Below are 97,791 nucleotides of genomic sequence, written 5' to 3' on the forward strand. Positions count from 1 at the left end.
CAAACACAAACAAGCGATTATCAATGCGTTAAAATACCCCTATTCGAACGGAAAACTTGAAGGGAAGAATAACTTGATTAAAGTGATTAAGAGAGTGGCATTCGGTTTTAGAACCTTTCGCCACCTTCGTATGCGAATTCTGATTCAACAGAATCTTTGCGACATTATTTGAGCAAAAAAACAAAAAGAAAAAAGGAAACGCCGAAGCATTTCCTTTCAGTGATTTAATGAAAACAACACGATTTGACTTAGAGCCAGTATTTCTCGATTTTTTTATACTGAAATTATGGTTAATCAAATGGCACATGCCAATCATTTGCTTTGTGAGCATCAAAGCATAGTTTGATTTGTTCTTGACTATTCTTTGCTTTTGCTAAAGGCGGTAAGTTATCCGCAGAAAACCAATCAATTTGAAGCGTTTCGATATTCTTAACGAAGTCTCCACTGATCAATTGGCATTCAACGAAAATCTTACAGACACCATAGGCATAACGAGGAAGATTGTGCTTGTTTCGATCTTGAACAGCAATGATTTTTAATGGTTCCACTGTCAGGCCTGTTTCTTCTATAGTTTCCTTAACGGTATTTTCTTTGATCGATTGGTTAATATCAACCCATCCGCCTGGTAAGGACCAAAGCCCATCATTTTCCTGCACTAATAAAATGCAATTATCTTTGAAAATTGCTGCTCTTGTATCCAACTTAGGTGTTGGATAGCCTACTTCTTCAGCGAAGAGTTGCCTTAATTTTGGAACAGGGATCGGAGAGTGTACAGACAGCATCTCCGTGGCGATGGTTCGAATCCGTTCAAATCGCTCTTGATCAAAGGGATCATGTGTATAGGTTAGGCCAGCTTGAGCAAGGGCCTGCAATTCAATTGCCCAATCTAAAAGTTGTTCCTCCATTTATTTCACCTTCTTGTTCAAGCCGAAGGATACACGATTTTCATTTCCAGCCTTGATTCGTTGAATATTTTCTCTGTGGCGATAAACAATATAGCAGGTCAAGGCAAAACAAATGACGGTTAGCAAAAGATTAAATGTCGGTAAAATTGTCGGCCAAATAAATGGCAATATGATCGATGAGAGTGTGACAAAAATTGCGGAGGCAATGCTGGCGGCACTAACCATACTTGTAATATAAAGGACGATTAAAAAGAAAGTCAATGAATAGAAAAAGAATAAGGGCGCGAAGGCTAGTAGCATCCCAGCACTAGTTGCTACGGCTTTTCCGCCTTTAAATCCAGCAAAAATTGGTAAAGTATGTCCAACTACAGCTACCAAACCAAACCATAAGGGATTGATATCCACATGAAAAAGAGTGGGAAGAAGTGTTGCGAGTGAGCCCTTTAATAAATCCATCGCAAAGACGACAAACCCAGCTGGCTTTCCTAACACTCGAAAGGTATTAGTAGTCCCAGAACTATGACTACCAAACTCACGTATGTCTTTTTTGAAGAAAAATTTTCCAATCCAGATGCCGGAAGGAATTGAGCCTAAAAGATAAGCTAGGACAAAAATTATGGCGGTTTTCATATGAATCCTCATTTCTCTATTAGTAAGGCTATTTTAGCAGATTTCAAAAGAGTGAACAAATCTTAATCCCGTGCTATACTAAATAGTGTGAATAGTTAAAAATCAAATTGAGCGAGGAAAATCAAATGAGTTTTAAAAATCCTAATCAAGAAAAAATTTTTCAGTATTTGGACGAAGCAAAGGTTATTGCTGTAGTGGGTTTAAGTGATAATCCTGATAAGACAAGCTATCAAATTGCTGACGTACTAAAAAATTACGGCTACAAGCTGTATGGTGTTAATCCAAAGTTAGCTGGACAAAAGGTGAACGATATTCCAGTCGTTGAAAATTTATCGGCTGTTCCAGAAACGATTGATATCGTGGATATCTTTAGACGTAGCGAATTTTTGCCAGCAGTTGCAGAAGATTTTTTAAAAACCGATGCAAAAGTTTTTTGGGCACAGCTTGGCTTATGCAGTGAAGAAGCAGCAGAAATGCTGCAGGCACAAGGACGCAACGACATTGTGATGGATCGTTGTGTGAAGATTGAATTGAACAAAAAATCTAATGATTGAGTTGATTTTCTTAAAAAAAAAGCATAAAATGCCTTTTCAGAAACAGGAGAGGCTTTTTTTTTGAGCTTTTTTAGCGTATCATACAAATGATGTACTTAAGATATAGAGATATCAATTCAGCTATGGTTCAATGATCTACGCGCTGGAGGAGATAGAGTATATGGTACGAACAAAAAACTTCATCGGAAAATGATTACGCAATTGGAGTAAGGATATCATTTCAACTTTGCCAATTCTTCTTGCCATAGCAATAATAGAAAGTGCGTACTTTAGTTGAATGATAGACGCCATTCGAATCAGATTAATTTTTCTTGGAAAATTAATACATTAAAACAAATAAGGATGTCAGTTCAACTTTTCGCAGGATGTTTCATCAGAAAAATACTTAACAAGATCGGTTAGATTGATGTACAAGTATTTTAGTTGAATGATATGCGGCATTTGAATCAAACTAATTTTTCTTGAAAAATTAATACATCAAAACAAATAAGGAGCTGTAGGATTGGCTAAGATGAACAACGAATACAATGACGCTTCGATCCAGGTACTTGAGGGATTAGAAGCGGTTAGAAAACGACCAGGGATGTACATTGGCTCAACAGACAGTCGTGGATTGCATCACTTGGTCTATGAGATCGTCGATAATGCGGTCGATGAAGCCTTATCTGGCTACGGAAATGAAATAGAAGTAACCCTTCATCCAGATAATAGTGTTGAGGTAAGCGACAAAGGTCGCGGTATGCCTGTTGGAATGCACGCTTCAGGAATTCCTACTGTTGAAGTAATCTTTACGATTCTTCACGCCGGAGGAAAATTCGGTCAAGGCGGTTATAAAACTTCTGGAGGACTACATGGTGTAGGGGCTAGTGTCGTAAACGCTCTTTCAGAATGGTTAAACGTTACAATTGTTCGCGATGGTGTAGAATACCGCGAAGAGTTCAAAGATGGGGGTAAACCTCAAGGAACGTTAGAAAAAATTGGGAAAACACGTAAACCTAACGGTACAACCGTCCATTTTCTTCCAGATGCACAAATTTTTTCAACGTTGAATTTTTCTTATGAAACTTTGTCAGAGCGATTAAGAGAATCAGCTTTCTTACTGCGAGGGGTTAAAATCACTTTAATGGATCTACGTGGTGAAGAGAAAGTTTCAGAAGTTTTTCATTTTGAAGAAGGAATCAAAGAATTTGTTGAGTATTTGAATGAAGACAAGGATACATTGACTCCTGTCGTGTATTTTTCAGGGGATCGTGAAGGGATCGAAGTCGAATTCTCATATCAGTACAATGATGGCTATTCTGAAAACTTACTCTCGTTTGTTAACAACGTCCGGACAAAAGACGGCGGTACACATGAATCAGGTATGAAAACTTCAATGACAAAAGCTTTCAATGAATACGCGCGAAAAGCCGGCTTGCTGAAGGAAAAGGACAAGAACTTAGAAGGTTCTGATTTCCGTGAAGGTCTATCTGCGGTGTTATCCGTTCGGATTCCAGAAAACTTGCTGCAATTTGAAGGTCAAACTAAAGAAAAATTAGGAACACCAGCTGCTCGTGGAGCTGTAGATAATGTCATCGGCGAACAAATGGGCTTTTATTTACAAGAAAACAGCGAAAACAGTCAGATGCTGGTTCGAAAAGCGATAAAGGCTCGTGAAGCAAGAGAAGCAGCGCGGAAGGCCCGTGAAGAAAGCCGGAACGGTAAGAAACGTAAAAAAGGGGAATCTCTACTTTCTGGGAAACTAACACCTGCACAATCTAAAAATGCTGCGAAAAATGAGTTGTTCTTAGTCGAAGGAGATTCTGCCGGTGGCTCAGCCAAACAAGGCCGTGACCGAAAATTTCAAGCAATCTTACCTTTGCGCGGGAAAGTAATCAATACGGAAAAAGCTAAGATGCAAGATATTTTGAAAAACGAAGAAATCAATACCATGATTTACACTATTGGATCAGGTGTTGGACCAGAGTTTTCAATTGAGGATTGTAACTACGACAAAGTCATCATTATGACCGATGCTGACACGGACGGTGCACACATTCAAGTCTTGTTATTAACATTCTTCTATCGATATATGAAGCCATTGATTGAAGCGGGAAAAGTCTATATTGCTTTGCCACCTTTGTATAAAGTTTCAAAAGGCGCTGGACGGAAACAAGTGATTGAATACGCTTGGACAGATGATGAATTACAAGAAGTGATCAAAAAAGTTGGTAAAGGTTATATGTTACAGCGTTACAAAGGTCTCGGGGAAATGAATGCGGAACAGTTATGGGAAACAACCATGGATCCTGAGTACAGGACGCTTGTTCGAGTGCGCATTGATGACGCTGCTCAAGCAGAGCGTCGTGTAACGACTTTGATGGGGGATAAAGTGGAACCGAGACGTAAATGGATTGAGAGTCACGTTCAATTCACCTTGGAAGAAGACGGGAGTTTGCTGGATAACAAAGAAGAAGCGACTACTGTGCCTGTAGCTGAACAAAATGAAATGGAAGAAACAACTGATGGTGTTAAAATGATCAGTTTGTTTGATGAGTAGGAGGTGGTCAATAGATGGAATCTAAGCATTCAATTCAAGAACTAACACTAGAAGAAGTGATGGGTGACCGTTTTGGCCGCTATTCAAAATATATTATTCAAGAAAGAGCGTTGCCAGATATTCGCGATGGTCTGAAGCCGGTTCAACGTCGCATTTTATACGCTATGAACAAAGACGGAAACACGTATGACAAGGGTTTTAGAAAATCAGCGAAATCCGTCGGAAACATTATGGGGAATTATCACCCTCACGGTGACAGCTCGATCTATGAAGCAATGGTACGGATGAGTCAAGATTGGAAGCTTCGTCAAGTGCTGATCGAGATGCACGGAAACAACGGCTCAATGGATGGTGATCCGCCAGCTGCGATGCGTTATACCGAAGCACGTTTGTCTCAACTAAGCGGTGAGATGTTGAAAGATATCGAAAAGGACACTGTTGATTTAGTTTGGAATTTTGATGATACCGAAAAGGAACCGACTGTTCTGCCAGCTGCTTATCCTAATCTGCTAGTTAACGGTTCAACAGGGATTTCGGCGGGATATGCTACTGAAATTCCAACTCATAATTTAACGGAAGTAATCGATGGCACGATTTATCTGATTGATCACCCGAATGCTTCGTTAGAAAAAATCATGGAGTACATTCCGGGACCCGATTTTCCAACAGGTGGTATTTTACAAGGTAAAGCAGAAATCAAAAAGGCTTATGAGACTGGTAAGGGGAAAGTGATTCTTCGTTCCAAAACCTCGATCGAACCACTAAAAGGCGGCAAGCAGCAGATCGTTATTCATGAGATTCCGTATGAAGTTAATAAAGCCGTTTTGGTGAAGAAAATGGACGAGATCCGTTTGAGTAAAAAAATTGATGGCATCGCTGAAGTTCGTGATGAGTCTGACCGTACGGGATTACAAGTAGTCGTCGAATTGAAAAAAGATGCCAATGCAGAAGGAATCTTGAATTACTTATTCAAAAATACGGATTTACAGATCAATTACAACTTCAACATGGTAGCCATTGATAACATGACTCCGCAACAGGTTGGATTGAAACACATTTTGGAAAGCTACATCCTTCACCGCAAAGACGTGATCACTAAACGGAGCCAATATGAGCTGGCGAAGGCACAAAAACGTCAACATATTGTTGAAGGCTTGATTAAGGCATTATCAATCCTTGATGAAGTGATTACGACGATTCGCGGAAGTAAAGATAAAAAGGATGCGAAACATAATTTAGTTGAACGGTTTGATTTTAGTGAAGAACAAGCCGAGGCAATTGTAACGTTGCAATTGTATCGTTTAACCAATACTGATATTACTCAATTAGAAAGTGAAGCGGATGAATTAGCGGCTGAAATCAAAGAGCTGCATTTAATCCTTAATAGCGAAAAAGAACTACACAAGGTTTTAAAGCAAGAATTGCGTCAAATCAAAAAAAATTATGGCAATGAACGCTTAACAACAATTGAAGATGAAATCAGTGAAATCAAAATCGAAACAGAAGTATTAATCGCACAAGAAGATGTAATCGTAACATTAACCAAAGAGGGTTATTTGAAACGCAGCAGTTTACGTTCGTATAATGCATCGCGCCCAGATGAACATGGGATGAAAGATGGCGATTCGATTATTTTTATTAATAAGCTGAACACTTTGGATCACCTGTTGATTTTAACAAATCATGGAAACATGATTTATCGACCAGTTCACGAAATTACAGAGCTGAAATGGAAAGATGTCGGAGAGCATATATCACAGACGATAACCAATCTCTCTATGAGTGAAGAAATCATTGCGGCCTTCCCATACAAGGAAATTGACGCGAACAAACTCTTCATCTTCATGAGTAAAGAAGGGATGATCAAGCAAACACGAATGACTGAGTTTTCGCCATGGCGTACGTATCGAAGCCGACCTACAACGGCGATGAAGCTAAAAAATGATACAGACGAAATTGTCTCAGTCTTCTTAACGAATGAGACTCGCAATGTCGATGTCTTCATTGCCTCACATCGTGCCTTTGGATTACGCTATCCACTAGAAGAAGTACCAGTAGTTGGTTCAAAAGCCGCAGGTGTTAAGGCGATTAATCTAAAAGACGGGGATTACGTAGTAGCAGGTGCGTTAGTTCCGTCAGATGGAGATTCACCCATCTTATTGTTGAGCCAACGCGGGGCAGCTAAACGTATGCTCGCTCAAGAATTACCGCAACTTGGTCGGGCGAAACGCGGATTGATGATTTTCCGTGAGTTGAAGAAAAATCCACATCGCTTGGCTTATATGACAGCTGAAACAGAAGGAAAGCTTACTTTAACAACGACAAAAGGTATTGAAAAGGAAATCGAGATATCTAAAGTTGCGATTAGTGATCGAATTTCTAATGGAACTTTTGCGATTGATGAGAAACAAGAAGGAGAACTTTTCTCTGTTATGCAGTTGCAGGAACTCGACGAAGAATAGTTTCTGTATTATATAATTATATTACAGTTGGGTATCTGTTTTAATACAGATGCCCGTTTTTTTGTTCACAATTTCATGTAAATAAGACGATGATGAGAAATTGTTTTAATTAAATTAATCCCGATAAATGCTTTAATTTCAAAGGGTTGCTAACGATTACAAAATATTTTTAACTTCTAATTAATCTTTCACAAGGAAAGGCTTGCATAAAAGAATTTATGTGTTATACTTTGTTCGTAAAGCTGTAGCAATAAAGTTTTTATATTCTAAGGAGGTCCTTTTGAAATGGGAACTGCAACAAATGAACTAGATCAAATGAAAAACACTGAAAAAACTGCTTGGGAAGGGTTTAACGGTCGTTTATGGAAAAGCGAAATCAACGTTCGCGATTTTATCCAAACGAACTATACACCTTATGAAGGCGCTGCCGATTTCTTAGCTGAGCCAACGGAAGCTACCAACCAACTATGGGGCAAATTACAAGAACTTCAAAAACAAGAACGTGAGAATGGCGGCGTATTAGACATGGAAGCAGATGTCGTATCTGCAGCCAATGCTTATGGTGCTGGTTATATCGATGAAATTTTGAAGGACGAAGAAGCAATTGTTGGTATTCAAACAGACAAACCTCTGAAACGTGCATTCATGCCTTATGGTGGTATTCGCATGGCTGAAGAATCACTTGAAAGATATGGCTATACTCCAAATCCTAAATACACTGAAATTTTTAACGATTACCACAAAACACACAATCAAGCGGTATTCGATGTTTACACACCAGAAATTCGTGCGGCACGTCGTGCTAAGATTATTACTGGACTTCCTGATACTTATGGTCGTGGACGAATTGTTGGTGACTACCGTCGAGTGGCTTTATACGGTATCGATTACTTAATGCAAGAAAAATTGAAAGACCATGCGAATTGTGGTCATGGTCAATTTACTGAAGAAGATATTCGTCTTCGTGAAGAAATTAGCGATCAATACAAGGCACTGAAACGTATTAAAGAAATGGCTGCTGCATATGGATTCGATATTTCTCGTCCAGCAGAAAATGCGAAAGAAGCTGTTCAATGGACATACTTCGGCTACTTAGCAGCAATTAAAGAACAAAACGGTGCGGCTATGTCTATCGGACGTGTCTCTACGTTCTTAGATATCTACATCCAACGTGACATCAATAAAGGGATTCTTACAGAAGAAAAAGCACAAGAATTGATTGACCACTTGGTAATGAAATTACGTATGGTGAAATTCGCGCGTATTCCTTCATACAACGAATTGTTCTCAGGCGATCCTGTTTGGGCAACCCTATCAATCGCTGGTATGGGTATGGATGGACGTACTTTAGTAACTAAGAATGACTTCCGTTTCTTGCATACATTGGAAAACATGGGACCATCACCAGAGCCAAACTTGACTGTCTTGTACTCTTCTCGTTTACCAGAAGGATTTAAAGACTATGCAGCCAAAATTTCAATCGATACTTCATCAATCCAATACGAAAATGACGATGTAATGCGTCCTGTATGGTTAGATGATTATGCAATCTGCTGCTGTGTATCAGCTACACAGACAGGAAAAGAAATGCAATTCTTCGGTGCTCGTGCGAACTTGGCGAAAGCTTTATTGTACGCGATCAACGGTGGCGTTGATGAAAAATCTAAAGCACAAGTCGGACCTGACTTCCGTCCAATCGAATCTGACGATGCATTAGACTTTGATGAAGTAATGGCTAAATACGATGAAGTACTAGAATGGTTAGCTGGAATGTATGTTAATACATTGAATGCGATTCACTACATGCACGACAAATATTACTATGAAGCTGCTGAATTAGCTTTGATGGATACAAACTTGAAGCGTACATTTGCAACAGGTATCGCTGGATTCTCACATGTTGTGGATTCATTAGCTGCTATCAAATACGCAAAAGTATTTCCAATTCGTGACGAAGACGGTATTGTTACTGACTTCAAGATTGATGGCGAATTCCCTAAATATGGTAATGACGACGCTCGTGCGGATGATTTAGCTGTTTGGGTATTGAAAACATTTATGGAAAAATTAGAACATTACCATACTTATCGTAATTCAGAACCAACAACGTCAATTTTAACAATTACTTCAAACGTTGTTTATGGTAAAGCAACTGGTACAATGCCTGATGGACGTAAAGCCGGCGAACCGTTGGCTCCAGGAGCAAATCCATCTTACGGTGCGGAACAAAACGGGCTACTAGCATCATTGAACTCATTGACAAAATTACCTTACGAATATGCATTGGATGGTATTTCAAATACACAAAGTATCAACCCAGATGCATTAGGTCATGATGAAGATGAACGTGTTGAAAACTTAACAAACGTTTTAGATGGGTACTTCGATCAAGGGGCACATCACTTAAACGTAAATGTGTTCGGCAAAGAAAAATTAATTGATGCAATGGAACATCCAGAAAAAGAAGAATATGCGAACTTCACGATTCGCGTTTCTGGTTATGCTGTTAAATTCATTGATTTGACTCGCGAACAACAAGAAGATGTCATCAGCCGTACATTCCACGCAAAAATGTAATTGCTGATTTCAACAATTGAATGTATAGTAAGGGCGGATGGACGGAAAGTCTATTCGCCTTACTTTTTAATATGAAGGAGCTAAGGGTTACTCTTCGCGTTTCTAATGCGTCAGAGGCATCCTATGTGCGTGACTAAAGATTAAATGTTGCGGCAACCATATCAAATAACTTAACTAGAAGTTAACTGTGTATTCCACAGGCATCTTCAGTATATAGAAGACTTTGAATAGTGAAAATCAACACTAAAAAAAATTACATAGATTAGAGGGGGACTGTTTATGTCTACTGTGGCTGAACAACCTATTGTCGGAAATATCCATTCAATCGAAAGTTTTGGATCAGTTGACGGACCTGGTGTGCGTTTTATCGTCTTTATGCAAGGCTGTCGGATGCGTTGTCAATTTTGTCATAATCCAGATACATGGAAAATCAATGATCCGAAAGCCAAGAAACGAACAGCGGATGATTTATTAAAAGAAGCCTTGAACTATCGCAGTTACTGGGGAAAAAAAGGCGGAATCACTGTGAGCGGCGGAGAACCATTGCTACAAATTGATTTTTTGATTGATCTGTTTAAAAAAGCGAAAGCAATGGGGATTAATACGACTTTAGATAGCTGTGGGAAACCCTTTACTTTTGAGGAACCGTTTTTCTCTAAGTTTGAAGAATTAATGCAATATACAGATTTGATTTTGTTTGATATCAAACAAATTGATAATCAAAAACATAAGGAATTGACTGGTCATAACAATGACAATATCCTAGAGATGGCGAAATACCTTTCAGATATTAATAAGCCCGTTTGGATTCGTCACGTACTTGTCCCGTTTAGAAGTGATTACGACGAGTTTCTCATTCGATTAGATACTTTTATCAAAAGTTTAAATAACGTCGATAAAGTTGAAATTTTACCTTATCATACGATGGGTAAATATAAATGGGAAGAAATGGGACTGAAGTATCCTTTAGAAGGTATTGAACCACCAACGGACGACCGCGTGGAAAACGCGAAGAAACTGTTGCACACAGAGGATTATAAAGGCTATTTAAAACATAAAAACTAGAAATCAAAAGATCAGACCAAAAAAGGCTCTGATCTTTTTTATTATCCAATGAAAATAAGCAGCAGGTTGTTGCTCTTTTGCTTTTTTTTGATATGATAAAGAAGAACTTATTTAAAGGAGCGATTCAACTATGGGAAAAGTTTTAATTTTTGGACATCAAAATCCAGATACAGATGCGATCGGAGCAGCGATTGCTTATGCAAACTTGCAAAAAGAACTAGGTATTGATGCGGAAGCAGTTGCACTAGGAACACCAAACGAAGAAACGCAATTTGCTTTGGAACACTTTGGTTTGACAGCTCCACGGGTAGTGGAAAAAATCGCCGCTGAAACAAATGAGGTTATGCTAGTCGATCATAATGAATTCCAACAAAGCGTTAGTGATATTGAAGATTTAACAATTTTAGCTGTGGTAGATCATCATCGGATCGCAAACTTCCAAACGGCTAATCCACTATACTATCGTGCAGAACCAGTTGGCTGCACTTCAACTATTGTGTTGAAGCTGTATAAAGAAAACAATATCGCAGTTCCGGCGAAGATCGCAGGTATAATGCTTTCAGCGATCATTTCTGATACATTATTATTCAAATCTCCTACATGTACTCAAGAAGATATTGATGCAGCAAATGAGTTAGCTGAAATTGCTCGTGTAGACTTAAACAGCTATGGACTAGATTTATTAAAAGCAGGAACAAACTTAAGCACTAAATCTGAAGCAGAATTATTGGATTTAGATGCGAAGTCATTCCCAATGGCTGATAAAACAGTCCGGATTGCTCAAGTCAATACGGTTGATCTAGACGAAGTGTTCGCTCGTCAAGATGCATTGCGCGATGCCATGTTAGATGAAAATGTTAAAAACGGCTATGATTTATTCTTATTGCTGGTTACGAACGTTCTAAATTCTGATTCAGAACTATTAGTGGCTGGAGAACCAAGAGAAATGGTTACGGAAGCCTTCAAGGTAAAACTGGAAAATGACCGTGCCTTCTTGCCGGGAGTTGTTTCTCGTAAGAAACAAATTGTTCCTCAATTAACAGAGGCTTTCGAAAAATAATTTAGTTTTATAAAAAGTGGACTTTCAATAGTCCACTTTTTTGTGGAAATTTTTGATTAGGATTATAATGCGAATGAGTCATCCATTTGTTAAAATCCAATTGGATTTTAACTTGTTTCTTCCGTTGAGAAAGAAGGCTATTATGGAAATATTTACTAACGACAAAAATATTCAAAACAAGCTGAATCGTTCTGAATTTCAAGAATTGTTGAGCTATTTTAAAGGATTGAGAGAATCAGTCATTTTACGAGAAATTCGGAAAAAATTCCCGGATCACAAGCATTTAGATAAAGATTTAGAATTTCTAATTGCTCATGGGATTGTTTCTCGCCAGGATCGTCGTTACGAGCTTGGATTACCGATTATAACGGACTACCCAACAAGCGGTCTTGTCGAGCATTTTATCCAAAAGACGAATAAAGAGTATTCAGCTGAGGATTTACTGGTTTGGTTGAGTGAGGAACATTGGAATAATGGATTAGAGAAAATGTTAGCTGTTGACTTTCCAATGCCCTCCAGATATTGCTTAGAAAATGCAGAGTTTCGTCTAGTCACGATCAATTCGCGCCAAGAATTATCAGAAACACTGCCCAATTATTTTGGAAACAGTGATGAACCATCATTGTTTCCTAACTTAGCAGGACTGATTGGCGATGTTAACCCTGAGTTTTTTACGAATCAGCTCAATCTTATTCTTGAACGAGTATTAGCAGGAAAAGCCCCTCGACGAACGTCAATTTTCCTAAAAAGCTTGATAGATAGCGGCGTCATTGCAGAACGACCAGAATGGCATGTGTCTATTCCAGTTTATGATAAGAATTTTTTGGTTGATCCGATTCGAGAGCTAGATAATGACGCAGCATTTTTTTTCAGTCGGCAATTGGCAGAGCGACTATTAGATAAACAAGAAAGTTTTACGTATTTAATGAAGAAGAAGGCATAAAATATGCAAAGAATTATCAAGGGGATTATTCTGATCATCAGCTTTTTACTCGTATTTACAGGGATTTATTATGCAAAAGTTCGCTATTTTGGGCCTGGAACACTAGTAAAACAAAAATCAGTCCATTATTCTGACGTTCCCACAGTTTTTATCCATGGATATGAAGGAAATTCCTTTTCTTTTGGTCCTTTGCTGCGACGATTAGAAAGAGAAAACGTGGCTAAACGAGAAATGACCATTGTCGTTCAAGGTGATGGTAAACTAACGATCGAAGGCAAACTAAAAAATACCAATGATAACCCAACAATTATGGTTTTGTTTGCGAAGGATGTGACAGATGAGATTACACAAAGTGAATGGATCGATAAGGTGATGCGTTATCTGTATCAACAAAAGGTCTTCCGTGTTAATTTGGTGAGTCATTCAATGGGCGGTGTTTCTTCGTTGCGCTATTTATTGGAATATGCCGGTGATCGAACACCAATAACAGAGCGTTTTGTTGCAATTTCAGCCCCCTTTAATGACTTGGAAATCGCAGAAGATACAGAAGAAATTTTTGCTTATAAATTAACAGAAAAGGGTCCCATTGGTAAAACACCAATTTATCAGTATTTCGATCAAGCGATGGGAAGACTGCCCAAAGAGATACGTGTCCTTGATGTTGCTGGAGATTTAAAAGATGGTACCGAAAGCGATGGCTCTGTTTCGACTCATAGTGCTTTCGCACTTCGGCTGCTATTTCTGGAGCATGCTAAGAGTTATCAGGAATTCATTGTTAAAGGAAAAAGTGGTGAACACTCAGCGATTACGAAAAGTGCCGAGTTAGAAAAGAAACTAATCGAATTTATTTGGAAGAAAGCAGTTTGAGGCTAAGGTTGATTCTTTCTAAAGTTTAGGCATAAACCCAAACTTTAGAAAGAATCTCTAAGGCTTCAGGCTGCTTTTTTGTCGTTTTCGAACTTTCTTGGTCCAGAACCCACCAGAAATGTATTTCGGCTCATAGGAGATAATGAACGCTCGGGCTTCAATCTCTTTAATTAGCGCGTAGAGTGTTCGCTCAGTTTTACGTGGTGAGAGAATCTCTAAAATCATGCGTCCGCCTTCCAAACCTTCACCATAAGATTGCGTCACGCCGTACCCATTTTCTCTCAAAATACGAGGCAAGCTGGTTTCTTGCTCCGTGTTTGTCGGGAGAATAACCGTGACCATGATATAACCTAGCGCTAACTTATCTTCAATTTTTATTCCCACACTAATCCCAATCGCATATCCTAACGCATACGTTAGTAAATTAATAGGGTTGTCTAAACGATCTAAAACCATTGAAAGTCCCAAAATATAAATAGTAATCTCAACCATGCTCATTAAGGGCGCCAAAATACGGTAGCCTTTCATTGTTAGCATAAAGCGCAGTGTATTCAAAGTGACATAAGCAAAATTGATAAAAAATATCATTATTAGCATTTTTACATCGATCATTATAAAACCTCCATTATGTGTAAAGTTCTTATTTATTGGCATCATTATACTTAGTTTGTTTCATATGACCTAGCCTAACGATTATTTTGTCAAAAGGCAAATAGAAGGAAGTCATGACAAAAAAAATTCTTTATTATTTGTCAAAAAAACAGATATTAGAAATAATAATTGTTATTTATTGGGGAAAAATGGAATTATTTAAAAGAATTGAAAATTTTATCTTCTATTTTAAATCTTATTATAATATAATGTTAGTTAGAGGGATTTAATAATGTAACGAACGACCTGCAAGGCGTATTATTCGTTATTTATTAGGGCTCCGTGTTATTATAATAAAACACCCGACGTTTTTATTATTAAACTTTACACATTGAAATGTAATATAAGGACGCTACGCCGTTCGTTCAAAAAGGTGGTTCTCATGAAAAATAAAAAAGAAGATGGAATGCAGCAAATGGATGATGCTAAAAGAACATTTTTGTCTGGAGAAAATTTTTATGCGCAACACTTACTTGGCGCTCACCGAGAGAAAGATGGCTATGTTTTCCGAGTATGGGCACCGAACGCACTCGCCGTTTTTCTAGTTGGTGATTTTAATGGCTGGCAGGAACAGGTGATGGAAAAAGATGAGACAAGCGGAATTTGGCAGATTTATACGGAAGATGCACATGAAGGGGAGCTTTATAAATTCAAAGTTCGTCAAGCGGATGGTCGTGAAATTCTAAAAATTGATCCTTTTGCGGTTCGTTTTGAAAAAAGACCTGGAGATGCTGCGGAATTGTACAATTTCCCTGAAAAAAAATGGAAAGATGGCTTATGGCGCGGACGTAATAAACGTTCAAATGCGTTTAAACGCCCGTTGAACATTTATGAAATGCACGCAAGTTCATGGAAACACCATGAAGATGGAACACCCTACAGCTTTGCGGATTTGAAAGAAGAGCTTGTTCCTTATCTCGTTAAAATGAATTACACCCACGTTGAGTTTATGCCGTTAATGGAGCATCCATTAGGGCGCTCATGGGGGTATCAACTGATCGGCTATTTTGCTTTAAGTTCGTATTATGGCACACCGGAAGAGTTTCAAGATTTTGTTGAAGCTTGTCATTTGAATAATATCGGTGTATTTGTCGATTGGGTACCAGGTCACTATTGTATTAATGATGATACGTTGCCATATTATGATGGCACCCCGCAGTTTGAATATACAGACCCTGATCGGGCGAAAAACAATCGCTGGGGCTCAATCAATTTTGATTTAGGCAAGCCACAGGTACAAAGCTTTTTGATTTCAAGTGCGATGTTTTGGATCGAGATGTTTCATATCGACGGTATTCGCGTAGATGCAGTGTCTAGTATGATTTATCGAGATTATGATGATGGTCCTTGGACACCAAATCATGAAGGCGGAAATCGGAATTTTGAAGGCTATTATTTTTTACAAAAGTTGAATGCTGTCATCAAACTGGCACATCCTAATGTTTTGATGATTGCTGAGGAAAGCTCATCTGAAACACCAATAACAGGGATGATTGAAACGGGTTCATTAGGCTTTGATTTTAAATGGAATATGGGCTGGATGAATGATGTTCTTCGTTTCTATGAGATGGACCCAATTTTTCGTAAAGACAATTTCAATTTGATCACTTTTTCGTTTATGTACATGATGCAGGAAAATTTCATTTTGCCGCTATCTCATGATGAGGTAGTACATGGTAAAAAGAGCCTGATGCACAAAATGTGGGGTGACCGTTATAAACAATTTGCGCAGCTGAGAAACTTGTACACCTATTTCATGGTACACCCTGGTAAAAAATTATTGTTTATGGGTAGTGAATGGGGACAATTTTTAGAATGGAAATTTGATGAAGGCCTAGAATGGATTGACTTGAAGGATGCTTTAAATCAATCGATGCAGTATTTTACCGCTGAGCTGAATACTTTTTATAAAGAACAGACTGCCTTGTGGGAGCTAGAGGACTCATACGATACGATCAAGATCATCGATGCAGACAATACTAGTGAATCAGTCTTAACCTTCATGCGTAAGGGTAAAAGAAAAAAGGATTTCTTAATTATTGTTCTAAATATGACACCGATCGAACGTCGCGAATTTCATATTGGCGTTCCATATCCGGGAACATATAAAGAAGTTTGGAATACTGAAATGAAAGAATTTGGTGGAACTTGGACGAAACACAATGAGGATTGTCAAAGTGAACCAATCAAATTTAAGGAGTACGGTCAGTTGATTAAGACGACTGTCCCAGCTTTAGGTGCTATTATTTTAAAGCCAGAGTCAGTCAACACACGCAAGTAATAGAGGGGAGGTCGATGAAGGAAAGTCCTTCATCAAACAAAATGAAAACAGAAATTTTAGCAATGATTTTAGCCGGCGGGAAAGGTTCTCGTCTCGGCAAACTTACACAAAAAATTGCAAAACCTGCAGTCCCTTTTGGCGGTCGCTATCGGATTATTGATTTTACACTAAGTAATTGTATCAATTCAGGTATCAATAATGTTGGAGTTGTAACGCAGTATCAGCCATTGGCGTTGAATAATCATATTGGAAATGGCTCGAGCTGGGGATTTGACGGTCTTAATTCTGGTGTTACGATTTTACAACCATATTCTAGCAATGATGGCAGTAAGTGGTTTGAAGGAACTGCTCACGCAATCTATCAAAATATGGACTATATTGATCAGATGGACCCGCAATATGTTTTAGTCCTATCTGGTGATCACATTTATAAAATGGATTATGAAGCAATGCTAGAGGATCATAAAGCGAACAACGCTTCATTGACTGTCGCAGTAATCGGAGTCCCAATTGAAGAAGGTTCACGATTTGGGATTATGAATACCGATGAAAATGATCGGATTATAGAATTTGAAGAAAAACCAGAAGAACCAAAAAGCAATCTTGCTTCAATGGGAATTTACATCTTCAACTGGAGCCGTTTACGCAGCGTACTGTTAAACAGTTACAAAAAAGATGATCAAATGCTGGACTTCGGAAAACATGTGATTCCGGCTTATCTTGAAAGCGGTGAAAATGTCTTTGCTTATCGTTTTGACGGGTATTGGAAAGACGTGGGTACGATTGATTCACTTTGGGAAGCCAGCATGGAGTTTATCGACCCAGACCACAGCCTGAATATTCGTGATAAGAATTGGCGGATTTTAGCAAAAAATACAATTTCACCACCTCATTTCTTGACAGAAAATGCGGATGTGAAAGACTCTCTAGTGGTTGACGGTTGTTATGTAGCCGGTGAAGTAAAAAACAGTATTTTATCGGATGATGTTCAGGTTAAAGAAGGTGCTAAAGTCGTTGACAGTGTCATTATGCCTGGCGCAACAATTGGTAAAAATGTACAAATTACGAAAGCGATTATCGGTGAAAATGCGATTATTGGCGATGATGCTGTCGTTGATGGCTCAGAGGAAATTGCTGTAGTGGGTTATTCAGAAGTGATTGGAGTGTTGACAAGTGAGAGCGAATAAAATGTGTGCCATTTTGGGCAATGTGTACGAATGTCCAGAATTATTACCTTTAACTGAAAAAAGACCATTGGCAACGTTGCCTTTCGATTGTAAATATCGTCTGATCGACTTTAATTTGTCGAACGCTATCAACGCGAATATAAAGTCTGTATATATGGTGTTCAATCAAGGAACCACCAAGTCTGTTTTCGACCATATTGGAGGCGGCCGCGAATGGCATTTGGACAGTGTTGATAGTCGCTACTTTATTCATTTCTATCAAGATTTCTTGAAGAAAAAAGCCGAAGGTCGTCCTTATTTTGAATCAGTGATTGATTATTTGAATAAATCAAAATCGGAATATACTGTCTTTATGGGTAATCGTATGCTTTACAATATTGATTTGGAATCTGTTTTAAAAATTCATCTGCAAAATGATAGTACCATGACGGTTGTTTATAAGAAAATGCCGAAGAATCAAATTTATCGTCAAGATGAAATCATCGAAGCAGACGAACACGGTATTGTACAAGGCCATCACAATTTCTTGGAAGATAAAACAGATGACGAGCTGTTGAATCTCAGTATGAAAATCTTTATTTGCCGCACGGACTGGTTGATCAATGCTTTGCAAGAAGGGCAAAACTTAGGCGGACCAGTTGCACTCGTGGATTTCTTAACTTTAGCAATGGATCAAGTAAAAACATATGCTTATGAATATACCGGCTTTTTAAGCAACATTTTTGATATCAAGTCTTATTACGATGCGAACATGGACATGCTAGATCCAAAAAAATTCACTTCTCTGCTTTATTCAAAACAAAAGATTTATACTAAATTGAAGAATGAAGTTGCCACCTACTACTCTCCAACTTCGGAAGTGAAAAATAGTCAGTTTGCAACCGGCTGTTTGGTAGATGGAAAGGTTCATGGATCGCTGATCGCTCGAAGCGTAATTGTTGAAAAAGATGCAGAAATCGAAGAATCAATCATTATGGCAAGCTGTACGATTAGTGAAAAGGCCTATATTAAGCATGCAATCTTAGATAAGAACGTGGTGGTTGAACCAGGTATTAAGATCATCGGTTCTGCTGAACAGCCAGTAGTGATTAAGAAAAATACCCATGTGTTAAGTGACGTTTACGGAGGCGAATAGGCGTGAAGACATTATTTGTAGCAGCGGAATGTGCGCCCTTTTTTAAAACAGGAGGATTGGGTGATGTTGCCGGTGCTTTGCCAAAAGCATTGAAAGAAAAAGGAACGGATATTAAAGTCGTGCTTCCCTTTTTCACTAAGATGCCGCAGCGATATAAGGATCAATTACAAGACTTGTTCTCTTATGATGTTTATGTCGGTTGGCGCAAACAGTATTGTGGCGTGAAGTATCTACAAATGAATGGGATTGATTACTACTTTCTGGATAATTTGTATTACTTTGATCGTCCAGAATTGTATGGATACTTTGATGATGGGGAACGTTTTGCCTTTTATCAGCAGGCAGTTATCGAATTGATGGAGAAAATTGATTTTATTCCAGATGTGATGCATTTGAATGATTATCATACATCCTTCATTCCTTGTCTCTTAAAGGAAAAATATCGTTGGATTCAGAAATTCAGCAAAATTCGAACAGTTTTAACGATCCATAATATCGAATTTCAAGGTCAGTACGATCGCGGAATTTTGTATGATTTATTTGGTATGGGTAGTGAACGTTATGATGATGGCTCCATTCGTTTTAATGACTGTGTGAACTTTATGAAGGCGGGGATTCTTTATGCTGATCGGGTAACCACTGTCAGTCCGTCCTATGCAGAGGAAATCAAAACTCCAGAATTTGGTGCGGGTTTAGATGTGATTTTACGGATGGAAAGCGGGAAGTTAAGTGGAATAGTTAACGGGATTGATTACGATACTTTTGATCCAGCAAAGGACCCAGCACTTTTCGCTAATTATGATCAAAGACATCTTGATAAAAAAATCGAAAACAAGGTCCAATTGCAAAAATATCTAGAGCTGCCTGTTCGTCCAGAGGTTCCAGTGATTGGTATCGTCAGTCGTTTGACCTATCAAAAAGGGTTCCATTTGCTACTACAGGAAATGGATAACCTGCTGCAATTTGACGTGCAATTAGTATTGATTGGTACAGGAGATCCAAACTTTGAAAATCAGTTCCGTCATTTCGGCGAAAAGTATCCGACTAAAACAAGTATACAGATTACTTTTGACGTGACCTTAGCTCAAAAAGTTTATGCAGGGACCGATATGTTCTTGATGCCGTCAGCATTTGAACCTTGCGGCTTGTCGCAAATGATTTCAATGCGCTATGGTACGTTGCCGATCATACATGAAATCGGCGGTTTAAGAGATACTGTTGAGCCTTATAACCCTATCACGAATGAGGGAACAGGCTTTGGTTTTAACATTTACGAATCCTTCTATCTGATGAACGCGATGAAGCAGGCGATTGAACTCTACCAAAATCATCCAGATGTTTGGCGAGGGCTGATGCGTGAAGCAATGTCGCGAGATTTCAGCTGGGATGGATCAAGCGAGCAATATTTAGAACTATACAAACAAATGTAGGATTCGAAGAGCCAGAATCTAAGCCATTAGGCGTTGGATTTTGGCTTTTTTCTATCAATACTTTCTTATAAAAGGTACTATGTATGTATTAAGTAATACACGTAATTAAAAAGTGTAGGTTGGAGATGAAAAAAATGAACAAGACGGAATTTAAAAGGCTATTCAGTCAGCGGTTGGCGGAGAAATTTGCAATGGAAGTCAATGATGCTTCACCAAACGAGCTCTATCAAACATTAGGCTCGTTACTGACCTCTACATACTCACAAAATTGGCAGCAGACGTGGAAAGACTATCGAGAAGCAGAACAAAAACAGGCATATTATTTTTCCATTGAATTCCTACCAGGAAAAATGTTAAAGAGCAATCTTTTGAACATGGGCTGGTTGGAGATGGTTACAGAAGCTTTAGCAGAATTGGGAATCGACTTAGAGGATTTAGCAGAAGTCGAACCAGATATGGCGTTGGGGAATGGCGGTTTAGGACGTCTGGCCTCTTGTTTTATGGATTCAATCGCCTCAATGGGCTTACCTGGTAACGGAAACGGGATTCGTTACGAGTACGGTCTTTTCAAACAACGTTTTGTGGACAATTATCAGGTTGAATTGCCGGACGAATGGCTACAAAAAGGAAATCTTTGGGAAGTCCGTAAAGAGAGCAAAGCGGTAGATGTTCGCATCGGCGGAGATGTTTACATGAGTCATGATGACGCTGGCAATCTGATTCCAAACTATTCAGGGGGCATGGTGGTACGTGCGGTTCCTTATGATACTGGAATGGTTGGGTATCAAAATGGCATAGTAAACACGATGCGCTTATGGTCGGTAGAAATTCCACCTGAGGAAGAGGAGCGTTATCGCAGTATTGGTGATCGACGGGCGGTTGAGGACTTAACTTCCGTGCTATATCCAGATGATTCTAACGAGGCTGGAAGAAGGCTAAGATTATCTCAGGAGTATTTTTTTGTTTCAGCCGGAGTGCAAAGTATTTTGCGGTATTATAAACAATTAAAGAAGCCGATGGAGGAAATCAATCAATATATTGCAATCCACATAAACGATACTCACCCAGCGATGTGCGTAGCTGAATTTATGCGACTGTTAATTGATGAAGAAAAAATGGGCTGGGAACGAGCATGGAATGTGACTCAAGAAGTAATGAGTTATACAAATCACACTATCATGGCGGAGGCCCTAGAAAAATGGTCGATCAATATGATGAAAAGCGTTTGTCCAAGAATTTATCAAATCATTGAAGAAATTGATCGCCGCTTTGTTGAGGAAATGACTGGGGTCCACGATTTTGATTTGATTCAACGAACAAGAATTATTCAAGGCGATCAGGTGCATATGGCGCATCTGGCGATTATTGGTTCCCATTCGATCAATGGCGTGGCCAAGCTTCACTCCGATTTACTAAAGGCAGTCGTCTTGCATGACTTCTTCTTACTTTACCCTGCCCGATTTAATAACAAGACAAATGGGATTGCGATGCGTCGTTGGACGCAACTAGCCAATCCTACGATGAGCAAGGTGTTGGACGAATACATAGGAGTTTCTTGGCGCAAACAACCGAGAGACCTACGTCTATTATTGAATTACGAGGACGATGACCAGGTTCTTAATGCTTTAGCAGAAGCAAAGTTGGAAAATAAGAAACGTCTGGCTGCCTATATTCAAAAACATTGTGGAGTTGAAGTGAACCCGCAGGCGATTTTTGATGTACAGATTAAACGATTGCATGCCTATAAGCGACAATTGTTAAATCTCCTGCATATTATTAAGCTCTATTTGGATTTAAAAGAGAATCCGGAGCTCCCTATCGAACCGCGAGTGTTTATTTTTGGAGCGAAAGCAGCACCAAGCTATCACTATGCCAAATCGGTCATTAAAGTGATCAATGAAACGGCAAGCTTGATTAACCATGACACATCCATCAACGACAAATTGAAGATCGTCTTTTTGGAAAATTATAATGTGAGTTTAGCCGAACGAATTATTCCTGCTGCTGATGTCAGTGAGCAAATTTCACTAGCTTCTAAGGAAGCATCAGGTACTTCCAATATGAAATTGATGTTAAACGGTGCAGTGACAATTGCAACTCTGGATGGCGCAAACGTGGAAATTCGTGATGCTGTGGGCGATGATAATATTGCAATCTTCGGATTGACGGAATCTGAAGTGTATCAATATTATGAAAATAGAAACTATTCTTCAGCCGATATTTACAAGGATGATGCGGTTGTCCACAAAGTAGTAAAAGCATTGATTGATGGTACGATTCCTAATATTATTTCAGAAGGTCAGGAAATTTTTGACTCATTAATCAAATATAACGATGAATTTTTTGTCTTGCGTGATTTTGCAGACTATTGTCTGGCACAGCAATCAGTTGATCAAGCCTATAAGGACAAAAGACGTTGGCGCCAAATCAGCCTGCGCAATATCGCGAATGCTGGACGCTTTTCTTCAGACAACACGGTTCAACGGTACGCAGATGATATTTGGCAAATAGAACCTGTCTTCGCTCATGAAGACGATCGAGGTGTAACACAACATGACTCATATCTACTTTAATCCCTGGTTAGAACGTTATAAACAACCATTTGGTGCTGTTCAAGAAGGGGCGATGGTCAATGTTTGGCTATCTGTCCCAGAACAGCAGAATACCAAGGTTTTTCTAGTCGTTCGTAAAGAGGGAAGTTCTGTTGGACAGAAAATCTTTACGATGGAGCCCGCTACAGAAGATCGATTTCATTTTCAGACGATTATGGATCAGGGCTGGGGACTGTACTTTTACTATTTTAAAATCGTTAATGAAGCGGAAGGGCATGAAACCATTCAGTATTATGGTTTCAAAGGACAAGGTGGTGAAGGGCGAATTTATGGTTCGGAACGAGAGGTTATCCCTTATCAGCTGACTTGTTATCAAAAGTCAGAAAACGCACCGAAATGGTATCGAAATGCGGTGTTTTATCAAATTTTTCCGGATCGTTTTGCTAACGGGAATCCGAATCGCGTTATCAATCAGCCGAAAAAGAATTCTTTCATTTACGCGACGGAAGAGGACGAACCTTTTTATATTAAGAACAAGGAAAATGAAATTGTTCGTTGGGACTTTTTTGGCGGAAACTTTAAAGGAATCCAAGATAAAATTCCTTATTTGCAGGAGCTAGGGATTACTGCGCTTTATTTGAATCCGATTTTCGAAGCCAGTTCCAATCATCGCTATGATACCAATGATTATTTTAAAGTTGATAGCATTTTAGGGACAGAAGAGGAGTTTCGCAGCTTGATCGCGGCTTTGCATACAGCAGGAATTGCTGTTGTGTTAGATGGTGTCTTCTCACATGTAGGAAAAAATAGCCGCTATTTCAATATTTCTGGATTTTATGGCGAAAATTCGGGAGCAGCTCGTGATCCACAAAGTCCATATCGTGATTGGTTCACGTTTAATCATTATCCTAATGATTATAAGTCTTGGTGGGGTGTGGCAGATCTGCCGGAAGTTAGAAAAGAAAATCCAAGCTTTCAAGAATTCATTTATGGCGATCTAGACAGTGTACTATCGAAATGGACTTCGATGGGGGTTGATGGTTGGCGGTTAGATGTTGCGGATGAGCTGACTGATGATTTCATCGCCGGCATTCGTAAAAATCTACTGTCCTATCAAGAAAAAATCCTGATAGGAGAAGTCTGGGAAGATGCTTCGAACAAGATTGCTTATGATACTCGCCGTAAATACGTTTTTGGGGATCATTTGCAGGGAGTAATGAATTACCCATTACGCCAGCAGATTTTAGATATCCTGAAGCAATCACGCTCATTGCAGGATATCTGCGAGGAAATGATTCGCTATCAGGAAAATTATCCAGCCGACTTTTATTATAACCAATTGAACAATATTGGAACGCATGATACGGAACGCATTTTAACGATGCTAGATGGTTCTGTTGAAGCGCTGGATCAGGCTTGGGGACTAATGTTTATGATGCCGGGAATTCCTTGTATATATTATGGGGATGAGGCTGGATTAACAGGTGGAAAAGATCCAGATAATCGTAAGTTCTTTCCGTGGAAATCGATTAATCCGAGACTATTTAAAAATTGTCAGAAATGGATAGAGCGGCGTAAGAAATACGACGTTTTGAAAAATGGACAGTTTTTCCCGTTTTATTCAAAGACGCAGAAAATTTTTGGGATTATTCGCTATTCGGGGAACGATTATGTAATCTATGCCATCAATTTATCCGATCAGGAGCAAAGCTTGAACGTCGGAGAGCTATCTAGTCCGCGTGCGTATCGCGGGGAATACGCTGTTTTAGACCGAATTTTAGAAGGCGAAATTTTGGCACCAAAAGGCAGTCTGTTTATGTATGATTCAGAATAACCGGCTGCTTGCGTTGTATTTTCTGTTTCTTAGGAAATTAAAAAGCATTTTTGCTTCTTTTATGCTAAACTATTGCTATATCAGAACAATGAGGATGATTTTATGCAAACGTACACCAGAAAAAAGTGCCGCTTTCCTGCCTTTGATGATGATGCAGGAGTTAAAATAGTACAAACGAACCAGCGTGTTTTATTTGATGGACAAGACGACTTGATTACGAGCTATCGTCTTGAGGCTAAAGATATTTTTGAACGTCAATTGCCGAAAGCAAAACGGAATAGACGGGTCAGTTTAGACGATGAGCCACGAAGAGAATTAGATCATCATAAAGCAAATCTACCTAAATACCATGATCATAAAGAATCAAAAAAAGTGAATTTGTTTGAAGAACGGAAACCGAAGGAAACTGCAAAGACTAACTTTAATACTCGTAGTGCACGAAACGGCCGCAGTGCCACTCCATTTGCACCGAAATATGTTCCTTCTTCTTTGATTCCAGATACACCAGCGGATGCGGTATCACCGAGAGAATTGATGAGTCGAATGGAAAAAACACCTCAATCCTACATTTTATTTGCTTCTGAAAACGAAGAAAAGCAGCCGGTGATGGAAAGAAAAAATTCGCGTCAACGTTTGGATCGTTCATTAAGAGGAATTATGCAAGAAGATAATTCACAGATCGAAAATAGCAAATATTTTCACGATTAGACAGGAGGTGCCTTAGGGCATTCTTCTGTTGTTTTTAGTCATTGAACTTTTTTGGTTGAATAGTAGAAATAATTTGTACGAAGTAACAACAATGAGGAGAGTGCATATGAATCCATTTGAAGAAAAAATTCGTCAGTTAAGAGCAGGAGAAATCGATCAAATCGAAGTGTCTCGGGATGATTTCTTTTTATTCCGCGAAGCTTGGATCAAGCAAGAAGATAAAAAATTCTTTCGCGGAATTGCTGGGCTTAAGGGAAATATTACCTACGTTTATGATACAACGATTGTTTAAGCTATTGACTTTTTGATGTCAGCTCGGTATCATGAAAAAGGTTCTGCGCGGCGGTGTTGGAATTGGCAGACAAGCATGACTAAGGATCATGTGAGAGCGATCTCGTGTGGGTTCGAGTCCCATTCGCCGCATGAAGGATGTACCAGACAGTGGTGCATTCTTTTTTTTGCATCTAAAACGCTATGTTATAATTATTTCTTTGTATCCTGTTCAACTTCATTCAATTCTTTTGCTAATTTAGAACACAGGAGTTGCTTGTCAAATCGTCATCGGATAAAATTAAATTATTAAAAATGTGAATTTGCATATTTTGGAGGAAGCGGTAATGGAAGCGATTGGTCAAGTCTTAAAAGAGTTTAGAAAAGAGCATGGCATGACACAAAAAGACCTTTCTCAAGGGATTTGTTCCCAAAGTGTCTTAAGTCGAATCGAAAACAATGAAGAGATTCCAAATATTTTTGTGATCCAACAGCTTTGTCATCGACTAGGAATTACGATCGACCAACTGATGCTTGATTTTCTACCGGAAGAATTATTCCTGCGAAAATATTTCAATAAGATGTTCATGTATTTGCGAATTGGAAAATACTTAGAAATACGTGCAACGTTGGATTATTTGGATGAACGTCAGATCACTCATTTAGATAAAGATCGTCAATTAGCTTGTTTTTTCAAGGCAGTTTGTGCTTATTTTATTGATAAGGATGCGGAGGCTGCTCTGGAACTAGTTACACAGGGACTATCGATTTGTGTTTCAAAAAAATATGACGGCTATTTTGACAGTCGAATACTGCTATTAAGTTTTGCTGGGAAAATGAGCTCGGTTTTAGAAAGGATAAATGAAGCACATACTTATTACAATCAAAGTTTTGAATTGTTTAAAACGATGATGGCAGATTATTCAGAGCGTAGTGAATTGAGCAATCTTTTTGTAAATTATGGAACGTTTTTAGTAAAACATGATCGTCTGGATTTGGCAGAAAAGGTTGTAGATATGGGGATAAAATGGAACCGACAGCAATGTAGCTATTACAAGTTGAAGGAACTTTTGGAGCTAAAAGTTCTTATGTTGGAAGCGCGCGATGAGATTCACTTGGTGATTAATTATCGGAAAATGCTGCGTGCATTAGAGAAAATAAAAGATTTGTAAATGGTCTACACCATTCTTGACTTATAATGGATTCAGGAGTAACTTTAAGGTACTAAGAAAAAAAGGGAGAGCTCACAATGAAAACATTTATTTATGCTGACAAATTCTTTTTAAACTCTGGTGTAAAAGGTGCAGGTTATTTAGATGTCACTGATGGCATTTTTGGAGCATATACGAAGGAAAAACCAGAAGGAGCAGAAATCATTGACCAAAGTGGAAAATGGATCGCCCCTGGTTTAGTGGATACACATATTCATGGCTATAAAAATCATGACGTGATGGACAACGATGCTGATGGCATCAAGGTTATGTCTGAAGCTTTATTATCTTGTGGTGTAACAAGTTTCTTACCAACAACGCTGACTTCTTCGAAAGAACGTTTGAAGGATGTTGCCGAAACAATTGGAAAAATGTACAAAGAGGTTGACGGCGCGAAAATTCAAGGAATTTACTTTGAAGGACCATTCTTTACAGAAGAACACAAAGGGGCACAAAATCCTAGCTACTTTGGTGATCCAGACTTGGATACATTCCATGAATGGCAAGAAGCTTCCGGCGGTTTGATCAAAAAGATCGCTTTAGCGCCTGAACGTAAAGGTGTTAAAGAGTTTGTCAAAACAGTCACTGATGAAGGTGTAGTCGTTTCATTGGGACACTCAAATGCGACATTGGAAGAAGCTCAAGAAGCCGTTGAAGCTGGAGCAAGCGTTTTTGTTCATGCTTATAACGGGATGCGCGGCTTGAATCACCGTGAACCAGGTATGGTTGGTGCACTATTGACCTTACAACATGTCTTCTCTGAATTGATTTGCGATGGGCACCATGTGCATCCACAAGCAGCTGAAGTCTTGATGGAAAAGGCTGGACATGATCATGTGGCATTGATTACTGACTGTATGATGGCAGGCGGTATGCCTGATGGTAACTACAATTTGGGCGAATTCCCAGTCGTGGTCGCAGAAGGAACTGCCCGTTTAGAATCTGGTAATTTAGCCGGAAGTATCTTGAAATTGAAAGAAGCAATCAAAAATGTGGTTGATTGGGGAATTGCGACTCCGGAACAAGCCGTGATGATGGCTTCATATGTACCAGCAGTCAGCTGTAAAATTGATGACAAATGCGGGATGATCGCTGAAGGGCGCGCTGCGGACTTCATCGTATTAGAAACTAACATGGATCTTGTAGCAACTTACCTTGATGGTGTTGAACGCTACCACGCGTAAATGAAAATAAATTTTTAACTCGGTCAATTTTTTGATCGAGTTTTTTTGATTTTGCTCAACTTTTTATGGTAAAATTTTTGGCAAAAGTTTTTGTGAGGAAAAATTTAATTAAAAGGAGAAATCTATGGGACCAATAATTGGTGTTATGCCGCTGTACGATGAAGACCGTGATAGTATTTGGCTGTTACCGGGGTATCAAGATTTGATTGAACAAAATGGCGGGATTCCCCTCATACTACCGTTGACGACTAATAAAGAGACGTTGCGTCCATTTTTGTCCATTTGCAGCGGTTTTCTTTTCACTGGAGGACAAGATGTTGACCCTGCTTTGTATGGAGAAGAAAAACAACCAGTCTGCGGTCCACAAAGCCTAACTCGTGATGAAATGGAGCTTTTTTTCATGAAAGAAGTGATAGCCGAGGACAAACCTTTACTAGCCATTTGTCGAGGTGTCCAATTACTAAACGTTTTGTGCGGGGGCACACTTTATCAAGATCTGCCAAGCGAATATAAGAGTAAGATTGATCACCATATGAAGGCTCCCTATGATCAAGTTCAACATAAGGGTGATCTGCCTGAAGATAGTTTGTTACAGCAACTATTGCAGCGAGATGAAATGGGAGTAAATAGTTATCATCATCAGGGGATTAAAGATTTGGGTGCTGGATTAGAAGTGACAGCGATCTCGACAGATGGATTGATTGAAGGCATTTCTTTACCAGATGCGGAATTCGTTTTAGGTGTTCAGTGGCATCCTGAATTTTTCAATGCTGTTACGGTGGAAAACCAAGCATTGATGGCAGCGTTTCTTGCAGCATGTAAATAAACGCACGCTAAATCAAATGTAAAATGACTTAACGGGAGGAAAATAATGGCTTATGAAGGAAGCAAAACTATCCCTGCAGACAAGGATAGTTTTCTTTGGATGATTGATTTATTAAATGAATGGCAAATTGATTATCGGGTGGAAGGCGGCTGGGGGATCGACACCCTTTTAGGAAAACAAACTCGAGAGCACCGAGATATCGACATTGATTTTGACGCTTCCGCTGAGGCAGAATTAATGGAAAAGCTATTAGAACTTGGGTACCAAATCATCACTGATGAGCGCCCCACGCGGGTGGAATTGTATCATCCTAAACATGGCTTCCTCGATCTTCATCCCTTTGACCTTAGTGAGGCAGGGAAAATGAAGCAAGCAAATCCTGAAGGTGGTTGGTTTGAGCTAGAAGCCGATTGGTTTTCAGAAGCCATCTTTGAAGGACGCATGGTTCCTTGTGTTTCTGTTGAGGGACAAAGATTGTTTCACAGCGGTTATGAATTAAGAAAGATCGATATAATTGATTTGGATAAGCTGAACGATAGCTATCCAGTCGACAATTCTCAGTAAAACAGACTGAGATTACTCAGCTAGAAGATAGATAGGATTCGACTTCATGCTGTTGTAGTCTTCGTATTTCTGTTTTTGGGAATGCTTGATAATCTTTGCGACGATAAAGCGCGTGATGATGATCCGTGCTTTTTTTCTTATTTTCAGCTAAATAGTCTGCATAAGCTTCGTCATTTACAAAAATTTTATAGGATTTTCGACCAGTTTCGCTGATGATTTCGTAGATACCACAGGGCACTCCTTGAAGCTGATCAGCAACTCTCAAGTAGAGCTTTGCGATCTCCAAGCTTTAAAAAGGAAAATCAATTCGTTGCAGTTGGCGCTTCTCATCTTTTTGAGAACAAATACATCTACCGCAGGTTCCGCAGAGATACTGTTCGTGATTTTCTAGACAGTCCCTTTTTCCTAGTAAAGGTGTCGCGCGACAATTTACTGCATAACATTCTGCACATTCTTCCATGATTATAATCCTCCTTTTTTCTTTATTATGTAATCAAAAACTGCAGTTTTCAATCATTTTTTTAAAGTATATTTTTGTAGGCTAGCGACATCTGTCGTTGGCTTTTTTTTTCGCTATGTTAAACTAAAGGAGTTAATAATTATGATAGATGAGGGGGATTATTCAATGTCTTATATTGATGTTATAGATGAGAGCAAATATTACAAAATGGGTGAGACCATTATCAAAGCCAATGAAAAGATAAATTTCTCGATCGAAAAGGGAGAGGTCGCCGTAATCCTTGGTCCAAGTGGAGCAGGAAAATCTACAGTGTTGAATATTTTAGGCGGAATGGATAGCTGTGATGAAGGGAAAGTGGTGGTGGATGGAACCAATATTGCTGCTTTCAGTGATAAAGAATTAACCACTTATCGCCGTAATGATGTCGGATTCGTTTTTCAGTTTTACAATTTGGTTCCTAATTTGACAGCTAAGGAAAATGTTGAATTGGCCTCACAAATTGTTTCGGATGCCATGGAGCCTGAAGCAGTTTTACAATCAGTTGGATTAGGTGAACGGATGGATAATTTTCCAGCCCAACTTTCCGGTGGAGAACAACAGCGGGTAACGATCGCACGGGCTTTGGCAAAACGACCAAAATTGTTACTTTGCGATGAACCGACGGGGGCTTTGGATTTTGAAACTGGAAAACAAATTCTTAAAATATTACAGGATACTGCTCGGGAAAATGGCACGACAGTTGTCATCATCACCCACAATTCGGCGATTGCACCAATGGCTGATCGGGTGATTCGGATCAATGATGCCCAAGTGCGCAGCGAAGAGTTAAATGACCATCCTCAATCAATTGAAGATATTCAGTGGTAAGAGGTGAATAAGATGAAAAAAGCGATGCGACGAACGAATTGGCGTGAGATTCGCCAATCAAAAACTCGATTTTTCTCTATCTTGGGAATCATTTTCCTAGGTGTCGCTTTTTATGTTGGCTTGCGGGCGACTGGACCAGATATGCTTAAGACGGCCTCTAGTTATTATCAGAAGCAGAACCTGGCGGACACACGAGTGGTCTCTTCCCTCGGAATTACCGCTACTGAAATTAAAAAGATTGAAGAAGTTGAAGGCATTAAAGCAGAAGGGCGTTACTTTCAAGACGTTAATTTGAGTAAAGAAGACCAAGTCTTTCGTATTTTTAGTTATGATTCAAAGCAGACATTGAATCGCGTGGTGGTTACTAAAGGACGTTTGCCGAAAAACTCAGAAGAAATCGTTTTGGATGATCGAGCTTTAGAAAAGGGCTATAAGCTGAATCAACGCTTCGACATTTCAGCTGATGAGACACAAAAGCATTTCAAAAGAGCAAATTTTAAGATCGTTGGTTTCGTAAAAAGCCCCGAGTTTATTGAAACGATTTCTCGTGGAAATACGACAGTTGGAAAAGGATCAATTGATTGCTTCGCCTTCATTTTGCCAGAGAGTTTCACGCAAAAGGTCTACTCTGAGGCGTTGATCAGCTACAAGGATTTAGAAAAAAGTTCTGCCTATTCTGATCAGTATGAAAAACGTTTGAAGAATGATCAGAAGAAACTGAAAAATCAATTAAAGGAAATTGCACCTCTTCGTTTAGCTGATTTAAAGAAGGAGCAGCAAGAAAAACTAGATCGGGCGAAAGAGAAATTCCAGCAGGAAACATCCTTAGATATTGATCGACTTACTCCTAAGCAATTGAGTGGGATAACGGCATTGAATCCTGAGCTTCCTGAGCAATTAGCGACTCTGGAAAAACAGCAGCAAACGATTGATCAGTTGCCAGCGCCAGAGTTCCATCTGTTTGATCGCTCAGAGAATCCTGGCTATAGCGAGTTTAAAGACAACGCTGACCGAATCTCGTCACTTGCTTCGGTCTTTCCATGGATCTTCTTTTTGATCGCGGCTTTAGTTACGCTAACGACTATGACTCGAATGGTTGAGGAGAAGCGCAATGAATTAGGAACGTTTAAGGCCTTGGGTTATCACAATGGTGAAATCGCGGAGAAATATTTGCTCTATGCTACATTGGCAGGTGGCGGCGGAACACTACTAGGTCTAGCAGTCGGTTTCTACTTGCTACCAGTGATTATTTTTGATGCCTATGGGCAATTGTATAATCTGGAGGATGTGTTAACACCTTGGTATCTATCCTATGCACTAATTGCTTTAGCTGTAGCCTTAATCTGTTCTGTCGGCTCTGCTTGGCTTGTTCTGCGCTACGATCTAAGAGCAACACCAGCAACTTTAATGCAACCTAAGGCACCTAAAAATGGCAAAAGGATCTTTTTGGAGCGATTGGGCTTTGTCTGGCGACGACTGTCATTCAGTCAAAAGGTGACTTTGCGGAATTTATTCCGCTATAAACAGCGAATGCTGATGACAGTAATCGGAATTGCCGGTTGCATGTCAATGATTATCACAGGATTTGGGTTGCGAGACTCAATTGGCGATATCGTTACCCTGCAATTTGATAAGCTTTGGCATTATCAAGGAACGATAGTTTTCAATGAGCCGCCATCATCGGAACAAGAACAAAGCTATGTGAAAGAGTTGGATACTTTAGCGAATTTTCAGGCGCATCTGTTTGTTTCTTTAGAAACCTTTACGGCACAAACAGAAGGAGTTTCAAAGCAGGAAATTAGTCTTTCGGTTCCTAAAGAAACAACGAAGCTATCTGATTTTTTGTCTTTTAAAAATCGAAAAAATGATATCCGTTATTCTTTAACTGATAATGGTGTCATTATCAATGAAAAACTGGCAAAGCTATTTGATTTGAAACATGGGAGTCACTTTAAAATCAAGTCTATTTCAGGCAAAGAGTACGAGGTAAAAGTAGCTTCAGTGGCTGAAAATTATGTTGGACACTTTATTTATATGACACCGAACTATTATCAACAAATATTTGATAAAGAGCCGACATACAATACGGATCTTTTACTTTTCAGTAAGGAACCAAATCAAGAAACAGAAAATCGAATAGCGAAACAATTAATGGAAAACTCCGAAATTGCTAATGTCAGCTTTATGTCGAAGTCACGTGATGTGCTGAAGGACACGGTGCGAAGCCTCAATATTATTATGTGGGTATTAATCGTTTCAGCCGGACTTCTAGCATTTATCGTTTTGTACAATCTGACCAATATCAATATCTCTGAACGAATTCGGGAATTGTCTACGATTAAGGTTTTAGGCTTTTATGACGGCGAAGTAGTTCGCTATGTCTATCGGGAGAATATTCTGTTGACGCTGATGGGGATTTTGTTAGGATTGGTTTTAGGGAAAATCGAGCATGGCTATATTTTACAAACGGTTGAACTGGATCTGACTATGTTTTCGCCGGATATTCAACCGTTAAGTTATCTTTATGCTAGCTTGATTACCTTGTTCTTTACGCTGGTTGTCGGAATAATCATGTATTTTCGCTTGAAGAAAATCGATATGATTGAAGCGTTAAAGGCAAATGACTAAATTCTTACTATGTTTAATCTCATAGGAAACATCGGTAGCAAAAATACTGATTTCCTAGGTGGTGTTTTTACCGTGAACAAATAAAGGATCAGGCCTATTTATGGGTCTGATCCTTTATTTGTTTGCGTACGTCATACAGCATTTTATTCAGATCCGCCTCTTTTTTGCGCAGTTCAACTAGATCCTCTTTGATCTGTTTCTCTTTTTCATCTGTCTGAGGCGAAATAACGCCATTTAAAGAAATCCCAATGATTGTTCCGATGAACGTGTCTAAAACACGATTCAACGCGTAAACAAAGGACTCACCTTGGGGGATACTCAAGGCAATCAACAGCATCGTAGCAATTGCTGAAATGATTCCCGAATTATTATTCAGTCCATCAGAGAGAACGATCACCAAGATCACGAATAGAGGTAAAATGAACAGTTCGATCAAAAAATCATTTTTAAAAAAAGCTTGAATATAGTAAAAAATCAAAGCTAATAATCCGCCAAGGGAGTTTCCTAATACGCGGGAACGGCCAAAGGAGATGCTCGTGGTTAGATCCTGACGCAGAGAAAAAACGGCCGCCAATGCAGCGATCAACGGAGAACCGCGATCGGTCACATGAAATAACAAAATACATAGCATGACAGCTAAGGCGGTTTTTATCGTTCGCATACCTAAACGAAAACGACCAATTTGCAATATTTCCTCCTACTTTCTTTTCTTTATACTTAATAGTTTAGCGGAACTTTGACAAAAAAACAAAAGGCATTGCCTAAACAATGCCTTTTGTGGAGGAGACTATTGGTTTTGTCGCCATTTTTGCTGCATTTGATCTAGAATGTCGATGACGTCTTTTGTGAAAAAGAGTGATTTATTCGGTATTTCACCTTGGATCATTTGCACCATATGTTCAATCTCGTAATTCATTGCATTACTAGAAAATCCGGATTCGATTAGTTCTCTAGTTCCATCGTTAAAGAAAATTTCCGCTTGATCAGCCCTAAGATATTCATCAATCGTTAAATAGCCATTCTCAAATGCAACGATCCCTTTTTTCGGCATTTTCGCCTGGAAAGTCAAGCTAACTGTAGCCAGCTCGTTCTTGTCATTTTGTAGAATTGTTACTGATTGCTCATCGACACCAGTGGAAAAAGGCACCATGGTTGAGGCGATCACAGCAGGCTGTTCAGTCATAAACCAACGGGCAAAGGAAACTGCATAGGTTCCGATGTCTAGTAAGGCACCCCCGGCTAGATCAGGATTAAAGAAACGATTAGTTGGATCAGGTTCTTTGTAACTACCAAAAGGCGCTTGGATCATTTTTAATTTACCCATCCGACCAGTATCCATAAGTGCATGAAGTTCCTTATATAGAGGCATATTAAAGATCGTCATAGCTTCAGCTAAAACCAGTTCTTTTCTTTCCGCTAATTCAATTGCTGATTGCAGCTCAGACAGATTCATCGTGATGGCTTTTTCACACAATACGTGCTTACCTGCTTCCAAAGCTTGCATGATATGTTGATGATGCTGGCGATTTGGCACGGCAATATATATAATAGAAATATCCTTATCAGCTAATAATTCTTCGTAGCTGCCATACGCTTTTGGCAAATCGTATTGTTCAGCAAATTTTTCTGCTTTTTCTAAAGTACGTGAGGCACAAGCGGTAAGTGTACTTGTTGTTTGGTCAAAACTTTCTGCAAAACTGTGGGCGATGCCGCCGAGTCCGACAATGCCCCATTGTAGATTGGTCATAGTAATCCTCCTAAAGCTAGATTTAAATTTTCAATAATAAATAGATAAAACTTGTTGCGTCATTTTCCAAAGTATAGCAGTAAATGTTAAAATATTTCAATCGATTTGCCAAAGAGCTGTTTTTTTTTCTAAAAAATCAGTAAAATAGAGAAGGAGGGATTTTTCGTGAATCAAATTTATTTAGATTTAGTAATGAGTGCAATTTTTGAACAATTTCATACCGAGCAAGACTTTTACCAAGACTATTTAGGGGTGAATGAGGTTCAATGGCAACAGTGGAAAGCTGGCCAAAATAACTTAACACCAGAAGCAAACCAAAAAATCAAAAACTTGTTCAGTGATTATGAATGGATGTTAAGTCAAAAAGTGATTCGCCAAACTTTTTTGTTCCCCGAAAAACGTCCAACTGCAGTAGCTGAATATCGTGAAATGAAGACGATCGTTGCTCAAAAATGGATCGCCAGTGGATTAGCTCAGGTGGAGATGATTCCTTTTAAAAATAAAAATGAAGAAGAAAACCATGATTTTATCGATTTACGCGTAACGATTGATTATGATAGTTGGGGATATAGTGATATACTGAGTTTTCGTTTACCAGCTCATATTCAAAACCAAATCGCAAGTGCACATAAAAAGACTGCATTACTTGATTGGGTAAATGAGAATTTAACGGAGACATACACGTCGTTAGACGATTAACGAGAGGATTTTTAATTTGAAAAAAACAGTAGGACTACTTTCAGTCATCATCATGTTCGGGATGACCGCTTATTCGCTTTTTTACAGCACGCCTGCAGAATCGGATGCTAAAAAAGAAACAGCTACGACCTACTCATTCGAGAAAAAGAAAACAACGAAGAAGAAAAATGCTGTGCAAAAAGCATTGCCGGATTCTAATGCAAATGATTGGAACCTTGTATTAGTTGGTCCTAAAAATAAAATTGAAAAAGAAGTAGCTGAAAGTCAGTTGACTACATTATCAGACAATAGTCATCAAGTTGATAGCAGAATTGCTAAAGATTATGAGGAATTTTCTGAGGCTGCAACAGAGGCGGGCTTTCCTTTAGTTGTCATCTCAGCCTTTCGTTCGGTTGATTCCCAAAAGGAAGTCTTTGATACAAATGTTAATGGCTTAATCAGCGGCAATGGAATGTCCGAAGAAGACGCGATTGCCAAGACGAAAGAAACGATTACCGAACCAGGCTATAGCGAACATCATACTGGTCTGGCTATCGACGTCGTTGACCAAGATTGGTACAATTCTTATTCGTCACAAGTGTTAGACGCTTCTTACGGGGATCAGCCTGGCGCTAAGTGGATCGCTGAGAATGCACCAAAATATGGCTTTATCATCCGTTATTTGAAGGATCGTCAAGATATTACTGGCATTACTTATGAACCGTGGCATATTCGCTATGTAGGTAAGGAAAATGCCGAGTACATTTCTAAACACGATCTGACACTAGAAGAATTTTTGAAACAGTTGTCAGCCAAGTAAGGAGGCACCATGCCTAAAAAAACTTATAGAAAACGAAAGTCCAACGTGTCGATCCCGTTAATTTTTGCCGGGATTTTAGTTATTGGGTTGGCTTTCGTTTTTTCTTTACATACATTATCCAATTCTGGTGTTGAAAATGAACCGCAGGAAGAAACGCTTACTCGCCAGCAGTTCATTGATCAATTAGCACCTCACGCCAAACAATTGCAACAAGGATATGGCGTTTTGCCTAGTATTATTTTAGGACAAGCGATTTTAGAGTCTAATTGGGGGCAATCTCAATTAGCGAGTCAGTATAAAAATCTTTTCGGCATTAAAGCTTCTGGTGATCAGCCCAAAGTAAGTTTGGAAACTAAGGAATATGTAAACGAGCAATGGATCACGATTCAAGGAGATTTCAAAGTATATAATTCTTGGGAAGAATCTCTAGATGATCATACGATGCTCTTTGTGAACGGAACAAATTGGGACCCACAGCTCTATGCAGGCGTTTTGACTGCCACCGACTATAAGCAAGCAGCCCAAGCTCTTCAAACCGCAGGTTACGCGACTGATCCGGATTATGCAAATAAGATCATTAGCGTGATCGAATCATATAACTTGGATCAATACGACCATTCATAGTAGAATTGGTTTAGAAACCTGTTAGGGAGATGGATGCTATGGCAGAAAACAATGCACCTGAAATTATGACTGAGCTACGAAAAGATATCGTACGAGTACCGGAAGTGATCCAAAAAGCTTCTGGAATCGTCATTTTTGGAAAAAAAATTCGATCTATAATTTTTACAACAGATATCGCGATTATCAGAAACACGGATGCGGATGCAGTGATTGCTGTTTATCCCTTTACACCGCACCCTGCAATTACCAAGAGTATTATAGAAGCAGCTGATATTCCGGTTTTTTCTGGAGTAGCAGGAGGCTTGACTCATGGTTCTCGCTCAGCATATATGGGAATGTTTGCGGAATCGCAAGGTAGTATAGGCGTTGTGGTAAACGGGCCTACACCAGTAGAGACCATTCAAGCAATCGAAGACGTGGTGGATGTTCCATTAATTGCAACGGTCACTTCAAAATACTCTAAGATTGAAGAAAAACTAGCAGCTGGAGTTGATATTATCAATATCAGTGCTGGAAAAGATACAGTGGATGCGGTGAAGCATTTTCGTAAAATGTATCCTGAGCTTCCAATCATCGCAACTGGCGGTCCGGATGAAGAGACTATTGAATCCACGATTGATGCAGGAGCGAACGCGATTACTTATACACCGCCATCTAATGGCGTTCTGTTTAGTAAGAAAATGGAAAAATATCGAAAAATGGAATATGACGAGGGTCATCAATAGAAAAACCACCGAGAATCGGAATTGATTTTCGGTGGTTTTTTCGTGCGCTTCTTCTTACGTTTTAGGTTCAGTTAAGCTCTATTTGAGATACTTTTATGAACCTAAGAATAAGGGGGAAGTATTATCAAACGAGTAATTAATAATCTTGGAATCCTTGCACTTATTTTGGGCGGTGCATTCATTTATTTGAGTAATACGGAGAATTCACCTGCAAATAGTCAAACCACCGATTCATCAACAGCAGAAATTTTGATGGCAGATACCGATCTATCGACTAATCAATTGCTTGATGTGCCTTTAGAGGATCAATATGGTGGGGAGGTTGCGATGGAAAATGGCTGCGAGATTACAGCATTATCCATGCTACTAAACTATTACGGATATGGGACAGATAAAAATGAACTAGTCGACCTGCTTGATTTTGTTCCACTTTATGAAGATGCAGAAAAAAGGATTCACGGGAATCCCCATGACGGTTTTGTGGGTAACATCTATGAAGGCTACGAGGCAATGGGCGTCGCTGTAGAACCGATCGCTGAAGTGGCTAATGAAGTTGTGCAAGATAATCAAAAGGTTGTGGCTAATAATGACACATCATTTGATGACCTTGTCAGAGTTATTCAGACTGGCACACCTGTCTGGGTAATTACGACGGTTGATTTTCAAGTACCAACGGAGGATGATTTTCGAACATGGCAAACGACCAGTGGTGAAATAGAGGTATCACCTTTATGTCATGCCGTCATCATCACAGGTGTTGACGAGGAGAATGTTTATGTTAATGATCCCTATGGCTATAAAAATCGAGTAGTAGATCGTACTGATTTTGAAGAGATTTATCAGCTGATGGGCAGTGAATCCTTGTATTTGGAGGACAAATAAAAAGACATGGAATTTTTCCCCATGTCTTTTTCAAATCTGTTTCAAAAGTTCATTTACGCGAAAATATGCTGGAACGTTGGTAATAATTGATCGAATGAGGTAAGCTCGATGTCTTGAATTTGAGACGTTCCTTTTGGTAATTGGCGATTACGATGATTCAGCCAGAGAGATTGCCAGCCGGCACGCTTTGAGCCAATTACATCATTGTTAAAATTATCGCCGACATATAATGAGTTTTCAGGGTTTAAGGAAAATTGTTTTTTTCCTAACTCAAAAATTTCTACATCCGGTTTTTCATAACCTGTAGCTTGCGAAATGATGATATTGTCCTCACTGACCCAATTTAATAGCCCTAGCTGCAGAATTTTCTTATATTGATGGTCTGTTGGTCCATTCGTGATGATGCTAACTGGGACTTTTTTAGATTTCAGAAAATCAAGGGTCTTTTCAACTTCCTGATGCATGGTGATAGCATCAAGCTCAGCTTCGTAGACCTCTTGGAAAGTCAACGCTTCCTCATCCGTAATATGGGGATAATCCAAATCTTTCAGTGATTGACTGATTCGGTGAGAACGCATATATTCTAAGGTCCATTCTTGAGTAATGACCTTATTAAAGTTTGCGTCACTATGAACACGGAAGCGGGTGTAAAGAGGGAGCATATCTTCCTCGCTTACTAGTGGAAATAATTTCTGGACTGCTTTACGGAATGGTTCTTGTTGATCGTAAATAGTATCATCGATATCAAATACGACAGTTTCAATCAAAATCGACACGCCTTTCATTTTCAGCAAATTTTCAAATTATTACAGTTGCTATTTTAGTACAAAAAATCACACAAAAAAAGAGTAAAATCGTTGATTAGAAAAGGTTTTTACTACTAAAAAAGACAAACCGCTGTCTATCAATTTTCAGTATTTGGAACTAAAAAAAGATTTCTTTTTGAATTCTAATCTATTATGATTAGAGTAAAGAATTTGGATAGGTGGAGAAAAAATGATGCGAAGAAAAAAAAGACAAGTTACAGATTTAGAATCAATCAAAAACTTAGTCGAAAAATCACAGGTTGTAAGAATTGCCTTGAACGGTGAGGATTATCCTTATGTTGTTCCAGTGAACTTTGGGTATGAATGGAACGAGGAGAAATTAACGCTTTATGTTCACGGTGCGAATGAAGGTAAGAAAGTCTCCATGATCAAAAACGATCCTAAAGTAGCAGTAGAAATGGATGGCAACCACAAATTAGTTGAAGGAACAAGAAACGCCGCATCCTATTCCTATGCGTATCAAAGCTTGATTGGCTTTGGAAAGGCTGAGCTTTTAGATGATTTAGAGGAAAGAAGGAAAGCCTTGCATTTATTGATGGATCATGCGGCAAAAGGGGCTGAGTTTGATGAAATTCCAGAAGGTATGCTGAAGCGTACAGGAATCATTAAAATTACCTTGGACTCTTATACGATGAAAGAAAATATCCATCCTGACGATAAATAAAAAGATTGCAAACCGCATTAAAAACGGTTTGCAATCTTTTTTTACTTACGGATCTTTTTCAAACGATATTCTTCAAAGTGAGCGGCATCTCCGCGACTTTGAACATGTGCGTAAATTCCCATTAAGACCGCACCAATCGTATTGGTCAAGAGATCTCCCATCGTGTCCATCAGTGCCTCACGTCCGACTAATAGTTTCCCGGCAGAAGTTGCATATCGTTGAAGATTCATATCCGCAACGGTATCGCAAAGAAATTCCCAGAACTCCCAGAAAACGCCGCAAAGACCTGCAAAGGCGAAACCAAATAACAAGAATAGCCAAGGTGATGTTTTGCTGATATCAGCATCCTTCATGAAATATCCGATCAAGCCATAGCCAAGCGCCGTCAAGACCATTGGACTCACGGTATGCAGGATCTTATCCCAGAAGGAAATGATCGAGATCATGTGCAGAGAAGTTCCTAAAAAGACAGAAATCACTAAGAAGAACCAATAAAAATAAATAATTTTTTCAGGTAAAACGATTTTGAATAATTTCGTAATGATTTCTGGCAAGAAAATCAAAGCAATCCCAGCTAAACACTCGATTACGAAAATCACTCCTTGTTTAGTAGAGTATTTACCAATCACAAATTCGTAAATATTGTAGAGCAAACAGATTGCTCCAAAAATCAAAAGAGCCAAACGGTATTTTTTATAATTCATGGAACTCACTACCTTCTATAAAAGATTGGATTTGCTCTAACAACACTTTTTCAGTGCTAACGATTGTGCCGTTTAATTTGATTAATCCAACGGTATAAAGATTTAAGTAATGAAATTGATTTTCTGCAGGTGTTTGCAACGCCTCTAACTTCTTTCGATTATCCGCGCCTTGTTGACGAGAATCTGTATACAATCCAATAACAGGAATGCCTTTCGCGTAAGCAACGCCGATTTCAGAAGCAACACCTGCATCAATGGTCAATCCATCTAACAACGCCACCATCAAATCACTTTTTAAAACCTCTTCAGTATCGGCAAGCGCGATCATCTTACTGTCAGCATACGCTGATTTATCATTAATTCCTTCATTTTCCTGAGGTAAATAAACGGTGAGCGTTGAATCAATTTCTCGAATTTTTTCAACTAAATACTTGTTATAAAGTAAGTCGCTTTGTGCAAATAGCGATGCAGCAAAATAAATGTGTTTAGAAGTAGTCACTAAAATAAGCCTCCATATCTGGGATTGTTGTTTCTAATAATTCAATTGCTTTTTTGTCGGCCTCAAGCCGCTCAATTCGCGCGAGATACGCAGCACGCCGATAATTCATCAGCATGCAGGTCAAGGTTTGAATATTCAGCGCGATTCGTCTTCCCTGAGGCTGATCGGAAATAGTTAACTCATCTGCGTCATTCCAGCTAAGGGCAAAAATGCCATTGTTCCATTCAGCAACGGGGTCCTCCACCTCAAAATAGAAGGGTTCGACTGATTTTTCAAATGGGTATTCCAATAAAAACTCTTTTACATCAACGATCCGCGCCATAAAGAAAGGAGCAATTGTCTCGGTGATTTCGCTGTCATCCAATAAGAAGGAGAGGGGTTCATTTTTAAAAATATCGCCCTTGACCCAATAAACCATCGAAAAATGCGCGCTAATAAAATTCCATAAGCCATTGCGTGCTTCTTGATTTAAGTAGAACATTTCCTTAATATGGAAAACCTCGTCAGAAATCCAATAAAACAACACACCAGTCGGTTTTTTATCAGCGTTATAGTAAATTGCGGCGATACGTTCCTCTTCATTTTCAAATCGCCAATACTCTTCCCAATTCAATTCCTTTCGAATCATCGCCCCGTGATTATTTAAGGCAAATTCATGATAGACTTGATAAACATCAGGATCATCGACTTCCTTACGCTCGACGATTCCTGGCAGGTCAACTTGTTTTGGCAGCTGGGTGTCTTTGATTTTAAAGCTAAGCTTGTCAGACATAATTTCCCAACCCTTACGGCGATAATATGGGATGTTGTAAGGATACAAGTAGGAAATCCATTGTTGATCCTCACGCATTTGGACTAAAGCCTTTTTGATTAAATCCTTCATCAAGCCATGATTGGCATATTCGGGATAGGTTCCAACACCAGTAACGCCGCCCATTTGGAAAAGCTTCCCGTGAATATTTACTTCACAAGGATAAATGGCTATCTGGGAAATCAAATTATCACCATGGAACCAGCCAAAAACTTTCGATTGTTCTAAGACCGGCTTTTTCGCCCGCACCATTTCTCTTTTATTCTCGTATCCGCTATTTTCAATATCACTTTCTGTCACTTGAAAGACATAACTAAGCAGCTCATCATATTGCGCTAAGTGTTCCTCACCTACAGGCTTTAAGACGAGCTGTTCCTTAAAGTCACTATCCATACGTTCATCTCCTAAAAATAGTATTATATGAGTTATTCCACTAAACTGATTAAATAGCTAGTAGAATTCAGCCTCAAATTAATCTATATTCTAAGTATAGCAAAACAAGCATGATATTTCTCTTACTGACTTTTAGAAATAGGGGAAAAGACTTTTTTTCTATTCCGATCGTTGGTATAATTGACAGTGCTGATTAAAAGAAATGAGGAACATTGATGAATATAGAAGAAATGAAGAAACGCCAGCAGATGATTCGAAATTTTTCGATCATTGCGCATATTGATCATGGGAAGTCGACATTGGCTGACCGAATCTTAGAACAAACGAATACTGTAAGTTCCCGTGAAATGCAGGAGCAATTGCTAGACTCAATGGATCTTGAACGTGAACGTGGAATTACAATCAAATTGAATGCGGTCGAGTTGCATTATACTGCTAATGATGGTCAAAATTATATTTTCCATTTGATTGACACGCCAGGACACGTCGATTTTACCTATGAAGTATCCAGGAGCTTAGCCGCCTGTGAAGGTGCAGTTTTAGTTGTTGATGCGGCTCAGGGAATTGAAGCCCAGACACTAGCGAATGTTTATTTAGCGTTAGACAACGATTTGGAAATCTTGCCAGTCATTAACAAAATCGATTTACCAGCCGCTGATCCAGAGCGAGTTCGTAAGGAAATCGAAGATGTGATTGGAATTGATGCGGAAGATGCGGTTCTTGCTAGTGCCAAAACAGGCATCGGGATTAGCGAGATTTTAGAGCAAATCGTAACGAATGTTCCTGCACCAAGTGGTGATTTAGATGCGCCATTAAAAGCGTTGATTTTTGATTCCGTTTATGACAGCTATCGTGGCGTTGTCTTAAACGTTCGTATTACGGATGGAATTGTCCGTCCCGGAGATAAGATTCAATTGATGAGTAACGGCAAAACCTTCGATGTAACAGAAGTTGGAGTTTTTTCACCGAAAGCTGTTCAACGAGATTATTTGATGGTAGGAGACGTCGGCTACATTACTGCCAGCATTAAGTCTGTCCAAGATACGCGCGTTGGGGATACCGTGACACTTGCGAATAATCCAGCAGCAGAAGCCTTGGCTGGCTATCGTAAAATGAATCCGATGGTGTTCTGTGGTCTCTATCCGATTGATACCTCTCGTTATAATGATTTGCGAGAAGCGTTAGAAAAATTGCAATTAAATGATGCGGCGTTACAATTCGAACCAGAAACCTCACAAGCTTTAGGCTTTGGTTTCCGTTGCGGCTTCTTAGGTCTGCTACACATGGATGTAGTTCAAGAACGCCTGGAGCGTGAATTTAATCTTGAATTGATCACCACGGCACCATCCGTTATTTACCATGTAAACTTGACTGACGGCACGCAGTTGATTGTGGATAATCCTTCAGATTTTCCTGATCCATCAAAAATTCAAAACGTAGAAGAACCTTTCGTGAAAGCTAATATTATGGTACCAAATGATTATGTCGGTGCTGTTATGGAGCTTTCTCAGCGCAAACGTGGCGAGTTTATTACTATGGATTATCTAGATGATTATCGCGTGAATGTTGTTTACAATATTCCATTGTCGGAAATTGTCTTTGACTTCTTTGATAAATTAAAATCAAGTACAAAAGGGTATGCCTCATTGGATTACGAAATGGCTGATTATCGCGAAAGCCGCTTAGTTAAAATGGACATTCTATTGAATGCTGAAAAAGTCGATGCCTTAAGCTTTATCGTTCACCGCGAATTCGCCCAAGAACGTGGCCGTGCAATCGTGGATAAATTGAAGACCTTAATCCCACGTCAGCAGTTTGAAGTACCGATCCAAGCAACTATTGGTACCAAAATCGTTGCCCGTACAGATATCAAAGCTTTACGTAAAAATGTATTGGCTAAATGTTACGGCGGGGATGTTTCTCGAAAACGGAAATTGTTAGAGAAACAAAAAGAAGGGAAGAAACGGATGAAACAGATTGGCTCCGTTGAAGTCCCTCAGGAGGCATTCATGGCTGTTCTGAAAATGGATGAGGATGAACCTAAGAAGAAATAAGGGTTTGTTTGAAAATAATTCTAAAAATGATTGTGATTTTCATAAATATTCGCCCGTTGTTCGCCCAGAGGTTTTATTGGGCGAACATTTTTTATGAAAACGAGCAAATTTAGTTCATTGAACGGCGAAGGCGTTGGGCGAAAATATCAACGGCTTCATTTCGCATTTTTTTCGTCACATGAACATACTTATCCATAGTAGTAGAAATTCGAGAATGGCCAAGTCTTTCTTGAACAATTTTTGGTTTTACACCATCCTCTAAAAGCATGGTTGCATGAGTGTGTCTAAGGGAGTGGAAATTGAAATTGATTCCAAAATTTTTTTTAATCTTGCTAGCTGACCATTTTATTGAGTTCGGAGTCACAGGTTCGCCGTTTTCTTTAGTACATACGAACGTACTATCATAATAGAATTTCCCGTAACGCATTCTGTTTTCCATTTGTCTTTTTTTATGTGTGCGTAACTCTGCAGTCAACATATCGTCAATACTGATCGTACGATAGCTGGCTTGCGTTTTGGGTGTTCCTATTTGTATACCCGTTTTGTCTTGTAGCATAATCTTTTCTACAGTCACTGTTTGATCTTCAAAAGAAATATCATCCCAGGTTAAACCACAAACCTCACCGCGTCTTAGTCCCGTATGAAACGCTATTACTAAAGGAATATGGAAAGAATCGGAGGGGGGAGTATTGTCTAAGATTTGTAAGTACTGATCCATTGTTATAATCTTCATATCATCACGAGTTTGCTTTGGCTTCGATTCAAAAGCAGGCATCTCTACATATTCCATCGGATTATTGTTAATTAGTTGATATGGGAAAACTGCACGGCGAAAAGCTCCTTTTAAGACAGTAAAAATAATTTCTACTGAGTGTTTGGAGAGTTTATTACTAAATCCATCCGGAAGTTTATTTACTAGTTCTTGTAGCTTTGCTGGACCAATTGATTGAAGCTGATATTTTCCAATTTCAGGTTTTACGTACTTTTCAATCACATTTTTATAGTTTTTTTGCGTATTATACTTCAATTTCTTTTCTACATAGTTTTCGAACCAATAATCAAAATAATCGGAAACACTGACATCTGTTAAATCAATTTTTCCACCTCTTTTGTATTCATTCATCGCTTCTCTTAAATGTTCTTGGGCTTCTGTTTTTGTATCCCATCCACCTTTTTGTATACGTTGACGTTTTCCGCCTACTTTTGCCATTTCAATGACATAATGCCATTTGTTGCCAATTTTTCGTACGTGTCCGTTCATGATTATTTTCTCCTTTGTATAGGTAAATATGTTTATGAATACAAACGTATGTTCTTTTTGGTGTAGAAAGAAAAGCCCGAAGGCTTATCCTGATATTGATTGTAACTTCACTGTTTGTGTTGATACTAATTTTGTTTTAGAACTAGCAAAAATATATTCATTGGCTACACGTTTTCTATTTGCTGAGTATACTAATGAATATTGAAAAGATTTATTAGCTTTTGAATATAAATCTGCTATTTGAGGTGTTTTATCGTATGTTAGTATCCAATAAAAATCATCCATTTCCATGATTTTGTCTCTAATTACCTTATGTTGATCTTTATTATAAAATGAGAGATAAAGTGATTGGCCTTGTTCATAATAGGGCGGGTCAAAAAAAGTAAAAAGACGCTCCTTAGGATATGACTTCTTAAGAATGTTTACTAAGTTTGCAGCATCTTCATTGAATAAGTGAATTCTGTGTTTTTGATTCGCAATCTGTCGTATTTTCCGAATTGAAGTTTCTTTTGTAAACCTACAATCGATTTTATATTTACTGATTTGATCCTGTCCACCAATTGGGCCACCAGAAATAATCCCACTAATATTGGTTCTGTTCAGAAAAAAAGTTGCAAAAGCACCAAGAAGGGATTTCGGATCTTTACCATGTTTTTGATATAGAGTTTTTTGATTCTTCCACTCATCTAAAGTGATTGGTGTTTTTTCTATGAGATCAATAAAAGATTCAGTTTGATTAATAATCATGTTCCAGAAAGAATAAATTGCAGGATCAAAGTCATTTATTATTATTTCCTCGACAAAATCGCCTAGGAGTAGTTCAATGGCTACTCCCGCACCACCAGCAAAAGGTTCACAATAGATTGGTTTAGTTATATTGTTAGCATCTATTGTCGACTTAACAAATTTCCATAATTGAGTTTTTCCACCCGGATATCGTAATGGGGACTTTGTATGTGGCAAGTTCATCACCTCGAATTTATGATAGCAAAAATTTTAATAAATGGCCAGAAACTAAATACGACTCGCCATGACTTTGTTTGAAACGAAGTCAAATACTTTTTGTACTTTCTTTATCCAGTTTTCCAGTTCTTGTTTATTATTGACGTAATAATAATTTAACATTTTTGACTTTTCTGTGAATTCAAAAATATTGTCCTTATTTGCCTTTAGAGCTTTTAGGCACAATTCGGAATCATTAATAATTATTTGCTCTCTTATTTTATCACTAGTATATAGTGTTGTTTCAGGATCTTTGTCAAGAGTCCTCCAAAATAAGTAGTTATCCCTATCATTTTTTACTAGATCAAAAATAATTGAGTAAAGAAAACCTTCTGGTGACAAGAACCCAGGTAGTGTAACAAAATTTTTTTCAAATTTTCTTGGAGTAAGCCCATGGATAATGGTAGGGTTTTTCATGTATTCTTCGATTTTGACTTTTTCTTTAGAATTTGTATCACCATCTAGTATGATGGCGACATTACTAAAATGAGTATCGCTTCTTGGTAACTTCTCGAGCTGTTCAGATCCTAAGAAAATTGGCAAAATTTTGTAAGGCGGTAATTTGAAATCAAGTTCAAGGTTTTTTGCCGCATCAATTAATGCTTTAAAAACAGTTGATGTTGATTCATCTTCACAATAGACCTTAATTTCAGGCTTTTTAAAGGTTAGTTCTTGGAATAAATCAGCTTTCAAAAGTCTGTAAGAATTGAATTTGATAATTGATGGTACACTCACTCCTTTCAAATAAATTAGCTGATAATCAACAGGATTCTTTTCTTTTTTCAAAATAATTTCTTTTAGCATAGTAAGTGAGTGAGTAGTTAAGAAAATTTGCAGGTCTAGTTCGACGCTAAGTTTATCTAAAAGATTTAATAAGCTTACTTGAGCACTAGGGTGAAGTGAAGCGTCGATTTCGTCAATACAGAGTATCCCACCTTTATAAGAATCGGGAGATGAATGAGCTAAATAGTAAAAATCTACCAATGCATTTATAATTGTACCGAGGTTATCCTGTCCAACAGACTGTGTTTCTGAAGAAGCATGGGTAAGTGGAACAAAAATTCTTGATCGATTATTAATCCCTTTTGTCATATTTTGAACTCGTTTGTTATCCGTGATTGAATAAGGAAGCACTTCGTTATACCATTCGATATATTTTTCATGAAGTCCATTTTGAATAATATAGTTATTGCTCCTCATATTTATAGACTTGATTTCAGTTTCACCGGGAGGATAAAGTCTTGCAAGACTTAGATAAACTGTCGGAATAGGAACCCTTGCTGAATCTGTAATACCGAGTTTGTTTCTTAATATTTCTGTAGCATCTTTTTTCATTTGATTACTATCAATTCTTGGTGAAGTTCTAGGTAGTGGACGAATACCTCGATTAAACTCTTCATCATTTCTGAATCCAATTCTTTTTGCAAACTTGAAGTTATCATCAGTTTCGTATTCACAAACAATTTTGTATTCTTTGAATGGTTCATCAGAGTCCATGGTGAAATAATCGTTGAATTCTGGTTGAAATTTTTTCTCATCCAACCTTTTCTCGTTCGTGCCAGTTGTAGATGCCATCAGAGAAATCAAACTAGATTTTCCCACACCGTTATGTCCAGAAAAAACAGTTATTCGATTTCCAAGATTGAACCGTAGGTCAAGTAAATTCCTGAATCTAGTAATTTTGACTTCAGTAAACTTAATTTTCATAGATAATCTCCTCGTAATAAATAATTATATTCCCCAAGCCGGAATCGAACCGGCGTCGCCAGGTGGGGAGGGTAGAACTAATTTCTCGGTGCTCGATATCCAGCTCTTTCAGCTTCATCAACTGTTTTAAACCAAGCTGCTGGATTAGTTGTTTTGTCGTAATACCGGCTGCCTGGAACATGATAGATTCCATTGTTGGAACCTTTGATTAAACCATTTCCGTTAGCATCAACGTATTCTGGACCATTTGTTTGAGTAGCGGCTGCTTGCTGTTCATTTGCTTCGCTCTGCGCTGCTTCGGCTTGCTTTTGCGCTTCAATTCGCTGTTGCTCTTCAGCAGCTTGTTGAGCTTTGATTTCAGCATTTTTTCTTTCTTCTTCTTTTTGTTGAGCTGCGGCAATTTCGTTTTTAGTTTGACTTGTTCCATCTGAATAATTCAAAGTTACATCATCTTGTACATTGAAGATATAAACATTAAATTTAATGTCGTCAGATTTTATTGATTGGGCCATTAAATGAACGCCACGAGCAAGTAGCTCATCACCACGGAATACAGGAGTAACAGAGTATCGTACATAGTTACCTTTACTTTTTTCCAGATAGTACTTAATATCCATTTCATAACGAAGCATTTCTGGATTATTTAACTGTGCTGTTCCTGTGATCAGATTCTTCCAGTTGTCGTTTTCGCCAGAAAGGGTATAGCCAATCAAATGTGAACGATTATAGAGATATCCTTTACCAATTTTTTTATTATGCCATCCAGTAGGTTTAACATTAGAAATATCTCCACGTTTAGCTGTAGACATCAATGATTGATTCAGCATGGCTTCGGCAGAAGTAGCACGGTTTAGTTGATCAAGATCCCCGTATTTTTCCCAAGCTTTATTAGCCAAAGATAAATCATCTTCCGAAAAAGTTGGATTATTATCATTGACTTCAATCGTTTGCGTGCCATTGTATTCCATATTTGCAAGATTACTATTATCTTGCTTCACTCGATCATTAAAAGAGATAAGTGCTTGTTGTTGCTTATTCTTTTCATCCGAGGATTTGTTTTGTTCTTTTTTTGTTTCAGTAGAGCTGGATGAAGATTTGTTTCCAGTTTTACTCTGTTGAGTACTACTAATAGTTGTTTCTGCTGTCTTCTGTTCAGGTGGCTCTAGTAAAGCAATCCCTGCGAAAAAGACAATAAAAGTTCCGAGAATAATTAAAAGTTCAGGTTTCTTAGGTGTTTTTTTGAAAAACGCTCTAATTAATCTTATTACCCCAAAAATAAATCCAAAAAATCCTATAAGTGCTAAAACGTTTGCCATTTGCATCCTCCAAAAAAATTCATTTCAACTCCCAATTATGGCAGGTAGAAGTAGTCACCAGTTAAACAAAATCGCCAACGATGGTGGGGAAGAGCTGCTAGTTATTACTGGCTCTATTCAATAAAGCAAGATTATTTCTAATCATATCGCGAATGACCATTCTATCATGTTCATTCGGAACTTCTCCCTTATAATTGTGCGTGCTATCTAGAGCTTGTTCAATCAACTTATCGGCTTTAAATTTTTCGAACTCGCTTAACTCACCGTATACTTTGTTTGACCAATCCAAGATCGCAATCATTCTCCTTTACTGAATACCTTGTTCCTGCAACCATTGACTCTGAATTTCACCTGATGTAGGTTCGCGTCCAGTCTGTGCTTTGAAGTCAGCTCGATATTGATCTACTTGAGCGGCTGCATCATTTTGTTGTTGATTGTAATTATCAGATCTACCATCTGCATAAGCGAGAGCATCATCAGGATTCGCACCATTATTATATGCTTCCCAATATCGAGTTTGAGCATCAGCTTCCATTTGAGCACCTCTAGCACGTTCTTCAGGTGTTGTGTTGTTATAAGGAGAATCATCAGGTATTCCGTTACCATCTGCATCATTTTGAACAGGACTTTGTTGTTGAGCTTGCACGGTTGCCTGTTGTTTTATTGCTGCTAGTTTTGCTGTAGCTGTTTCAAGTCGTTTAGCTAGTTCGTTGTTTCCATCTGGAATAGCTTCGATTGCTGATTTAGCAGCAGCTAAAGTCTCATCAGTTAAGTTTGCTTCAGCAGCTTTCATGGCAGTATCTGCTTCAGAGACCTTTTTAGCAATTTCTTCTTGTTTCTTCTTTTCTGCTTCCTCAGCAACTTTCTTTTCCTCAGCAGCTTTCTTTTTCTCAGCAGCTTTCTTTTTCTTAGAATCCTTGGTTTTTCTAACCTCAATTTTTTGCTGTGATGTCGAATCAGTCGTATCAGCTTTCTTATCACTCGAACATGCTGAGAAGAGCAGGGTAGAGCAGAGTATGAATGCGATCGTAAGTTTTTTCATATAAAACATCTCCAATTGTTTTAATAATCAAGGAATGAAACATAACCACTTGATTCCGATACTGGTTCAATAGTTACTTCAACATTAGCACTTCTTTTTGCATCAAACGCATTTACTATTGTTGCTTCATATTTAGCAAACCATTTTCCATCCTTTTGAGTCCAATCTTGCAATTTTCCGATAGCAATATGAAGTTTGCTTCCTTTATATGGGTATGATTTGTCAAACTGTTGTAATGCCAATTCAGTAAGGATATCCGATTGTTGCGGTGTTGCTTCGTCCGCAAGTTGTGTGATATCACTATTTTTTTGGTTTTCAGCATTTTTACTATCTTCAGTTCTTTTTTGTTCAGCTTCTTTGCTTTCTTCGCTCTTTTGCTTTTCCAAGTTTTTTGACTCAGCTTTTCTTGATTCTTCAGCTTCTTTTTCCTCAAGTGCTGAAAGTGCATTGCCATTCATTTTTACTTTTATCTTGGTACTTTTTGAATTTCCGTCAAGTTTTGAATTTATTGTTAGAGTTGTTTCTGGACTGCTTAATTCATAAAGAAGCATGAAATCGCCAGATTTATCAGCTGTTGTTTTATCTCCAACTATTCCCAATCCAATTGATACTTCGGCATTTGGAGACGTTTTTCCTGATATTTTAACTTCTCCGGTATCATCAGACGTTACTTCTTTAGGTGTCTCTAAAACTAAATCTGAAATTTTGGCACTACTCTGTTGTTTAGTTTTCTTTTCTTCTACAGGTTTAGAAGTCACCTCTTTAGTCTCGCTTATTGGAATGAAACCAATTATTATTGCTGATAAGGCTATCAACCCAAAAGAGATATTTCTGTTACGTTTATTCGGACTCTTTTTTATAAAATACCAAGCTCCAATACAACCAATGATAAAAACAAGGGTAAACACTGTCTCCATAACTGCCTCCTAATGTATACAAAATCACAAATATAAATTTATATGTACTTCACTGCTTTAGTTTTAATACTTTGATTGAATCACCTGCTCCAAAAATAATCTTGTAATTCAAAAAACTAAAACCTTCACCATATTTTTGTTTAAAAAGATCAATTGCCTCTCTTAACGCTTCTACGGTTATTCCCAGCTCGTCAGCAACTTCCCAGTACTCTCTACATCCTTTTTGATAAGCCTTGATCAAAAGGGAGGGGTGGACAGTCATCTCAGCCGCTACGAGCCGTGCCCTTCGCTCCTGTTTTCTTGACTCAGGATTTTTATAGTCTGATATGTCACCGACTGAAGTATAATGATGAGCAATTTCTTCTGCAATCGTACTTTTAAGTTCGGCACTTGATTGATTAGGATTGAGATAAACTATATTGTCGACATACAATCCCTTTTGTTTTTCGGGCATCTGTTTTTCAAATTTATACTGCAAATTTGAAAAACATGACATTAAAGCTTCGTAGTTATACATTTGACAACACCTACCGACATTAAAATGAATTACTGCTTGTGATCTCGATTTTTTATGAAATCTATAAAATTAAGAATATCTTTCATATCTTCTTCTGATGTATCTTCGTCAATGTGCGCGGCAACAGTCAACTGTTTTTGAGTAAATCTCTCATTACTTTCAGATTCTGAACACTTCCCAATAAGTTCTGATACAGAAACATCAAGAGCATCTGCTAGTTTTTTTACAGTATCAATTTGAGGGGTTTTTCTTTTTCCGTTTTCGTAACGAGAAATCTGTGCAGAACTGACTCCTGATTTGAGAGCTAATTGATTTACTCCATATTTTTTGGCCAATCGTAATTCCTTTAATCGTGAACCAAAGTCCATCCAAATCCCTCTTCTCTATATTTCTATATTTATAATAATGCCAACTGGTAACAAAATCGAATAATATTTGACTTTTTGGTAATTAAGTGTTGCCAATAGGTAATCCTGATGTTATAGTATTACCAGAAGGTAACGAAAGTGAGGTGAAGAGGTGTGAAAATTGTTTTAAAAAATGGAGTTCTTCAGGAACTAATGGAACAGTATGATTTATCGGTTTATGGTCTAGCAGAAAAACTCGAAGTTGCACCAACTACTATTTATCGAATTATGAATGGGAGTAGAGGTTTAGGTAATGACATGATTGCAAAGTTACTTAATACCTTTGCGCTGTCGGAAGCTGATTTTGACAAGCTTTTTATTTTGCAAGCAGAATTGCCAAAAGGTAATGACAAGGAGGTGATCTAATGACCAAACAAGAAAAGATCGAGTTCATTTTAAAACGCCTAGGTGATCGCTTATCGAAGGCCTACTTAGAAACAAAATCAGATCAGTTTATCAATCAACTTTATGAAGTTGAGAGTCAACAGGATGATCGTCTGATTGAAGAAATGATGTTTTCCTTCTAATGAACAGTTTATAGCAGTTTTACTGCTATGAAAAATGACAATTGAATACAAAAGGAGTGATAAGTATGGGAGTTTCATCAACAGAAAAGCAAGTTGCATCAATTTTTCGACAGGAAGTTGACAAACAGGCTTTGAACCAAAGAGTCATGGCAGATCACCTGAACTTTTCAGCACAGAATCTAAGTCACATGCTAAATGGCCGTCGAACGATGGGATTAGAAAGAGTTGTTGAAATCGCTGATTACTTGCAAAATCCGGATACAGATTTCGAAATAGCTGCAGCAATGTTCTACACACCAAAACCCTTAAACCGAAAACGTCGAGATGCACATCCACTATCAAAAATGGTTGGCCAAGACAAAGAAGAAATGGAACGGATTGAAGTTGAAAAGAAGTATGAGATTTGGGATTTACTTTCGATACCAGATGAGGAGATCAATCATGAAGAACGAGGCGAAATAAAACTCTGGTTATTAGAAGTTGTAGATGAGATTTCATCAGAAATTGCGGTTTTTAACTCAGTTTGCGATAGATACAATTTCAATTCAAGAGTAATCATTAAGGAAGCGGAAACGAGAGAAAGGAATGATTAGATGCTTGTTTATACGTTGCCAGAACTTGCTACTGAATATAGAACATCAAAAGAGAACATATATATTCTTGAGGCACTGGGGCAGATTAAATCAATCCAGTTTAGCTCACAAAAGGTAGTAAGCAAATATGAAGCTGAAAGATTTCTAATTGAAAATGCAGGCAAGAAATTCGAAGAAATAATTGCTGAAGAAAAGAAGCGTAGGAAGTTAGCATCCATTAATCAAAATGTCGTTGAAATGAAGAAGGAGGCATAGAAATGAGAAACGATTTTGAATACGTCCCAACAGTTCCAGTCAAAGTAGCAAAACAGAAATCTGAATATAGAGCTGCAAAAGTTTTACTTACAGGCGCAATGCTCGGAACGGTTTGTGTCGGTTACTGGAAAATAGCAATAATCCTTTTACCAGTTTTACTAGGAGTAAATACGATTGGTAAAAAGGTGATGGGATTATGAAAAGACATAAAAAAAGACTTACTCGCCGGCAAGCAAAAGTAAGTCCCAAATCAATGTTTATCTAGGAGGATTATAACATGTTTGATTACGATACTGCAATGGCGGACCCAGAGTGTCATGTTTTTGTAAATGTTCACACCCCCAATGATGAAGATAATCCTGAAAATATGGAAGGGTGGGTTGAAGATGAGTAAATCTACACTGGACATGACCAGAACAGAATGGTTGATGGATCGTCAAAAAGGTATTGGTGGTTCTGATGTTGCTACGATTCTAGGATTGAATAAATGGAAAGCTCCATATCAACTATGGCTTGAGAAAACTGGTCAAATTGAAATTGAGGAGACGGACAGTGAACCAGCGTATTGGGGAAATGTACTAGAAGAAGTTGTAGCAAAAGAATTCACTGAACGAACTGGGAAAAAAGTTCGAAGACGGAATCAAGTTTTCGAACATCCTTTACATCCATTTCTTCGTGCAAATATTGATCGTGACGTAGTTGGAGAAAATGCGATTTTGGAATGTAAAACTGCAAATGCTTTTTTATCCAAAGAGTGGGATGGCGACGAGATTCCTATGAGTTACCTGTGTCAAATCCAACATTATATGAATGTTTTGAATCGTGATTGTGCTTATGTAGCAGTATTAATCGGTGGTCAACGTTTCATTTGGAAAAAGGTCGATCGTGACCAAGCCTTGATTGACATGATTACGGAACGATTAGTTGAATTCTGGGAAGTGAATGTTTTAAAAGGAGTTGAACCATCAATAGATGGCAGTGATGCAACTACCGATTTCCTTAAAGAACGATATTCAGAAGAAGGCGAAAATGAGATTACACTTTCAAGTACCTTTGATGAACTGATTGAGACCAAGAAACAACTTAAGGATGATGAAGTTTTGATAAAAAAGAAAATTCAACAAATTGATAATCAAATCACATCAGAGTTGGGAAAGCAAAATGCGGTAGTTGCTATTACTCCTAAATCAGTAATTTCGTGGAAGTCATTTAATCGAAAAACGATTAATAAAGATCTTTTAGAAAAGAAGTATCCAGAAGTAGCCAATGATCAATCAATTTATAAAACATCTTGCTATAAAAAATTAGCAGTAAAGGAGATTAACTAACATGGCAACAAATGACACACTCAAGAATCAACTTACTGAACAAAAGACACAAGAAGTTGATGCTCAGTCACTGGGTTTTAAGTCTTTGATGGCTACACCGACAATGAAGAAGAAATTCCAAGATATTCTTCATGAAAAATCTGATTCTTTCATGGGATCTCTAATGACTTTAGTCGGCGGTGACAATTATTTAGCAAAAGCTGAACCAATGACAATTATTGCTTCTGCTCTAAAAGCAGCAACAATGGATTTACCAATTGATAAAAATCTTGGTTACGCATATATTGTTCCGTTTAATCGAAGCGAAAAGATAGGAAACAAGTGGATTACTCACAATGAGGCCCAGTTAGTTCATACTTGGGTACAAAGGCTACATTCAGTTAGCTCAACGCTCAGGGCAGTATAAAGCATTGAATGCACTTGAAGTTTATGAAGGTCAACTCGTTGATTGGAATCCATTAACAGAAGAATTTACCTTCGATTATAACGAAAAGAAATCAGATAAGGTCATTGGGTATGTTGGTTTCTTTGAATTGTTAAATGGATTCAAAAAAACAGTCTATTGGACTAAACAAGAGATTGAGTCGCATCGTATCAAGAATGCGAAGGGGAAAGACAAAGAAAAACTGTCAGGTGCTTGGGTTGATAACTACAATCAAATGGCAATTAAAACTGTGCTTCGAAATATGCTTTCTAAATGGGGAATACTATCCGTTGAAATGCAAACAGCCGTTACATCAGATGAAAAAGTATTCAGATTGGATGAAAACGATGATCTGATAGAAGAAACAAGACTGAGCGAGGCGGAACCAATAGAAACAGAGCGTAAGGAAGCAGAAAAAATATCCCCTGATGAAACAGAACGTAAAGAGCAGACTGGACTTTTTGATGAGAAGGATGATTCAAAAAATAAAGACGATGATTTTCCATTTTAGTTAGAGGGAGATATTTCTCCCTTCTACAGTAGGAGGTGAAGCTGTGGCAAGACCAACAAAGAGCGGTCTTGATTATTTCCCTCTTGATGTTGACATTTTTGAAGATGAAAAGATAGAAGCTATTGCTGGGGAGTTTGGCATTAAAGGTGAGTTAGCGGTAATCAAGCTGTTATGCGCGGTATACAAAAAAGGATACTTCGTTGTATGGAATGACTTAACGAGAGCAACACTTTTAAAACGCCTGCCTGGAGTAAGTAAGGAATTGTTAGAGCAAATAGTCATCCGCTTAGTTACATGGGGATTCTTTGATGAGGACCTGTTTAACTCGGCTAAGGTCTTGACAAGCGAAAACATCCAAGCAAATTTTTTCGAAGCGACAAAGAGAAGGAAATCGCCAAAACCAACAGCATATTTAATTAATGCTAACAATAACTCGCAAGCAGAAGGAGTTAATGTGAACATTAATCCCCAAAGTAAAGGAAACAAAACTAAAGTAAATAATATTAATGCTTCTGTATCTAGTAATACTAAAGATTCAGAAGATAGCGCTGTGCGTTATTGGCTCAATCAAGTAAATTCAGCAGAAGCACCATTCATTACTCAATCCATTCAGCATTGGGTAAACGATTTTGGTGGTCAAGATGAAATTGTGATTCTTGCGATTGATGACATGCTTAAACATGGAGCACGCAATTACAATTATTTGAACCAGATACTGAAGAGTTGGGAAGAATCTAAAATAGACACTGTTGAAAAAGCAAGAAAGCACTTAACCGGACACTATTCCCGAAACTCGAATAATCAAAAGCGGGGCAATGATTGGACAACCAAAAGACTTTGGGATCACTGGTGGGCAGAAAAGATGAGTGGGAATGCTTCTCTCGACTATTTCGCTGAGAAGTATGGTAACCGCGGAGTTACTGAAACTGAAATAGAAATACTGAGAAAAGAAATAGTAAAGCGAGGTATGGAAGATGCGATTTCTCGAAATCATTAGCAAATTAGGCGAAACAGCGAGTAACGAGGATGAGAAAGAATTATTACGTTCGTACTATGAACGTTTAAGAAAGATGGTTCGAATTGATTGTTCTCACGAAGAAATTGAACACCGCTTCTGCCTTATGATTACTTGCTACATTCTTCGATACGTCACTAAACAAGTAGATTACAGCAAAACAAATGCTGATTACTATCTTACTTTTCTCACGAGTCGACTGAATGTTGAGGTGTCTGCATGAGGTATCAATCAAGATCGAAATACGGTAACAAAAAAGTATATCGCTATGATCGTTGGTTTGATTCGATTGCTGAGGCGGATTATTATCCAATCGCCGTTGCGTATGCAAGAAAACATGAATATGAACTAAAACTTCAGGAACGATTGGATATTCTTCCAACGCTGAAAATCAATCCATGGACAATCAAAAAAACACAGTATGTGGCCGATTATGCGTTCTACGATCAAGGAAAGCTTGTTCGACTTGTTGATGTCAAAGGCATGGAAACGAAAGATTTTCGGCTGAAAGCGAAGATTGTCGCCAGCGAACTGGGAATTGTAATTGAACTGGCAAAAAAACAAAGCGGCAGATTCGTTCACTATCCCTTTAATATGCCTATATCCAAAAGAAAAGAGGTTCGAGAATGAGACAGATAAAGCGGCAGCGGTTAGAAATAGTGTTGCTATTCATTGATGACTTTATTACGAAAAAGGGATATCCACCAACGATTCGTCAGATATCAAAAAATACAGGCATCCCCTCAACATCATCAGTCAGTTCATATTTATGGCAATTGAAAGCCATGAACTTGTTAAATATCGAACCGGGAGCAGTGAGAACCATTCGAATGACTGAGAGCGGCGTGGACCGTGTAAGGGAGTTGAGATTACGTGACAATGACTGACAAAGAACGATTTCGAATGTTGATGGCTCATCCAAATTACTGGTATGACGAAGATATCAAACGTGAAGCAGAAAAACTCGGCAATAAAATATGGCGAGAATTGCCAAAACATCCAAAGAAAAAAATTGAAGTGAGTTTCAATAACCGGATTGTACTGGTTGGAACTGAGGATGAATTAGGACAGCGATCCACTTTGTCACCAGTAACCATTCGAAATCTAGCAAGGAACAACGGAACTGATAGATTTGGGAAGTCATATCGATATCTGGAGGTATGAACATGAAAATGTGGGAACGGAAAAGAATTGATCGTCAAGTAAGGATATTTGTTCAGGCGATGCCAAAAGAATATTCGAATCAAACACCGAAAGAACAAATTATCAGTGAAATACTAGCAGCGAATGAATGGTTTGTTAACATTTCAAAACCTATGGAAATTATACGTGAAGAAGTTGAAAAACAATTTGATATGTATGTGAGCTGACCTTTGAAAGGGTGGTAATCATGGAATTGAAAGAGCAATTTATTAATGCTGTTGTCAGGAACATGGAGCCCGAACTTGAAGCAAAGCAACTTAGAAAACTGAAAATTGTTTTAACAATCAACCTAGAAAAATTACGACTCGAAGAAGAATGTCGAGATGTGATCATCTACGATGAAACTTCTGACATTGCCGCATACAAGCAATATTTTGTGAGTATGAAACTCCGCGGTCTTTCGCCTGGAACGATCAATCTGGCGATGCGAACGATAGATAAATTTAATCGATGGGTACGAGTATCATTTAACGATGTGACCACGAATGATATACGTCTTTACATTGCGAATAGAGAAATGAATGATCATCTATCATCAGCAACTTTAGATAGAGAACGCGGTGCAATCTGTCGATTCTTTAAATGGCTCTTTGAAGAAGAATACATTAGCAGGGATCCCGGACGAAGGGTTGAGAAGATCAAAGTCGAAAAACGACTAAAAAAAGCCTTTACGCCAGTCGAAGTAGAACTGATGCGAAATGCTTGTCGGAAGCCGAAAGAGAAAGCAACATTCGAACTCTTGTTATCGACAGGCTGCCGAGTTACAGAGCTGACTATGTTGACGATGGAAAACTATGATCAGCAACGGGGAACCATCACTGTGATCGGAAAAGGCAACAAGGAACGGGTTGTTTTCGTCAATGCGCGTGCCAAAGTGGCTATTGATAATTATCTTGTGATAAAGCCGCATTCAGAAGGACCTATCCTGTGTGGATTACACGGAGTGGGAACAGCTATGACTAGCAACGGTATTCAGAAGATGGTCAAAGAAATTGGAAAACGTGCTGGCGTGACGCATGTTCATCCACATAAGTTTCGGAGAACTGCCGCAACCTTAGCACTGAAAAGAGGAATGAGCCTGAACGATGTGCGGCGATTTCTCGGACACACAGATGTGGACACAACGCTTCAATACATCGACACGTCGGGATCAGACTTGAAACTAGAACACGAAAAATATGTAGCGTAAAAGGAGAACAGTATTTTGAATGAACTGATTGAAAAAATTGAGCAATGGGCTAAAGACAAAGAATTAGACACTGCTGATTCTAGCAAGCAAATGTTGAAAGTGATGGAAGAACTTGGCGAGGTTGCTGCGGCGATCGTTCGTAGTGACCGCGCTTCTTTGCGTGACGGAATTGGCGATACAGTCGTGACATTGATCATCTTAGCAATGCAGAATGACATGAACCTATATGAGTGCGTAAATTGTGCATATGACGAAATAAAGAATCGGACAGGAGAAATGATCAACGGCTCCTTCGTGAAGTCGACTGATTTAGAAAAGCTCCGCTAACTGGGGCTATTACAGAGAAAAGGGAGGGAAGGCTTTGCTTCAAATATTAGAACTTTTTGGAGGGATAGGAAGCCCTCGAATCGCTCTTAGAAATATGGGAGTACCAACTAAATCAATTGATTATGTTGAAATCGATCAAAAGGCAGTCGATAGTTACAATGCTATTTTTGCAAATGATCTTGAGAATAGAGTTCAATCAGTAGTTAATTGGAATTTAAAGCCTGATATCCTCATACATGGCAGTCCGTGTCAAGATATTTCTATTGCAGGGCATCAAAAAGGAGCTGACGAAGGGTCTGAAACCAGATCAAGTCTAATGTGGGAAACCCTACGAATCATTCGAGACATGGGGATGTGGCGTCCACGAGTAGTGATCTGGGAAAACGTTAAGGCAGTAACTGAAAAGCGCATGAGAAAAAATTTCAACCGATACCTGGATGAAATGGAAAAGCTGGGATATTCCAACTCCTTTGAATTACTGGATGCAAGAGATTTCGGAATACCTCAAGCAAGGCAAAGAGTTTTCACAATTTCGATGTTAGATCAGCCAATATTCAATTTTAGTATTTTAAATCGGACACCAATGCGAGATATACGAGAGTTCCTTGTAGAGAATGATGAAGTGAGTTGTGTTTACGATGTCACACAACCTAGTGTCTTATCAGTGATAGGGAAGACTGGAATAAAACGAGCAACGGTGATCAAAGATTTTGCATACACTATTACTACGCGACAAGATCGAACACCAGCACAAATAATTGATTGCGGGGCTGGGCGCTTCCGTTATCTAACTGAATTAGAGTGCTGGAGGCTTCAAGGTTATTCAGACGCTGACTATTTTGCGGCAGCATCAACAGTCGAAAGAAATGGGCGTTTTAGAATGCCAATGTACAAACAAGCTGGTAATAGCATACCGGTAAATATTTTTGAAAGTATTTTTGAAATACTACTTTAACGGAGGATATCAAGGAGGTAGGATTTTGAAAAAATATCCTAGATTAGACAAATACTACGATGAATTAATCAAAATGGAAGATGAAGAACCAGAACGATTCTATGATCAGCGTTCGTATTCTTTGATGTGCACGTTGGAATGTATTTCTAACTACGAGTTTATTAAGGACTTTTGTTTAAAGAATAATTTCAAAAGCGTGTTTGATATTGGTTGCTGTTTCGGTTATCAATCAGAGGTTTTTTATGAATCGGGTATTCAATATCGAGGATTGGACGACACCATATCTAAATACCTTTGGAATAGCGAACTATATGAGTATCAAGTAGGACGTTTTCCTTGTGACGTTAAATCGAGAAAAGGCGAGTTAGGCATTTCCGTTTTATGTTTAGGTTGGAATTGCTATTTGTATGAAGGTGCAAAAACTTTGGATGAACAATTTGAATCCTTGGTTAATCAATTTGAGTATTCGTTGATTTATATGCAGCAGAATTTGGTCCCTTTGATCTCAAGACATTTCTCAAAAGTCGAACACTTGGAAGACAATTTTTATTTTTTTAAAAGGTAAGCTAACCACACCAATCAAAGAGAAAAGGAGAAATTATGCTATTAAAAGGGAAACACAATATTGCAAAAGTTTTTACAGATGAAGTGGAAGAAACCGCTGTTGATCAAATAGTTGAGATGCTTAATCAGGAATTTGTAAAAAAAGAACAGATTAGAATAATGCCAGATGTTCATGCAGGCAAAGGATCAACAATCGGTACGACTATGACAATAAGTAATGGAAAAGTAGTTCCCAATCTAGTTGGAGTCGATATAGGTTGTGGGATCAGTGTTTATTATCTTGGTGACTTAAGTGGGACTGATTGGTCGAAACTGGATCTAGTCATTTCTGAAAATGTGCCTTCTGGAAAGAATGTAAGGAACAAAATGATTTCTGAGAAGTTTCAATTCCGCGAGATGTCCTTTGAATTGTTTAATGAAAATAGAATTCAGTTATCTAAAGGTACGCTGGGTGGTGGTAATCATTTTATTGAGATTTCAAAGACTGGGAACGACTATTACTTACTGATTCATTCAGGTTCAAGAAATCTAGGTGTCCAAGTAGCAAAACACCATCAAGATGCAGCAATCAAGTATCACAAGCACAATGTATTTGATAAACAAGGGCTTATATCCAGGTTAAAGTCAGAGGGTAGAGAAAAAGAAATACAGACAGAACTAAGTAAGATTAAACCTATTGCATTTAATAAAGAGTTAGCCTATCTAGAGGGTGACCTTTTATCAGCGTATTTGAACGATATGGAACTTGCACAATGCTTTGCTGTAGAAAACCGCTCATTAATGGCTGAAACAATAATTAACGAGATGGGTTGGAAAGTTATCAGTTCATTTGATTCAATTCATAATTATATTGATTTGGATGACCATATTTTACGTAAAGGAGCTACTGACGCATCGAATGGCAAACACTTAGTAATTCCTTTGAATATGAGAGATGGAGCGATTATCGCGACAGGCAAAGGTAATGAAGACTGGAATTGTTCAGCCCCTCATGGTGCAGGACGTGTGATGTCACGAACCAAGGCAAAAGAAAATGTTTCGCTTGCGGAATTCAAGAATACTATGCAAGGAATTTATTCGACGTCAGTGGTCGAGTCGACACTAGATGAGTCACCATTTGCTTATAAAAAATCAGATTTGATCATCGATAATATTCATGACACTGTGGAAATCAAAAAAATTATAAAGCCAGTTTATAATTTTAAAGCTAAAGATTAATTAGACTAACTCAGCCTATCAAGTAAGAATCTATGTGATCATTAATCGATTTTTTGATCACATAGAATTTAGGAGGTATTTATGAATAAACAAGATAAGAAAAAATTGACGAAACATATAGAACTCAATCAACACATGACAGAAATTAGTATGTTTGGCAGAACAGCAGTAGTAGACGTTGTTCCATCAGATCGACTTATAGACTTAATTGATGAGTTAGCGAGTCCAGTCAAAGTGCCGAAATTCGTTGGAGAATTACTTGACTATTATCGTAATTCTACTGACGTCGACTTATTGGCGCTGCTCATCTGCTTCAAAGATTGGTACTTTAGAAAAGACAAACTCAGCGAGAATGAAGAGGCGATTGATTGGCTTGTTAGACATCCAGAAAAATTTATGAAGGCATGGCTAGACGGCTACGAGGTCGAGGAAGAACCGAAGTGGGTGGTTAAGATAGAAGACAATGGGTCAGCGTACTTTGTTGACTTTTTCGATGAATTACAGCCTCATCTCGTCTACGGTTTAAGCGGCGAAGTAATGAGATTTGATAGCGAAGATAAAGCGAATGCGATTGTTACATTGATTGAATGTGGCACAGTTGAGAAAGTGTAGGTGTGAGAATGGAGAGAGCAGTTTTACTATCAGACATTGAGTTTTTAGACGGAGTTCATGAGAGTGACTGGGAGCGAATTGAGGAAGAATCATTTTTAGTCAATGTGTCAAAGCCTCTCAACGAAAACCAGCAGGTCGTGTTGGAGTGGTTGAAAGATGATTTTAAGGAAAGTGGGAATCCAGTTGATTCGCTTGAATCACTAGCAAGTGAAGTTTTGCATGTTGAGACTTTTCAAACATGCATTTCATCTACTTATGATGAACTCAGCATTAGTGAACAGTTCCAAGTCCTGCAAGCCTTCGCGGAATGGGGAAAGGAAAAGGTGATGAAATGAACATTAGAGTAGAACTGTTAGCTAGGATTGAAAAAAGCGTCAAGGATGAGTTTGCTTTTGGGAATGAGAGCATACCGCAAAGCCACTGGTATAACATCGAAAAAAGATATGAATCTACTGGGGAATTGGGAACATTAATCCAAATAACTCAATTCACCGATAATAGGCGCGCGCAAGCGGTTGTTCTAATGGACTCAGGCGAGTTTGTTGAGGTGGACGGCCTAGATACTATTAGAGCGCTTGAAGAGGTGGCGGAATGATGAGCATAGAGAAATTTACTGCATTCTGTTTTATAGGATTTTTATTGTGGCTATTAGTCATGGGAGTCATTGACTACAACAAATACTACAGAAAATAAAGATCCGGTAACCGAAGCATTAGAGGAGGTTTTATGAATGAAAGTAACCAAGTATGGCGTAGCAACAATATTTGATGACAGAGAAGTAGGTAAACAGTGGTATCCAACTAAAGAAAAAGCCTATAAACGATTGGAGTATGGCTCTTCGCGTAAGTATATAGGCACTAGAGAAGTGGATTTATATTGCGAAGCTTGTGATAAAGATTTAAAGCTAGGAGACAACTACATCAAGCTAGATGAAGATACCAGATACTGTGAAGATTGCTATGAAGAGAATTCGATTACGTATTATACAGTCGGCGGAGAGCCTGTCGGTGATGAAAATGATATTGAGGCCTATGACGATTTTGATTTAGAAGTAGAACAGGAGGCAGACAATGATACCGAAGTTTAAGGCCTGGGATAAATACCACGAGATGATGGTTAGTATCATATCCTTTGATTTTGAAAATAAGGTAGCATACGTCGAGCAGGAAAACGGTGATCGCTATGACATTCATTTCGATAACCTAATATTCCTTCAATCAACAGGCCTGAAAGACAAGAACGGCGTTGAGATTTACGAAGGGGATATAGTCCTTTTTACAATAGAAGATGGGTTCGACTATGTATATGGTAAGCCGGGAAGAATTAATTTATCCCTACAATGGGGCGCAGGAGTAAGAGCAAGTTCGAGAGGGAATTATCCATTAAGAAAATGTAGGGAAGTGAGAATCATCGGCAACATTTACGAAAATCCAGAACTATTAGAGGTGAAGTAATGATACCGAAATTTAGAGAGTGGGACCAAGAGAGACAAAGGATATACGGAAAAGGAATGTCCTATAGTGTCAGAGAAGAATTTGATGACAGTGTAAATTTTAGGTTTGATCACGAGGAAGATTTGTATTATACAACAAGGCTTAGTGAAACGGACCGGAATGGAACGCCATATAGAAATCTGATGATGTCGACAGGGTTGAATGACAAGAATGGTACTGAGATTTACGAAGGTGATATCGTACACGTATTAGATTCAGAGCAGATCAATCAAAGAGATGAAAACGGCGCATTTATTGATGCCTTCTTTGAAGAAATAGATGAAATTGATTCTGTTGTATTTGCTGATGGAAGTTTCAAGTTGAAGAGAACCGGTTTTGATGTATGTATCTGTAGATCAGTTGATGTTTTCAAGATTATCGGTAACATCTACGAGAATCCAGAGTTGTTGGAGGCGATAGAATGAAACTAAAAGAACTAATTGAGCATCATACGCTAAAAGTTGTTTTATGCGGCCACTGCGAATGTGGAGAACGCAAGTATGATTTGATCACAGATCAGAATCTAGCTTATCCGCCAATTCATGAATCGACTATTCTAGAAGTTAAGCCAGAGTTGTTGGAGGTGGAAGGATGATCATCCAAAGTAGTAAGAAACTGTCGAAATGTACCAAAGAAGAATTAGTTCTTTTACTCAGAGGTGAAGTAGAAAATCGATCGAAATTGATAAAGCTACTAGAAAAGGAATGGGACCAACATAATGAGGAAATCGAAGATCAAAGATTTCCCAATTATCAAAGTCCTGAAAAGGTATCTTTTTTGGCCGGAATGGAAACAGCGATTAATTCAGTCAAAAGATTTTATGAAATTAAGTAGATCCGGCAACGTCGCCAATTAAGGAGGTTCGTTTTATATGCAGCAATGGGAGAAGAAAATCAAGAAAAAATACGCTCTGAAAAATCGACAAGAAACTATGGAGCGATTGAAAGAGCTACTCTCTGAAGGGTACAAGTATGTTGTACGTGAGCCAGAATCAGAATGGTTACTTTGCTTTAGTCTTGAACCGAAAAAATATGGTGACGGCGAGTTTTGGGGGTACGTTAATGAAAAAGACCCTGGTGCCCAAATGGCAAAGCAAATTAAAAATACTGATATTACTGAAATTAAGTGGACCAATAAAGTAGCAACATCTATCGAAGCCTTTTTAGATGATGAAATTATACTTACAGGATAAAAAAGACACCGAGCCTTCGCTCAATGCCATGTGTTTTCTAGTCAATGACATTATAGCATAGGGGAAGGCTTGGTGACAAAATGATGGTACTGTTTCCAGAGATCAATAAAGATAAAACCAAAAAGCAAGTGAGAGATTTGTTGTCTTGCTATCGTACGATGGTAAGAATAGCTGGTGAAGAATATACACCAAAAGTCACCGCTACCTATAGTTTTGAATTAAAGAGTTTCACCGGCACAGTAAGTCGGGCTACTGAAAATGCGGTTGTACGTAAAGTAACAGCAGAGCAAACAATTGAGAAAATCTGTAAGGCTATGAATAAGTTGAATGCATATGATCGGCAGCTGATCCATGATAAGTATTTTGATAATCGCGAGTTAACGGATACGGCGATTTATCTTACCTATAACATGAGTTCTAGTTCGTTTTATCGAGAACTAGACAAGGCTATGATTAAATTTGCAGAAGCATATGAAAATGGGAGTCTTTTGATAGAAAAGTGATAGAAAGTCGGGAGTATTATGACATTCATCCGCGATAAAATAGTAATGTGAAATAGTATAGATGCGGCTAGCAAGCAACACAACAAAATGTAGAGAAGCTGGACGAAAAGTCCTGACACCTTGAAGAAAATGTGCTTAGCCTAGTCGTTGATATAAAGAGTTATCTTAAATTTTTGTAGGCTACTCACATAACCTACAAGAATAGAAGGAGGTGAACAGCTTCTTTCGAGTCAATTGTTTTTAGGCGGCACACCAAAAAAAGTCAGCATGAATGTTGTAGCCAGTGAAAGGAAGTGAGTAGCTCCTCTTCCTTTAAAGTTCATGTGCCGCCGATTATTATGTCACTGTGGCGGAAGTAGAAGACGCATATAGGTTGAATTATCGGTGGTGCCATCATTATGAATGGTTTCGAGAGGTGAGAGACCTCTAGGGTTGGTAGTAGAATCCGCAACAAGCCGAGCTGAAACTACCGTGAGTGGGGCAGTACCACTCCAGTGACTTAGCAAATGAGTTTTCGCGGTTTTAATTGGAAATTAAAAATGAATCTATCTTTTGTTTCAACCTACTCAATTTACTGTTAAAATTTATCTGAAGGAGAGTGAGTAGTAAATGGAGATTACTGAACGACTAGTCTCATGTACAGTTAGATTACAAACTGAATCGAGTGTTGGAACGGGCTTCTTTTATCGAATGTGTGTCAGTGAAAACGGTGACTTTAAACCTGTTATTGTTACAAATAGACATGTGTTGGAAGGAGCAGATAAATTAACTATCCAATTGCGTTGTGAAAAAGACGGCGAATTCGTTCTCAAAGAATTTCCGATAGTTTCTTTGAGAGGGAATGTAATTTTTCACCCGGATAGGGAAATTGATTTAGCTGTATTTCCAATGCCGGGTTTATTCAATATAGCCAAGCAAGTAATGGGACTCCATCCTCAGATAGTTTTTGTTAACGAAGAGGATATTCCAACTGATGAGGAAGTTAAAAGACTTAGTGCGATTGAAGAAGTAATAGTTATTGGATACCCAAATGGGCTTTGGGATCAAATAAATGCCAGACCATTAGTTAGAAAAGGAATTACTGCATCTGATTATAAGTTGGATTATGATGGTAAACCCTTGTTCATAATCGATTGTTCGATCTTTCCCGGTTCAAGTGGTTCACCGGTTTTTCTATTCGATAAAGGGACACAATTTAATGGAAATGATGTTATATTAGGCGGGTTAAGAGTTAAATTCCTAGGTATAAACTCAAGTGTATTTATTCAAAATCTTGAAGGTGAAATTGTCGAAAAGCAAGTTCCTACTAATTTAGGCACAGTTGCTAGATTGCCGATTGGGTTGGGAATAATTATTAAAGCGAACCAATTAAAAGTGATGGAACAATTACTGCCAGATTAAATTAGATCAGAAAAAAGAGATCACCAATTAAGTGGTCTTTTTTTATTTTTCCAGGAGGTGAAATTATGCCTGTTTTAGAAAATGCAAGACATGAAAAGTTCGTTCAATGCCTAATTTCAGGCATGACACAAAGGAAATCTTATAGGGAAGCTTTCGCATCTTCTAAGCGATGGAAAGATGCTACTGTAGATAATAAAGCTAGCGCCTTGTTCAGAGAAAATGAGGTTTTGGCTAGGTATAAGGAACTTCAAGAAGAAGCTCAAGACGAGGCTATTATGACCCGAAAAGAACGTATGGTGAAGCTTTCTGAGATTGCTAGTGATGATGAGTATCCAGGGGATCAGATTCGAGCGATTGATACTTTGAACAAAATGGATGGAATATATACTAAGAAATTAGAGTTATCCGGTGAAGTGAAAGCAAAAAATCCATATGCTGAACTAAGCACTGAAGAATTGAGGCGATTAGCCTATGAACAAGATGGTTGAGCTTGAGGTAATTAGAAAAGAATCATTAAAGGAGTTGGCTAGGAGAAATTTCGCTGACTTCTTTTTCTATACTCACGGCTGCACATTTAAACCATTACGACACCAGTTATATATATCGCCTTATTTGGATCGTATAGCAAATAGAGAGCGGTTATTTATCATAGTGGAGTTACCACCGCAACATGGTAAATCTACTTTTATCACAGAGACTTTCCCGGCTTTTTTTTTATGCAAGAATCCGGATAAATTGGCGATGGTTGTTTCATATTCAGAGGAACTCTACAAAAAGTTCGGACGAAAAAACCGAGAAAAATTTCGTTTATACAGTGATGAACTATTCGATTTGAAACTTAGTTCTGAGACAGCGAGTGTTTCTGAATGGGGTATTGATAATCATTTAGGTCAGCTATACAGCACATCTATCTTAGGTGGCGCAACTGGCCGTGGCTCTGATCTATTGATAATTGATGATCCTGTAAAAAACAGGGCTGAAGCAGAAAGTAAGACAATGCGAGATAAAATTTATTCTGAATGGCGGGATACGTTTTATTCTCGCTTATCAGCAAATGGTTCTGTAATTATTATTATGACTCGTTGGCATGAAGATGATTTAGCGGGTCGTTTATTAAAAGAAAAAACATTACCTTGGATCGAAATCAAAATACCAGCGATTGCGGAGGAAAAGGACTTGCTTGGTCGTGAAGTTGGTGAAGCTTTAGCTCCTGAAATAGGAAAAGATGAAGAGTGGGCGGCGCAAACAAAAGCGGTAACTGGATCTCGTGGGTGGGCTTCTCTTTACCAACAGCGCCCAACACCAGCTGGCGGCGATATCTTCAAACGGTCGTGGGCGAAGTATTATGTACCATCCATTGAAATGAAAGTACGATTAGGACTAGGCGATGATGTAAAAGTCATGCCTAGTTCTTTTTCTCAGCAAGCCCAATCGTGGGATTGTACTTTTAAAGACAAGAACACTTCTGACTTTGTTGCCGGACACGTATGGGCACGTGATGAAGCAGATTACTATTTGTTGGATCGACATCATGAACGAATGGGTATTGTTGAAACTATGAGAGCTATTCAGTCTATGGCAAATCGTTGGCCTGACGCAAAAGCAAAATATGTTGAGGATAAAGCAAATGGTTCTGCCGTCATTGAAATGCTACAGAAAAAGATACCTGGAATGGTTGCAGTGAATCCGCAAGGTGGGAAAGAAGTCAGAGCTCAGGCTGTGGCCCCATTTTGGGAATCGGGAAATGTCTACGTACCACATCCGCTTTGGAAATCATGGGCGGATGAAGTTCTAGATGAGTTAGAAGCTTTTCCGAACGGAGCACACGATGATGATATTGACGCAATGTCTCAAGCGTTAGTGAAGATGGATAACAAACAAACAAGAAAACGGAGAACAAATAGAAAAACAGCATTTTAGGAGGTGGAGTATGACATCGAGAATTATTAGCGGCGGTAAAAGTGGGAATATTCCAATTAAAAAACAAGATATCAAGATTCAGAAAAAGAGAAGTCTGACATATAAAATGTCTGGTGGCAGAGAACAAATTAGAGACTTAACTTTGTTGAATCCGCCTTTCGATTTATCTGTGCTTCGTTCTATAACCGATTTGTCAGATATCCTCAATCAGTCTATTGAGGCATACAAAACAAACGTAGTTGGCTTTGGGATGGGGATTCGTTACAAAGTAGAAGATTTAGAAGAAACCCCAGAAATGAAAGCTGAATGGAATCAACTTGAACTGTTGGTGAAAGAACTTTGCTACGAAAGACCTGCTAAAGAAGTAATTGAAGAGGTCATTCGTCACGTGGAAGAGTGTGGGAATGGATTTTTAGAGGTAATTCGAAACGGTAAAGGCGAGGTCGTTGGTATTGATTCGATTAAGCCGGAGTATATGTCCGTTACAAAACTGAATAGAGTGGTAAACGAAAACGGACAGGATATCAAGGTCCGTTATTTTTGTTTTCGAGATCCACTAATGGACTCTGGAGTCGAGAGTGGCACTTGGTACAAGACCTTTGGTGATCCAACACCGTTAAATGTGAATAGTTCGGTCGGAAAAGAGGGTGCAGGAACTGCAACTGAAGTCATTCATCTTAAGAACGGTGACTTCCAAGACCCATATGGCATTCCCCGTTGGATTGGCGCGTTGATAAAGGTGATTGGCAATCGAAAAGCGGATGAATTAAATTATCGATATTTTACGCAAGGTCGGCATATTCCACTAGCAATTACATTAGAAAATGCGCAATTGACAGCTGAATCAGAAGCGACACTTCAATCCTATGCGAATGCAATAGGTGGAGAGGAAAATCAGCACAAGTTTCTTTTACTAGAAGCTGAGAAAGTAACACCAGCTGATGCGATGCTTGGCGAAGATGATAAATATAAGCCAGCCATCCGAATTGAGAAGTTAGCTGATATTTTACAGAAGGACGCGTTGTTTCTTGAATATGACAAAAATGTGATTGATTCTATATTAGGATCATTTAGACTGCCCCCAATCTATGTTGCAAGATCAAGTGATTATACTCGTGCTACAGCTGAGACGGCTAAAGAATTAACTGAAGAGCAAGTTTTTCAGCCTTTACGTGAATCCTATGAGGCTAGAATGAACTCCCTGTTTCGAGAATATGAATTCCAATATGTAGAAATCTTCTTTAAGACTTCAAACATTGTCAAAATGGATGACATCAAAGCGATTCTTGAGCCCGCTATTGAGGCAAAAGCAGTTGCTCCGAATGATTTACGAGATGTTGTCGGTAAGGTCTTAAACAAGCCGCTAGAGCCGTTTGACGGTGATGAATACAACAAACCAATCATTACAAATAGCCAAGGAAATGCAATTAACTCTCTTACAGGAGAGGTTGATCTCGAAAAAGCTTACGGTAAGTCTGAAACAAGTGAACTAGCAGCAACTTTGCGACGCTTGATTAAAGAGGTGAGGTCCTAAGATGGATGATTCTCAAATGATAGAGTTGGCTTTTCTTATCAAAGAAGAAGAGGACAAGGAACTACAGAAGTTACTGGAAAATGCAGAGTATCAGTTTATTGATTTACTCATGAAATACATTCTGTTGATAGAAACTAAGATCGAAGATGCCTTTCAGACGGAATACGAGGAACTGCAAAATATAGTTGATAAGCTGATCCAGAAATTCAAGAAGAAGCCGCCAACCGAAAAACAACTAAAGCGAGCAATGAAGAAGCGCTCTTTTGATTCGACGATGACAAATGACATCGTTCCTGAATTAGAAGCGGCGTTTTTTGCGTTACTAGAAGCATTCAAAAAGCAATACGGCAGTGAGTTACCTTTTGATGCAAACTCAGAAGCCTATAAAGAACTGAAAAATTGGTTAAAGGATTTGCCCAATGAACTGCGTGAAACAACGGAAAGCGCGGTTAGTCGTGAACTCGATAAATATTACGAAAAAGACGACGAGGAGAAAAAGGAAGGTATTTCTTTAGCGGAACTGGCAGTTTTCGGATATGTCCGCGCTCGATTGATCGCCATCCTTGAAATAACTCGGATGTATAGCGGTTCTCAATACGAAGCGATGATGCTAAACCGTCATGTGATTGGAAGTACGTGGCGGCATGCTGATGGTGTTAAGGAGCCACGATCGGCACATGTATCCGCTGATGGAATGACGGCGGCCAAAGGGGAGTTTTTCTATATCAATGGCACATTCATTCGATATCCGCGTGATCCATTAGCGCCAATTAAGGAAACCATCTATTGTCACTGTTGGCTTGATCCGATTTTCGATCGTTCAAAAAATGAAATTGAATATGAGATTGAAAAACCGCCAGTAGATTAAAGGAGTGAAAGATATGGAAAACCAAGAAAACTGTAGTAACTTTCGACAGATGACGTTAACTAGCTTGTTATTACTGTTCCATAAGACTCATTTGAATTTACTTGATTATGAGAGAAAGCCTCCTGATGAATCGAATAAAGAAGACGATCGGCAGTCTTTGCCAGAAAGGACAGGTGATCCGGCTTGAAGCCATATCTAATGAATCGAGAACAGCGAAAGGTGGTGATAAAATGCGAAAACTAGAAAATGTAAAAGTAACACACGTGTCTTACGTTGACAAAGCGGCGAATAAGAAATCATTTTTCCTGACAAAAGCGGAAGGCAAACCGACATTTGAAACGGCTGTCAAGCTCGTGACGAAAGCTGACGACCCGCAAAAGCTTGTATATGGTGTTGTTTATGAACCTGAAACAGAAGATGCTCACGGCGATTATATGGATGCTGAGACGATCGAAAAAGCGGCACATAGCTTTATGGAAGACTACCAACAAATTGATAAGCAGCATGATTTTACCACTAGTGCTGGTAAAGTTGTTGAAAGCTATGTAGCGCCTGTCGAAATGACAATTAACGACACAACGATCACTAAGGGAACATGGGTACTCGTAACAAAAGCGACAGACGAAATGTGGGAAGATATTCAAAAAGGAGAATTCACAGGATATTCACTCGCTGGAACTGCAGAGGTTGAAGAAATCAAAAAACAGACGAAAAACAATTTCAATCGAAGGAAGACTTTCCGAGATGTGAACGCGGCTATCGAAGCTTTCCAATCTGCTGCATGGTCCATATTAGACAACTATTCGTCCGATGATGCAGATAAAGTTGCAGAAATTCAAAAAGAGGTAAGTGAATTATCCGAATTAATCGGAACCATACAAACAACTAAAGCAGTAACAAAGCAGGGCGTGGTTAATGGGATCAAGTCCTTTTTTAGTACGAAAAAATCAAAGGAGGAACACGAGATGACAGAAGAAGAATTAAAAAAAGCATTAGGTGAAGCTCTAAATCCAATCACAGAGCGCCTTCAGAAATTAGAAGACGCTAAAAATGGTGAAGGCGAGCTTACTGATGAAGAGAAGAAGAAAAAGGAAGAAGAGGCTGCTGCTAAGAAAAAGGTGAAAAAAGAAGCATTTACTGCTGAAGACATCACTAAAGCAGTTCAAGAAGCGGTAGCTCCTTTGAATGAAAAGGTTGAGACGCTTGAAAAAGCTCGTTTCAGTAACAATCAAGAACAAAATTACACAGAACAGATTGAGAAAGAAGAAGATGTTTTCGGAAGTCTATTCTCAGTAAAAGGAGGAAATGAATAATGGCAAGTAACCAATCAATTATTGAAAAAGCAACGATGACATTAAGTGATTTAGCAGCTGGCGGATTAATGAATCCTATGCAATTCAAAAAGTTTTATCAAATGCTGATTGATCAGCCAACGATCATTAATGAAGCACGAACTGTCCCAATGACGTCAGATGCGATGAAAATTGAAAAAATCGGATTCGGTCAACGTATCTTACATCCTGGAGTTGAAGCAACAGCTTTAGATGCTAGCAAGCGATCAAAACCAACGACAGGTAAAATCGAATTGAATGCAAAAGAAGTGATTGCTGAAGTAAATATTTCTTACGATACGTTGGAAAACAACATCGAAGGGGGAAATTTGCACAATACGATTATCAGTATGATTGCAGAACGTGCTTCTTTGGATGTTGAAGAGCTAATTGTCAATGGAGATAAAACTTCTTCTGATCCATACTTAGCATTGTTGGATGGATTACGAAAACAAGCAACTTCACATATTGTCGATCACGACGGCGGAGACTTTAAACGTCCGCTATTGAAAAAGCTTTATGGTTCTGTACCTGCTAAGTATTTACGAAACCCAGCTGATTTCCGATACTATATGAGTCATGTTAATGAATTAAACTGGCGTGATGAAATTGCCAATCGTAATACCGGACTTGGTGATACGACTTTAACGGGAACAAATCGTCCTGCTGCATATGGAGTACCTACTAAAGGGATTGCGATGCTGCAGCCTTACGACGCTACAGTAAGCGGAGGAGCTGAAAAAGTATCGGACTTATTACTAACTCACCCAAAAAATATTGTATTAGGTGTCTCTCGTAATGTTCGATTGGAATTCGATAAAGACATCCGTTCTCGGACGTTCATTATAGTATTAACGATGAAACTAGATACTAAATTTGAAGAAGAAGACGCAGTGGCAAAAGCTATCAATGTAAAACACGAAATTATCTAGGAGGTCGTTTTTTATGCTGTATACAGTGAAAAGTGCCGTTGAAGGAAAAGATTATTTCTTTCGTGAAAAACAAATCACATCTTCATCACTAACTGAAATCACAGAAACTGAAAAGAAGTATTTGGAAACTGTGGATGCATTCAAATTCATTTTTGAGCCAGTCGAACAAGAAGAGGCTTGTAATGATGATAAAACAGAACAATCAGCAGAAGAAGCTTCCAGCGCAGAGTTTCCAAAAATGATTAGTCGTGGAAACTATCAGTTGTCTAATGGTGAAAGTTTTATCGGAAACAAAAATGATGCTATCGAAGCTGAAAAAGCATTAGAAAAGTAGGTGGGCGGTATGGCTCAAGCTTATGTTGACGAAAAGTATTATGAAGAAGTATTCGAGGGAACACCTGTCGAAAATGGCAAGTTCTCTCGATTTTCTAAACGTGCAACTGAAATAGTTGACGCGTTGACAGAGTATCAGATTCTCAAAATAGGGTTAGATAAGTTTTCTGAGGATGTTCAAGAACTGATCAAGAAAGCATGTTGCGCCCAGATCGAGTACTATCAAGTTGAAGGTATTGATGTAGATATAACAGGAACGCCCAAAAGTTCATTAAGCTATTCCATCGGTGACTATAGCCGATCTGCAAGTGGTGGATCTACTAGCCGACAAGCTGGGAGAGTAGCGCCTTCTTGCTTAATGTTTTTGGAGGGAACAGGGCTCCTGCGAAAAAGGAGAGTGAGAATCGGTGTTGTTTGATGATTTATTGATTCACACATGCGACCTGACATTGCCTGGAAAAAAGTATGTTGGTGAGGATAAATGGGGACGCCCTATCTATGAAAAAAATGACCCCGAAACCGTCAAATGCCGATACATGACTAAAAATGTCTATGTAAGAGATTCGTCTGGTGCCGATCGAGTAATAGAAATGAGTTTACATCTAACACCCGATACAGCTGTTGATCCGCAAATGACTGTTGAAAATATCAAGGATGACAAAGGAAACCTGCTCACGACAGCAAAACTTGAAGTAGACTCTATCACACCTCATCATGATGACCGCACGCTTCATCATTACAAAGTTTTCTTAAAGGGCGCTGAGTAGCATGAAGAAGAAAATGCAGTACAAGTCGAAATTTGCAGCAGTATCGATTTCACTTGATTCCGAGACACTCGGCGGTTCAGGATCGATGAAAGAGGCTAGAAAAGCTTTAGTATCTGAAATGGCGAAAGAGTGGGCGAAGAGTGCGAAAGAAGTAACGTCTGCTGACAATCACATTGATACTGCAGCGTACATTAACTCGCTCGGATTCATTACTCATTATTTGGGTCCAAGCGGTTCCGCTGTTGGTCCGATCATTAATGAATGGGAAGAAACAGGAACTAAAACGACTCTCAAGACTGGTTCAGGTGTGCCATATGCGATTTATCTCGAAGGTCGTTACAACATTTACGCAAGAGGGCTTGAAAACGGCATGGATCGGATGATCAGTTCTGGTATGGCTGCGATGAAGAAAGTTTTACGAACATAGAAAGGAGTAGCTCGATGGATTTTGTTGATGCTTCAAGCAGTATTCGGGAATTCCTGAAGGCTGCTTTTTTTGATGGCTTCGAATCATTCAGAATATGGAAAATTGAAGCCACAGCACCACTTCCCTGTCTTCTAATTAAGACAATAGGGAAAAATACCATCCAACTGTTAGTTCGCTCAGAAAGCGATATAGAGGCATTGGAGAAATGCACAGATGTTGGAAATTATTTAAAACGGAACTTTTCTGATATAGAGGGTGTCAATGTCTTTGATGTTGATTTTCAGATGTCACCAGTTCCAAATGTCGATGATGTGTCTAAAAAAGATGAAGCTTGGTGCTACATGTATATTAACTATTTCGAAAATTAAGGAGGAACTATTTTGGCAGAGAAAGCTCAAGATAAGAAAAAAGAAACAAAGCAAGAAGCAGTTGCAAATAAAGAATCGAAAGTCAGAGTAATGGCTAAATCGAATTCTGGTGCTGGAACGACGTTAAGCGTCAATATCGAAGGTGTTCCGAAAGTTATCATTCATGGGGAAATCCTTGAATTGACTGAGAAGCAACTTCAAAAATTGAAAATTTCTAGCTCGTCATGGAGTTATGAAGAAACAGAAAAGAAGGAGGGAACTAAATAATGGCAAAAGACCAATTTTTCCATTTTAATAAAAAGAACATCCAAGGGGGCGCTGGACGTCTAATCATTGGTGAAGATACGACTTTTCGTCCAACAAAAATTTCAGATGTAATGGATATGAAAACTTTTGAGCTAAAGGAAGGTTTCCGTGATCTTGGTGGAACAACGGAAGGTATCAGCCGTTCTCGTGGCAACGAAACAGAAGAAGTAACGATTGACCAATCAGTTACTCCTATTGATACAACAATTAGCGGATGGACCAACACTATTGGTACCACATTAATGGAAAATTCAATTGACAATCGTTCGTTAGCTATGGCTGGTGGCGATATTACCGAGACAGCAGCCGACCTCGGTGATCCTGCGACCCTAGCTGCGGCCATTAATAAAGGTAACCGAAAAATCAAAGTAGCCTCTGGTAAAGGCGTTGATTTCGAAACCGTCCGTTTTGCTAAAATTGGTGAGGAAACAATTGAAATTTCTTCTGTTCAAGCCGCTGACGATCTTATCACATTGAAAAAAGGTGTTTCAAAAGCATATTCCACAACTGATACTTTGACACCAGTAAAAGAACTCGGAACTAAGACGATTAGTTATGGAGCACCAACGTCAATTGCTTCATATAGCTTAACTCTGATTGTAAAACGTGAAGACGGGACATTCTTAATGGTCCACTATTATGAAGTGAAGATTAGCGATAATGTCGAAACAAATCACGGAAAAGAAAAGGCAACACTTCCAGTTTCGTTTACTTCATTCGCTCAGGACGACCTGCCCGAAGATGAAAATGTCTTCATTGAAATCGAACAAGTATTGTAATCGCATGGCCTTGCTTATCAGCAGGGTCTTTTATTTTGTCTAAAAAGGAGAATAACATGACTGAAAATACAACAGTAGAACAAATCAATAGTGTAGTAACTGAAATGAAAATGGTGGAGTTAAGCGATGGAAGTAAGATTCCTGTACCGCGCTTAACGAATAAGAAAGTAGTGTCGTTAGTTAAATTCGTTGCCGGTGACGGTTTGATAATTTACAACGACTATTTAAAATGGCGAGAAGCAAACACGGAAAAACGCCCTGCACTTGATGAAGTTGGCGAACAGAAAAAAGATGAAAATGGAAATTTAGAATGGGAATTCAAATTCCCAACGATCGATCAAATTGTTGAATTTGCGTTAGAGGTGTTACCTGATGAAAAAATTACAAAACTTTTAGCAATCGTTTTGGATAAGACGATTGAAGAAGCAGAAGAAATGGACTTCTTTGATACATCGTTGATTATTGGGGCATTTTTAGAAGGAACTCCGATCGAAAAATTAACGGCGCTGATAAAAAAGATTCAAACGAAATTTCGTCCGATGAGCAAGGAGAATCAACAAGCGGCTCAAACAAAACCAGCGGCCAATCAGCAGTCGGCATCAGTAGTGCAATTGAATCCTTCGCCTCAAGCATAATTGAACAGATTCAATTCGTTTCATATTTTTATTCATTGTCAGAAGAGTATGTATTGGATCAGTCGTTTAGTTGGCTGAGACGAAAATATGAATGGGGAAATAAAAAGGAATATGAATCAAGACGTGCTCGACAATATGAGATTCAAGTAGCAATCGTTGATTCAGTTGGAATGTTCTTAAGCAAACTGACTGGGCAACAGGATTATGATTCTAATTTGATGAAGCCGTACGAAGAAGCTATCAAGAGCGCAAAAGAAAATATCACTCAAAATGCAAATGAGGAAGGTATTGACACCACTCAATGGTGGAAGAAATAAAAATACATATAGAAGGGAGTTGAGCAAATGGCAGAAGGTACAAAAGTTGGCGGTGCTTATATAGAAATCACAGCAGACTCTGCACCAGCTGAGAAGGCGGTAGCCACTTTTTTCAACTGGTTCACAAGAACTGGCGAGGCCGCTACTGATTTGGCAAGTAAAATCAGTAACACGGTTGAGACTGCAAAAGATTTAGGCGAAAAAGGAAGCCAATCAGCGAAGACAGTTTCAACTGGCTTTCAATCTATGACGCAGAAAATGAAAAGCGCAAACGCTAGTTTATCAGCTGATTCGAAAAAGAATTTCGATCAAATGAAAAGCGATGCGAAGGTGTCTTATTCTGAAATGACAAAAGACAGCAAAGCGATGAATAAAGCATTAGTTATTTCAATGAAAAGTAGCTTATCCAATTTGAAGTCAAGTTTCTCTGATCTAAAAAACGGATTCAAAACCATTGGAAATTCACTATTAGACTTGATTAAAAAGCCTGTAGATAAAGTCATAGAACTACCAGGAACCATCCAACGTGCCATGAAATCCGTAACTGGTTTTGTTAGTTCAGGTTTTGCTCAAGCAAAAAATCAAGCAATTTCTCAGATACAGTCAATTCCGACAAAGGCCACCCAGGTTCTAAATAGAACTAAAGATGTCTTTGTTACTGGTTTTAACTCAGTAGTTAATACGACTGCAAATGCTGTATCTAAAATCGGCAACGGATTGTCTCAGCTTCCTTCAAAAGCGTCACAGGTAGCCTCGAACATAAGAACAGGGTTTGTGAATGGAATAAAGAGCATTCCGAGTGTCGTTTCTAACATTTGGCAGTCAGTAAAAAGTGGTATCAAGTCGATATCAACTAGCGCTTCAGATGCATCAAGATCAGTAAAGACTAACCTTACCAATGGATTCAAATCTGTTTTTGACAGAGCAAAATCAATATTTCCTAATATCAGGAATCAGATTAAATCTGGAGTAAACGATCCAGCAATAAATTCTAAAAGATCAATTGAAGATTTAGCAACTTCCATTGCTTCGATTGCGATTGTTTCAAAAGCATTTGGAGTATTAAGTGATTCAATCGGTAGAGCTATTGATCGTATCGACACAATTGATACAGCTACGAAATCACTTACTGTTTTAACAGGAAGTGCTGGAATCGCTAAACAAGTCATGGATGATCTAGCAGCTGCTATTGAAGGCACACCTATTGCTCTGAATGATGTTGCAATGGGTGCTAAGAAAATGGTTGCTGCTGGGATGGAAGGCACGAAAGTCAAAGGTGTGTTCCAAGCAATCGCTGATGCTGCTTATGGTGTTGGTAATGGTGCTGAATCAATTGATCAAATCACGAGTGCAATTGCCGGAATGCAATCTGCAGGTGTTGTTTATGCTGATGATATCAATAGATTAGTAGATGCCGGGATTCCGGCTTGGCAAATTCTAGCTAATGCTAGCAAAAAATCCGTTACGGATATGAAAGAAGCTGTCTCTGATGGTACTCTTTCAGCAGGTGATGCAATTGAAGACCTTCGAAGAGGTATTGAAGAAGGTACAGAGGGCGTCGCGGGATCAACAGCCAAAATGGCCGGTCTGGCTAAAACCGCTGGGGATACTTTGTCTGGATCGATGGCGAACTTTAAGACGGCCATCACTACTACGATTGTTAAAGGTTTAGAACCATTTAAAAAAGTTGCTGTTGACGCGCTAGGATCAGCAACAAAAGCAATGAAATCGTTCCGTGACAACACAATTGGTTCAGAAAAGGTGCAATCAATTTTAGCTTCTATGGCTAAATCTCTTGAAGGAATTGGAAAATCAACGAATCCTTTAGTCTCTATTTTTAAAGGATTATTTTCAGCACTAGCGTCGTATGGATCACTGGTTGTAGTAATTAGTCTTTTTATTAGATTAAAAACTATCATTATTTCGTTCTTTTCAGTCGTTTCAACAACAAATCCGTTCATTATCGTAGCTGCTGCAGTCATTGGACTAGCTGTAGCTTTAACAGACTTGTACAAACGTTCAGAGAAATTCAGACAATTAGTTGCTCCATTGATTGATTTTGTTAAGAAGCTTGGAGAAACATTTGTTATTGCAGGAAATGCGATTCATGGGGCATTACAGTTAATATTTGTTGGTGGTGATCGCAAGAAGACCGAAGCGCTTCGAGAAAATCTCAATCAGCTTTTACCGCAACAAACTGTTAACGTCATTATCGATCGATTAACAGCGTTGCACAAAGCATTTGGAGAGTTTAGAGAAAAGGCTAGTGAGAAGTTTGGGATTGCAGCTCAAGCAATTAAAGGGAGTTTTGACTTAATCTTCGTTGGCGGAGATAGAGGTAAGACTGAGGAACTGAAACAAACACTCAATAATCTGTTTCCTCAAGAAACCGCCAATAAAATTCTTGAACGTTTAACGATTCTTCACAAAGCTTTTGATCAATTCAAAAAAGATGCAAGCGAAAGAGTACAAGTAGCGTCAAATATCATCAGGTCAAGTCTAGATCAGATTCTTCATGGCGGTGATCGCAAGCAGTATGAAGATTTGAAGTTGGCTTTAGCTGACTTTTTACCGCAAGAAACTGTTAATGCGATCATGAATCGAATAACTATACTTCATGAGAGTTTTAACAGACTGAAAAATGGAATTCAAATCGTCAAAGATGTTCTAACTGGCGATATGGACTTTCATTCGTTTTCCGAAGCTATCAATACAAACATGTTCAGCGATGCAACGATTCAACGTTTTGAAAAATTCTATGAGGTCGTTCAGCAAATCCGACGAGCATTCTTAGGATTAAAGTTCATTATTTCAGGAAATATTACCAGCCTCGAAGGCCTGACGAATCTTTTTGGTGATTCGTTTAGCGAAAATCAATTAAATATAATCTACCGTTTAGGTCAAGGCATCCGAAATTTTGTTCAAGGTGTAAAACAGCAGTTTGCAGAGTTCGAAATAGCAATAGACAAAGCATTCGAAGGAAAATTCGAACCATTAATCAACATTTTCAAATCATTATTACCAAAAATCATAGCTATATTGGTCGGTGGAATACCTGGTTTGATCATTACCGGAAGCAATCTGATTTCGAAACTGGCTGAAGGTATGGAAACTACGGTACCAGACCTATTAGAAAAAGTTTCAGAAATCGTCCTGGGATTGGTGACTTCATTTACTGAGATATTACCTAAGATGATTGAAATTGGGGTCAGTCTACTAACGAATATCATACAAGGGATACTGCAAACACTTATTCCATTAGCACAAGCTGCAGTAACTGTCGCATTCACCATTTCTAAGACAATCATTGAGACGTTACTCTCCGTGTTGCCTCAATTGATTGAATCAGGAGTTACAATCCTGACTGCGATTATTACCGGAATCATTCAGATGTTACCAAATCTGATCAGTGCGGTAATTTCGCTTGTTGAAATGATACTTTCACTGATCATTACCTATCTTCCAAAAATCATTGAAGCTGGTATGACTATTCTAGTTGCTTTGATTAATGGGATTATGATGATGCTGCCGAAATTGATTGAGTTGGCCTTCAATCTGATTATTTCTCTAGTCACGACGTTGATTCAGAGCTTGCCGAAGATTATCGAGGCGGGTGTCAAAATTCTTGGATCATTAATTCAAGGAATTCTAAATGTCTTACCTAAATTAATAGAATTGGCGATTAAACTAATCATTACGATAGTAGCGATACTTATTCAGAATTTACCTAAAATCATTGGTGCCGGCGTTCAAATCCTACTCGCTCTTGGTAAAGGTATTTTGAATACAATCGGTGTCTTGATTAAGATGTTGCCGCAAGTTGTCGCTGCGATCTTTAAAGCATTTGGAGATGTGAAGTGGTGGGAAATCGGCAAAGACATTCTGTTAGGAATTGGTAAAGGTATTACTGACGCGTTAGGCTCACTCAAAAAAACAGTAACTGATGTTGCAGGGAATGTTAGTAAATGGTTCAAAGATAAACTAAAAATCAAGTCACCGTCACGAGTGATGATTGGGATCGCTAAATGGGTCCCTGAAGGTGTTGCTGTCGGAATAGAAAAAGGATTACCAGTTATTGAGGGCGTTGTTTCTACAATGACAGACATGATGACCAAGGCTGTACAAGATGCAGAACCTGTCGGACTCTCAAATGACATGATTGTAACTGAGAGCTACGGGATGCCTGATGCGAGTCAGATGCAGGCCTCAGCTCAACAAGCTTCACAGGCAGGTAATCAAGGAATGTCTGATTCAACTCCTCAGTTGCTACAAACAGCTTTATCAGCTGCTAATGGTATTTTGGGTCAGTTTAGTTCAATCAGCCCTTCGATGGTAACTCAAGGGGCTGACTGGTTAACAAACTTCATGAATGGTTGGAATTCAGTTGCTCCGACTATGCTTGCAACGACAAATAGTTTTATTGTTCAATACACAACACTGATTACTAGTCAGAATAGCCCGAATTATCAAATGGGACGAACTTGGATGCAGAATAAGTTAAACGGCTGGAATAGTCTTGTTTCTACATTCATTACGACTGTGAGAAACTTCTGCAATCAAGTCTTGAATCTTTTACGGAGCTTTTACAATGCGATGTACCAAACTGGCCGCACTTGGCTTCAAAATCTGTTGAACGGTTGGAACTCACTCTACCAAACATTCATCAATCGGGTGAATCAGCTGGGAAATGATGCGATTAATAATCTTCGATCGAAGTCGGGCGGCTTTAATAGCGCTGGACGTTTTTTGATGCAATCGTTGATCGATGGCATCAATTCTATGGGCGGTTCTCTATCTGCAACAATGAACAGTGTCGCTAATAAGATGGTTGGTGGTATCGGTAAAGGTGTTAATGGCGTAATTGGTGGAGTTAACTATGTCCTAAAAGAAGTAGAATCCGACAAGAAATTAGGAGCTTGGACAGTACCGCAGTATGCCAGAGGAACTGAAGGCCATCCGGCTGATGGTCCGGCGATTGTCAACGATCAGAAGGGCTCCAAGTATCAGGAAATCATCCAAGATCCAGACGGATCTACTTTCATGGCGAAGGGAAGAAATGCTCTTGTTTGGCTTAAAAAGGGTGCGAAGGTACTCAACGCAACAATGACTGAACGTGTGCTAAAAGCTCAGAATAACCTTGGAAGTATGATTCCGAAATATGCTGATGGTGTCGGTGAATTTGATATTGTCGATTTTCTCGACGATGAAAATGCAGTATTGAAGTTCCTGAATGGCAAAGTGGATTATAAAGGAATCAATGAACCCTGGTTAGACATGACAAAATCAGGTGTAAAACTGATGACAGGTGCTGCTAACAAAATGATTCAGGGGGAGTTGGAAAAATTCTTCACTCACGGAACATTTGATGGCGCAATGGGAGCAAATAATGTTTACAAGTATCTAGTGGATATCGCTCAGAAAATGATGAGTAAGTTCCCTGGTTTAACAATCACATCTGGTTATCGGGCTGGTGATCCATACTACCATGGAAAACATCAAGCAATTGACTTGGCATATCCTGGTGTAGTCGGTTCTGCAAAATATACGGAGGCTGCAAATTGGGCGTTTGAAAAATTCGCGAAACAGATCGCCTATGTAATCACGAACGGGAAAGTTAGAGACCGAATGGGTCTCAGTGGAACCGGATCAAGTGGACAGTGGGTTACTTGGCCTGACGGAGATCACTTTGACCATATTCATCTAAATGGATCAATGGGCGGTGGAGACATCTTTACTGGTGGTAGCGGGAGTTCAAGTTCAAGCGCAGTAGGATATAATCCTTCCGCTGGAGTAGAGCAATGGAGATCGCTAGCGATAAAAGCATTGAAGATGGAAGGGCAGTACTCTGTAGCTAATTTGAACGCAATGTTAAGACAGATTCAAACTGAATCAGGTGGCAATCCAAACGCCGTTAACAATTGGGATATCAATGCACAACGTGGCGATCCTTCTAGGGGGTTGCTTCAAACAATCAGTGCAACTTTTAAAGCATACGCTAGACCTGGATATGATAAAAACATGGTTGATCCTTTATCAAATATGTTGGCTTCAATTCGTTATGCAGTTTCAAGATACGGATCACTACTGGCGGCTTATCGTGGAGTTGGTTATGAGAATGGCGGATGGATAACTCAAGACGGTCTTTACCGAGCCGGAGAAAAAGGAAAACCAGAGGTCGTCCTACCTGTAACTAAGCCAGCTCGTGCCATGGAACTGATAGGTCAAGCTATTTCGTACATGGTCAACAATGGATCAAATATCCTTGACTCAGCGAGTATCGGTTTGAATAATCTCGCAACAAATATGACTGTTAATCTAGCTGAAATTATAGGGATGGAGACACAAGACGCTAGAAACTTAATGCAATCAAAATCTGGTGGGATGATCAACTTAACTGAGATTATCAATTTACTTAAGGTAAATAATGAATTGCTTCATGAAATTGCAGTGAAAGATTCATCAACCTATCTTGATAAGAAAAAAATTTCGCAAGAATTAGCTGAACCTATCGCAAAAGAAATAGTAAGAAAGGGGTTATAGTATGCGTCGAGAGTTTGAGCTAACTAACGGAGATGGCGATGCTATTTCCTTAAATGACAAAAAAGGTCTTCTGGGAGTAGATCCAGAAGGCCTTGGAATCTCAATAAGTAATAATTTCAATGCTAGTAATGGTAACCAGAGATTGGTTGAGTGTGAAGCGGATTTCGAAGAGTTCAAAATAGATATCATTTATGGTCTTCGTGATCACCAACAAACATACCAAATTTATCTTGAGTTTGTTAAGTTCCTTTCTCATCCGCCTATTGTATTAAAGTATGCAAGTGACGCAGGGGAGAAATACAGAAATGTTGCGCTGAAACGATTAACTAAGTCGGAACGTTCATTTGGAAGGTTGCTTAAAGAGTCTTTATTACTCGAATATTTAACCCCTTGGTATGAAGTAAAAAAAGCAGAAATTCAACAAAGTAATCAAAAAATATATACGAGAGGGAAAATATACGGATTCACTTTTCCTTACGTGTATACTCAAAATGCAAATGAAAAGACCGGAACTTTTAATGTTTCGAATGATTCAGTTTATCTTTTCAACAATAAAGATCGTAGTTCGCCTGTAAAAGTAACGGTTTCAGGTGAATGTAAAAATCCGTATTGGGAAGTATTTAAGGATGGAGAACTCGTCGCTAGCGATGGGTTCTTTTTGAATTTAGAAGAAGGACAAACACTAGTAGTATCGAGTCTTTTTCAGGATCGAACAGCGCTACTTTATGATTCTCAAGGAAATGTTTCTTCAGTTTATCAGCAACAAGATCACACAAAAACAAATTTTGTGCATATGCCTATTGGAAACTCATCCATCGTTTTTCATACTGCAAATGCTGAGGTTTCTGTAGAAGTTTATGAGGAGTGTGATGTTTTTTGATTCTGTCCATTCATCTATATAGGTTTGACTTATCGAAGTACGAAGAAGAATACATTAGTGAGGACTTTGATTTTGGAATCGATGAGATTTCTTCAAATTGGGTTAGCGAATTTGATTTGAATAAGTATGTGCAAATTGAGAAAGGAGATTTTCTTTTAGCAAAAGATATTGAGAGCGGAAGAGTACTATATTTCGGTGTAATTGATTCACAAGAAGATATCAAAATAAGATGTAGAGATTTAGCGCAAGCACTTGGAGATAGTAGTATCCCAACTTGTAAAACTACTGGTCCGAGTTTTGAGGAGCATTTCAAGCGGTTGATAGAAAAATATCTCTTAAGTGATCCGACAAAGAATCTTTCAGAGATTCTATCTGTGAATACAGTAACCAATACGAATCATAGTTATCAGGCAACCGAAGTTACTTCGAGAAAACTGAATAGCTACCTACGAAATGCATTTAAAAAATACAACATAAAATGGTGCTTTGAAGAGATTCGCGACGATAAGATCATTTCAAGTATTAAGCGAATCGATACGACGAAGCAAATCAAGGATAATTCAAGTGAGTTTTACGACTGGAATGTTTTCATCAAAAAGCCAGGAAATGGTAACGAAAACATGTTGTTGATAGTGGATAAGAAAATGACTGATATAGAGAATCCTAGAATCCTTTCTACATATTATCTAGATGATCAGAATGAACTAACCACAGATAAAACTAACGAAAGTATTCTCAAACCGACAGTCAGTATTGTATCGATTTACGACACCGAACAAGAGGATAAGCCTAGCTATGAAGAAGTAGCAAATTCTGAATTAAAAGGCAACGCGTACAGTCACGAAATCAGCGTGAGTATCATTCTAGACTCGAAAAACTTTGATATTCGTGATTTACAAACAGGATTACTTTTTGATGTAACAGTAAAAGAAAAAATGTATAAGTCCGTGTTAAGTGCGTGGAGAATCAACAGTAACAGCAATTCAATAAATCTTACTTTTGGAAATATCAGAAGCAGGGTAAGTGATTATTTTGACGAAGATTAGGAGTGATTAGTTTGGCAGATAATGTAGATGGATTCCAGTTTGACAATGTGAAGGTGAGTGCTGCGAATGATGCGAAGTTGTATCATACCCTAGCTCAGCGAAGGAACTATGTGATAAAGGGATATGAGCAGGAACTGAGACTTTCGAAGAGTGGATTAAAAATTACTGTAGGTGCTGGTTGTGCATTAGTACAAGGGCGTTTTATTTATTTAAAAGAAGCTCAGACGATAACTGTTCCAGCAAATTCGAGTGGTTATATCGTCTTGAGAATCGATTTAACTCAAGAAGTCGTTCCAGATTTGGAAAATGATCCTGCAACTGATTTATATACATGGACAAATAATCAAGTCAGTTTGGAGTGGGTTACGTCATTAGTAAATGGCAATCTTAATCAAGGAGACAAAGTATATACATTTTCACTTTGTAGTTTCAACTCAAATGGTTCAAATGTTAATTACGAACTGAATGAGTCAAATTATAAAGGATATGTAATTGTCGACAGAACAAAAAATACTGACCCAGCATTGAAAGCTGGTCAAATAAGATTCATCAGGACAGGAGATTTTGTTTTAGTCCATTGTAGTTTTCAAACTAAAGATGCTGGGTTAAAAGCGAAAGAAAATATAATAAGTAAAGTCCCTGAAAACCTTGCAATTGATTTTAGTTCACATATCTCTTTGACAGGGACAGGGGAATTACTCGTTGATGCTCAAACTCAAGCAGTCAGTACTGTATGGGGTCTGAAAGGAAATACTTATTATTTAGGCACAGGAATCTATTTGGCCAAATAGGGAGGAGAGAACTTGAGCAACATAAAACTAATACTAACTGAAAATAAAGCAACTCCCTATAGAAAGCAGCGAGTTGTAGGAAGATTAGGTGATGGTGGACTAACAACAATTGATGTTGAATTACTTCAATCGGATGGAAAGACGCCATATGCGGTGTTTTCAAATCATGAATTAATATTTGTAGGAACAAATGCAAAGGGCGAGTATACAGATGGTGTTCCTGAGATTTTGGATGGTCAAAAAGGGATCATCCGCTACACGTTCACTAAAGAAAATTTTAGTGTTCTGAAAGAGTTCAAAAGAGCTTATTTCCAATTGACTGATGCTGAAGGAAGCAGAGTTACTTTCCAAGATTTCACAGTCGATGTGCTTAACAATTCTGATATTAATCAAGGTCAGGTAACTTTATATGTCAGGTTATTGGATCAATTGTTGGCAGATTTTGAAAAGCGATTTGGCAACCAGTCCGTTGATTTTGAGGAGAGATTTAAAGTATTTCTTCAAGCCAAAGATTTACAGTATCAGAATATTTATCAAATGTATAACGATTTAGTCATCAAACTTGATAAGTTATCAAAAGACACAAAGTCTATACAAGAAATGCAAGCAGAGATCCTGAAATCAATTGAAGAGCACGATGTGTTCACCAAGCAAGAAAGTTCCGCTAACGTGATCTACCAAGTAATTGGGAAAGAAAAAGCTGAAATAACTTTTAGACTGGATGCAAAAAGTGAGTTTGTTAAGGTTTCGTCAGTAGGTTACACAACTTTATTATCACCAACGAATGTGAGTTGGACACCATTGACAGAAGAACAATTGAACAACTTATCTTCTTTGGACGGAAGTCTTTACTCTGCTAGAGATGTCGCTGCTAATTATATGAAACAACTCAAATATGATTGTGATATTCTTGGTTTCTTTAAATCACTTTTGGGTGAGAAGTTCTTTACTATTCGTGGAGCGACTACTGATTCTCAAAAAGTAGAAGTATTAGAAAGTTTAATAACTGATTTCACTTCAAATGTTTACGGTTATGGCTCTGGTGGCGGTATTAATAAACTTACTCATCGTAATTGGAATGGAACATGGACGGTTAGTGATTCTACCGCAGCAAACGAAGTTACCAGAATTGGTCAGACTATAGAAAGTACCGATACTAACTGGAAGAAATTGATTAATGGCGGAAAAATCTCTGTTTTAAGCAACAGTGAGCCCACGATTAGTCCAAACTATTCAACAGTGAATATTGATTATCTGTGTCTTGATGTCACTATTGAGCTATCTGCTAATGAACATTTTGAATACATGATAGCGGCCAATCACATAGAAAATATTGCAACTGAAGAAGAGGCGGAAGCAGGAGAAAACAATGAGAAGACAATGACACCGCTGCGCGTTTTTCAAGCAATTGCGAAATGGACGAAAGACAAGTTTGTTTCTCGGACTGAAAATGAGACTGTACTTGGTGTTAAGAACTTTGCCAATGGCCTTCAAGTTGGCGGAAACAACGTTCTTACTCAAAACGGTGAAATCCGTTTTGTTACCAACTCTACCAACAATTCTTCACTTAAATCGGGCTCGATAGTTTTCAAACGGTACGGTGATGATGTAGATATCTATGCAAATTTCCAAGTCAGAGCAAGTGGGGATTTAACAAGGGATATGAATATTGTAGCTGAATCTATTGTGGATGATATTTTTGAACCTGGAGAGAATTTCAGCTTTTTTGTTGGGAATGAAACGGCTCAAGCAGTCGTCAAGTTTGTTGGGAAAGGAATCAAGGCGCACAGTACGTTAACAAAAGGCATCTGGTATGTTGGAACTGCATCATATAAGGCAAAAAACAAATTGTAGGAGTGAGTGATATGAAATTAATTTACAAGGTATTATATCCGATTGGATATGAAATACACGAGGTAGCAGATGATTTCCCAACTTCTATTCCATTTGTGGAAGTCGAACCTATTCAAAATTTAGAGAATCCGCAGTCGCAGTTTTTCAATTTTGCAAAAAATGTTTGGGAAGAAGTTGTAACCCAGAACTTTAACGAAAAGCTCGAATTAATAGAAACACTTAATCAAGCTATTCAAAAGCAGAATGAAGAGTTGAAGATTAAAGCTAAAGAACAAGAAACTCAGTTAACTGATACACAGTTGGCTTTGGCAGAAGTGTACGAAATGTTAATTCCTGCCGATGCGGCGAAGGGGGATATGTAAATGGCGAATATTTACGTGAATTTGATCCGGAAGGGATTGAAGACTATTGAAGAAGTTCCTAGAACAATCAGAAATGAAGTACAAGCAATCCTTGATGCAGAAACTGCGGATTAGGATTGCTTTTTATTTACTCAGAAGGGAGGTGGAAGAAATGGCCGTAGTATATGCGACTTTAATTATTAAAGGCAAGAAGACGATTGAACAAGTACCAGGTCTAATTCGCGAGCAAGTGAAAGAGATTCTAGTAGATATGGATTTGCCAGAATTGGCAGAGTAACAATTTAGCCTCGTTTTTAACGGGGCTAATTATTTAGTTGGAAGGCGGGGGAGTTTTGAAAGATGATACTGCACAAGATGTTATTGAGCGCTTAGTGCGCATTGAAACAAAACTTGATAATTACGAGGCATTGAGAGAGAAGGCGGATGCTGCGAAAGATGTGGCGGATCACGCATATTCTATTGCACTCAACAATGCTGATGACATCAAAGAAATTAAAGCAAACAATAAATGGTCATGGGGTTACATGATCGGTTTAGGTATTACTATATTAGGCTATTTCTTAACGAAATTATAGGGGGGTTTGAAATGATTTTACCGGACAAGTATTACCAAATTATTAAATGGGCGGTTCTCACAGTGTTGCCAGCTGCATCTGTTTTAGTTGGCACACTTGGAAAAGCATACGGTTGGGGTGGCGCGGATATGACTGTGCTAACAATTAATGCTGTAGCTACTTTTTTAGGAGTAGTTACAGGTGTCTCAGCATACAATTCGAAAAAATAGGAGGAATCACATGAAAAAGAAAATTACGTTACTGAGCCTTTTACTGGCTCTTTTTTTATTGCCTATTAATGGGTTTGCTTACACGATCAATAACGAGTTCAATTTAGGGGCGAATGAAGGCAGTCCAATTAGAGCGAATCATAATTACATTATTGCTCACGATACTGCAAATCCTAGCGCAACAGGACGTAACGAAGCTACCTTTATGAAGCGCAATTGGATGAATGCCTACACTAGCTATATTGTTGGTGACGGTATTGTCTACCAAGTTGGTGAACCAGGATATGTACAATATGGAGCCGGAGCTTTTGCGAATGCAAATTCACCTGTTCAAATTGAACTGCAGGCAACGCCAAATCCAGCGCTCTTTAAACAGAACTATAAAGTTTACATTGAATTAATTCGTGACAGTGCGAAACGGTTTAATATTCCTCTTACTGTAGACAGTCCAGTAGGCGGCAAAGGGGTCATCAGTCACCAATACATTTCTACGAATTGGTGGGGCGATCATACGGACCCGTATGGCTATTTAGCAAGTCAGGGTGTGTCTCAAGCGCAATTTGCGCATGATGTGAAGTATGGGTTTGAATCAAACGAGAACAAACCTGCACCGACTCCAAGCAAACCTGTAGATCCAACTACCGCAGGATCAGGATATTCTGTAATGAACGATGGCAAAGGAAACCATGCTCATGTTGATCAATGGGGGAGAATCGGGAACACCTTGAAGGCGCGTGGGTGGCATATCGCTAATTACAAGTATCAATATGTATTTATTATTGATCGGACAACTGGCAAAGAATTGGCACGCCAGAAAGCACCTGGAGTAGCAAGACCAGATGTGAATGCTGCTTATCGGACGACTGGGAATGTCGGTTATGATGTGAATTTCAATGCTAAGCATTTTAGTGGTAAGTCAGTCATTGTGATGACACGTGCTACAAATGACGCTAAAGGTGATGTAAGTGGAGGTCATCAAGACTTCTACGAAACACGTTGGTATCACGATATTAAATAAAAGAAAGAACTCCCTTTGCAAAATAACAAAGGGAGTTAAAAGGTAATTAATTATGAAACAGATTTTTATTGGTGTGTTAACTAATGTTGAATTTATTAAAACATTTATACTAGGAGCAGTATTGATCGCTATAGGATTATTTTGTTTGTATCTATCAAGAAAATGATCATTTATTAATAAAGCTTGTTAAAGTTTTTTTAACTTTAAGAACGACTTTATCTTCATGACCATTTCTCATATTTGGAGAAAACTCATATGATCCTTTTTTATAATTTATTTTGAAGTTAATTTGAATTATACCAGTCATATCCGTAGTAGGAACTCTTAAAAGTAAGTATTGTTGTGGTTCTAGTTCACTCGTTCTAAACTGGATACTTGATTTTTTAAAATGGGTCAAATCATTACTTAACTCTGAAAACTCAATACTACTCATTAATGAATCCTGCGGACTTATAATAATAGTCTTATGGTTTGGGAATTCGTTTTTCTTGTCAAAATCAATTTCCTCAATAATATCATAATCATTATAGACCGCTGTTTTATCAATTTTATCAACATTTTTTACAGTGATACTTTCATACTCATAGGGTTTAATAAAGTATACAAGACCCTGAAGAATGGTGAATGCTCCGACGAAAGTTAAAATTTGAAACAGCCAGTATAAAATATAGTGGTTATCCTGAAATGATTCCATAGCGTTCTCCTTTAAGAATTATTGATATTTTATGATACCACATTTATCTTTGGAGATTGAATGTCTTTGAAACCCGTTGGTATCACGATATTAAGTGACATTAAAAAAGAGTTTAGACGAGAATGCGCTTGCAAGATATTAACAAAAGAGCTATTATGAATGTGTAAGTTTTGCCAGAACTTACTTCTTTTTCATAACTAAGTTTCATCTTGATCGGCAACCAGTCGTGTGCGGGCTGGTTGTTTCTTTGTGTAGTGTATCACTTTGTCATGAGTGTATCATTTGCAAAGAAATCGGTTTCTAGGTAACATCTACTCTATTGGGAAGTCACTCGCCCATAAAAAAAGGGAACGTCAGATACAGTTACTTGGGGAAGTGGACTGTGGGGAAGATCTGACGTTCTATTCTGTATTATAACACGTTTTAAAAATATTAATCCTTATTTAAGAGTATTCCTAGTTCAATTGGTAGAATACTCCGGTTCATATCGGAAGATGCGGGTTCGAGGCCTGCGGGGTACATAAAAAAACTAAATGTAATCTAGAAAACTGATTTTAAGTTAAATAGTTATAGTAAAGACCTCTAAACTAAGCTGTTTTTTCTATTGCATATGTAACCTTAACATTATATACTAAAGATCCAAGTGAATCTTTTATTTTCTCTAGGGACGCTCAATAATTGAGCGTCCCTTTTTGGTGCGATATCATCATATTGCTTGTCAATGTAACCGTTACATTGTAAACTGAATTTATTCTAGAGAATCTTTTATTTCTGTGGGAGCACCTGAGTGATCGGGTGCTTCTTTTTATTAGCTTTACTTACCCCTTGCTAATGTAAGCGCTTTAGCTTACAATACAAGTATCCTAGAAACTTTTCTTTCATTTTATCTGCGTGCACTCGAATAATCGGGTGCTCCTTTTTATTTTAGAGATCATTTTGTTTGCCATTGTAACCGTTTTATATTATGATGAATTTACTAAGTATCCTCATACCTCAACTAAACAGGAGGGGCAGGCACCCTGGCGAAAGGTGCCTGTTTTTTATTGCACTGAAACCTAAAAGTGATAAACTGCTAAGTAGAGAGTAATCCGCTCTCACATTTTCTTTTGCCCACTCTTTACCCTTGCTAAAGAGTGGGTTTTCGTATGCAGCAAACCCCCTCTACAGCCTTAGTTGGTTGTGGAGGGTTTATTTTTATATTTTCATCATTTCAAACTCCATCATAATCTTCGTCTTGCCAATCACCGCATATTTCTTCACCACGAACTGTTTTCTACTATTGTACTCGCCAGCAACAGCGATCCGCATTCCATCCTCTACATCTGCAAGAAAATTCAACGAGTGACCAGCAATCAAACAGCTAGTATCATCAAGCTTAAAATAGACGAGGGGACGTTCAGAATACTTAAGAATTTTTACGCTACTTACAATACCATTTAACGATTTCATACGATCACCCCTAGAATAAGATATTTATATCATACAAACATATGTTCTGGTTGTGAAGGGGAACAATTTATTAAATTTGATTGTTCGTCATATCGCCGCCCAAAGCTAAAAACTGCATGAGTAATCACCAATATCGTTAGAGCTTGAATTTGATATTTGTTACCTGATGAAGTATATTTGTCTAGGTATTATTAAACCTCTTGAGGAACTCTTAAACCTTTGTGAATCAGGAAATAAGATAAGAGGCATTCATGGCAGTTCTGAAAATGGACGAAGATGAACCTAAGAAGAAATAGCTTTTTTGAACTACGATTAAAGTTATGAGGCGTTGGATCAGTGATCCTACGCCTTTTTATATGTTCATATAGTTGGAACTGGCAAGTAGATGAGTCTGATTCTTGATTGAAAAAGAAGCTCCAACTTGAAAATTTAGCTATATTTAATTAATTACATAAAAATAAGAAAAGCATCACAGGATATACCAAGTAAAAATGTCTTAGCGGATTAATCGAATAATTATCTATTTCTTCAAAAGCTTGAATTTACTAACTACTGGCAATAAAAATTTCATAGCTTACTGAAAAAAATGACCATCATTTTAATAATTGCAATGATACGATTGGAGCACTATTAAAAAGAAGGTGATGGTCATTAATAAAGTCGTATATCTATTCAAAATTTCTTTCGGATTAGCAATTATCTCTTTAGCCTTGAATTTCTTTTTATTACCGCATAATATCGCTTCCGCAGGGGTTGGAGCGATTGGTCATTTACTTGAACTGAGATGGTCTGTCAGTAGCATTTATACAGTTTGGTTCATTAATCTGTTCATGCTCGTATTGACCTATATTATGTTGGACAGACAAGTTTTTTCTAAAATATTTTTAGGCAGTCTGCTTTTTCCTATTTTTTTAAAGGTTATTCCAGCGAACCAAGTATTATTTTCTCATATGGCTTCCTTAATTATAGGTAGTACATTGTTTAGTTTGGGAGTATTTTTTCTTTATAAATCCAACTCGTCAAATGGAGGAATTACTATCCCTCCCATTATACTCGAACGCTATTTTAGAATACCTACTCATCGAGGATTGTTGTTAACTAATCTAGTCATTATTTTTTTGAATTTCTATATTTTGAGACCGGTAGATGGACTTTTTGCAGTGTTATCGATTCTAATTATGACCTTCTCTATGAAATTATACACAGCTATTGATAATAAATGGCTGATACGAGAAGCAGGTAATATAAATATCAATGAGTAGAGTACCAAGCTGTCAATAGGATATTGGCAGTTTTTTTTTAGACAAAATTAGTTATTATTTTATGTGTCGATTCGATGCGTTGCTGTACTTTATTATCATGTTAGTTGATTTATTCTGAAACAGATGACTGAGAATAAACTCTTTGTAATCACAGCTTGCTACGTAATAGTCATTTGAGTATACTGGTTAAATGATGTCTCATTCTAGCTGTATTTCTATTTTGCTAATGTATTCTAAATAAGAAAAAATCACAGCTTCGAATTTTTTATCAAATAAATATGATTTTTGGATTTTAGGACAAATACAATCAAGAAAGGGCATATTTATGGAACGAATTAAAGCTCTATTATCAGAAAAATATGGTTATACGCAATTTCGGAATGGGCAAGAGGAGATCATTCAAAAGGTATTGCAGAAGCAGAATGTTTTAGGGATTATGCCGACCGGTGGCGGAAAGTCGATTTGTTACCAATTACCGGCACTTGTTCTGGAAGGTTTAACTTTGGTCATCTCTCCATTGATTTCCTTAATGAAAGATCAGGTTGATAGTTTGAATGAAGTGGGTATTCCTGCTGCGTTCATTAATAGTACTTTGTCCAATCTTGAGATGAATGAACGCGTGCGAAAGGCAGCGCGCGGCGAGATCAAATTGCTGTATGTGGCACCGGAGCGCTTAGAATCAGCGGATTTTCGCGAATTGTTGCGTTATGTTCCGATTGAACTTTTAGCAGTCGATGAAGCTCATTGTATTTCTCAGTGGGGACATGATTTTCGCCCAAGCTATTTAAAATTAGCGGAAACCATTGCGAATTTCGATCAACAGCCGACAATTATCGCGTTGACCGCGACCGCAACTCCACAAGTTGCAGATGATATTTCAAATCTATTACATATTTCAAAAGAAAATGAAATTAAAACGGGCTTTGCGCGAGAAAATTTGGCGTTTCAGGTAGTGAAGGATCAAAAAGATCTGTATTTGACGGAGTATTTAAAGTTAAATCAGGGACAATCAGGTATTATCTATGCTTCTACCCGCAAAGAGGTGGAGCGTTTGTATCATTTATTGAAGCACCAGCAATTTTCTGTCGGTAAATATCATGGTGGTTTGAATGATGCCGAGCGTATGCAGAATCAAGAGGATTTTTTATTTGACCGCATTGAAGTGATGATTGCCACTAATGCTTTTGGTATGGGGATCAATAAAAGTAATGTTCGTTTTGTGATTCACGCGCAAATTCCGGGGAATCTGGAATCCTATTATCAAGAAGCCGGTCGTGCTGGTCGTGATGGATTGCCAAGTGAGGCTGTCTTATTATACGCGCCGCAGGATCTTCAGGTTCAGAAATTTTTTATTGAACAATCTCAATCAGAAAGCTCGTATCAACAAAATGAATACACGAAATTGCGAGAAATGAATCAATATGGGCATACTCAAATGTGCTTGCAGCGCTATATTTTAAACTACTTTGGTGAGGATCAGCCGGATTGCGGAAAATGCAGCAACTGTTTGGATGATAGAGAATTAGTTGATATCACTACCGATACGCAAAAAGTGTTATCTTGTGTAAAGCGGATGGGAGAAAAATTCGGGAAGGCCCTAGTTGCAAAAGTTTTAACTGGTTCGAACGATCAAAAAATTAAACAATGGAGCTTTGAACAGCTGCCAACCTATGGCTTGATGAAGGAGTATTCGCAAAAAGAAGTGTCTGGCTTGATCGACTACTTGACGGCTGAGCATTATTTAGTGCCTTCTGAAGGACAATACCCTCTACTAACTGTTTCTGAACAAGGAATTTCGGTTCTTTTAGGCAAACAGGAGGTCTATCGTAAGCAAGCACCTGTGAAACAATTAGTTGCAGATGACGCACTTTTTGAAGAGCTGCGAAGCTTGCGTTCTCAACTGGCGCAAGAAAAAAATCTACCACCATATGTGATTTTCTCTGATAAAACATTGATGGAGCTAGCAGAAAAGCAGCCACAAACCTCTCTAGAATTTCTACAAATCAAAGGAGTCGGCAAAAGCAAGTTGGATAATTATGGCGAGCAATTTTTAGCGCTTTTGAAAAAGGAAAATTAATCGTTAAAAAAAGGCTCTTCGTCAAATCGTGTTGGTGAAGACAAATTTGAATAAAACTTAGTCCGATATGCGGCGCGTTCTGTGTGCCGCATATTTTTTTAGTTTTCAAAGATCAGACCTTGTTGTAAATAGATCCGTGCCCGAAAGTTATAAAAGTTGCGATAACCAAACGCAATTCGTTTAATCAGCTTGATCTTGTTATTCAGCCCCTCCGTGACGC

110 protein-coding genes, 2 tRNA genes and 1 pseudogene are annotated in these 97,791 nt (G+C 38.4%); 90 read left to right on the forward strand and 23 right to left on the reverse strand.

What is annotated here, in order from left to right:
• Positions 1-172 (forward strand): ISL3 family transposase (locus OMU_RS22875; protein ID WP_016179982.1); only part of this gene is annotated, 172 nt, incomplete at its 5' end.
• A gap of 118 nt (positions 173-290) precedes the next feature.
• Here OMU_RS22875 and OMU_RS10970 read toward each other — a convergent pair.
• Both OMU_RS10970 and plsY read right to left on the reverse strand, forming a co-directional pair.
• Positions 291-905, reverse strand: coding sequence for an NUDIX hydrolase N-terminal domain-containing protein (locus OMU_RS10970; RefSeq protein WP_016179983.1), 615 nt, complete (start codon positions 903-905; stop codon positions 291-293).
• Positions 906-1,535: a glycerol-3-phosphate 1-O-acyltransferase PlsY gene (gene plsY / locus OMU_RS10975; RefSeq protein ID WP_016179984.1), complete on the reverse strand. Its 630-nt coding sequence runs from the start codon at positions 1,533-1,535 to the stop codon at positions 906-908. It lies immediately after the preceding gene.
• 125 nt (positions 1,536-1,660) lie between these two features.
• Here plsY and OMU_RS10980 point away from each other — a divergent pair, with 125 nt between their 5' ends.
• The 8 genes from OMU_RS10980 (at position 1,661) to OMU_RS11015 (ending at position 13,602) form a co-directional block, all read left to right on the forward strand.
• Positions 1,661-2,089, forward strand: a complete 429-nt coding sequence (locus OMU_RS10980; protein WP_016179985.1) for a CoA-binding protein — start codon at positions 1,661-1,663, stop codon at positions 2,087-2,089.
• Between the two features lie 511 nt (positions 2,090-2,600).
• Positions 2,601-4,628 (forward strand): DNA topoisomerase IV subunit B, encoded by a 2,028-nt coding sequence (gene parE, locus OMU_RS10985; protein WP_016179986.1) that lies wholly within the window; start codon positions 2,601-2,603, stop codon positions 4,626-4,628.
• Between the two features lie 14 nt (positions 4,629-4,642).
• Complete coding sequence (parC, locus tag OMU_RS10990) at positions 4,643-7,090, forward strand: DNA topoisomerase IV subunit A (RefSeq protein WP_016179987.1); 2,448 nt, start codon at positions 4,643-4,645, stop codon at positions 7,088-7,090.
• Positions 7,091-7,375: 285 nt separating this feature from the next.
• Complete coding sequence (gene pflB, locus OMU_RS10995; protein ID WP_016179988.1) at positions 7,376-9,667, forward strand: formate C-acetyltransferase; 2,292 nt, start codon at positions 7,376-7,378, stop codon at positions 9,665-9,667.
• Positions 9,668-9,946: 279 nt separating this feature from the next.
• Positions 9,947-10,732 (forward strand): pyruvate formate-lyase-activating protein, encoded by a 786-nt coding sequence (gene pflA / locus OMU_RS11000; RefSeq protein ID WP_016179989.1) that lies wholly within the window; start codon positions 9,947-9,949, stop codon positions 10,730-10,732.
• 130 nt (positions 10,733-10,862) lie between these two features.
• Positions 10,863-11,792 carry a manganese-dependent inorganic pyrophosphatase gene (locus OMU_RS11005; protein WP_016179990.1) on the forward strand — a complete coding sequence of 310 codons (930 nt, stop codon included), beginning with the start codon at positions 10,863-10,865 and terminating at the stop codon, positions 11,790-11,792.
• A gap of 142 nt (positions 11,793-11,934) precedes the next feature.
• A complete protein-coding gene (locus tag OMU_RS11010) occupies positions 11,935-12,735 on the forward strand; it encodes a DUF1803 domain-containing protein (protein WP_048718580.1) in 801 nt (266 codons plus the stop codon).
• 3 nt (positions 12,736-12,738) lie between these two features.
• Positions 12,739-13,602, forward strand: coding sequence for an alpha/beta hydrolase (locus OMU_RS11015; RefSeq protein WP_016179992.1), 864 nt, complete (start codon positions 12,739-12,741; stop codon positions 13,600-13,602).
• A 57-nt stretch (positions 13,603-13,659) separates the two neighbouring features.
• Here OMU_RS11015 and OMU_RS11020 read toward each other — a convergent pair whose 3' ends face one another.
• Positions 13,660-14,214, reverse strand: a complete 555-nt coding sequence (locus OMU_RS11020) for a DUF2179 domain-containing protein (protein WP_016179993.1) — start codon at positions 14,212-14,214, stop codon at positions 13,660-13,662.
• 421 nt (positions 14,215-14,635) lie between these two features.
• Here OMU_RS11020 and glgB point away from each other — a divergent pair, with 421 nt between their 5' ends.
• From glgB to OMU_RS11085, 13 genes are all read left to right on the forward strand, one after another.
• Entirely contained in the window at positions 14,636-16,534 is a 1,899-nt protein-coding gene (glgB, locus tag OMU_RS11025) for a 1,4-alpha-glucan branching protein GlgB (protein ID WP_016179995.1), read from the forward strand.
• A gap of 41 nt (positions 16,535-16,575) precedes the next feature.
• Entirely contained in the window at positions 16,576-17,721 is a 1,146-nt protein-coding gene (locus tag OMU_RS11030) for a glucose-1-phosphate adenylyltransferase (protein ID WP_034877176.1), read from the forward strand.
• A complete protein-coding gene (gene glgD / locus OMU_RS11035; RefSeq protein WP_016179997.1) occupies positions 17,708-18,856 on the forward strand; it encodes a glucose-1-phosphate adenylyltransferase subunit GlgD in 1,149 nt (382 codons plus the stop codon). Before OMU_RS11030 ends, glgD begins: the two co-directional genes overlap by 14 nt.
• A 2-nt stretch (positions 18,857-18,858) precedes the next feature.
• Positions 18,859-20,286 (forward strand): glycogen synthase GlgA, encoded by a 1,428-nt coding sequence (gene glgA, locus OMU_RS11040; RefSeq protein WP_016179998.1) that lies wholly within the window; start codon positions 18,859-18,861, stop codon positions 20,284-20,286.
• 134 nt (positions 20,287-20,420) lie between these two features.
• Complete coding sequence (locus tag OMU_RS11045) at positions 20,421-22,859, forward strand: glycogen/starch/alpha-glucan phosphorylase (protein ID WP_016179999.1); 2,439 nt, start codon at positions 20,421-20,423, stop codon at positions 22,857-22,859.
• Complete coding sequence (locus OMU_RS11050) at positions 22,840-24,672, forward strand: glycoside hydrolase family 13 protein (RefSeq protein WP_016180000.1); 1,833 nt, start codon at positions 22,840-22,842, stop codon at positions 24,670-24,672. The genes OMU_RS11045 and OMU_RS11050 overlap by 20 nt, the downstream gene beginning before the upstream one ends.
• A gap of 102 nt (positions 24,673-24,774) precedes the next feature.
• On the forward strand, positions 24,775-25,380 hold the full coding sequence (locus OMU_RS11055; RefSeq protein WP_016180001.1) for a hypothetical protein: 606 nt from the start codon (positions 24,775-24,777) through the stop codon (positions 25,378-25,380).
• Positions 25,381-25,486: 106 nt separating this feature from the next.
• Complete coding sequence (locus OMU_RS11060) at positions 25,487-25,672, forward strand: hypothetical protein (RefSeq protein ID WP_016180002.1); 186 nt, start codon at positions 25,487-25,489, stop codon at positions 25,670-25,672.
• A 47-nt stretch (positions 25,673-25,719) separates the two neighbouring features.
• A tRNA-Leu gene (locus OMU_RS11065) sits at positions 25,720-25,803 on the forward strand.
• 194 nt (positions 25,804-25,997) lie between these two features.
• On the forward strand, positions 25,998-26,822 hold the full coding sequence (locus tag OMU_RS11070) for a helix-turn-helix domain-containing protein (RefSeq protein WP_016180003.1): 825 nt from the start codon (positions 25,998-26,000) through the stop codon (positions 26,820-26,822).
• Positions 26,823-26,899: 77 nt separating this feature from the next.
• Positions 26,900-28,045, forward strand: coding sequence for an N-acetylglucosamine-6-phosphate deacetylase (nagA, locus tag OMU_RS11075; RefSeq protein WP_016180004.1), 1,146 nt, complete (start codon positions 26,900-26,902; stop codon positions 28,043-28,045).
• Between the two features lie 124 nt (positions 28,046-28,169).
• Entirely contained in the window at positions 28,170-28,871 is a 702-nt protein-coding gene (locus tag OMU_RS11080; protein ID WP_016180005.1) for a gamma-glutamyl-gamma-aminobutyrate hydrolase family protein, read from the forward strand.
• A 45-nt stretch (positions 28,872-28,916) separates the two neighbouring features.
• Positions 28,917-29,435 (forward strand): nucleotidyltransferase domain-containing protein, encoded by a 519-nt coding sequence (locus OMU_RS11085; RefSeq protein WP_016180006.1) that lies wholly within the window; start codon positions 28,917-28,919, stop codon positions 29,433-29,435.
• A 16-nt stretch (positions 29,436-29,451) separates the two neighbouring features.
• Here OMU_RS11085 and OMU_RS24020 read toward each other — a convergent pair whose 3' ends face one another.
• Both OMU_RS24020 and OMU_RS24025 read right to left on the reverse strand, forming a co-directional pair.
• Positions 29,452-29,700: a hypothetical protein gene (locus OMU_RS24020; RefSeq protein WP_016180007.1), complete on the reverse strand. Its 249-nt coding sequence runs from the start codon at positions 29,698-29,700 to the stop codon at positions 29,452-29,454.
• 24 nt (positions 29,701-29,724) lie between these two features.
• Entirely contained in the window at positions 29,725-29,895 is a 171-nt protein-coding gene (locus tag OMU_RS24025) for a hypothetical protein (protein ID WP_016180008.1), read from the reverse strand.
• Positions 29,896-30,060: 165 nt separating this feature from the next.
• Between OMU_RS24025 and OMU_RS11095 the strand changes: the two genes are divergently transcribed.
• Together OMU_RS11095 and OMU_RS11100 are read left to right on the forward strand one after the other, a co-directional pair.
• Complete coding sequence (locus OMU_RS11095; RefSeq protein ID WP_034877173.1) at positions 30,061-30,762, forward strand: ABC transporter ATP-binding protein; 702 nt, start codon at positions 30,061-30,063, stop codon at positions 30,760-30,762.
• A gap of 12 nt (positions 30,763-30,774) precedes the next feature.
• Positions 30,775-33,390: an ABC transporter permease gene (locus tag OMU_RS11100; RefSeq protein WP_016180010.1), complete on the forward strand. Its 2,616-nt coding sequence runs from the start codon at positions 30,775-30,777 to the stop codon at positions 33,388-33,390.
• A 94-nt stretch (positions 33,391-33,484) separates the two neighbouring features.
• Here OMU_RS11100 and OMU_RS11105 read toward each other — a convergent pair whose 3' ends face one another.
• Together OMU_RS11105 and OMU_RS11110 are read right to left on the reverse strand one after the other, a co-directional pair.
• Positions 33,485-34,078: an FUSC family protein gene (locus tag OMU_RS11105; protein WP_016180011.1), complete on the reverse strand. Its 594-nt coding sequence runs from the start codon at positions 34,076-34,078 to the stop codon at positions 33,485-33,487.
• A 99-nt stretch (positions 34,079-34,177) separates the two neighbouring features.
• Entirely contained in the window at positions 34,178-35,137 is a 960-nt protein-coding gene (locus OMU_RS11110; RefSeq protein ID WP_016180012.1) for a Gfo/Idh/MocA family protein, read from the reverse strand.
• A 165-nt stretch (positions 35,138-35,302) separates the two neighbouring features.
• Between OMU_RS11110 and OMU_RS11115 the strand changes: the two genes are divergently transcribed.
• The 5 genes from OMU_RS11115 to OMU_RS11135 all read left to right on the forward strand — a co-directional run bounded on the left by OMU_RS11115 (position 35,303) and on the right by OMU_RS11135 (position 38,866).
• Positions 35,303-35,836: a hypothetical protein gene (locus OMU_RS11115; protein WP_016180013.1), complete on the forward strand. Its 534-nt coding sequence runs from the start codon at positions 35,303-35,305 to the stop codon at positions 35,834-35,836.
• Positions 35,837-35,852: 16 nt separating this feature from the next.
• Positions 35,853-36,635, forward strand: coding sequence for a M15 family metallopeptidase (locus OMU_RS11120; RefSeq protein ID WP_016180014.1), 783 nt, complete (start codon positions 35,853-35,855; stop codon positions 36,633-36,635).
• A 9-nt stretch (positions 36,636-36,644) separates the two neighbouring features.
• Complete coding sequence (locus OMU_RS11125; RefSeq protein WP_016180015.1) at positions 36,645-37,259, forward strand: glycoside hydrolase family 73 protein; 615 nt, start codon at positions 36,645-36,647, stop codon at positions 37,257-37,259.
• Positions 37,260-37,297: 38 nt separating this feature from the next.
• Positions 37,298-37,984, forward strand: coding sequence for a beta/alpha barrel domain-containing protein (locus tag OMU_RS11130; RefSeq protein WP_016180016.1), 687 nt, complete (start codon positions 37,298-37,300; stop codon positions 37,982-37,984).
• Between the two features lie 186 nt (positions 37,985-38,170).
• Positions 38,171-38,866 (forward strand): C39 family peptidase, encoded by a 696-nt coding sequence (locus OMU_RS11135; RefSeq protein ID WP_306418695.1) that lies wholly within the window; start codon positions 38,171-38,173, stop codon positions 38,864-38,866.
• Positions 38,867-38,919: 53 nt separating this feature from the next.
• On the opposite strand, the gene OMU_RS11140 is transcribed toward OMU_RS11135, so the two are convergent.
• Positions 38,920-39,651, reverse strand: coding sequence for an HAD family hydrolase (locus OMU_RS11140; protein WP_016180018.1), 732 nt, complete (start codon positions 39,649-39,651; stop codon positions 38,920-38,922).
• Between the two features lie 214 nt (positions 39,652-39,865).
• Here OMU_RS11140 and OMU_RS11145 point away from each other — a divergent pair, with 214 nt between their 5' ends.
• Positions 39,866-40,357, forward strand: coding sequence for a pyridoxamine 5'-phosphate oxidase family protein (locus OMU_RS11145; RefSeq protein WP_034877160.1), 492 nt, complete (start codon positions 39,866-39,868; stop codon positions 40,355-40,357).
• 41 nt (positions 40,358-40,398) lie between these two features.
• On the opposite strand, the gene OMU_RS11150 is transcribed toward OMU_RS11145, so the two are convergent.
• Genes OMU_RS11150 through OMU_RS11160 form a run of 3 tightly spaced genes read right to left on the reverse strand, consistent with a single transcriptional unit; the run spans position 40,399 to position 42,764 of the window.
• A complete protein-coding gene (locus OMU_RS11150; protein ID WP_016180020.1) occupies positions 40,399-41,061 on the reverse strand; it encodes a DUF2238 domain-containing protein in 663 nt (220 codons plus the stop codon).
• Positions 41,051-41,560, reverse strand: a complete 510-nt coding sequence (locus tag OMU_RS11155; protein WP_016180021.1) for a nucleoside 2-deoxyribosyltransferase — start codon at positions 41,558-41,560, stop codon at positions 41,051-41,053. The genes OMU_RS11150 and OMU_RS11155 overlap by 11 nt, the downstream gene beginning before the upstream one ends.
• Entirely contained in the window at positions 41,547-42,764 is a 1,218-nt protein-coding gene (locus tag OMU_RS11160; RefSeq protein ID WP_016180022.1) for a GNAT family N-acetyltransferase, read from the reverse strand. Before OMU_RS11160 ends, OMU_RS11155 begins: the two co-directional genes overlap by 14 nt.
• 215 nt (positions 42,765-42,979) lie before the next feature.
• Between OMU_RS11160 and lepA the strand changes: the two genes are divergently transcribed.
• Positions 42,980-44,818 (forward strand): translation elongation factor 4, encoded by a 1,839-nt coding sequence (gene lepA, locus OMU_RS11165; protein WP_016180023.1) that lies wholly within the window; start codon positions 42,980-42,982, stop codon positions 44,816-44,818.
• A gap of 109 nt (positions 44,819-44,927) precedes the next feature.
• On the opposite strand, the gene OMU_RS11170 is transcribed toward lepA, so the two are convergent.
• The 9 genes from OMU_RS11170 to OMU_RS11210 form a co-directional block, all read right to left on the reverse strand.
• Positions 44,928-46,079 (reverse strand): site-specific integrase, encoded by a 1,152-nt coding sequence (locus OMU_RS11170; RefSeq protein WP_016180024.1) that lies wholly within the window; start codon positions 46,077-46,079, stop codon positions 44,928-44,930.
• Between the two features lie 84 nt (positions 46,080-46,163).
• Positions 46,164-47,042: a DNA adenine methylase gene (locus OMU_RS11175; protein ID WP_016180025.1), complete on the reverse strand. Its 879-nt coding sequence runs from the start codon at positions 47,040-47,042 to the stop codon at positions 46,164-46,166.
• Positions 47,043-47,093: 51 nt separating this feature from the next.
• Entirely contained in the window at positions 47,094-48,788 is a 1,695-nt protein-coding gene (locus OMU_RS11180) for an ATP-dependent nuclease (RefSeq protein WP_016180026.1), read from the reverse strand.
• Positions 48,789-48,865: 77 nt separating this feature from the next.
• The gene (locus OMU_RS11185) at positions 48,866-50,104 is read right to left on the reverse strand and encodes a DNA/RNA non-specific endonuclease (RefSeq protein ID WP_016180027.1); all 1,239 of its coding nucleotides are present in this window, start codon (positions 50,102-50,104) and stop codon (positions 48,866-48,868) included.
• Positions 50,105-50,201: 97 nt separating this feature from the next.
• Positions 50,202-50,405 (reverse strand): XRE family transcriptional regulator, encoded by a 204-nt coding sequence (locus tag OMU_RS11190; RefSeq protein WP_233421642.1) that lies wholly within the window; start codon positions 50,403-50,405, stop codon positions 50,202-50,204.
• Between the two features lie 6 nt (positions 50,406-50,411).
• Positions 50,412-51,146 carry a hypothetical protein gene (locus OMU_RS11195; RefSeq protein WP_016180028.1) on the reverse strand — a complete coding sequence of 245 codons (735 nt, stop codon included), beginning with the start codon at positions 51,144-51,146 and terminating at the stop codon, positions 50,412-50,414.
• A gap of 20 nt (positions 51,147-51,166) precedes the next feature.
• Positions 51,167-52,063 carry a YPYG domain-containing protein gene (locus OMU_RS11200; RefSeq protein WP_016180029.1) on the reverse strand — a complete coding sequence of 299 codons (897 nt, stop codon included), beginning with the start codon at positions 52,061-52,063 and terminating at the stop codon, positions 51,167-51,169.
• A 49-nt stretch (positions 52,064-52,112) separates the two neighbouring features.
• On the reverse strand, positions 52,113-52,580 hold the full coding sequence (locus tag OMU_RS11205; protein ID WP_016180030.1) for an ImmA/IrrE family metallo-endopeptidase: 468 nt from the start codon (positions 52,578-52,580) through the stop codon (positions 52,113-52,115).
• A gap of 29 nt (positions 52,581-52,609) precedes the next feature.
• Complete coding sequence (locus OMU_RS11210; RefSeq protein ID WP_016180031.1) at positions 52,610-52,948, reverse strand: helix-turn-helix domain-containing protein; 339 nt, start codon at positions 52,946-52,948, stop codon at positions 52,610-52,612.
• Between the two features lie 153 nt (positions 52,949-53,101).
• On the opposite strand from OMU_RS11210, the gene OMU_RS11215 reads away from it, so the two are divergent.
• The 56 genes and pseudogenes from OMU_RS11215 to OMU_RS11475 all read left to right on the forward strand — a co-directional run bounded on the left by OMU_RS11215 (position 53,102) and on the right by OMU_RS11475 (position 92,089).
• The gene (locus OMU_RS11215) at positions 53,102-53,353 is read left to right on the forward strand and encodes a helix-turn-helix domain-containing protein (RefSeq protein WP_016180032.1); all 252 of its coding nucleotides are present in this window, start codon (positions 53,102-53,104) and stop codon (positions 53,351-53,353) included.
• Entirely contained in the window at positions 53,353-53,514 is a 162-nt protein-coding gene (locus tag OMU_RS23390) for a hypothetical protein (protein ID WP_016180033.1), read from the forward strand. Before OMU_RS11215 ends, OMU_RS23390 begins: the two co-directional genes overlap by 1 nt.
• Positions 53,515-53,579: 65 nt before the next feature.
• Entirely contained in the window at positions 53,580-54,107 is a 528-nt protein-coding gene (locus tag OMU_RS11220; protein ID WP_016180034.1) for a helix-turn-helix domain-containing protein, read from the forward strand.
• Positions 54,108-54,362, forward strand: a complete 255-nt coding sequence (locus tag OMU_RS11225; protein WP_016180035.1) for a hypothetical protein — start codon at positions 54,108-54,110, stop codon at positions 54,360-54,362.
• A 2-nt stretch (positions 54,363-54,364) separates the two neighbouring features.
• On the forward strand, positions 54,365-54,562 hold the full coding sequence (locus tag OMU_RS11230) for a hypothetical protein (protein WP_016180036.1): 198 nt from the start codon (positions 54,365-54,367) through the stop codon (positions 54,560-54,562).
• Between the two features lie 186 nt (positions 54,563-54,748).
• Positions 54,749-55,690, forward strand: a complete 942-nt coding sequence (locus tag OMU_RS11235; RefSeq protein WP_016180038.1) for a YqaJ viral recombinase family nuclease — start codon at positions 54,749-54,751, stop codon at positions 55,688-55,690.
• A 1-nt stretch (position 55,691) separates the two neighbouring features.
• Positions 55,692-56,625, forward strand: a pseudogene (locus OMU_RS22880) (recombinase RecT).
• Positions 56,626-56,668: 43 nt separating this feature from the next.
• Entirely contained in the window at positions 56,669-57,622 is a 954-nt protein-coding gene (locus OMU_RS11250) for a Lin1244/Lin1753 domain-containing protein (protein WP_016180041.1), read from the forward strand.
• Positions 57,600-57,863, forward strand: a complete 264-nt coding sequence (locus OMU_RS11255; RefSeq protein ID WP_016180042.1) for a hypothetical protein — start codon at positions 57,600-57,602, stop codon at positions 57,861-57,863. Before OMU_RS11250 ends, OMU_RS11255 begins: the two co-directional genes overlap by 23 nt.
• Positions 57,860-58,270, forward strand: coding sequence for a DUF1064 domain-containing protein (locus OMU_RS11260; protein ID WP_016180043.1), 411 nt, complete (start codon positions 57,860-57,862; stop codon positions 58,268-58,270). Before OMU_RS11255 ends, OMU_RS11260 begins: the two co-directional genes overlap by 4 nt.
• Positions 58,267-58,527: a LexA family protein gene (locus OMU_RS11265; RefSeq protein WP_010746218.1), complete on the forward strand. Its 261-nt coding sequence runs from the start codon at positions 58,267-58,269 to the stop codon at positions 58,525-58,527. The genes OMU_RS11260 and OMU_RS11265 overlap by 4 nt, the downstream gene beginning before the upstream one ends.
• A complete protein-coding gene (locus OMU_RS11270; RefSeq protein WP_218064624.1) occupies positions 58,520-58,804 on the forward strand; it encodes a hypothetical protein in 285 nt (94 codons plus the stop codon). Before OMU_RS11265 ends, OMU_RS11270 begins: the two co-directional genes overlap by 8 nt.
• 2 nt (positions 58,805-58,806) lie before the next feature.
• Positions 58,807-59,010: a hypothetical protein gene (locus OMU_RS11275; protein WP_010746220.1), complete on the forward strand. Its 204-nt coding sequence runs from the start codon at positions 58,807-58,809 to the stop codon at positions 59,008-59,010.
• Positions 59,011-59,030: 20 nt separating this feature from the next.
• The gene (locus OMU_RS11280) at positions 59,031-60,032 is read left to right on the forward strand and encodes a tyrosine-type recombinase/integrase (RefSeq protein WP_016180045.1); all 1,002 of its coding nucleotides are present in this window, start codon (positions 59,031-59,033) and stop codon (positions 60,030-60,032) included.
• Between the two features lie 15 nt (positions 60,033-60,047).
• On the forward strand, positions 60,048-60,359 hold the full coding sequence (locus OMU_RS11285) for a MazG-like family protein (protein ID WP_016180046.1): 312 nt from the start codon (positions 60,048-60,050) through the stop codon (positions 60,357-60,359).
• 34 nt (positions 60,360-60,393) lie between these two features.
• Entirely contained in the window at positions 60,394-61,314 is a 921-nt protein-coding gene (gene dcm / locus OMU_RS11290; RefSeq protein WP_016180047.1) for a DNA (cytosine-5-)-methyltransferase, read from the forward strand.
• Positions 61,315-61,339: 25 nt separating this feature from the next.
• A complete protein-coding gene (locus tag OMU_RS11295; protein ID WP_016180048.1) occupies positions 61,340-61,879 on the forward strand; it encodes a hypothetical protein in 540 nt (179 codons plus the stop codon).
• Positions 61,880-61,914: 35 nt separating this feature from the next.
• Positions 61,915-63,096 (forward strand): RtcB family protein, encoded by a 1,182-nt coding sequence (locus tag OMU_RS11300; RefSeq protein WP_016180049.1) that lies wholly within the window; start codon positions 61,915-61,917, stop codon positions 63,094-63,096.
• A gap of 81 nt (positions 63,097-63,177) precedes the next feature.
• Positions 63,178-63,708 (forward strand): DUF1642 domain-containing protein, encoded by a 531-nt coding sequence (locus tag OMU_RS11305; protein WP_016180050.1) that lies wholly within the window; start codon positions 63,178-63,180, stop codon positions 63,706-63,708.
• Between the two features lie 8 nt (positions 63,709-63,716).
• Positions 63,717-64,043, forward strand: a complete 327-nt coding sequence (locus OMU_RS11310; protein ID WP_016180051.1) for a hypothetical protein — start codon at positions 63,717-63,719, stop codon at positions 64,041-64,043.
• Positions 64,040-64,303, forward strand: a complete 264-nt coding sequence (locus tag OMU_RS11315) for a hypothetical protein (protein WP_016180052.1) — start codon at positions 64,040-64,042, stop codon at positions 64,301-64,303. The genes OMU_RS11310 and OMU_RS11315 overlap by 4 nt, the downstream gene beginning before the upstream one ends.
• 135 nt (positions 64,304-64,438) lie before the next feature.
• Positions 64,439-64,795 (forward strand): hypothetical protein, encoded by a 357-nt coding sequence (locus OMU_RS11320; protein ID WP_016180053.1) that lies wholly within the window; start codon positions 64,439-64,441, stop codon positions 64,793-64,795.
• Entirely contained in the window at positions 64,779-65,162 is a 384-nt protein-coding gene (locus OMU_RS11325) for a YopX family protein (protein ID WP_016180054.1), read from the forward strand. The genes OMU_RS11320 and OMU_RS11325 overlap by 17 nt, the downstream gene beginning before the upstream one ends.
• The gene (locus tag OMU_RS11330) at positions 65,162-65,626 is read left to right on the forward strand and encodes a YopX family protein (protein ID WP_016180055.1); all 465 of its coding nucleotides are present in this window, start codon (positions 65,162-65,164) and stop codon (positions 65,624-65,626) included. Before OMU_RS11325 ends, OMU_RS11330 begins: the two co-directional genes overlap by 1 nt.
• Positions 65,623-65,796 carry a hypothetical protein gene (locus OMU_RS23395; protein ID WP_016180056.1) on the forward strand — a complete coding sequence of 58 codons (174 nt, stop codon included), beginning with the start codon at positions 65,623-65,625 and terminating at the stop codon, positions 65,794-65,796. Before OMU_RS11330 ends, OMU_RS23395 begins: the two co-directional genes overlap by 4 nt.
• Entirely contained in the window at positions 65,793-66,035 is a 243-nt protein-coding gene (locus OMU_RS11340; protein WP_016180057.1) for a hypothetical protein, read from the forward strand. Before OMU_RS23395 ends, OMU_RS11340 begins: the two co-directional genes overlap by 4 nt.
• Before the next feature lie 37 nt (positions 66,036-66,072).
• Entirely contained in the window at positions 66,073-66,393 is a 321-nt protein-coding gene (locus tag OMU_RS11345; RefSeq protein ID WP_016180058.1) for a hypothetical protein, read from the forward strand.
• A gap of 80 nt (positions 66,394-66,473) precedes the next feature.
• Complete coding sequence (locus OMU_RS11350) at positions 66,474-66,896, forward strand: ArpU family phage packaging/lysis transcriptional regulator (RefSeq protein WP_016180059.1); 423 nt, start codon at positions 66,474-66,476, stop codon at positions 66,894-66,896.
• A gap of 609 nt (positions 66,897-67,505) precedes the next feature.
• Positions 67,506-68,297 carry a S1 family peptidase gene (locus OMU_RS11355; RefSeq protein WP_016180060.1) on the forward strand — a complete coding sequence of 264 codons (792 nt, stop codon included), beginning with the start codon at positions 67,506-67,508 and terminating at the stop codon, positions 68,295-68,297.
• Between the two features lie 65 nt (positions 68,298-68,362).
• Complete coding sequence (locus OMU_RS11360) at positions 68,363-68,785, forward strand: hypothetical protein (protein ID WP_016180061.1); 423 nt, start codon at positions 68,363-68,365, stop codon at positions 68,783-68,785.
• Complete coding sequence (gene terL, locus OMU_RS11365) at positions 68,769-70,217, forward strand: phage terminase large subunit (RefSeq protein ID WP_016180062.1); 1,449 nt, start codon at positions 68,769-68,771, stop codon at positions 70,215-70,217. Before OMU_RS11360 ends, terL begins: the two co-directional genes overlap by 17 nt.
• 10 nt (positions 70,218-70,227) lie before the next feature.
• Positions 70,228-71,751 carry a phage portal protein gene (locus OMU_RS11370; RefSeq protein ID WP_016180063.1) on the forward strand — a complete coding sequence of 508 codons (1,524 nt, stop codon included), beginning with the start codon at positions 70,228-70,230 and terminating at the stop codon, positions 71,749-71,751.
• A gap of 1 nt (position 71,752) precedes the next feature.
• Positions 71,753-72,619: a hypothetical protein gene (locus tag OMU_RS11375; RefSeq protein WP_016180064.1), complete on the forward strand. Its 867-nt coding sequence runs from the start codon at positions 71,753-71,755 to the stop codon at positions 72,617-72,619.
• A 13-nt stretch (positions 72,620-72,632) separates the two neighbouring features.
• Complete coding sequence (locus tag OMU_RS23400) at positions 72,633-72,806, forward strand: hypothetical protein (protein WP_016180065.1); 174 nt, start codon at positions 72,633-72,635, stop codon at positions 72,804-72,806.
• A 43-nt stretch (positions 72,807-72,849) separates the two neighbouring features.
• Entirely contained in the window at positions 72,850-73,932 is a 1,083-nt protein-coding gene (locus tag OMU_RS11380) for an XkdF-like putative serine protease domain-containing protein (protein ID WP_016180066.1), read from the forward strand.
• Positions 73,932-74,882 (forward strand): phage major capsid protein, encoded by a 951-nt coding sequence (locus tag OMU_RS11385; protein WP_010746249.1) that lies wholly within the window; start codon positions 73,932-73,934, stop codon positions 74,880-74,882. The genes OMU_RS11380 and OMU_RS11385 overlap by 1 nt, the downstream gene beginning before the upstream one ends.
• Positions 74,883-74,895: 13 nt before the next feature.
• Positions 74,896-75,216, forward strand: a complete 321-nt coding sequence (locus tag OMU_RS11390; protein WP_010746250.1) for a hypothetical protein — start codon at positions 74,896-74,898, stop codon at positions 75,214-75,216.
• A 9-nt stretch (positions 75,217-75,225) separates the two neighbouring features.
• The gene (locus tag OMU_RS11395) at positions 75,226-75,633 is read left to right on the forward strand and encodes a head-tail connector protein (RefSeq protein WP_016180067.1); all 408 of its coding nucleotides are present in this window, start codon (positions 75,226-75,228) and stop codon (positions 75,631-75,633) included.
• The gene (locus OMU_RS11400) at positions 75,623-75,982 is read left to right on the forward strand and encodes a hypothetical protein (protein WP_016180068.1); all 360 of its coding nucleotides are present in this window, start codon (positions 75,623-75,625) and stop codon (positions 75,980-75,982) included. The genes OMU_RS11395 and OMU_RS11400 overlap by 11 nt, the downstream gene beginning before the upstream one ends.
• 1 nt (position 75,983) lies before the next feature.
• Positions 75,984-76,409, forward strand: coding sequence for a hypothetical protein (locus tag OMU_RS11405; protein ID WP_016180069.1), 426 nt, complete (start codon positions 75,984-75,986; stop codon positions 76,407-76,409).
• 14 nt (positions 76,410-76,423) lie between these two features.
• Positions 76,424-76,777, forward strand: a complete 354-nt coding sequence (locus tag OMU_RS11410; RefSeq protein WP_016180070.1) for a hypothetical protein — start codon at positions 76,424-76,426, stop codon at positions 76,775-76,777.
• Between the two features lie 12 nt (positions 76,778-76,789).
• Complete coding sequence (locus tag OMU_RS11415) at positions 76,790-77,044, forward strand: hypothetical protein (RefSeq protein WP_010746255.1); 255 nt, start codon at positions 76,790-76,792, stop codon at positions 77,042-77,044.
• Positions 77,044-77,862 carry a hypothetical protein gene (locus OMU_RS11420; protein ID WP_010746256.1) on the forward strand — a complete coding sequence of 273 codons (819 nt, stop codon included), beginning with the start codon at positions 77,044-77,046 and terminating at the stop codon, positions 77,860-77,862. The genes OMU_RS11415 and OMU_RS11420 overlap by 1 nt, the downstream gene beginning before the upstream one ends.
• 56 nt (positions 77,863-77,918) lie before the next feature.
• On the forward strand, positions 77,919-78,497 hold the full coding sequence (locus OMU_RS11425; protein ID WP_010746257.1) for a hypothetical protein: 579 nt from the start codon (positions 77,919-77,921) through the stop codon (positions 78,495-78,497).
• A gap of 53 nt (positions 78,498-78,550) precedes the next feature.
• Positions 78,551-78,814, forward strand: a complete 264-nt coding sequence (locus OMU_RS11430; protein WP_016180071.1) for a hypothetical protein — start codon at positions 78,551-78,553, stop codon at positions 78,812-78,814.
• 27 nt (positions 78,815-78,841) lie between these two features.
• On the forward strand, positions 78,842-85,354 hold the full coding sequence (locus OMU_RS11435; protein WP_016180072.1) for a tape measure protein: 6,513 nt from the start codon (positions 78,842-78,844) through the stop codon (positions 85,352-85,354).
• Between the two features lies 1 nt (position 85,355).
• Positions 85,356-86,234, forward strand: coding sequence for a phage distal tail protein domain-containing protein (locus OMU_RS11440; protein WP_010746262.1), 879 nt, complete (start codon positions 85,356-85,358; stop codon positions 86,232-86,234).
• A complete protein-coding gene (locus OMU_RS11445; protein ID WP_010746263.1) occupies positions 86,231-87,280 on the forward strand; it encodes a hypothetical protein in 1,050 nt (349 codons plus the stop codon). The genes OMU_RS11440 and OMU_RS11445 overlap by 4 nt, the downstream gene beginning before the upstream one ends.
• Positions 87,281-87,282: 2 nt before the next feature.
• Positions 87,283-88,071 (forward strand): hypothetical protein, encoded by a 789-nt coding sequence (locus tag OMU_RS11450; RefSeq protein ID WP_231371772.1) that lies wholly within the window; start codon positions 87,283-87,285, stop codon positions 88,069-88,071.
• A 12-nt stretch (positions 88,072-88,083) separates the two neighbouring features.
• A complete protein-coding gene (locus tag OMU_RS11455; RefSeq protein ID WP_016180073.1) occupies positions 88,084-89,925 on the forward strand; it encodes a BppU family phage baseplate upper protein in 1,842 nt (613 codons plus the stop codon).
• An 11-nt stretch (positions 89,926-89,936) separates the two neighbouring features.
• Entirely contained in the window at positions 89,937-90,287 is a 351-nt protein-coding gene (locus OMU_RS11460; RefSeq protein ID WP_010746266.1) for a hypothetical protein, read from the forward strand.
• Positions 90,288-90,401 (forward strand): CD1375 family protein, encoded by a 114-nt coding sequence (locus tag OMU_RS23920; RefSeq protein WP_010746267.1) that lies wholly within the window; start codon positions 90,288-90,290, stop codon positions 90,399-90,401.
• A gap of 37 nt (positions 90,402-90,438) precedes the next feature.
• The gene (locus OMU_RS23925; protein WP_010746268.1) at positions 90,439-90,564 is read left to right on the forward strand and encodes a CD1375 family protein; all 126 of its coding nucleotides are present in this window, start codon (positions 90,439-90,441) and stop codon (positions 90,562-90,564) included.
• Between the two features lie 55 nt (positions 90,565-90,619).
• On the forward strand, positions 90,620-90,862 hold the full coding sequence (locus OMU_RS11465) for a hemolysin XhlA family protein (protein WP_016180074.1): 243 nt from the start codon (positions 90,620-90,622) through the stop codon (positions 90,860-90,862).
• 11 nt (positions 90,863-90,873) lie between these two features.
• Positions 90,874-91,071 (forward strand): phage holin, encoded by a 198-nt coding sequence (locus OMU_RS11470; RefSeq protein ID WP_010746270.1) that lies wholly within the window; start codon positions 90,874-90,876, stop codon positions 91,069-91,071.
• Between the two features lie 10 nt (positions 91,072-91,081).
• Positions 91,082-92,089 carry an N-acetylmuramoyl-L-alanine amidase gene (locus OMU_RS11475; protein WP_016180075.1) on the forward strand — a complete coding sequence of 336 codons (1,008 nt, stop codon included), beginning with the start codon at positions 91,082-91,084 and terminating at the stop codon, positions 92,087-92,089.
• A 166-nt stretch (positions 92,090-92,255) separates the two neighbouring features.
• On the opposite strand, the gene OMU_RS11480 is transcribed toward OMU_RS11475, so the two are convergent.
• Positions 92,256-92,783, reverse strand: a complete 528-nt coding sequence (locus OMU_RS11480) for a hypothetical protein (protein ID WP_016180076.1) — start codon at positions 92,781-92,783, stop codon at positions 92,256-92,258.
• A gap of 449 nt (positions 92,784-93,232) precedes the next feature.
• On the opposite strand from OMU_RS11480, the gene OMU_RS11485 reads away from it, so the two are divergent.
• A tRNA-Met gene (locus tag OMU_RS11485) sits at positions 93,233-93,304 on the forward strand.
• 673 nt (positions 93,305-93,977) lie between these two features.
• Here the strand turns inward: OMU_RS11485 and OMU_RS11490 are convergent.
• Positions 93,978-94,232 (reverse strand): hypothetical protein, encoded by a 255-nt coding sequence (locus tag OMU_RS11490; RefSeq protein ID WP_016180077.1) that lies wholly within the window; start codon positions 94,230-94,232, stop codon positions 93,978-93,980.
• A gap of 644 nt (positions 94,233-94,876) precedes the next feature.
• On the opposite strand from OMU_RS11490, the gene OMU_RS11495 reads away from it, so the two are divergent.
• Positions 94,877-95,494, forward strand: coding sequence for a YitT family protein (locus OMU_RS11495; protein ID WP_016180078.1), 618 nt, complete (start codon positions 94,877-94,879; stop codon positions 95,492-95,494).
• Positions 95,495-95,819: 325 nt separating this feature from the next.
• A complete protein-coding gene (gene recQ / locus OMU_RS11500; RefSeq protein WP_016180079.1) occupies positions 95,820-97,571 on the forward strand; it encodes a DNA helicase RecQ in 1,752 nt (583 codons plus the stop codon).
• Positions 97,572-97,669: 98 nt separating this feature from the next.
• Here recQ and OMU_RS22885 read toward each other — a convergent pair.
• A partial coding sequence (locus OMU_RS22885) for an ISL3 family transposase (RefSeq protein WP_016179795.1) occupies positions 97,670-97,791 on the reverse strand: 122 nt, incomplete at its 5' end.

Origin of the sequence: Enterococcus avium ATCC 14025, from assembly GCF_000406965.1 — a bacterium.
Lineage (GTDB): Bacteria > Bacillota > Bacilli > Lactobacillales > Enterococcaceae > Enterococcus_A > Enterococcus_A avium.

Bases quoted from the DNA above. Each gene is read 5' to 3' on its own strand.
- OMU_RS11210 (WP_016180031.1), bottom strand. From the start codon at position 52,948: ATGGACTTTGGTTCACGATTAAAGGAATTACGATTGGCCAAAAAATAT.
- OMU_RS11195 (WP_016180028.1), bottom strand. From the start codon at position 51,146: ATGAAAAAACTTACGATCGCATTCATACTCTGCTCTACCCTGCTCTTC.
- OMU_RS11310 (WP_016180051.1), top strand. From the start codon at position 63,717: ATGGAGAGAGCAGTTTTACTATCAGACATTGAGTTTTTAGACGGAGTT.
- OMU_RS11050 (WP_016180000.1), top strand. From the start codon at position 22,840: ATGACTCATATCTACTTTAATCCCTGGTTAGAACGTTATAAACAACCA.
- OMU_RS11435 (WP_016180072.1), top strand. From the start codon at position 78,842: ATGGCAGAAGGTACAAAAGTTGGCGGTGCTTATATAGAAATCACAGCA.
- OMU_RS11315 (WP_016180052.1), top strand. From the start codon at position 64,040: ATGAACATTAGAGTAGAACTGTTAGCTAGGATTGAAAAAAGCGTCAAG.
- OMU_RS11355 (WP_016180060.1), top strand. From the start codon at position 67,506: ATGGAGATTACTGAACGACTAGTCTCATGTACAGTTAGATTACAAACT.
- parC (WP_016179987.1), top strand. From the start codon at position 4,643: ATGGAATCTAAGCATTCAATTCAAGAACTAACACTAGAAGAAGTGATG.
- OMU_RS11385 (WP_010746249.1), top strand. From the start codon at position 73,932: ATGGCAAGTAACCAATCAATTATTGAAAAAGCAACGATGACATTAAGT.
- OMU_RS11360 (WP_016180061.1), top strand. From the start codon at position 68,363: ATGCCTGTTTTAGAAAATGCAAGACATGAAAAGTTCGTTCAATGCCTA.
- OMU_RS11260 (WP_016180043.1), top strand. From the start codon at position 57,860: ATGAGGTATCAATCAAGATCGAAATACGGTAACAAAAAAGTATATCGC.
- OMU_RS11395 (WP_016180067.1), top strand. From the start codon at position 75,226: ATGGCTCAAGCTTATGTTGACGAAAAGTATTATGAAGAAGTATTCGAG.
- OMU_RS11275 (WP_010746220.1), top strand. From the start codon at position 58,807: ATGAAAATGTGGGAACGGAAAAGAATTGATCGTCAAGTAAGGATATTT.
- OMU_RS23400 (WP_016180065.1), top strand. From the start codon at position 72,633: ATGGAAAACCAAGAAAACTGTAGTAACTTTCGACAGATGACGTTAACT.
- OMU_RS11225 (WP_016180035.1), top strand. From the start codon at position 54,108: ATGCTTGTTTATACGTTGCCAGAACTTGCTACTGAATATAGAACATCA.
- nagA (WP_016180004.1), top strand. From the start codon at position 26,900: ATGAAAACATTTATTTATGCTGACAAATTCTTTTTAAACTCTGGTGTA.
- OMU_RS11305 (WP_016180050.1), top strand. From the start codon at position 63,178: ATGAATAAACAAGATAAGAAAAAATTGACGAAACATATAGAACTCAAT.
- OMU_RS11340 (WP_016180057.1), top strand. From the start codon at position 65,793: ATGATCATCCAAAGTAGTAAGAAACTGTCGAAATGTACCAAAGAAGAA.
- OMU_RS11185 (WP_016180027.1), bottom strand. From the start codon at position 50,104: ATGGCAAACGTTTTAGCACTTATAGGATTTTTTGGATTTATTTTTGGG.
- OMU_RS11350 (WP_016180059.1), top strand. From the start codon at position 66,474: ATGATGGTACTGTTTCCAGAGATCAATAAAGATAAAACCAAAAAGCAA.
- OMU_RS11200 (WP_016180029.1), bottom strand. From the start codon at position 52,063: ATGGAGACAGTGTTTACCCTTGTTTTTATCATTGGTTGTATTGGAGCT.
- OMU_RS11375 (WP_016180064.1), top strand. From the start codon at position 71,753: ATGGATGATTCTCAAATGATAGAGTTGGCTTTTCTTATCAAAGAAGAA.
- OMU_RS11110 (WP_016180012.1), bottom strand. From the start codon at position 35,137: ATGACCAATCTACAATGGGGCATTGTCGGACTCGGCGGCATCGCCCAC.
- OMU_RS11060 (WP_016180002.1), top strand. From the start codon at position 25,487: ATGAATCCATTTGAAGAAAAAATTCGTCAGTTAAGAGCAGGAGAAATC.
- pflB (WP_016179988.1), top strand. From the start codon at position 7,376: ATGGGAACTGCAACAAATGAACTAGATCAAATGAAAAACACTGAAAAA.
- OMU_RS11300 (WP_016180049.1), top strand. From the start codon at position 61,915: ATGCTATTAAAAGGGAAACACAATATTGCAAAAGTTTTTACAGATGAA.
- glgB (WP_016179995.1), top strand. From the start codon at position 14,636: ATGAAAAATAAAAAAGAAGATGGAATGCAGCAAATGGATGATGCTAAA.
- OMU_RS11320 (WP_016180053.1), top strand. From the start codon at position 64,439: ATGAAAGTAACCAAGTATGGCGTAGCAACAATATTTGATGACAGAGAA.
- OMU_RS11265 (WP_010746218.1), top strand. From the start codon at position 58,267: ATGAGACAGATAAAGCGGCAGCGGTTAGAAATAGTGTTGCTATTCATT.
- OMU_RS11030 (WP_034877176.1), top strand. From the start codon at position 16,576: ATGAAAACAGAAATTTTAGCAATGATTTTAGCCGGCGGGAAAGGTTCT.
- OMU_RS11095 (WP_034877173.1), top strand. From the start codon at position 30,061: ATGTCTTATATTGATGTTATAGATGAGAGCAAATATTACAAAATGGGT.
- OMU_RS11005 (WP_016179990.1), top strand. From the start codon at position 10,863: ATGGGAAAAGTTTTAATTTTTGGACATCAAAATCCAGATACAGATGCG.
- OMU_RS11470 (WP_010746270.1), top strand. From the start codon at position 90,874: ATGATTTTACCGGACAAGTATTACCAAATTATTAAATGGGCGGTTCTC.
- OMU_RS11420 (WP_010746256.1), top strand. From the start codon at position 77,044: ATGGCAAAAGACCAATTTTTCCATTTTAATAAAAAGAACATCCAAGGG.
- OMU_RS11370 (WP_016180063.1), top strand. From the start codon at position 70,228: ATGACATCGAGAATTATTAGCGGCGGTAAAAGTGGGAATATTCCAATT.
- OMU_RS11220 (WP_016180034.1), top strand. From the start codon at position 53,580: ATGGGAGTTTCATCAACAGAAAAGCAAGTTGCATCAATTTTTCGACAG.
- OMU_RS11015 (WP_016179992.1), top strand. From the start codon at position 12,739: ATGCAAAGAATTATCAAGGGGATTATTCTGATCATCAGCTTTTTACTC.
- OMU_RS10970 (WP_016179983.1), bottom strand. From the start codon at position 905: ATGGAGGAACAACTTTTAGATTGGGCAATTGAATTGCAGGCCCTTGCT.
- OMU_RS11145 (WP_034877160.1), top strand. From the start codon at position 39,866: ATGCGAAGAAAAAAAAGACAAGTTACAGATTTAGAATCAATCAAAAAC.
- OMU_RS11425 (WP_010746257.1), top strand. From the start codon at position 77,919: ATGACTGAAAATACAACAGTAGAACAAATCAATAGTGTAGTAACTGAA.
- OMU_RS23925 (WP_010746268.1), top strand. From the start codon at position 90,439: ATGGCCGTAGTATATGCGACTTTAATTATTAAAGGCAAGAAGACGATT.
- pflA (WP_016179989.1), top strand. From the start codon at position 9,947: ATGTCTACTGTGGCTGAACAACCTATTGTCGGAAATATCCATTCAATC.
- OMU_RS11495 (WP_016180078.1), top strand. From the start codon at position 94,877: ATGGTCATTAATAAAGTCGTATATCTATTCAAAATTTCTTTCGGATTA.
- OMU_RS11410 (WP_016180070.1), top strand. From the start codon at position 76,424: ATGGATTTTGTTGATGCTTCAAGCAGTATTCGGGAATTCCTGAAGGCT.
- OMU_RS11130 (WP_016180016.1), top strand. From the start codon at position 37,298: ATGGCAGAAAACAATGCACCTGAAATTATGACTGAGCTACGAAAAGAT.
- OMU_RS11280 (WP_016180045.1), top strand. From the start codon at position 59,031: ATGGAATTGAAAGAGCAATTTATTAATGCTGTTGTCAGGAACATGGAG.
- OMU_RS11270 (WP_218064624.1), top strand. From the start codon at position 58,520: ATGACTGACAAAGAACGATTTCGAATGTTGATGGCTCATCCAAATTAC.
- OMU_RS11255 (WP_016180042.1), top strand. From the start codon at position 57,600: ATGCGATTTCTCGAAATCATTAGCAAATTAGGCGAAACAGCGAGTAAC.
- OMU_RS11070 (WP_016180003.1), top strand. From the start codon at position 25,998: ATGGAAGCGATTGGTCAAGTCTTAAAAGAGTTTAGAAAAGAGCATGGC.
- OMU_RS11480 (WP_016180076.1), bottom strand. From the start codon at position 92,783: ATGGAATCATTTCAGGATAACCACTATATTTTATACTGGCTGTTTCAA.
- OMU_RS23920 (WP_010746267.1), top strand. From the start codon at position 90,288: ATGGCGAATATTTACGTGAATTTGATCCGGAAGGGATTGAAGACTATT.
- OMU_RS11170 (WP_016180024.1), bottom strand. From the start codon at position 46,079: ATGAACGGACACGTACGAAAAATTGGCAACAAATGGCATTATGTCATT.
- plsY (WP_016179984.1), bottom strand. From the start codon at position 1,535: ATGAAAACCGCCATAATTTTTGTCCTAGCTTATCTTTTAGGCTCAATT.
- OMU_RS11475 (WP_016180075.1), top strand. From the start codon at position 91,082: ATGAAAAAGAAAATTACGTTACTGAGCCTTTTACTGGCTCTTTTTTTA.
- OMU_RS11020 (WP_016179993.1), bottom strand. From the start codon at position 14,214: ATGATCGATGTAAAAATGCTAATAATGATATTTTTTATCAATTTTGCT.
- OMU_RS11150 (WP_016180020.1), bottom strand. From the start codon at position 41,061: ATGAATTATAAAAAATACCGTTTGGCTCTTTTGATTTTTGGAGCAATC.
- OMU_RS11345 (WP_016180058.1), top strand. From the start codon at position 66,073: ATGCAGCAATGGGAGAAGAAAATCAAGAAAAAATACGCTCTGAAAAAT.
- OMU_RS11390 (WP_010746250.1), top strand. From the start codon at position 74,896: ATGCTGTATACAGTGAAAAGTGCCGTTGAAGGAAAAGATTATTTCTTT.
- OMU_RS11180 (WP_016180026.1), bottom strand. From the start codon at position 48,788: ATGAAAATTAAGTTTACTGAAGTCAAAATTACTAGATTCAGGAATTTA.
- OMU_RS11440 (WP_010746262.1), top strand. From the start codon at position 85,356: ATGCGTCGAGAGTTTGAGCTAACTAACGGAGATGGCGATGCTATTTCC.
- OMU_RS11160 (WP_016180022.1), bottom strand. From the start codon at position 42,764: ATGGATAGTGACTTTAAGGAACAGCTCGTCTTAAAGCCTGTAGGTGAG.
- OMU_RS23395 (WP_016180056.1), top strand. From the start codon at position 65,623: ATGAAACTAAAAGAACTAATTGAGCATCATACGCTAAAAGTTGTTTTA.
- OMU_RS11325 (WP_016180054.1), top strand. From the start codon at position 64,779: ATGATACCGAAGTTTAAGGCCTGGGATAAATACCACGAGATGATGGTT.
- OMU_RS11100 (WP_016180010.1), top strand. From the start codon at position 30,775: ATGAAAAAAGCGATGCGACGAACGAATTGGCGTGAGATTCGCCAATCA.
- terL (WP_016180062.1), top strand. From the start codon at position 68,769: ATGAACAAGATGGTTGAGCTTGAGGTAATTAGAAAAGAATCATTAAAG.
- OMU_RS11125 (WP_016180015.1), top strand. From the start codon at position 36,645: ATGCCTAAAAAAACTTATAGAAAACGAAAGTCCAACGTGTCGATCCCG.
- OMU_RS11010 (WP_048718580.1), top strand. From the start codon at position 11,935: ATGGAAATATTTACTAACGACAAAAATATTCAAAACAAGCTGAATCGT.
- OMU_RS11080 (WP_016180005.1), top strand. From the start codon at position 28,170: ATGGGACCAATAATTGGTGTTATGCCGCTGTACGATGAAGACCGTGAT.
- OMU_RS11460 (WP_010746266.1), top strand. From the start codon at position 89,937: ATGAAATTAATTTACAAGGTATTATATCCGATTGGATATGAAATACAC.
- OMU_RS11235 (WP_016180038.1), top strand. From the start codon at position 54,749: ATGAGTAAATCTACACTGGACATGACCAGAACAGAATGGTTGATGGAT.
- OMU_RS11330 (WP_016180055.1), top strand. From the start codon at position 65,162: ATGATACCGAAATTTAGAGAGTGGGACCAAGAGAGACAAAGGATATAC.
- parE (WP_016179986.1), top strand. From the start codon at position 2,601: ATGAACAACGAATACAATGACGCTTCGATCCAGGTACTTGAGGGATTA.
- OMU_RS11380 (WP_016180066.1), top strand. From the start codon at position 72,850: ATGCGAAAACTAGAAAATGTAAAAGTAACACACGTGTCTTACGTTGAC.
- OMU_RS11045 (WP_016179999.1), top strand. From the start codon at position 20,421: ATGAACAAGACGGAATTTAAAAGGCTATTCAGTCAGCGGTTGGCGGAG.
- recQ (WP_016180079.1), top strand. From the start codon at position 95,820: ATGGAACGAATTAAAGCTCTATTATCAGAAAAATATGGTTATACGCAA.
- OMU_RS11490 (WP_016180077.1), bottom strand. From the start codon at position 94,232: ATGAAATCGTTAAATGGTATTGTAAGTAGCGTAAAAATTCTTAAGTAT.
- OMU_RS11205 (WP_016180030.1), bottom strand. From the start codon at position 52,580: ATGTATAACTACGAAGCTTTAATGTCATGTTTTTCAAATTTGCAGTAT.
- OMU_RS11405 (WP_016180069.1), top strand. From the start codon at position 75,984: ATGAAGAAGAAAATGCAGTACAAGTCGAAATTTGCAGCAGTATCGATT.
- OMU_RS11140 (WP_016180018.1), bottom strand. From the start codon at position 39,651: ATGAAAGGCGTGTCGATTTTGATTGAAACTGTCGTATTTGATATCGAT.
- OMU_RS11190 (WP_233421642.1), bottom strand. From the start codon at position 50,405: ATGATTGCGATCTTGGATTGGTCAAACAAAGTATACGGTGAGTTAAGC.
- lepA (WP_016180023.1), top strand. From the start codon at position 42,980: ATGAATATAGAAGAAATGAAGAAACGCCAGCAGATGATTCGAAATTTT.
- OMU_RS23390 (WP_016180033.1), top strand. From the start codon at position 53,353: ATGACCAAACAAGAAAAGATCGAGTTCATTTTAAAACGCCTAGGTGAT.
- OMU_RS11055 (WP_016180001.1), top strand. From the start codon at position 24,775: ATGCAAACGTACACCAGAAAAAAGTGCCGCTTTCCTGCCTTTGATGAT.
- OMU_RS10980 (WP_016179985.1), top strand. From the start codon at position 1,661: ATGAGTTTTAAAAATCCTAATCAAGAAAAAATTTTTCAGTATTTGGAC.
- OMU_RS11230 (WP_016180036.1), top strand. From the start codon at position 54,365: ATGAGAAACGATTTTGAATACGTCCCAACAGTTCCAGTCAAAGTAGCA.
- OMU_RS11085 (WP_016180006.1), top strand. From the start codon at position 28,917: ATGGCTTATGAAGGAAGCAAAACTATCCCTGCAGACAAGGATAGTTTT.
- OMU_RS24025 (WP_016180008.1), bottom strand. From the start codon at position 29,895: ATGGAAGAATGTGCAGAATGTTATGCAGTAAATTGTCGCGCGACACCT.